91 protein-coding genes (1 of these 91 running past the window's edge) are annotated in these 115,343 nt (G+C 71.9%); 45 read left to right on the plus strand and 46 right to left on the minus strand.

All coding sequences use genetic code 11. The features are described from left to right. The first annotated feature begins 96 nt into the window (after nt 1–96). The 13 genes from AB0G28_RS19600 (at nt 97) to AB0G28_RS19660 (ending at nt 14,433) form a co-directional block, all read left to right on the plus strand. Nucleotides 97–1,236 carry a condensation domain-containing protein gene (locus AB0G28_RS19600; RefSeq protein ID WP_361090344.1) on the plus strand — a complete coding sequence of 380 codons (1,140 nt, stop codon included), beginning with the start codon at nt 97–99 and terminating at the stop codon, nt 1,234–1,236. Next, a complete protein-coding gene (locus AB0G28_RS19605; protein ID WP_361090347.1) occupies nt 1,233–4,571 on the plus strand; it encodes a thioester reductase domain-containing protein in 3,339 nt (1,112 codons plus the stop codon). The genes AB0G28_RS19600 and AB0G28_RS19605 overlap by 4 nt, the downstream gene beginning before the upstream one ends. Next, on the plus strand, nt 4,568–5,431 hold the full coding sequence (locus tag AB0G28_RS19610; RefSeq protein ID WP_361090350.1) for a 3-hydroxyacyl-CoA dehydrogenase family protein: 864 nt from the start codon (nt 4,568–4,570) through the stop codon (nt 5,429–5,431). Before AB0G28_RS19605 ends, AB0G28_RS19610 begins: the two co-directional genes overlap by 4 nt. After that, entirely contained in the window at nt 5,428–5,679 is a 252-nt protein-coding gene (locus AB0G28_RS19615) for a phosphopantetheine-binding protein (RefSeq protein ID WP_361090353.1), read from the plus strand. The genes AB0G28_RS19610 and AB0G28_RS19615 overlap by 4 nt, the downstream gene beginning before the upstream one ends. Next, nucleotides 5,679–6,785 carry an acyl-CoA dehydrogenase family protein gene (locus AB0G28_RS19620; protein ID WP_361090356.1) on the plus strand — a complete coding sequence of 369 codons (1,107 nt, stop codon included), beginning with the start codon at nt 5,679–5,681 and terminating at the stop codon, nt 6,783–6,785. The genes AB0G28_RS19615 and AB0G28_RS19620 overlap by 1 nt, the downstream gene beginning before the upstream one ends. Further along, the gene (locus AB0G28_RS19625) at nt 6,782–7,747 is read left to right on the plus strand and encodes a 3-oxoacyl-[acyl-carrier-protein] synthase III C-terminal domain-containing protein (RefSeq protein ID WP_361090359.1); all 966 of its coding nucleotides are present in this window, start codon (nt 6,782–6,784) and stop codon (nt 7,745–7,747) included. Before AB0G28_RS19620 ends, AB0G28_RS19625 begins: the two co-directional genes overlap by 4 nt. Before the next feature lie 2 nt (nt 7,748–7,749). Next, complete coding sequence (locus AB0G28_RS19630; protein WP_361090362.1) at nt 7,750–8,811, plus strand: HAD-IIIC family phosphatase; 1,062 nt, start codon at nt 7,750–7,752, stop codon at nt 8,809–8,811. Continuing rightward, complete coding sequence (locus AB0G28_RS19635) at nt 8,808–10,022, plus strand: MFS transporter (RefSeq protein ID WP_361090365.1); 1,215 nt, start codon at nt 8,808–8,810, stop codon at nt 10,020–10,022. Before AB0G28_RS19630 ends, AB0G28_RS19635 begins: the two co-directional genes overlap by 4 nt. Further along, nucleotides 10,019–11,521 carry an amino acid adenylation domain-containing protein gene (locus AB0G28_RS19640; RefSeq protein WP_361090368.1) on the plus strand — a complete coding sequence of 501 codons (1,503 nt, stop codon included), beginning with the start codon at nt 10,019–10,021 and terminating at the stop codon, nt 11,519–11,521. The genes AB0G28_RS19635 and AB0G28_RS19640 overlap by 4 nt, the downstream gene beginning before the upstream one ends. 34 nt (nt 11,522–11,555) lie before the next feature. Further along, nucleotides 11,556–12,506 carry a helix-turn-helix domain-containing protein gene (locus AB0G28_RS19645; RefSeq protein ID WP_361090371.1) on the plus strand — a complete coding sequence of 317 codons (951 nt, stop codon included), beginning with the start codon at nt 11,556–11,558 and terminating at the stop codon, nt 12,504–12,506. Between the two features lie 8 nt (nt 12,507–12,514). Beyond that, nucleotides 12,515–12,976, plus strand: coding sequence for a cupin domain-containing protein (locus tag AB0G28_RS19650; RefSeq protein WP_361090374.1), 462 nt, complete (start codon nt 12,515–12,517; stop codon nt 12,974–12,976). Nucleotides 12,977–13,201: 225 nt separating this feature from the next. Beyond that, the gene (locus AB0G28_RS19655) at nt 13,202–13,558 is read left to right on the plus strand and encodes a BlaI/MecI/CopY family transcriptional regulator (RefSeq protein WP_361090377.1); all 357 of its coding nucleotides are present in this window, start codon (nt 13,202–13,204) and stop codon (nt 13,556–13,558) included. Beyond that, entirely contained in the window at nt 13,555–14,433 is an 879-nt protein-coding gene (locus AB0G28_RS19660; RefSeq protein WP_361090380.1) for a M56 family metallopeptidase, read from the plus strand. Before AB0G28_RS19655 ends, AB0G28_RS19660 begins: the two co-directional genes overlap by 4 nt. A 5-nt stretch (nt 14,434–14,438) precedes the next feature. On the opposite strand, the gene AB0G28_RS19665 is transcribed toward AB0G28_RS19660, so the two are convergent. After that, nucleotides 14,439–15,335 carry a COX15/CtaA family protein gene (locus AB0G28_RS19665; RefSeq protein ID WP_361090383.1) on the minus strand — a complete coding sequence of 299 codons (897 nt, stop codon included), beginning with the start codon at nt 15,333–15,335 and terminating at the stop codon, nt 14,439–14,441. 135 nt (nt 15,336–15,470) lie between these two features. Between AB0G28_RS19665 and AB0G28_RS19670 the strand changes: the two genes are divergently transcribed. Both AB0G28_RS19670 and AB0G28_RS19675 read left to right on the plus strand, forming a co-directional pair. Continuing rightward, nucleotides 15,471–16,448: an ABC transporter ATP-binding protein gene (locus AB0G28_RS19670; protein ID WP_361090386.1), complete on the plus strand. Its 978-nt coding sequence runs from the start codon at nt 15,471–15,473 to the stop codon at nt 16,446–16,448. After that, nucleotides 16,445–17,218 (plus strand): ABC transporter permease, encoded by a 774-nt coding sequence (locus AB0G28_RS19675; protein ID WP_361090389.1) that lies wholly within the window; start codon nt 16,445–16,447, stop codon nt 17,216–17,218. Before AB0G28_RS19670 ends, AB0G28_RS19675 begins: the two co-directional genes overlap by 4 nt. 3 nt (nt 17,219–17,221) lie before the next feature. On the opposite strand, the gene ccsB is transcribed toward AB0G28_RS19675, so the two are convergent. The 14 genes from ccsB to hemA form a co-directional block, all read right to left on the minus strand. After that, entirely contained in the window at nt 17,222–18,202 is a 981-nt protein-coding gene (gene ccsB, locus AB0G28_RS19680; RefSeq protein ID WP_361090392.1) for a c-type cytochrome biogenesis protein CcsB, read from the minus strand. A gap of 78 nt (nt 18,203–18,280) precedes the next feature. Next, complete coding sequence (locus AB0G28_RS19685; protein ID WP_361090395.1) at nt 18,281–18,661, minus strand: hypothetical protein; 381 nt, start codon at nt 18,659–18,661, stop codon at nt 18,281–18,283. Nucleotides 18,662–18,813: 152 nt separating this feature from the next. After that, on the minus strand, nt 18,814–19,416 hold the full coding sequence (locus AB0G28_RS19690) for a hypothetical protein (protein ID WP_361090398.1): 603 nt from the start codon (nt 19,414–19,416) through the stop codon (nt 18,814–18,816). Continuing rightward, nucleotides 19,413–19,874 (minus strand): hypothetical protein, encoded by a 462-nt coding sequence (locus tag AB0G28_RS19695; protein ID WP_361090773.1) that lies wholly within the window; start codon nt 19,872–19,874, stop codon nt 19,413–19,415. The genes AB0G28_RS19690 and AB0G28_RS19695 overlap by 4 nt, the downstream gene beginning before the upstream one ends. Further along, complete coding sequence (locus AB0G28_RS19700) at nt 19,757–21,166, minus strand: IS701 family transposase (RefSeq protein ID WP_361090401.1); 1,410 nt, start codon at nt 21,164–21,166, stop codon at nt 19,757–19,759. Before AB0G28_RS19700 ends, AB0G28_RS19695 begins: the two co-directional genes overlap by 118 nt. A 57-nt stretch (nt 21,167–21,223) precedes the next feature. Next, entirely contained in the window at nt 21,224–22,129 is a 906-nt protein-coding gene (locus AB0G28_RS19705; RefSeq protein ID WP_361090404.1) for a metal ABC transporter permease, read from the minus strand. Beyond that, nucleotides 22,126–22,926 carry an ATP-binding cassette domain-containing protein gene (locus AB0G28_RS19710; protein ID WP_361090407.1) on the minus strand — a complete coding sequence of 267 codons (801 nt, stop codon included), beginning with the start codon at nt 22,924–22,926 and terminating at the stop codon, nt 22,126–22,128. Before AB0G28_RS19710 ends, AB0G28_RS19705 begins: the two co-directional genes overlap by 4 nt. Next, nucleotides 22,907–23,914, minus strand: a complete 1,008-nt coding sequence (locus tag AB0G28_RS19715; RefSeq protein ID WP_361090410.1) for a metal ABC transporter substrate-binding protein — start codon at nt 23,912–23,914, stop codon at nt 22,907–22,909. Before AB0G28_RS19715 ends, AB0G28_RS19710 begins: the two co-directional genes overlap by 20 nt. Continuing rightward, on the minus strand, nt 23,901–25,256 hold the full coding sequence (gene hemL / locus AB0G28_RS19720) for a glutamate-1-semialdehyde 2,1-aminomutase (protein ID WP_361090413.1): 1,356 nt from the start codon (nt 25,254–25,256) through the stop codon (nt 23,901–23,903). The genes AB0G28_RS19715 and hemL overlap by 14 nt, the downstream gene beginning before the upstream one ends. Then, on the minus strand, nt 25,253–26,185 hold the full coding sequence (gene hemF, locus AB0G28_RS19725) for an oxygen-dependent coproporphyrinogen oxidase (RefSeq protein WP_361090416.1): 933 nt from the start codon (nt 26,183–26,185) through the stop codon (nt 25,253–25,255). The genes hemL and hemF overlap by 4 nt, the downstream gene beginning before the upstream one ends. Beyond that, nucleotides 26,182–27,213 carry a uroporphyrinogen decarboxylase gene (hemE, locus tag AB0G28_RS19730; RefSeq protein ID WP_361090419.1) on the minus strand — a complete coding sequence of 344 codons (1,032 nt, stop codon included), beginning with the start codon at nt 27,211–27,213 and terminating at the stop codon, nt 26,182–26,184. Before hemE ends, hemF begins: the two co-directional genes overlap by 4 nt. Next, nucleotides 27,210–28,199 (minus strand): porphobilinogen synthase, encoded by a 990-nt coding sequence (gene hemB / locus AB0G28_RS19735; protein WP_361090422.1) that lies wholly within the window; start codon nt 28,197–28,199, stop codon nt 27,210–27,212. The genes hemE and hemB overlap by 4 nt, the downstream gene beginning before the upstream one ends. Before the next feature lie 158 nt (nt 28,200–28,357). Beyond that, nucleotides 28,358–29,359, minus strand: coding sequence for a hydroxymethylbilane synthase (gene hemC / locus AB0G28_RS19740; protein ID WP_361090425.1), 1,002 nt, complete (start codon nt 29,357–29,359; stop codon nt 28,358–28,360). Further along, entirely contained in the window at nt 29,356–30,651 is a 1,296-nt protein-coding gene (gene hemA / locus AB0G28_RS19745) for a glutamyl-tRNA reductase (protein ID WP_361090428.1), read from the minus strand. Before hemA ends, hemC begins: the two co-directional genes overlap by 4 nt. A 211-nt stretch (nt 30,652–30,862) precedes the next feature. Here hemA and hemG point away from each other — a divergent pair, with 211 nt between their 5' ends. The 4 genes from hemG to AB0G28_RS19765 all read left to right on the plus strand — a co-directional run bounded on the left by hemG (nt 30,863) and on the right by AB0G28_RS19765 (nt 35,222). Next, entirely contained in the window at nt 30,863–32,266 is a 1,404-nt protein-coding gene (hemG, locus tag AB0G28_RS19750) for a protoporphyrinogen oxidase (protein ID WP_361090431.1), read from the plus strand. After that, on the plus strand, nt 32,263–33,219 hold the full coding sequence (locus AB0G28_RS19755; protein WP_361090433.1) for an ABC transporter ATP-binding protein: 957 nt from the start codon (nt 32,263–32,265) through the stop codon (nt 33,217–33,219). Before hemG ends, AB0G28_RS19755 begins: the two co-directional genes overlap by 4 nt. Beyond that, the gene (locus AB0G28_RS19760) at nt 33,216–33,971 is read left to right on the plus strand and encodes an ABC transporter permease (protein ID WP_361090436.1); all 756 of its coding nucleotides are present in this window, start codon (nt 33,216–33,218) and stop codon (nt 33,969–33,971) included. The genes AB0G28_RS19755 and AB0G28_RS19760 overlap by 4 nt, the downstream gene beginning before the upstream one ends. 117 nt (nt 33,972–34,088) lie before the next feature. Beyond that, nucleotides 34,089–35,222 carry an MFS transporter gene (locus AB0G28_RS19765; RefSeq protein ID WP_361090439.1) on the plus strand — a complete coding sequence of 378 codons (1,134 nt, stop codon included), beginning with the start codon at nt 34,089–34,091 and terminating at the stop codon, nt 35,220–35,222. Nucleotides 35,223–35,245: 23 nt separating this feature from the next. On the opposite strand, the gene AB0G28_RS19770 is transcribed toward AB0G28_RS19765, so the two are convergent. Then, nucleotides 35,246–35,944, minus strand: a complete 699-nt coding sequence (locus AB0G28_RS19770) for an alpha/beta hydrolase (protein ID WP_361090442.1) — start codon at nt 35,942–35,944, stop codon at nt 35,246–35,248. A gap of 290 nt (nt 35,945–36,234) precedes the next feature. Continuing rightward, on the minus strand, nt 36,235–37,674 hold the full coding sequence (locus AB0G28_RS19775; protein ID WP_361090445.1) for a hypothetical protein: 1,440 nt from the start codon (nt 37,672–37,674) through the stop codon (nt 36,235–36,237). Nucleotides 37,675–37,907: 233 nt separating this feature from the next. Between AB0G28_RS19775 and AB0G28_RS19780 the strand changes: the two genes are divergently transcribed. The 4 genes from AB0G28_RS19780 to AB0G28_RS19795 all read left to right on the plus strand — a co-directional run bounded on the left by AB0G28_RS19780 (nt 37,908) and on the right by AB0G28_RS19795 (nt 43,321). After that, nucleotides 37,908–38,051, plus strand: coding sequence for a hypothetical protein (locus AB0G28_RS19780; RefSeq protein ID WP_361090447.1), 144 nt, complete (start codon nt 37,908–37,910; stop codon nt 38,049–38,051). Next, nucleotides 38,048–38,359 carry a hypothetical protein gene (locus AB0G28_RS19785; RefSeq protein ID WP_361090450.1) on the plus strand — a complete coding sequence of 104 codons (312 nt, stop codon included), beginning with the start codon at nt 38,048–38,050 and terminating at the stop codon, nt 38,357–38,359. Before AB0G28_RS19780 ends, AB0G28_RS19785 begins: the two co-directional genes overlap by 4 nt. Nucleotides 38,360–38,511: 152 nt before the next feature. Further along, the gene (locus AB0G28_RS19790) at nt 38,512–42,516 is read left to right on the plus strand and encodes a bifunctional nitrate reductase/sulfite reductase flavoprotein subunit alpha (RefSeq protein ID WP_361090452.1); all 4,005 of its coding nucleotides are present in this window, start codon (nt 38,512–38,514) and stop codon (nt 42,514–42,516) included. 94 nt (nt 42,517–42,610) lie between these two features. Next, nucleotides 42,611–43,321, plus strand: coding sequence for a hypothetical protein (locus AB0G28_RS19795; RefSeq protein ID WP_361090455.1), 711 nt, complete (start codon nt 42,611–42,613; stop codon nt 43,319–43,321). Here AB0G28_RS19795 and AB0G28_RS19800 read toward each other — a convergent pair. From AB0G28_RS19800 to AB0G28_RS19835, 8 genes are all read right to left on the minus strand, one after another. Beyond that, on the minus strand, nt 43,296–45,113 hold the full coding sequence (locus AB0G28_RS19800) for a hypothetical protein (protein ID WP_361090458.1): 1,818 nt from the start codon (nt 45,111–45,113) through the stop codon (nt 43,296–43,298). The two genes, AB0G28_RS19795 and AB0G28_RS19800, sit on opposite strands and share 26 nt — an antisense overlap. Continuing rightward, the gene (locus tag AB0G28_RS19805; RefSeq protein ID WP_361090461.1) at nt 45,110–46,105 is read right to left on the minus strand and encodes a hypothetical protein; all 996 of its coding nucleotides are present in this window, start codon (nt 46,103–46,105) and stop codon (nt 45,110–45,112) included. The genes AB0G28_RS19800 and AB0G28_RS19805 overlap by 4 nt, the downstream gene beginning before the upstream one ends. 77 nt (nt 46,106–46,182) lie before the next feature. Further along, complete coding sequence (locus tag AB0G28_RS19810) at nt 46,183–47,214, minus strand: hypothetical protein (RefSeq protein ID WP_361090464.1); 1,032 nt, start codon at nt 47,212–47,214, stop codon at nt 46,183–46,185. A gap of 3 nt (nt 47,215–47,217) precedes the next feature. Next, the gene (locus AB0G28_RS19815) at nt 47,218–49,371 is read right to left on the minus strand and encodes a hypothetical protein (RefSeq protein WP_361090466.1); all 2,154 of its coding nucleotides are present in this window, start codon (nt 49,369–49,371) and stop codon (nt 47,218–47,220) included. A gap of 8 nt (nt 49,372–49,379) precedes the next feature. Then, a complete protein-coding gene (locus AB0G28_RS19820; protein WP_361090469.1) occupies nt 49,380–52,520 on the minus strand; it encodes a tubulin-like doman-containing protein in 3,141 nt (1,046 codons plus the stop codon). A 38-nt stretch (nt 52,521–52,558) separates the two neighbouring features. Next, nucleotides 52,559–55,015, minus strand: coding sequence for a VWA domain-containing protein (locus AB0G28_RS19825; protein ID WP_361090472.1), 2,457 nt, complete (start codon nt 55,013–55,015; stop codon nt 52,559–52,561). Nucleotides 55,016–55,207: 192 nt separating this feature from the next. Continuing rightward, nucleotides 55,208–55,960 carry a hypothetical protein gene (locus AB0G28_RS19830; RefSeq protein WP_361090475.1) on the minus strand — a complete coding sequence of 251 codons (753 nt, stop codon included), beginning with the start codon at nt 55,958–55,960 and terminating at the stop codon, nt 55,208–55,210. Between the two features lie 2 nt (nt 55,961–55,962). Beyond that, the gene (locus AB0G28_RS19835) at nt 55,963–56,442 is read right to left on the minus strand and encodes an SH3 domain-containing protein (protein ID WP_361090478.1); all 480 of its coding nucleotides are present in this window, start codon (nt 56,440–56,442) and stop codon (nt 55,963–55,965) included. 206 nt (nt 56,443–56,648) lie between these two features. On the opposite strand from AB0G28_RS19835, the gene AB0G28_RS19840 reads away from it, so the two are divergent. The 4 genes from AB0G28_RS19840 to AB0G28_RS19855 all read left to right on the plus strand — a co-directional run bounded on the left by AB0G28_RS19840 (nt 56,649) and on the right by AB0G28_RS19855 (nt 61,066). Beyond that, nucleotides 56,649–57,245 (plus strand): DUF2589 domain-containing protein, encoded by a 597-nt coding sequence (locus AB0G28_RS19840; RefSeq protein WP_361090480.1) that lies wholly within the window; start codon nt 56,649–56,651, stop codon nt 57,243–57,245. Further along, nucleotides 57,242–57,556, plus strand: a complete 315-nt coding sequence (locus AB0G28_RS19845; RefSeq protein WP_361090483.1) for a hypothetical protein — start codon at nt 57,242–57,244, stop codon at nt 57,554–57,556. Before AB0G28_RS19840 ends, AB0G28_RS19845 begins: the two co-directional genes overlap by 4 nt. A gap of 264 nt (nt 57,557–57,820) precedes the next feature. Beyond that, nucleotides 57,821–60,820, plus strand: coding sequence for an AAA family ATPase (locus tag AB0G28_RS19850; RefSeq protein ID WP_361090486.1), 3,000 nt, complete (start codon nt 57,821–57,823; stop codon nt 60,818–60,820). 3 nt (nt 60,821–60,823) lie between these two features. Continuing rightward, entirely contained in the window at nt 60,824–61,066 is a 243-nt protein-coding gene (locus AB0G28_RS19855; protein WP_361090489.1) for a hypothetical protein, read from the plus strand. Nucleotides 61,067–61,085: 19 nt separating this feature from the next. Here AB0G28_RS19855 and AB0G28_RS19860 read toward each other — a convergent pair whose 3' ends face one another. After that, complete coding sequence (locus AB0G28_RS19860; protein ID WP_361090492.1) at nt 61,086–61,655, minus strand: LuxR C-terminal-related transcriptional regulator; 570 nt, start codon at nt 61,653–61,655, stop codon at nt 61,086–61,088. Nucleotides 61,656–61,749: 94 nt separating this feature from the next. On the opposite strand from AB0G28_RS19860, the gene AB0G28_RS19865 reads away from it, so the two are divergent. Further along, nucleotides 61,750–64,281 (plus strand): caspase family protein, encoded by a 2,532-nt coding sequence (locus tag AB0G28_RS19865; protein ID WP_361090495.1) that lies wholly within the window; start codon nt 61,750–61,752, stop codon nt 64,279–64,281. Nucleotides 64,282–64,311: 30 nt separating this feature from the next. Further along, a complete protein-coding gene (locus AB0G28_RS19870) occupies nt 64,312–67,851 on the plus strand; it encodes a CHAT domain-containing protein (protein WP_361090498.1) in 3,540 nt (1,179 codons plus the stop codon). A gap of 274 nt (nt 67,852–68,125) precedes the next feature. Here AB0G28_RS19870 and AB0G28_RS19875 read toward each other — a convergent pair whose 3' ends face one another. After that, entirely contained in the window at nt 68,126–71,191 is a 3,066-nt protein-coding gene (locus AB0G28_RS19875; protein ID WP_361090501.1) for a patatin-like phospholipase family protein, read from the minus strand. A 77-nt stretch (nt 71,192–71,268) separates the two neighbouring features. After that, nucleotides 71,269–72,150 (minus strand): XRE family transcriptional regulator, encoded by an 882-nt coding sequence (locus tag AB0G28_RS19880; protein WP_361090504.1) that lies wholly within the window; start codon nt 72,148–72,150, stop codon nt 71,269–71,271. Between the two features lie 342 nt (nt 72,151–72,492). On the opposite strand from AB0G28_RS19880, the gene AB0G28_RS19885 reads away from it, so the two are divergent. The 3 genes from AB0G28_RS19885 to AB0G28_RS19895 all read left to right on the plus strand — a co-directional run bounded on the left by AB0G28_RS19885 (nt 72,493) and on the right by AB0G28_RS19895 (nt 81,501). Continuing rightward, nucleotides 72,493–74,427, plus strand: coding sequence for a S8 family peptidase (locus AB0G28_RS19885; protein ID WP_361090507.1), 1,935 nt, complete (start codon nt 72,493–72,495; stop codon nt 74,425–74,427). 211 nt (nt 74,428–74,638) lie between these two features. Further along, nucleotides 74,639–80,431: an RHS repeat-associated core domain-containing protein gene (locus AB0G28_RS19890; protein ID WP_361090510.1), complete on the plus strand. Its 5,793-nt coding sequence runs from the start codon at nt 74,639–74,641 to the stop codon at nt 80,429–80,431. Next, nucleotides 80,428–81,501 carry a right-handed parallel beta-helix repeat-containing protein gene (locus tag AB0G28_RS19895; RefSeq protein ID WP_361090513.1) on the plus strand — a complete coding sequence of 358 codons (1,074 nt, stop codon included), beginning with the start codon at nt 80,428–80,430 and terminating at the stop codon, nt 81,499–81,501. The genes AB0G28_RS19890 and AB0G28_RS19895 overlap by 4 nt, the downstream gene beginning before the upstream one ends. 271 nt (nt 81,502–81,772) lie before the next feature. On the opposite strand, the gene AB0G28_RS19900 is transcribed toward AB0G28_RS19895, so the two are convergent. Both AB0G28_RS19900 and AB0G28_RS19905 read right to left on the minus strand, forming a co-directional pair. After that, nucleotides 81,773–82,402 (minus strand): ScbR family autoregulator-binding transcription factor, encoded by a 630-nt coding sequence (locus AB0G28_RS19900; RefSeq protein WP_361090515.1) that lies wholly within the window; start codon nt 82,400–82,402, stop codon nt 81,773–81,775. Further along, nucleotides 82,399–82,818 carry a nuclear transport factor 2 family protein gene (locus tag AB0G28_RS19905; protein ID WP_361090518.1) on the minus strand — a complete coding sequence of 140 codons (420 nt, stop codon included), beginning with the start codon at nt 82,816–82,818 and terminating at the stop codon, nt 82,399–82,401. Before AB0G28_RS19905 ends, AB0G28_RS19900 begins: the two co-directional genes overlap by 4 nt. Before the next feature lie 963 nt (nt 82,819–83,781). Between AB0G28_RS19905 and AB0G28_RS19910 the strand changes: the two genes are divergently transcribed. The 5 genes from AB0G28_RS19910 to AB0G28_RS19930 all read left to right on the plus strand — a co-directional run bounded on the left by AB0G28_RS19910 (nt 83,782) and on the right by AB0G28_RS19930 (nt 90,476). Beyond that, nucleotides 83,782–84,441 carry a response regulator transcription factor gene (locus AB0G28_RS19910; RefSeq protein ID WP_361090521.1) on the plus strand — a complete coding sequence of 220 codons (660 nt, stop codon included), beginning with the start codon at nt 83,782–83,784 and terminating at the stop codon, nt 84,439–84,441. A 142-nt stretch (nt 84,442–84,583) separates the two neighbouring features. Continuing rightward, on the plus strand, nt 84,584–85,084 hold the full coding sequence (locus tag AB0G28_RS19915; protein ID WP_361090524.1) for a lamin tail domain-containing protein: 501 nt from the start codon (nt 84,584–84,586) through the stop codon (nt 85,082–85,084). 78 nt (nt 85,085–85,162) lie between these two features. Continuing rightward, nucleotides 85,163–85,423, plus strand: a complete 261-nt coding sequence (locus AB0G28_RS19920; RefSeq protein ID WP_361090527.1) for a helix-turn-helix transcriptional regulator — start codon at nt 85,163–85,165, stop codon at nt 85,421–85,423. Between the two features lie 124 nt (nt 85,424–85,547). Beyond that, the gene (locus AB0G28_RS19925) at nt 85,548–86,165 is read left to right on the plus strand and encodes a lamin tail domain-containing protein (RefSeq protein ID WP_361090530.1); all 618 of its coding nucleotides are present in this window, start codon (nt 85,548–85,550) and stop codon (nt 86,163–86,165) included. A 393-nt stretch (nt 86,166–86,558) separates the two neighbouring features. Beyond that, on the plus strand, nt 86,559–90,476 hold the full coding sequence (locus AB0G28_RS19930) for a S8 family serine peptidase (protein WP_361090533.1): 3,918 nt from the start codon (nt 86,559–86,561) through the stop codon (nt 90,474–90,476). Here the strand turns inward: AB0G28_RS19930 and AB0G28_RS19935 are convergent. Next, nucleotides 90,466–91,452, minus strand: coding sequence for a helix-turn-helix domain-containing protein (locus tag AB0G28_RS19935; protein WP_361090536.1), 987 nt, complete (start codon nt 91,450–91,452; stop codon nt 90,466–90,468). The genes AB0G28_RS19930 and AB0G28_RS19935 overlap by 11 nt on opposite strands. A gap of 108 nt (nt 91,453–91,560) precedes the next feature. After that, entirely contained in the window at nt 91,561–92,499 is a 939-nt protein-coding gene (locus AB0G28_RS19940) for a LysR family transcriptional regulator (protein WP_361090538.1), read from the minus strand. An 88-nt stretch (nt 92,500–92,587) separates the two neighbouring features. Between AB0G28_RS19940 and AB0G28_RS19945 the strand changes: the two genes are divergently transcribed. The 3 genes from AB0G28_RS19945 to AB0G28_RS19955 are packed head-to-tail and all read left to right on the plus strand — an operon-like array spanning nt 92,588 to nt 95,483. Further along, nucleotides 92,588–93,871 carry a citrate:proton symporter gene (locus AB0G28_RS19945; RefSeq protein WP_361090541.1) on the plus strand — a complete coding sequence of 428 codons (1,284 nt, stop codon included), beginning with the start codon at nt 92,588–92,590 and terminating at the stop codon, nt 93,869–93,871. Between the two features lie 15 nt (nt 93,872–93,886). Next, nucleotides 93,887–95,170: an acyclic terpene utilization AtuA family protein gene (locus AB0G28_RS19950; protein WP_361090544.1), complete on the plus strand. Its 1,284-nt coding sequence runs from the start codon at nt 93,887–93,889 to the stop codon at nt 95,168–95,170. Then, nucleotides 95,157–95,483, plus strand: coding sequence for a hypothetical protein (locus AB0G28_RS19955; protein WP_361090547.1), 327 nt, complete (start codon nt 95,157–95,159; stop codon nt 95,481–95,483). Before AB0G28_RS19950 ends, AB0G28_RS19955 begins: the two co-directional genes overlap by 14 nt. Here the strand turns inward: AB0G28_RS19955 and AB0G28_RS19960 are convergent. The 9 genes from AB0G28_RS19960 to AB0G28_RS20000 all read right to left on the minus strand — a co-directional run bounded on the left by AB0G28_RS19960 (nt 95,425) and on the right by AB0G28_RS20000 (nt 105,062). Continuing rightward, nucleotides 95,425–96,669 (minus strand): alpha/beta hydrolase-fold protein, encoded by a 1,245-nt coding sequence (locus AB0G28_RS19960; protein ID WP_361090550.1) that lies wholly within the window; start codon nt 96,667–96,669, stop codon nt 95,425–95,427. The two genes, AB0G28_RS19955 and AB0G28_RS19960, sit on opposite strands and share 59 nt — an antisense overlap. 317 nt (nt 96,670–96,986) lie before the next feature. Then, on the minus strand, nt 96,987–98,531 hold the full coding sequence (locus AB0G28_RS19965) for an ABC transporter ATP-binding protein (RefSeq protein WP_361090553.1): 1,545 nt from the start codon (nt 98,529–98,531) through the stop codon (nt 96,987–96,989). Further along, nucleotides 98,528–99,421: an ABC transporter permease gene (locus AB0G28_RS19970; RefSeq protein WP_361090556.1), complete on the minus strand. Its 894-nt coding sequence runs from the start codon at nt 99,419–99,421 to the stop codon at nt 98,528–98,530. Before AB0G28_RS19970 ends, AB0G28_RS19965 begins: the two co-directional genes overlap by 4 nt. Then, entirely contained in the window at nt 99,418–100,374 is a 957-nt protein-coding gene (locus AB0G28_RS19975) for an ABC transporter permease (RefSeq protein ID WP_361090559.1), read from the minus strand. Before AB0G28_RS19975 ends, AB0G28_RS19970 begins: the two co-directional genes overlap by 4 nt. Nucleotide 100,375: 1 nt before the next feature. Next, on the minus strand, nt 100,376–101,935 hold the full coding sequence (locus AB0G28_RS19980) for an ABC transporter substrate-binding protein (RefSeq protein ID WP_361090562.1): 1,560 nt from the start codon (nt 101,933–101,935) through the stop codon (nt 100,376–100,378). Between the two features lie 33 nt (nt 101,936–101,968). Next, on the minus strand, nt 101,969–102,391 hold the full coding sequence (locus AB0G28_RS19985; RefSeq protein WP_361090565.1) for a thioesterase family protein: 423 nt from the start codon (nt 102,389–102,391) through the stop codon (nt 101,969–101,971). Next, nucleotides 102,384–103,313 carry a 3-hydroxyacyl-CoA dehydrogenase NAD-binding domain-containing protein gene (locus AB0G28_RS19990; RefSeq protein WP_361090567.1) on the minus strand — a complete coding sequence of 310 codons (930 nt, stop codon included), beginning with the start codon at nt 103,311–103,313 and terminating at the stop codon, nt 102,384–102,386. Before AB0G28_RS19990 ends, AB0G28_RS19985 begins: the two co-directional genes overlap by 8 nt. Then, complete coding sequence (locus tag AB0G28_RS19995; RefSeq protein WP_361090569.1) at nt 103,306–104,199, minus strand: 3-keto-5-aminohexanoate cleavage protein; 894 nt, start codon at nt 104,197–104,199, stop codon at nt 103,306–103,308. The genes AB0G28_RS19990 and AB0G28_RS19995 overlap by 8 nt, the downstream gene beginning before the upstream one ends. After that, nucleotides 104,199–105,062 (minus strand): TetR/AcrR family transcriptional regulator, encoded by an 864-nt coding sequence (locus AB0G28_RS20000; protein ID WP_361090572.1) that lies wholly within the window; start codon nt 105,060–105,062, stop codon nt 104,199–104,201. The genes AB0G28_RS19995 and AB0G28_RS20000 overlap by 1 nt, the downstream gene beginning before the upstream one ends. A gap of 254 nt (nt 105,063–105,316) precedes the next feature. Between AB0G28_RS20000 and AB0G28_RS20005 the strand changes: the two genes are divergently transcribed. Both AB0G28_RS20005 and AB0G28_RS20010 read left to right on the plus strand, forming a co-directional pair. After that, entirely contained in the window at nt 105,317–105,457 is a 141-nt protein-coding gene (locus AB0G28_RS20005) for a hypothetical protein (protein WP_361090575.1), read from the plus strand. Beyond that, the gene (locus AB0G28_RS20010) at nt 105,444–106,514 is read left to right on the plus strand and encodes a tellurite resistance/C4-dicarboxylate transporter family protein (protein ID WP_361090578.1); all 1,071 of its coding nucleotides are present in this window, start codon (nt 105,444–105,446) and stop codon (nt 106,512–106,514) included. The genes AB0G28_RS20005 and AB0G28_RS20010 overlap by 14 nt, the downstream gene beginning before the upstream one ends. A gap of 44 nt (nt 106,515–106,558) precedes the next feature. Here the strand turns inward: AB0G28_RS20010 and AB0G28_RS20015 are convergent, their stop codons facing one another. The 4 genes from AB0G28_RS20015 to AB0G28_RS20030 all read right to left on the minus strand — a co-directional run bounded on the left by AB0G28_RS20015 (nt 106,559) and on the right by AB0G28_RS20030 (nt 111,358). Continuing rightward, the gene (locus tag AB0G28_RS20015; RefSeq protein ID WP_361090581.1) at nt 106,559–107,494 is read right to left on the minus strand and encodes a hypothetical protein; all 936 of its coding nucleotides are present in this window, start codon (nt 107,492–107,494) and stop codon (nt 106,559–106,561) included. Between the two features lie 76 nt (nt 107,495–107,570). Next, on the minus strand, nt 107,571–108,038 hold the full coding sequence (locus tag AB0G28_RS20020; RefSeq protein WP_361090584.1) for a hypothetical protein: 468 nt from the start codon (nt 108,036–108,038) through the stop codon (nt 107,571–107,573). 100 nt (nt 108,039–108,138) lie between these two features. Continuing rightward, nucleotides 108,139–110,931 (minus strand): BTAD domain-containing putative transcriptional regulator, encoded by a 2,793-nt coding sequence (locus tag AB0G28_RS20025; RefSeq protein WP_361090587.1) that lies wholly within the window; start codon nt 110,929–110,931, stop codon nt 108,139–108,141. A 136-nt stretch (nt 110,932–111,067) separates the two neighbouring features. After that, nucleotides 111,068–111,358 carry a hypothetical protein gene (locus AB0G28_RS20030; RefSeq protein WP_361090590.1) on the minus strand — a complete coding sequence of 97 codons (291 nt, stop codon included), beginning with the start codon at nt 111,356–111,358 and terminating at the stop codon, nt 111,068–111,070. Nucleotides 111,359–111,380: 22 nt separating this feature from the next. On the opposite strand from AB0G28_RS20030, the gene AB0G28_RS20035 reads away from it, so the two are divergent. Further along, a complete protein-coding gene (locus tag AB0G28_RS20035; RefSeq protein WP_361090593.1) occupies nt 111,381–112,016 on the plus strand; it encodes a hypothetical protein in 636 nt (211 codons plus the stop codon). Nucleotides 112,017–112,187: 171 nt separating this feature from the next. On the opposite strand, the gene AB0G28_RS20040 is transcribed toward AB0G28_RS20035, so the two are convergent. After that, nucleotides 112,188–113,576: a lysine 2,3-aminomutase gene (locus tag AB0G28_RS20040; RefSeq protein ID WP_361090596.1), complete on the minus strand. Its 1,389-nt coding sequence runs from the start codon at nt 113,574–113,576 to the stop codon at nt 112,188–112,190. A 120-nt stretch (nt 113,577–113,696) separates the two neighbouring features. Here AB0G28_RS20040 and AB0G28_RS20045 point away from each other — a divergent pair, with 120 nt between their 5' ends. Continuing rightward, nucleotides 113,697–115,301, plus strand: a complete 1,605-nt coding sequence (locus tag AB0G28_RS20045) for an amidohydrolase (RefSeq protein ID WP_361090599.1) — start codon at nt 113,697–113,699, stop codon at nt 115,299–115,301. 11 nt (nt 115,302–115,312) lie between these two features. Further along, nucleotides 115,313–115,343, plus strand: the 5' end (the start) of a protein-coding gene (gene lnt, locus AB0G28_RS20050) for an apolipoprotein N-acyltransferase (protein WP_361090602.1). The gene runs 1,583 nt beyond the window's last position; only the first 31 of its 1,614 coding nucleotides appear in the window; its start codon is at nt 115,313–115,315; the stop codon falls past the right edge of the window.

Raw genomic sequence — 115,343 nt, forward strand, 5'->3', positions numbered from 1 at the left:
TGCTCGTCGCGTCGGTGCTCGCGGGCGCGTCGCTGGCCGCTCCGCCGGCAGGCGCGGCGGCGGCGAACGTCGTCGTGGCGAAGGACGGCTCCGGCGTTGGACGCACCGAACGCCACATTGGGGCGCATCGCCGAGCCGGCGTCACCGAACCTCGGACGCACAACAGTAGCCGTCGAGCCGGGAAAGGACCGGCTGGCCGAGGTGCTCGCGGCGCTCGAAGAAGCCCCGCTCGACGTGGACCTTCCGCGGGATCGCCCGCGCGGGACCGAACAGCGCACCGAGGGCGCCACCGCCGTCCTCGGGCTGGGCTCCGAGCTGACCGCGCGGCTGCGAGCGGTCGCCGCGGCGCACGGCTGCTCGAGTTTCATGGTGCTCGTCGCGCTGCTCGCGGCCGCGCTGGCCGAACGCGGCGGGCAGCGCGACTTCCTGTTCGCCTTCCCCTGGGCCGGCCGGGACGACCCGGGCCGGGCGAACGCGGTCGGCATGTTCGCCGGCACCCTGCTCGTGCGCGCCGACCTGCGCGGTGAACCGGGCTGGGACGAGCTGCTCGGCCGGGTCCGCCGCGCCGCCACCGCGGCGTTCGCCCACGCGGACGTTCCGTTCGACGCCATCGCCGCGGCGCTGGACCCGGGGCGGGACCTCAGCCGGCCGCCGGTCACGCCGGTGATGGTCAGCGTGCTCGACGCGCCGCTGGCCGCGCCCGTCCTCGGCGAGGACGTGCAGGGGCGGGTCGAGATCCGGGACGCGGCGCACGTGAAGTACGAGCTCGCGCTCGTCGGGATCGAGCACCCGGAAGAGCTGCGGCTGTACGCCGACTACGTGACCGGCCTGTTCGACCGCGCCACCGTCACCACACTGCTGGCCGATCTGCGCGGGCTGGCGCTGGAGCTCGTGCGATCCCTGGAGGCGACCGTGCCCGGACCACCCGCCCAGTCCACAGTGGACACTGTCCGCCGGGCCTGGGCCGACGTGCTCGCCCGCGCCGACGTGGACACCGAGACCAGCTTCTTCGACGCGGGCGGCACCTCGTTGCTGCTCATCATGCTGCTCGACCGGCTGGCGCCGCTGACCACGCGCGAACTCACCGTCGCCGACCTGTTCCGCTGCAACACCGTCTCGAGCCAGGCGCGGCTGCTCGCCGGGGACGACGACTCCGCGCCCGTGCCGCGCGAGCAGAACCGGCAACGGCTGCTCGGCGTGGCCCGCCGCCCGGCGCCGGGGACGTCCGGCCGGTGAGCGCGGACACGGCGATCGCCGTCGTCGGCATCGGCTGCCGGTTTCCGGGCGCGGACACCCCCGCGCAGTTCTGGGCCGGACTCGAAGCCGGGGTGCTCGGCATGCGCGAACTGACCGACGACGAGCTGCGTGCCGCGGGCGTCGGACCGGAGGTGTCCGCCGGCGCGGACTACGTGCGCCGGATCGCCACCCTGGCCGGGCCGGGGCTGTTCGCGGCGGAGTTCTTCGGCGTTCCCCCGGCCGAAGCGGAGCTGATCGACCCGCAGCAGCGGCTGTTCCTCGAGACCTGCTGGGAGGCACTGGAACAGGCCGGATACCCGCCCGGCGGCGAAGGTGACCAGCGGGTCGGCGTCTTCGCCGGGATGAGCCCGAGCGGATACGTCGCCGCGCTGCAGGCCGCGCGGACGCGGCGGGGCGGAACGGCCGGGCTCGACCACCTGTCGCTGCAGCTCGGCGGGATGGCCGACTTCGGCCCTGCCCGGGTGGCGCACAAGCTCGGCCTGCGCGGGCCGTCCGTGGGCGTGCAGACGGCCTGCTCGTCTTCGCTGACCGCAGTGCACTACGCCGTGCTCAGCCTGCTGTCCGGGGAGTGCGACCTCGCGCTCGCCGGGGGTGCCGGGCTCGCCGAACCCGCCGCGGGCTACCGGTTCGAGCCCGGGGGCATCCTGTCCGACGACGGCTACTGCCGGGCGTTCGACGCCCGCTCGTCGGGCACGGCGGTCGGGTCCGGGGTCGGTGTCGTCGCGCTGCGGCGGCTGGCGGACGCGCTCGCCGACCGCGACCCGGTGCTCGCCGTGCTGCGCGGCAGCGCGGTCGGCAACGACGGCGCCCGGCGGCCGGGGTTCACCGCGCCCACGCCGGACGGCCCCGCCGACGTCGTCGCCGCGGCGCTGTACACGGCGGACGTCGGCGCCGATCTGCTCTGCTACACCGAGGCGCACGGCTCGGGCACACCGCTCGGCGACCACGTCGAGCTGCGCGGCCTCACCGACGGGCTGCGGATCTCCAGCGGTGCCAAGGGGTTCTGCGCGCTGGGTTCGGTGAAGGTCAACATCGGACACGCCGGTGCGGCGGCAGGCGTCGCCGGCCTGATCAAGGCGGTGCGCATCGCCGCGACCGGGATACTGCCCCCGCATCCGCTGTTCGAGCGGCCGCGGGACGAAGGGCTGCTCGCGGACAGCCCGTTCACCCTGGCCGCCGCGGCCGGCCGGGCCACCGGCGCCGACCGGCACGTGCTGGTCAACTCGATGGGACTCGGCGGCACCAACGCCGCGGTGGTGGTCGGCCCGCCACCGGCACCGCGGCCCGCCGGCCCGGCTCCCGCGATCGTGCGGCTGCGGCTGTCGGCCCGCAACCGCGCCGAACTCGACGACGCTTCCACCCGGCTGGCCGACGAACTCGATCGCGGCACGCTCCGCCACACCGACGTCGCCTTCACGCTCCGGACCGGCCGCCGTGACTTCGCCGAACGCCGGGTCGTGACGGCAGCGCCCGAACGGCTCGCGGCCGCACTGCGGCTGCCCCGGCCCGGCCAGGTCCGCACCCGGCGCACCGGCGAACGACGGCCCCTGGTCGTCGCCGCCGACCCGGCGCAGCCGCGGTGCGCGCGGCTGATCGCGGCACTCGGCGCGGACACCGAGGTCGTCCCGGCGCCGCCCCCGGTGGTCCCCGACGACGTGTTCGTGCTGTTCGCCGACGAGTCCGGGGACACCGACGCGCTCGAAGAAGCGCTGGACACCGCGTGGCTGCACGGTGTCCGGGTGGGGGAGCACCAGCCGCCGGGTGACGCCGTGCGCGTTCCCCTGCCGACCTACCCGTTCCCGCGCCGCCGCTACTGGGCCCTCGACGATCTCGCCTTCGACGACGTGGCCACCGATGCCGAACCGGCGTCCGGCCCGATCCAGACGCAGGTGCTTTCCCTGTGGCGAGAGCTGTTCGGGATCTCCTCGATCGGGCCGGACGACGAGTTCGGCGCGCTCGGCGGGACGTCGCTGCTGTCCGTGCGGATGGCGTTGCGGGTCCAGCAGCGCCACGGCGTGCTGATCAACCTGCACCGCGTGGGCGGCAGCCGGGCCACCGTCCGGCGGGTCGCCGAGGCCGTCGCGGCGAGCGGCGCGGCCGGCGAAGCCGCGGACGGGGACAGTGCGCTGATCGACGCCGACCTCGCCGCCGGGCTGGGCCCGATCGCGGCCCGGCCGGCCACGGGCACCGACGTCCTGCTCACCGGAGCCACCGGTTACGTCGGCGCGTTCCTGCTGCACGAACTGCTCCGCCAGACCGGCCACCGGGTGTACTGCCTGGTGCGGGCCGAAGACGAAGCCGCCGGCCTGGCGCGGCTGGCCGCGGCCGCGACCCGGTTCCGGCTGCCTGTCCCTGACCCCCGGCGGGTGGTGGCGGTCCCGGGTGACCTCCGGGCCGCCGGCGACGTCTGCCGTGGCTTCCGCGACGGCGAGCTCACCCGCCGGGTCGGGCACATCCTGCACAGCGCGGCCCGGGTGGTGTTCACCGAGCCCTACCGGGTGCTGCGCACCGACAACGTGCTGCCGGTGCTCGAACTGGTGCGCTGGGCGCGTGAGGCGGGCATCACCGAGTTCAGCCAGGTCAGCACCCTCGCCGCGACCGGCCCCGACGTCGGCACCGGTGACCGCCGCACCGAGCGGCGCGCCCAGCCGCTCGACCCGCGCACCGGCGGCTACGGCGCGTCGAAGTGGGCGGCGGAACGGCTGCTGGAACGGGCCGAGCGCGACGGCCTGCGGGTCCGGGTGTTCCGGCCCGGGCTGATCAGCGGCGCCACCGCGACCGGGGCGTGCAACACCCGGGACATGCTGTTCCGGCTGCTGGCCGCGGGCCTCGCCGTCGGCGCGCACCCGCTCGACCCGCGCCCGATGCCGCTGGCCCCGGTCGACGTGGTCGCCGAAGCCGTGGTGGGCCTCGCCGGAGCCGACGAGGCCACCGGCCGCCCCTACCACCTCGTCGACCGGGTGGCCCCCACGCTGCCGCGGCTGTTCGGGCTGCTGGCCGAAGCCGGCCACCCGACCGAAGCCCTGCCGGTCGCCGCCTGGTTCGAGCGCGTGGCCGAACGGGCGCTGGAGACCGGAGATCCGGTGCTGGCCAGCATCGCCCTCTACGACCTGGACCGCTTGGACACCGGAGACGACGACGTCGAGTGCGAACACTGGCAGGACTGGCTGCGGCGGACCGGCCGTCACGCCCGGGTCGACGCCGCCCAGCTGGTGCGCAGCCTCGGCTACCTGGCCGGGCAGCCCGAGTTCGCCGGGCTGGTGCCGATCGCGGACGTCGACGTCGCTGCCGGCGAGAACGGGGGACACTCATGACAGATCCTTGGCACACCAGCGGAATCGCGGTGGTCGGGGCCGGGGTGATGGGCGTCGGCATCGCCGCGCTGGCACTCGCCCACGGCGTGCCGGTCACGCTGGTGGACATCGATCCGGACCGGCTGGCGCTCGCCCCTGACGCGGTCCGGAACCAGACGCGTATCGGCGCGCTGCTGCGCAAGCTGCCCGCCGCCGGGGTCGCCGCCGAACTGCGGACCAGCACGTCGGTCACCGCGGTCGCCGGCGCCGCCGCGGTCGTCGAAGCGGTCACGGAACTCCCGGACACCAAGGCGAAAGTGCTGGCCGAGGTGTCCACTGTGGTCACTCCGGGGACGCTGCTGGCCACCAACACCTCGGCGATCCCGGTCGGCGAGCTCGCCGCCGCGACCGCCCGTCCGGCCGAGCTGGCCGGCACCCACTTCATGAACCCGCCCTACCTCATCGACGCGGTCGAAGTCGTCCGCGGACCGGACACCGGCGACGCGGCGATGGCCGCGCTCGGCTCGCTGTTCGCGGTGCTGGGCAGGCGCGCGATCCTCGTCGGCGACGGGCCGGGGTTCGTGTCGAACCACGTGCTGATGCGGATGATCAACGACGCCGCGCGGCTGGTCACCGAGGGCCGGGCCGCCGCCGAGCGCGTCGACGAGGTGTTCACCGCCTGCCTCGGCCACCGCACCGGCCCGCTGGCCACCGCCGACCTGATCGGGCTCGACAACGTCGTCGACACCCTGGCGGTTTTGTACGACCGGACCGGCGAAGAGGCCTACCGCGCCGACGAGGAGCTCCTCGCCCGCGTGCGGACCGGAAACCTCGGCCGCAAGAGCGGCGCCGGGTTCTACGACTACGGGAGTGTCTCGTGACGGCTTCGGAAACGACCGACCCGGTCGTGGTCGACCTCCTCGGCTTCCTGACGGGGCTGACCAAGGCCGAGCACGCGCCGGACGAGGACCTGTTCGCCGCGGGCGGGCTGTCTTCGCTGATGGCGCTGGAACTCGTCGTGCACGTCGAGCGCCGGTACGGGATCACCGTCGAAGGGGACGAGCTCAGCCTGGACAACTTCCGCACGGCCGAGGCGATGGCTCGGCTCGTCCGGCGGCTGCGGTCCTGATGGCCATCCTCGCCGACGCACTCGCCGCCGTGACCGCGGCGGCCGGCACCGACGCGTCCGCGTGGGACCGGGCGGGCCGGATTCCCGAGCCGCTCGTGCGGGAGCTCTCCCGCGGCGGGCTCCTGTGCGCCCAGGTCCCGGCCGAATACGGCGGGCTCGGGTTCAGCAGCCGGGACAACGGGGAGCTGACCGCGCACACCGGCAGCTTCTGCGGCTCGTTGCGGAGCCTGCAGACGTCCCAGGGCATGGCGGCCTGGACCGTGCAGCGCCTCGGACGTCCCACGCAGCGCGAAGAGTTCCTGCCGAAACTGGCCGGTGGCACGCTGGCGGGGGTCGCCATGAGCGAGCCGGGCGCAGGCAGTGACCTGTCGGGGATGGAGACCGCGATTCGCGCCGACGGCGACGCGATCGTGGTCGACGGCGCGAAGGTCTGGGTCACCGGCGCGGCCTACGCCGACCTGCTCGTCGTGTTCGGCACCTACGAACGCGGCGCCGGCGTCGCCGTGGTCCCGGCCGGGACGCCCGGGGTGACGATCTCGCCGATCGGCGACCCGTTCGGCTGCCGCGCGGCGGGGCACGCCGACGTCCGCCTCGAGCACGTCCGGCTCCCCGCGAGCCACCTGCTCGCGGCCAGCGGGGCGCCGCCGGCGATGCTGGTCACCGCCGCGTTGACCTACGGCAGGTTGTCGGTCGCGTGGGGCTGTGCCGGGCTGGTCCGGGCCTGCCGGACCGCCGCGGTGCGGCACGCCGCCGGGCGCGTCCAGTTCGGACGGTCGCTGTCCGGCCACCAGCTGGTCGCCCGGCACCTGGCCGAGCTGGTGACCGCCGAGCACCTGGCCACGCTCGCCTGCGCGCACGCCAGCACCCGGTGGGACGAAGGCGCGCCGGACCAGGCGGTCGCCGCGGTGCTGGCCAAGCAGGTCGCGGCGCGGCAGGCGGCCGAGAGCGCGGCGCGGGCCGCGCAGGTCCTGGCCTCGGCCGGGGCCCGTGACGACCACGTGGTGGCTCGGGCGTACCGGGACGCGAAGCTGATGGAAATCATCGAGGGCAGTACCGAGATCTGCCAGCTGCTGCTGGCCGAACACGCGCTGGCGGTGCTGCCGTGACCGCGCCCGGGATCGGTGTGGTGCACTGCGTGCTGCCGCGGGAGTTCGTGAAGGTGACCCGGCTGCCGGAGTTCGCCGACCTGGACCGCGCCGCCGCGGAGTTCGCCGCCGGCTGCGGGATCACCGAGGTGGGCGTGCTGGACGAGCCCGCCGCGGACCTGGCCGCCCTGGCCTGCCGCGAACTCCTGGCGCACCACGACATCCCCGAACCCGACGTCCTGGTGCTGGTCGCGCCACGCGCACCCGAGGTGCTGCTCGGATCGGACGTCACCCGCGTCCAGGCCGCCGCCGGGCTGGGGCGGGCGTTCCCGTTCACCCTCGACGGGCTGGGCTGCACCGGGTCGAGCGCGGCCTGGGCGCTGGCGGCCGACCTGTTGCGCGCCGACGCGTCCCGGCAGTGCGTGCTGATCGCGCACGCCAGCCGGCCCACCGGGCTCGACCGCGTCCGGTACCCCGTGACGGTGATCGGGGACGGCGCGTACGCGACGGCTGTGGTCCGCGGTGGCCGTCCGGTGCTGCGCGCGCACCGGGCGGAGACGGACGGGTCGTTCCACGACCTCTTCCGCGTCGACTACCGCAAGACACCCTGGTACGAGTGGCGTGAGGAGTGCGGCTCGCCCGACCGCTACCGGTTCGAACTGGCGCTGCGCGGCCGGGAACGGATGGCGCGGCTGGTCGAGCAGGTGCTCGCGGACGCCGGAGTGGATCGCTCCCGCGTCCGCGCGACCGTCATGCAGAACGTCACCGCGTCGGCGTACGAGTTCTACACCGCGCTGCTGGGCCTGCCGATCCACCCGGTCTGCGCCGAGCACCTGAACGCGTACGGCCACCTCGGGGCGATGGACGTCGTGCTCAACCTCGACCGCCTGCTCGCCACCGGCGAGCTGACCGAAGGGGACCTGGTGCTGGTGCTCAACAACAGCCCGGTCGCGGCCTGGGCCGTGACCCTCTGGGAGGTCTGAGCGTGGAGACGGTCAAGTGCCTGGTCTGGGACCTCGACGACACGCTGTGGCGGGGCACCCTGGCCGAGGGGGACGACGTCGCGTTGCTGCCCGATGTGGCCGACGTCGTCCGCGGCCTCGACGCCCGCGGCATCCTGCAGTCGGTCGCCAGCCGCAACGACCACGAGCCGGCGATGGCGCGGCTCGCCGCGTTCGGCCTGGACTCCTACTTCGTGCTGCCGCAGATCGGCTGGGGCCGCAAGTCCGACGCCGTCCGCGCGGTGGCGGACGAGCTGGGCTTCGCCCACCGCGCGATGGCCTTCGTCGACGACCGCCCGACGGAACTGGCCGAAGTCGCCTTCGAGCTGCCGGAGGTGCGCACCTACCCGGCGGATGAAGCCGCGAAGCTGTTGCAGCGGCCCGAGTTCAGCCCGGCCGTGATCACCGAGGACGCCCGCCACCGCCGCGAGCGCTACCAGGCGGCCTTCCGGCGCGACTCCGCGCGGGCCGAGTTCGCCGGGCCCGACGACGACTTCCTCCGCTCGCTCGGCATCGTCCTCCGGATCGACCACGCGACCGAGGCGGATCTCGCGCGGCTCGAAGAGCTGACCCGCCGGACCAGCCAGATGAACGCGACCGGCGTGCCGTATTCCGAAGCCGCCCTCCGGGCCCTGCTGGCCGAGCCGGACCACGACGTGCTCGTGCTGACCCTGACCGACCGGTTCGGCCCGTCGGGCGCGGTCGGGCTGGCCCTGGTGCACCGGCACCCCCGCGTCTGGCACCTGAAGCTGCTCGCCACGTCGTGCCGGGTGGTCTCCTGCGGGGTCGGCGCGGTCGTCCTTCGCTGGTTGGCCGACCGGGCCGCCGCCGCGGACGTCCACCTGGTGGCCGACTTCCGGCGCACCGACCGCAACCGGATCATGGAGATCGGCTACCGCTTCGCCGGGTTCGCCCCGGCCGGCTGCGCCTGTGCGGACGCGCTGGCCGGTGACATCGGGATCGAACGGTTCCACCTGGTTCCGCGGCCGCAGCCGGCGTCGGCGGTGATGACCGTGCTCGGTCCCGAGTGGACGGTCGTGTCGTGACGGGGTCCACGACGGCGGTCCGCGGTGACTTCTCCCGGTTGTGGCTGGCGACCGCGATCTCGGCGTTCGGCGACGGCGTCCGCTACACCGCGATCCCGCTGCTCGCGCTGTCGTTCACCACCGACCCGTTCCGGCTCGCGCTCGTCACGGTCGCCATGGCCGTCCCGCTGCTGTTTTCGGCACTGGCCGGGGTGCTCGCGGACATGGTGGACCGCCGCCGGCTGCTCATCGGCGTCGACCTCGCGCGCGCCGCGGTCGTCACCGCGCTGGCGCTGCTGGTGCTGACCGGCACGGCGAACCTCGCGCTCGTCTGCGTCGCGGCGGCCCTGCTCGGTCTCGGCGAGGCCGTGTTCGCTGTCGGCGCGCAGTCGTTCCTGCCGGAGGTCGTGCCCCCGGCGGGGCTCACCGCGGCGAACGGCCGGCTGCACATCGCCCAGCTCGTGTTCCGCGACTCGATCGGCCAGGCGGGCGGGGGAGTCGTGTTCGTCTTGTTCGCGGCGCTGCCGTTCCTGCTCGACGGCACCTCGTTCGCCCTCGGCGTGCTCCTGTTGCTGGCCGTGCGGCCCACCGCGGCGCCCGTGTCCGCGCCGCGGGTTTCCTGGCGGGCGATGCTCGCCGAAGGCATCCGCTACCTGAAGGCCGACCGGCTGCTCAGCACCCTCGCCGTGATGCTCGGCGTGGCGAACTTCTGCGTCACCGGCATCGCCGCGGTGGAGGTGCTCTACGTCGTGCAGGAGCTGGGACTGCCGAAGGCGGTGTTCGGCGTCTTCCTGGCCGCGGTCGCCTTGGGCGGCATCGCGGGCGCCCTGCTCAGCGGCAGGCTCGCCGCCCGGCTGGGCCTGTTCCGCGCCGCGTTGACTTCGCTCGCGTTCGCCGGTGCGGCGGTCCTGCTGCTCGGTCTCGTCGCCTGGACGGCCACCGCGGTGGCCGGGTTCGCGGTCTTCGGCTTCGGCACGGCGGTGTACCAGACGCTGACCGTGTCGTTCCGGCAAGCGGACGTGCCATCGGAACTGCTCGGCCGCGTCAACGGCGTATATCGGCTGATCGGCACCGGGACGGCGCCCTTGGGCGCCCTCGCGGCCGGTGCGCTCGCCGGCACGCAGGGCCTGCGGGCGCCGTTCCTCGCGGCCGGCGCGGGAATCCTGCTGCTGGCCCTGGTCGCCGCCCGGCCGGTGCTGCGGATGGCGTCCGGAAGGGTGGGCACCGCATGACGCTGTACCGGTTCTTCGCCGAGACCGCGGCCCGGTGGCCGGACGCCGTCGCGCTCGAAACCGACGGCCAGTGCTGGACGTATCGCGAGTTGCACCGGCTGGCCGACGGCGTGGCCGGGGCCGTCCTGGCCCGCCACGGCCGGGTCCCGCGGCGGATCGGCCTCCTCGCGGCCCGCGGCATCGAGGCGTACGCGGGCTACCTCGCCGTGCTGCGGCTCGGTGCCGCGGTCGTGCCCCTCGATCCGCGGCTGCCCGAACGCCGTCTACGGCACATCGCCGAGCTGGCCGGCCTGGAGCTGGTCCTCGCGGCCGAGCCCGCGGACTGGGCGCCGCGCGTGCTACCGCTGCCGGTCGTCGCCGAGGAAGGGGCGCTACCGGAGTATTCCGGCCGTCCCGACGACGAGGCCTACGTGCTGTTCACCTCCGGCTCGACCGGACGGCCCAAGGGCGTGCCGATCCGGCACCGCAACTTCGCGGACTACGTGCCCTACTGGGTAAAGGCGTTCGAGCTGGGGCCGGGCTGCCGGGTTTCGCAGACGTTCGGGCTGGGTTTCGACCCGTCGGTGTTCGACCTGTTCGTCGCCTGGGCGGCGGGGGCGACCGTGGTCGCTCCCGATCCGGGGGAACTGCTCACCCCGGTCGCCTACGTCCGGCGGGCCCGCCTGACCCACTGGTTCTCCGTCCCGTCCGTGGCCGGCGTCGCGCGGCAGCTGGGCAACCTGCCCACCGGAGCGGCGGGCACCCTGCGGCACAGCCTGTTCGCCGCCGAACCGCTCACCCGCGAGCTGGCTGCGCTCTGGGCGGAGGTCGCCCCGGCGAGCACCATCGGCAACATCTACGGGCCCACCGAACTCACCGTCACCGTGACCGGCTACCGCCTCCCGGCCGAACGCCCGGCCTGGCCGGACACCTCGAATGGCACGGTGCCGATCGGCCGCCCGTACCCGCACCTGGACGTAGTCGTGCTCGGTGAGGACGGGCTCCCCGCCACCGAGGGGGAACTGTGCGTCCGCGGCCCCCAGCGGTTCGACGGCTACCTCGACCCCCGCGACGACATCGGCCGGTTCACCTTCTTCGACGGCACCGGCCCGGCCGCCGAGTACGACGGCTCGCGGCCGCTCACGGACGCGTTCTGGTACCGCACCGGCGACCGCGTCCGCTGGGAAGGCGGCGAGATCGTCCACCGCGGCCGCCTCGACCAGCAGGTGAAGATCCGCGGCCACCGCGTCGAGCTCGGCGAGGTCGAAGCCGCCCTGCGCGCCCACCCGCAGATCGACCAGGTCGTCGTGCTCGCCCCGCTGACCGACGGCGAACCGGCCCTGACCGCCGTCTACACCGGCGGCCCCCTGCCGGCCGCCGCGCTGCACCAGTGGCTGCGGTCCCGCGTCCCGCTCTACATGCTCCCGCGCCACTTCGAACACCGCGCGACCATGCCGCTGAGCCTCAACGGCAAGATCGACCGCCACCGCCTCACCGACGTCCCGCCCCCGTCACCCTGACCTCGAGCAGAAGTGCCGCCGTTATCGTTGACCGGTGATCGGCAACCTTGAGACGTTCCAGGACGAGCTGGCCGCCAGCGGGTTTCCGCCGCTGGTCAACAAGCTGGCCGGGGCCGGCTTCCGGGGCCGGATCGCCACCTGCGACCTCGGGCCGCTGCGGCTGGTCTCCCTCGACACGCCGGAGAGCGCCTGCATCGGGCGGGAGCGCGACGCCGCCGGCGGCGAGAACCTGGCGGTCAAGGTGATGACCCGGGGCCGGACGCGGATCTCGCAAGGGCGCGGCGACGCCGAACTCGGGCCGGCCGACCTGGTGCTGCTCGATCCCACGCGTCCGCTCCGGTTCGAGAGCACCGCCGCGGCGCACGTCACCATCCTGGTTCCGCGCCGGGAGCTCCGGATCCGGCCCGCGCAGATCGACCGGCTCGTCGGCGTACGCATCGACGGCAGCCACGGCCCGGGCGCGCTCGTCTCCGTGCTGGCCCGGGAGTCGGCGCGGTCGGCGACCGAGTTCCGCGAGGCGGAGGCGCTGCGATCGGCGGCGGCCGTCGTCGAGCTGATCGCGGTCGCACTGGAGGCCCGGCTCGGCGACGGACGACCGGCCCCGGACGAGCGGCTGCGGGACCGGATCACCGGCTACATCGAGGCCCGGCTGGCCGATCCCGAGCTGTCCCCGTCCGGGATCGCCGCCGCCCACCACATCTCGGTACGCCGGCTGCACAAGCTGTTCGAGGACCAGCCGCTCACCGTCGCGGCCCTGATCCGCCGTCGCCGCCTGGAGCGCTGCCGAGCCGAGCTGACCGGAAGCGGACGTACGGTCACCGCCGTGGCCGCCCGGTGGGGGTTCTCCGATCCCACCCATTTCAGCAAGCTCTTCAAGGCGACGTACGGCTACACCGCCCGCGCACTGATGACCAGCAACCGTGCACCGACGACCAAGACGCGCGCAGCCGGCCCGGGAAAGGATGGTGGTGACCAACAGCGATAGGAGAAGTCGTGGCGAAGGTGAACATCGTCCGCCCCGGTGAGGGCGAGATCCTCGGCAGCGGGGCACAGCAGATCCGCATCCTGGAGAACGGCGAGCACACCGACCACCGGCTGGGGTTCGCCGAGGTCACCATTCCGCCGGGCACCCCGAGCCCGTTGCAGCATCGCCACGCCCAGCACGACGAGGGCTTCTACGTGCTGGCGGGAACTTTCCGGTTCACCGTCGGCGAGGACCACTACGACGCCGGGCCGGGCACCTGGGTCATCGTGCCGACTGGGGCGCCGCACACGTTCGCCAACATCGGCGACGAGAACGCGGTCATGCTGAACACCTTCACGCCGGACCTGTACGTGCAGTACTTCCGCGACTTCAAGGCCATGATCGATTCCGGGCAGCCGGTCAACGCCGAGACCATGAAACCGCTCTGGAAGAACTACGCCACCGAGATCTCGGACGAATACGCCTCGTGAAGCGCCTTCAACAGGACCGCTACGGCGGTCCGGAACCGTCGTGAAATCAGGGAAAAGCTCGATCGCCGCTCTGGGAATCGCCGCCGTGGCCGCGCTCGCCGTCACCTCTTCCGCGTCGGCCGCGGTCGAACTCCGCACCGACTGAGGCCCGCCGCGCGGACGCCATCGGCCGGCGTCTACTACGTTGGGTAGAATCGCGGCGGGCAATTCGACGTCGGAGGCACCATGGGCAGGTTGGGGGAGCTGGAGCGGGCCGTCATGGAGACCCTGTGGTCCTGCGACGACTGGGTGACCGTGCGGAAGGTGTACGACGAGCTCGCCGAGCGCGGGCTGGCGTACACCACGGTGATGACCGTGCTTTCCCGGCTGGCCGACAAGGGTTTCGTGCGCCGCGAACGGGATGGGCGGGCCTGGCTGTACGCCGCGTCGGGTGGGCGTGAGCAGTACGTCGCCGAGCTGATGATGGAAGCGCTCGGGCAGACCGGTGACCGCGGTGCGGCGCTCGCCAGGTTCGCGGGTTCGGTCTCCGAGGAGGAGGCCGAACTCCTGCGCAAAGCCCTGCCGCGGCGGCGGCGCTCGTGATCTACGCCCTGCACCACGGGATCGCGCTGGTGCTCGCGCTGGGAGTCGCGCGGTACCTGCTCGGTGCCGCTTGGACGCGCCGGCGGCCCCGGCTGGCGGTCGTGTTGTGGCAGGTCACCGCGCTGACGATCGTGGTGTCGTTCGTCGGCGGGCTGCTCGCGCTGGGGCTGGCACCGTACCGGCAGGGGATCGTGCCGGGGATGCGCTCGTTCCTCGCCGATCCCCGGAACCTGCCGCAGGTTCTCGCGGTCGCCGCCGGGCTGGCCGTCGGGGGCTGGCTGCTCGTCCACCAGGTCCGGTCGACCGTCCGGGTGGCGCGGCAGCGCGCGCGGCACCGGGATCTGCTCGCCCTGGTCGCGCGGGGAGGCCGGATCCTCGAACTCGACCACCCGGCCGTGGTGGCCTACTGCCTGCCCGGCCGCGACCCGCGGGTGGTGGTGAGCGCCGGCACGCGACGGCTGCTCAGCCGGGACGAGCTCGACGCCGTGCTGGCGCACGAACAGGCCCATCTGCGGGAACGTCACCACCTCGTGCTGTCCCCCTTCAACGCGCTCGCCCAGCTGTTCCCCCGCTGGCGGGCGCTGGGCAAGGTGACGGCGGCGGTGGGCCTGCTGACCGAGATGTGCGCCGACGACTACGCGGCGCGGCGGCACGGCCGCCAGGTGCTCATCGGCGCGCTGGAGAAGTTCCGCGTCTCCGGCGGCGGAGACGTCCCGGCCGGGACGATGGCCGCGGGCGGGACGCCCCTGCCGGACCGGATCGACCGCCTCCGCGACCGGCCCGTCGCCACGCGCGGTCTCACCGCCGCGCTCGCGATCGCGGCCGCCGTCACGTTGCTCGCGACCCCGCTCAGCCTCTTCGTCGCCCCCTTTTGACGGCGCTATGACCCAACGGCCACCCGCGGGGTCCGGTGCACCGTGCACCAGACGCTCGCCGTGGTGGCGGTGATGACCATGGCGCCGAGGACGTGCAGGGCCACCAGGGTCGCGGGCACCCCGGTCAGGAACTGGACCAGGCCCAGGCCGCCCTGGAGCAGCACCAACCCGACCAGGAGCAGGTAACGCCGCCAGATCCGCGGGTCCGGGGTGCGCAGGCGGAGGACGCCGCCGAGGCCGATCAGCAAGCCCAGGAACAGGAACAGCAGCGACGCGTGCGTATGCGCCAAGGGCTCGACGGGCAGGCCGAGGCGCGGGGTGTCTTCGCTTCCGGCGTGCGGGCCCGCGGCGGTTACGAGCGTCCCGGCGACGAGCGTCGCGGACAGGACGGCCACCAGGATGCCGAACAGCACGGCGACCGCCGGGTGGGCGCGGGTGCCGGACGCGGGGTGGTCGATCGCGTCGAGCAGGAGCAGCGACAGCCAGACCAGGGCGGTCGACGCCAGCAGGTGCGCGGCGACGGTCCACCACGACAGTCCGGTGAGGACGGTGACTCCGCCGAGCACCGCCTGCGCGACCACGCCGCCGAGCATGACCGAGGACAGGACCAGCGGCCTCGGCGACTGGCGACGGGCTCCCCACGCCGCCAGCACGCTGCCCGCGACGACGAGGCCGACCACGACGGTCAGCATCCGGTTGCCGTACTCGATCCACTGGTGCAGCGGTGCCGCCTCGGGGTGAGCGACCGGGGTGAGGCTGCCCGGGACGCACTGCGGCCAGGTCGGGCAGCCGAGGCCCGACCCGGTCACCCGCACGACGCAGCCGGTCACCGCGATCCCCGCGTTGGCGATCAGCGCGGCGATCGCCAGCCTGCGTTGCAAGACTTGCCGGGGCCACTGCATCCGGTCGGTTCCCTTCGTCCGGTCACGGCTTGACAGCGCGTGGACGACCACGTTCTACTACGGGCAGTAATCCTACGACGTGTAGTAGAAGCGCGGGCCCCGGGTGGCCTTGTCCAGGGCGAATCGGGGGATGTGATGACCGGGCAGGCAGGCGCCGCGCAGGACCTGGAAACGCCCTTGGCGGAGCGGGTCCCCGCCGTCGAAGTGACCGACCTGGTGGTGCGGTACGGCTCGGTCACCGCCGTGGACGGCGTGTCGTTCGCGGTCCCGTGGGGCAGCGTGCTCGCGCTGCTGGGGCCGAACGGCGCGGGCAAGACGTCCACTGTGGAGGTTTGCGAGGGCTTCTGGCCCCCTTCCGGCGGCCGGGTCCGCGTCCTGCGCCGGGACCCGTGGACGGACCACGACGTGGTGATGCCGCACGTGGGCGTGATGCTGCAAGCCGGCGGCGTCCACCCGGCGGCGCGAGCGGGCGAGGCGCTGAAGCTGCTGGCCTCCTTCGCCGCGCAGCCCCTGCCGGTGGACGCGCTCGCCGAACGGCTCGGCCTCACCGGCGTCCTGCACACCGAATGCCGCCGGCTCTCCGGCGGCGAGAAGCAACGGCTCCACCTCGCCATGGCGATGGTCGGACGCCCGGCGGTGCTGTTCCTGGACGAACCGACCGCGGGCATGGACGTGGCGGGACGGCACGCCACCTGGACGCTGATCGAACAGGCGCGGGCGGCCGGGGTCACCGTGCTGCTGACGACGCACCTGCTCGACGAGGCGGAGCGGCTGGCGGACCAGGTGGTGATCATGCGCGCCGGCCGCGTCGCCCTCGCCGGCTCGCCCGCGGAGCTGACGTCGGCGGCGTCCCTCGACCGGGTGCGCGTGCGCTCCCGCCCGCACCTGCCGCTGGAGCGGTTGCGGCCGGAATTGCCGGCCAGGGCGACGGTGACCGAACCGGGCGACGGGGAGTACGAGATCGGGAATCTGCGGCAGGGCGAGCTGGGCGCGGTCATCGGCACCGCGCTGGCCTGGTGCGTGGGGCAGGACGCGGTCGTCACCGACGTCCGGGCGGTGCGGCCGAGCCTGGAGGACGTCTTCCTCGCCGTGACCGCGAGGAAGACGCCGTGACCGCCGACGGCCCGCTCCTGGACCTGAGCCCGGGCACCGGGCGTGCGCCGTTGCCCGCGCTCATCGCGCGCCAGGCGGCCATGGAACTGCGGCTGTTGTCCCGGCGGATCGACAGCCTGGTCGTGATGACGGTCCCGCCGGTGCTCGCCTTGTTCGGCGTCGGGGTTTCCGACGTGATCCGGCTGCCGACCGCCGACCGGCTGGGGTTCGCCGTGCCCGGGGCCATCGCGCTGGCGGTGATGGCGTCGGCCTTCGTCGGCCTCGCGGTTTCCACCGGCTACGAACGCGGCCACGGCGTGCTCAAGCGGCTCGGCGCCAGTGCGCTGCCGACCTGGGGGCTGCTCCTGGCGAAAATGGCCGCCGCGGTGGTGGTGATCGAGGCGCAGGTGGTGGTGTTGGCGGGCCTCGGCGTGCTCCTCGGCTGGCGGCCGCACGGCGACGGCCTCCTCGGCGCGGTGGGGCTCGTCGCACTGGCGACCGCGGCGTTCGCCGGGGTGGGCCTGATCATGGCGGGCCGGCTGCGGGCCGAAACGACGTCCGGGGCCGCCAACCTGGCGTACCTGGTTATGATCGTGTTCGGCGACGTGGTCTTCCCCCTCCCGACCCGGGTGGTCGACTGGACCCAGCTGCTGCCCGTCACCGCGCTGGCCGAAGGGCTGAGGTCCGCGCTGTCGGCCGGCGCCGGGGTGCCGGTCGGCTACTGGAGCCTGCTGGGCCTGTGGGCGGTGCTCGGCCTGGTCTCGGTGGTGCTGTGGTTCCGGTGGGAATGACCGTCAGTTGACTCCCGCGTAGGAATGCAGTCCCGACACGGCCAGGTTGACGAAGAACAGGTTGAACAGCACGGCCACCAGCCCGACGAGGTTGACCCAGGCCGCGCGGCGCTTGCGCCAGCTGGGCGTCGAGCGGGCGTGCAGGTAGGCCGCGTAGCAGACCCACGAGACGAAAGCCGCGGTCTCCTTCGGGTCCCAGGCCCAGTAGCGGCCCCACGCCGATTCGGCCCAGACCGCGCCGGTGATGATCGCGAACGTCATGGTGGCGAACCCGAACACGCCGGTCCGGTACGCGAGCTTGTCGAGGAACTCCGGCGACGGCAGGCGGGTCGCGCGCGTGCCCTTGCCGGTCGCCGGGCTCGGCTCGCGGTCAGGCTCGGTGGCGTGCCTCGTGCTGACCAGGTGCAGGGCGCTGGTGATGCCGGAGATCAGGAAGACGCCGCTCGCCATGATCGCGGCCGCCACGTGGATCAGGATCCAGTACGAGCGCAGGCTGGGCTGGACCGGCGCGGCTTCGGTGTAGAGCACGTTCCCCGCCAGGAACAGCAGCAGGGAGATCGGCAGCAGCACGAAGACCGCCGCTTTGCGCACGGGGTGCTTCCGCAGCACGTACAGCCAGCCGATGACGGCCACCAAGCCGACCATGGACATGTACTCGTACATGTTGCCCCAGGGCACCCGCGACGTCGCCACGCCGCGCAGGACCACCGAACCCCCGTGCAGGATCGCGCCCAGCACGGTCAGCGCCACCGCGGTGCGGCCGCACCGTTCCGGGATCGACCGCCGATCCGGCCGCACCGGCCCGTAGCCGGTGGGCGGGGGTGGCGCACCGGCGCCGGACATCACGAGCTGTTCCGCGGGTTCCCGCCGGCCGACCGGGTACCGCCCGACGGCGTACTCGGCGGCGGCCAGCAGGGCCGCCAGCATGTAGATGCCGTACGCGCTGATGAACAGCCAGTCGCTGTACATGGCGAGGAGGGGCATGGGTGACGCCTTCCGACACAGGACGCGGTCTTTCTCCGACGCACTGTAGTACTTCAGGCTGTAGTACTCGCCGGGAGGTCAGGCGGTGCCGGCCCACACCTGGGAAAGCCGCAGGATCATCACCGGGACGGCGACGGCGCCGATGACGAGCACCCCGGGGCCCCAGCGGGTCCGCTCCGCCATCGACCACACGGTCGCCAGCGGCAGGACGAACAGCAGGCCGATCAGGTACGCGCCGAACGTGAGGTGCTCGAACTCGCGGTCCGCGGTGACCAGGTTCACGACGCCGACCACGGCCTGGACCAGCAGGCCCAGTTCGATCAGGGCCAGCAGGCCGAGTAGTGCCCGGCCGTCGGGCCGGCGCAGGCCCACCGGCCGGTTGAGCGCGATCAGCACCAGCGCCCAGACGGCGGCGGCGAGGGCCGCGAAGGTCAGGGCGGTGGCGAGAGTGTCGATCATGGGGTCCCCGGAATTTTACTACACAGCGTAGGATTACACGGCGTAGTAGAATGGACCCGCCGAATGGTTGTCAAGGCGGAAATCGGCGAGGGGAAGCTCGGCTGCTCGGCCGGGGAAGCGGCCGAGCAGCCGAGTCCTGCCCGCAGGGACCGTCAACGCGCGGTGGAGGGCTCGGCGCCGTACCACCGGTGCACGTCGGCGACCGAGCCGATCACGCCCTCGAACACGTCACCGGGGCGCTCGTCGTCACCGACGGCGAGCACGAACCGCGCCTTCGCCCGTCCGGACACCGTCAGCGTGTAGGTGCCTTTTTCCGCCGGGAACCGCCCGGTCAGGTAGCTGAGGTACGACGTGTTGGTGTACGGCTCGTCGAACGTCTCCCGCTTGCTCGCGGTCAGCACCTGCTTCCGCCCGGAGGGCGACTCGATCGTCAGCGTGGGCAGCTCCGCCTCCGTGAGGTCCTGTTCCGGGCTCAGTTTCGGAATGAGCAGCTCGACGAACAGGTTCTGGTCCGCGCGCAGGTCGGCGCGCACGCTGCGGGTTTCGCCCGGTTCGTCGATGTCCCCGTAGAAAGCGAACGAAATGTTGCCGTCCGGGAGTCTCGGCGCCTTTCCCCGGCTGGCGTTGGCCCTCGTGAGCACCACCGGAATGTGGAGGAAGAGAAATCCGGTGACGGCCAGGAAAACCCGCGCCTGCCGGGCGGTTCCGGCCAGGGCGTCCTTCGCCTTGGCCGGCCAGTTGCGCTTGCTGGTCACTTCATCTCCTTGGTGTCGGCGACGGCGGTCCCGTCGTCGCGTGCGGGACGGGAAAAACGGAAGACGCAGAGTTTTCTGCCCTCGGTCTGCCGGGAAAGGGTGCGCACGGTGAGGTCCGGGAACGCGCGCTCGGTGGCGGTGAGGTCGAGCCCGCAGACCACCGGTTCGGCGGGCTCGAGGCCGAGCCGCTCGGCGGCCGCGAGGCAGCTGCAGGTGAGCATCACTTCCAGCGCGGCGTCCTCGTCTTCGGTGGAGACGTCGACGAACTCGGTCGAGATGCCGATGGCGTCGAGGCCGGGCACGGCCTTGGCCAGGCCGTCCGCCAGCCGGCCGTGCTCGATCAGTGGCCCGATTCGGCCGCGCTGGCGTTCCGGCAGACCGGCCAGTGATAGCTCTTCGGCCTCGGCGGCACCGTGCTTTCGCCGGAGTTCGAGGTAGGCGCGGACCTGGTCGCACATGGCCTGCAGGGCGTGCTCGGCCGGCGTGGCGCCGGCTGCCTGTGCTGGGGACACGGTTGTTCCTCCTTGGTGTTGGCGGACGGGGTGCGGGCGGACGGGGTGCGCCGGACCGGGCCGGCTGCCCGGCGCGGCCGGGGCGGGTCTTCGGGCCGCGCCGGTTCCGGTGGTGTCCAGTCGCGGGGGTCGCCTGCCAGCGCGACGCAGTTGTGCGCGGCGAGCGAGAGCGTCGTGTAGCGGTACCAGCTGGTCCAGTGGCGGACCTCGTACTGGTCGAGCCCGGTGTTCTCGCAGGCCGAGGCCAGGACCGCGACGTTGTCCTCGGCCAGGCTCGCCACCCGCGCCAGCTCGGCCAGCGAGGTCGCCGGCGAGCTGCCGCAGAGGTAGCTGCGCAGGTCGCCGTGGCCCGCCGGGCCGCGGCGCAGGAGCAGCCAGTGCGCGAGCCGGCCGGGGCCGGGCGGCGGCGTGGGGAGCCGGGCCCACAGGTGGGTGCCGGACACGCCGTCCAGCTCCCGGCCGGGCACCCACGCCTGTTCCGGGAGCAGGCCCGCCGCGGTCGCCGCGGTGTGCTGCTGCGCCCGGCCGTCCCCGGCGAACGGCAGGACGCGGTCCGGGGACCAGCCCAGCACGAACCACACCTGGTTGCGCTCCAGGAAGGTCCGCAGCCGCTGGTCGGCGGCGAACTCCTCGGTCGCGGTGACCCACCGGGCCGGGGTCCGGGCGATGAAGGTCCTGGCCACCATCGCCGCGGCGAGCTCGGACGGCGTGCGGTGGGTGATCTCGTCCGGCACCCTGGCGGCCGTCCTCCTGGACGCGTCTTCGGTCCAGGAGGACGGGAGATACAGTTCGCGGTCGATCAGGAACCGCCCGCTCGTGGACGCATAGGTGAGAAACAGTCCTCGCTGGACGTTTTCGGTCCGCCTGCCCTTTCCGGTTCTGTGTTCGTGGACGCCGACCGATCTGCTGCCCCGTTTCCGGAATCGCCATTGGTCGATCACCAAAGCGGCGTCCCGCTCGGCGGCATAGCCGAGCACGAAGTTTCTCACATCGTCCCTGACGTGGTCGGCGTTCCAATGCGCGGAGCTCAGGAGCCGTTGCATCCCGTCGGGATATTTCTCTCCGCCCTGCGCGGCCAGCTGCCACCCGGTTCGGCGCCGGACCGGGCTCAGCAGCCCGTGGAGAAACGTCCTGGCCCGTTCTCTCGGTTCCGCGCGCGCGAAACGCGGTTTGATATAGCTGTGCAAATCATCGAGCAATTCAAGTGGGCGTCGTGAGCCGTCCCCAGATGAATCCATTGCTTTCCCCCGCCCCAGAAGTACGCTGCCTTCTTCCCCGGTACTCGGCCTTCCAATCTACTCGGGTTCTATATGTCCCTCCGGATAAGTGCGGTTGATGATCCGGTCATCCGGAGCCCGGTCACCGGCTCGCCGGCCCGCGCCGCGGCGACGGCCGGTGACCAGGTATGTGAGCGCGAACAGCGCGGCGCCGACGAGGACGATCGTCGTGCCGCTGGGCACGTCGACGTGGTAGCTCAGGTTCATCCCGGCGAACCCGGTGACCGCCCCGATGCCCGCCGCGAGCGGCAGCACCTTCGCGAACGGCCGCGCGATCATCCGGGCGATCACCGCCGGCACGACGAGCGCCGCGGCGACCAGGGTCACGCCGATGACGGTCAGCGTGGTGAGGACCGCGAGCGACAGCACGGACATCAGCAGCACGTCCATCCGGGCCACGGCCACCCCCGAGGCCGTCGCCACCTCCGGGTCGAAGGTGGTGAACTGCAGGGCCCGGTACCGCACCAGCACCGCGACGCCGGTCAGCGCCGCGACGACGCCGACGACCACCACGTCGGTGGTCCGCACGCCGACGATGGAGCCGAACAGCGCCGCGTCGAACGACGGCCCCCGGCTGCCGAACACGGTGAGCAGGGCGACGCCCAGCGCGAACGAAGCCGTGGTGATCACCCCGATGGCGGCGTCCGAGCCGATTCCCCGGCTGCGGGCGACCCGGTTGATCAGCAGCGCGCTGAACAGCCCCCAGACGCCCGCACCCACGTAGTAGTTCACCTCGACGATCGAGGCCGCGGCGAAGCCGCCGAACACCGAGTGGGACAGCCCGTGCCCGAGGTAGGACATCCCGCGCAGGGTGATGTACACGCCGGTGAGCCCGCACAGCGCGCCGGCGACGGTCGCGATCAGGCAGCCGTTGACGAAGAACTGGTAGCGGAACGGGTCGAGCAGGACGTGGAGCCAGCTCACGGCCGCACCTCCTCGTGCCGCTCCAGCCCGGGGATACGGCGGTCCACGACCACGAGCAGACCCGAGTGCTCCAGCACCTCCATGCGCGCGCCGAAGGTGCGTTCCAGCACGTCCGGCCGGATGACTTCGACGGGCGCGCCCGCCGCGACCACCCGTTCGCGCAGGCAGACGACGTGCGGCAGGTGGGTGACGATCCCGTTGAGGTCGTGGGTGGTCAGCAGGATCGCCATGCCCTCGGCGTTGAGCCGGCCCAGCAGGTGCAGGATGTCGTGGCGGGTGGCCACGTCCAGGCCGCTGGTCGGTTCGTCGAGCAGCAGCAGCCGCGGCCGCCGCAGCAGCGCCCGCGCCAGGAACATCCGCTGTTGCTGGCCGCCCGAGAGCTCGCGGATCCGCCGTCCGGCGGTCTCCCCGATGGCCAGCCGGTCGAGCACCTCTTCGACGTCGTGCCGTTCGGCCCGGCTCGGCCACGGCCACGGCCTGCTTTGGCGGCGGGCCATCAGCACGCATTCGCGCACGGTGATCGGGAAGTCCCAGTTGATGGTCTCCAGCTGCGGCACGTAGCCGACCGACAGGTCCCGCGCCCGCTCGAGCCGGCCCCGCGCCGGTGTGACCGTGCCCAGCAGCAGCCGCAGCAGGGTGGTCTTGCCGGAGCCGGAGGGGCCGACCACGCCGGTGAAGGTTCCCGGACGCACCGTCAGGTCGACCGCGCGCAGGGCGATCTTGCCGCCGTAGCCGGCGTCCACCCGGCGCAGCTCGGCGAGCACCGTCCCGGCCGGGCTACTGCGGGTAGTCAGCATGGCTCACCGTGTCTTCGTGGGTGTCGAGGGCTTTCAGCGCCGGCGCCGTGCCGCCGAGGGACTCCACGATGGTCACGTAGTCGAACCGCATCAGGCCCAGCCAGGAGTGCTCGGGGGCGCCGGGTGAGCCGGGCAGGTCGTCGTCGCGGAGGACGTCGACGTACCGGACGCCGGTGGCGGCGCCGATCTGTTCGAGCACCTTCGACGGGAAGACCTCGGACCCGAAGATCGCCGTGACCTTGTCCCGTTTCACCTGCTCGATCAGGCCGGCGATCTCCTGCGGGGTGGGGTCCTCGAAGTTCTTCGGCTGGATCGCGCCGACGACCTTCCAGCCGAATGTCCTGGCGAAGTAGGCGTAGGCGTCGTGGTAGGTGAGCAGCTCCCGCCGGTCCTCCGGGATCGAACGCTGGTCGGCGCGCAGGGCGCCGGCGAGCGCGTTCGCCTTGCGGTCGAAGGCTTCGGCGTTGCGCCGGTAGGTCGCCGCGTTCCCCGGATCGAGCTGGATCATGGTGTCCCGGACGGTGTCGGCGTACTTCACCGCATACGTCGGGTCGGTCCACAGGTGCGGGTTCGGCTTGCCCTCTTCCTTGGGAAAGGAGAAGTCGTAGATGTAGTCGCGTTCCGGCAGGACCGCGGGCCCCAGTTCGACGATCCGCGCGTCGGCGCGCTTGGTGCTCTCGGCGAGCTTCTTCGTCGGCTCCTCCAGCTGCAGGCCGTTGAGGAAGACGACGTCGGCCTCGCCGAGCACCCGGCCGGCGCTCGGCGGCGGGTCGAAGGTGTGGCTGTTGGTCCCCTCGGGCACCAGCCCGTGCACGTCGGCCCGGTCGCCGACGACCGAGGCCACGATGCTGGTCAGGGGCGCCACCGTGGTGACCACCTGCGGCTTGCCGTCGGCCGGTGCGGGCGCCGGATCGCCGCAGGCGGTGAGCGCCGTCGAGCCGGCCAGCAGGCAGGCGGCCAGCAGAACGGCGGGTCTAGTCGGACGCACGGGTGCCTCCTCGGGTGGGTCCGGAAGCCTGCCCGGCCGCCGCGGCCGCCGGCGCAAGCGCCTCGTACACGCGCGACAGCGCGGAGTCGTCCAGCGCGGCCGACACGAACCACGCCTCGAAGGCGGACGGCGGCAGGTAGACGCCCCGGGCGAGCATCGCGTGGAAGAACGCGCGGTACGCGGCGGTGTCCTGGCCGAGCGCGCTCGTCTGGTCCGTGACCTCGTCCGCGGTGAAGAAGACCGAAAAGAGGCTGCCCGCGTGTTGCACGCGGTGCGGCACGCCTTCACGGCTCAGCGCGGCGGACACCGCCGCGCGCAGGTCGGCGGCGATCCGGTCCAGCCGGGCGTAGAGCTCGCCGGTCGCCTGGCTCAAGGTCGCCAGCCCGGCCGCCGTCGCCAGCGGATTGCCCGAGAGCGTCCCGGCCTGGTACACCGGGCCGGCCGGAGCCAGCAGGCCCATCAGGTCGGCACGCCCGCCGAAAGCCGCGGCGGGGACACCACCGCCCATCGTCTTGCCGAAGGTCAGCAGGTCCGGACGCACGCCCTCCACCCGCGACCAGCCACCGGGTCCCACGCGGAAGCCGGTGATCACCTCGTCGGCGACGAAGAGCGCGCCGTGGTCCCGGCAGATCTCCGCCAGCGCGGCGGTGAAACCCGGCGGCGGTGGGACGACGCCCATGTTCGCCGGGACCGCCTCGGTGATCAGGCAGGCGATTTCGCCGCCGTGCCGGGCGAAGAGTTCCCGCACGACGCCGAGATCCCCGTACGGCAGCACGATGGTGTCGGTCACCTGGGCGCCGCTGACGCCGTCGCTGTCCGGCAGCGCCAGCGTCAGCAGGCCGGAGCCCGCCGAAGCCAGCAGCGCGTCGACGTGCCCGTGGTAGCAGCCGGCGAACTTGACCACCTTGGCGCGTCCGGTCGCCGCGCGCGCCAGCCGGATCGCCGACATCGTCGCCTCGGTACCGGAACTGACCAGGCGTACCTGCTCCACCGCGGGCACCCGGCGCACGATCTCCTCGGCCAGCAGGACCTCGCCTTCGGTCGGTGCGCCGAAGGACGTGCCCTTGGCCGCGGCGGCGGTGACCGCCTCGACCACCGCGGGATGGGCGTGCCCGAGCAGCAGGGCGCCCCAGGAGTTCACCAGGTCGACGTACTCCCGGCCGTCGGCGTCGGTCAGGTGGGGACCCGAGCCCCGGACCGGGAACCGGGGTGTTCCGCCGACGGCCTGGAAGGCGCGGACGGGGGAGTTGACCCCGCCCGGGATCACGGCCTTCGCACGGTCGAAGAGCGCTTCGGCGGCCGGAGCCCCGAACGGGTGGATGACGGGAACGGAGGCTGTCATCGGGACAGCTCCTTCACCTGCGGCGCCCGCGCTCCGGCCCAGTCGCGGGGCTGGAGGAACCGGCTCAGGTCCGCTTCGGGAGACCGCGGCTCGGGCCGGACGTCGTAGGCCCAGCTCGCCATCGGCGGCATCGAGATCAGGATGGCCTCGATGTTGCCCTTCGTCTGCAGGCCGAACATCGTGCCGCGGTCGTACACCAGGTTGAACTCCGCGTAACGCCCGCGCCGGATCAGCTGCCAGCGCCGCTCGGCTTCCCCGTAGGGCAGCTCGGTGCGCCGATCGAGGATCGGCCGGTAGGCGGCCAGGATCGTGTCCAGCCCGTCGGCGACGAGGGCGCGGTGCGCCGCGAAGCCGTCCGGGCCGGTCGCGGTGAGGTGGTCGAAGAACACGCCGCCGATCCCGCGCATTTCACCGCGGTGCTCGATGGTGAAGTAGCTGTCGCAGGCGGACTTCCACTTCTCGTGGTCCGCGGTGCCGGGGTGGCGGTCGCACCAGTCGCGCAGCGTCCGGTGGAAGTGCACGGCGTCGTCGTCGAAGCCGTACATCGGCGTCAGGTCGAGCCCGCCGCCGAACCACCAGGCGTCGCCCGTCTCGAAGAAGCGGAAGTTCGCGTGGAACGACGGCGCGTACGGGTTGAGCGGGTGCAGCACCATCGAGATCCCGGTCGCCCGGAACGGTTTCCCGGCCGTCTCGGGCAGCTGGGCGCCGACCGAGGGCGGGACCTGGGCGCCGGACACGGCGGAGACGTTCACTCCGGCACGTTCGAAGACCCGGCCTCCCTCCAGGGTGCAGACCCGTCCGCCGCCGAGCCCGGCCCGCTGCCAGGGTTCGCGCCGAAACGACGCCTCACCGTCGTAGTCTTCGAACGCCCTCACCAGCCGGCTTTGCCCGCCGTAGAACAGTTCGGCCATCGCGTCGCTCAGATTCACCGGTTCGGTCCCCCTTCGTCGTCACGCCGGAACTCGTGCACCGCGTCGACCAGCCGCGCCACCGTGTCCGGCGGGGTCTGCTGGAGGACGCCGTGCCCGAGGTTGAAGATGTGCGGGCCACCCAGTCCCGCTTCGAGCACCGCGTTCGCGCCGGAGACCGCCGCCCGCGGCGAGGCGAGCAGCAGCCCGGGGTCGAGGTTGCCTTGGAGCACCTTGCCCGGCAGCTGCTCGCGGCACACGGCGAGCGAGGTCCGCCAGTCCACGCTGATCACTTCGGCCGGGAGCGTCGCGATTCGCGGGTACAGGTGCGAAGCCCCGACGGCGAGGTAGATCCGCGGGACGCCGAGCCCGGCGAGCGCGTCCAGCACGCGTCGGGCGTAGGGCAGGCCGTAGGTCCCGTAGCCCTCGCTGTCGTGGACGCCCGCCCAGCTGTCGAACAGCTGGACCGCCTGCACCCCGGCGTCGATCTGGGCGCGCAGGTAGCGGATGGTCGTCTTGGTCAGCTTGTCGAGCAGCTCGTGGGCCGCGGCCGGTTCCCGCCGCAGCCACGCGCGCAGCTCGCCGTGGTCGTTCGCGCCGCCACCCTGCACCACGTAGGTGGCCAGCGTCAGCGGCGCGCCCGCGAACCCGATGAGCGGCACCGGTGACTCTTCCCGCAGCTGGCGGCAGGCCTGCATGACGAACGGCGCGAGCTCCCCGGCCTCGGGCAGCACGAGGCGCCGGACGTCGGCCCGCGTCCGCACCGGCCGCGCGAGCACCGGCCCGGGCGTGAACTCGATGTCGAGACCCATCGACGGCAGCGGCGTCATGATGTCGCTGAACAGGATCGCCGCGTCCAGCGGGAACCGCCGCACCGGCTGCAACGTGATCTCCACGGCGAGCTCGGGCCGGCGCACCATCTCCCAGAACCCGTGCCGCTCCTTGAGTTTCCGGTATTCGGGCAGGTAGCGGCCCGCCTGCCGCATCAGCCAGATCGGCACCGTGGACGTCGGCCTGCCCCAGGCCGCGTCGAGGAACAGGGCGCTCACAGCAGCCGCTCCGCGGCTTCGGTGGCCCAGTAGGTCAGGATGACCGATGCCCCGGCCCGGCGGATCGAGGTGAGCGTTTCGACGATCACCCGGTCCCGCTCGAGCCAGCCGCGCCGGGCGGCGGCCTCCACCATCGCGAACTCGCCGGACACCTGGTAGGCCGCGACCGGCACGGACACCGTGTCCGCCACCCGGCGCACGATGTCCAGATAGGACATGGCGGGCTTGACCATCACCATGTCCGCGCCCTCGGCCAGGTCCAGTTCGAGCTCGCGGGCCGCTTCGAGGCCGTTGCCGGGATCCATCTGGTAGGTCTTGCGGTCGCCCGTCAGCTGCGAGTCGACGGCGTCCCGGAAGGGACCGAAGAACGCGGAGGCGTACTTGGCGGTGTAGGCGAGTACGGCGACGCCGGTGTGCCCGTGGTCGTCCAAAGTGGACCTGATGGCGGCCACCTGGCCGTCCATCATGCCGCTGGGACCGACCACGTCCACGCCCGCCTCGGCGAGGGCCACCCCCATCTCGGCGTAGCGCACGAGGGTGGCGTCGTTGTCGACGGCGCCGTCCGGGGTGAGCACTCCGCAGTGGCCGTGGTCGGTGAACTCGTCCAGGCAGAGGTCGGCCATCACGACACCGGCGTCCCCGACCTCGGACACCACGTCCCGGACGACGGTGTTGAGGATGCCGTCCGGGTCGGTGGCCGCCGAGCCGGACGGGTCGCGCCGCCGCGGCACGGCGAACAACATCAGGCCGCCGACGCCGGCCGAGACCGCGGCGTGCGCGGCCTTGCGCACCGAATCCCGCGTGTGCTGCACGACGCCCGGCAGCGACGGGACGGGCACGGGTTCGGTGAGGCTCTCCTTGACGAACAGCGGCAGGACGAGGTGCTGCGGACGCACGTGGGTCTCGGTGACGAGACGCCGCAGGGCGGCGGTGCGCCGCAGGCGCCGGGGCCGCACCCGTGGCGGGCCGGGCGGGATGACGGACATGGTCGTTACCTCCTGGGTTCGGCGGGTCTGCCGGGTTGCGGAACGCGGGGCGCGGCAGCGGCGCGGTCTCCGAGGTCGCCCGGCGGGTCGGCGAGCACGGTCGCCGACCCGGCGGCGAACAACGCGGCGGCGGCGCGGTCGCCGAGGTCGCCGGCGGGTCAGTGGGGTTGCGGAACGCGGGGCGGGGTGCGCGGGTCGGCGGGCGTGCCGTGCGGGGAGGCCGCGCCGAGCACCGTCGCCGCTCCGGCGGCGAGCAGCGCGGCGGCGACGCGGCCGCCGAGGTCGGCCGGCGCGTCGCCGGTGCCGGTGGCGCTTCGGCGCAGCACGGCCGACCCGTCGGGCGCGGCGACCATCCCGGTCAGCCGCAGCCGCCGGGCGTCGCCGCCGGAGACCCACTCGGCGTACGCGCCGACCGGGGCGGTGCAGCCGGCGTCGAGCTCGCGCAGCACGGTGCGCTCCGCGTCGACGACGGTCCGCGTCGGCGCGTGGTCGATCCGGGCCAGCACGGCGGCCACGGCGTCGTCGCCCGCGCGGCATTCGACCGCCAGCGCGCCTTGGGCCGGTGCGGGGACGAGCGTGTCCGCGGGGATCGGGGTCACGGCCGGGCTCAGCAGGCCGAGCCGCGCCAGCCCGGCGGTCGCCAGCACGACGCCGTCGAGGGCGCCGGAGGTGACCATCGCCAGCCGGCTGTCGACGTTGCCGCGCACGGGCACGACTTCGACGTCCGGTGCCAGCGCGAGCAGCTGCGCCCCGCGCCGCGGGGAACCGGTGCCGATCCGCGTCCCGGCGGGCACCGCGGCCGGCCGGATTTCGCCGTCCCGCCACACCAGCGCGTCACGCGGGTCTTCGCGGACGGGCACGGCGGCCAGCCGCAGCCCGGGTTCCGGGGCGGTGGGCAGGTCCTTGAACGAGTGCACGACGAAGTCGACTTCGCCACGCAGCAACGCGTCCCGCAGCGCCGTGACGAACACGCCGGTGCTGCCGAAGGTCGCGATGGGGGCGCTGCTTTCGTCGCCCGCCGACGACAGCGGCACCAGCCGCACCGGGCGTCCGGTCGCGGCGGTGATTTCGTCCGCCACCCACTGCGCCTGGACCGTGGCCAGCTTGCTCCGGCGGGTGCCGAGCCGCAGGGGCGGCGTGTCCGGGGTGCTGTTCGTCATCGGCTCACCTCACTGTTGTCTGCTGTGGACTGGAGTTCGAGGTCGAAAAGCAGGGACAGCGCCTCGACGTACACCCCGCCGTCGGCCGCCCGGGAGAGTTCCTTGACGCGGATGGTCGGGGTGTGCAGGAGCTTCCGCACGACCCGGTTGAGCGCGGCCTCGGTCTCCGCCTGTTCCTGGGTGCCCAGCTTCGGAAGGCGGGTCCGCAGCCTGCTGAACTCGGTCTTGACGAGGTCGGTGGCGTGCGAATGCAGCGCCGAGATGAGGGGAGCGGCGACGGCGGTGCGGCGGGCGCTGGTGAAGCCCGCCGACTCCTCGGCCACGATCTTCCACGCCGCGTCCAGTTCGGACGGTTCGCCGCGGCCGGCCAGGAACCCGCCGAGGATTTCGAGGTCGACCAGGCTGACGCCGTCGATGTCCCGGCAGGCCCGTTCGATGTCCCGGGGCATCGCCAGGTCGAGGCAGAACATCGGGGCGAAGCCGGCCGCGCGCCGCGCCGCGTGGAGCACTTCGGAGCCGACCACCGGTTCGGCCGCGCCGGTCGCGGTCACCAGCACACTGCACCGAGCCAGGGCCTCGGTCAGCTCGCCAGGTCCCACCGCGACCCCGTCGACCAGTTCGGCGAGACGGACCGCGTTCGCCTGCGTGCGGCTGTTCACCAGGATCTCCTCGATCCCTTCGGCCCGCAGCGTCTTCGCGGCCAGCGAGCCGATGGAACCGGAGCCGATCAGCACCGCGGTCCGGCCGGCCAGGCCGCCGAGCATCGCGCTGCCCAGTTCCAGCCCGGCGCTGAGCAGTGAGGGGGTCGCGGTGCCGATCCGGGTCTCGGTCCTGGCGCGCTTGCTGGCGCGCAAGGCGGTGTCGACCGCGGAGGTGAGCAGCCCGCGGGCCGTCCCGGCGGACTGGGCCGCCTGCAGCGCGGCGCGGAGCTGGGCGACGATGTGCTCCTCGCCGGTCGCCATCGAGTCCAGTCCGCAGGCGACGGCGCACAGGTGCGTCACGGCTTCGGCTTCCTGCCGGATCTGGAGGAACCCGAGGACCTCGCTGATGGACAAGCCGCCGCGGGCGGCGAAGAAGTGCTCGAGTGAATGCGCCGCCTGCCGCGGGGAGGCTGTGGTCGCCACGTACACCTCGGTGCGGTTGCAGGTCGACAGCACCATGACCTCGGAGATGGCCGTGCTGCCGTGCAGGTGCCGGAGGGTCGCCGCGAGCTCGTCGGTGCCCACGGACAGGCGCTCGAGCAGTGCGGTTGCCGCGGTTTTGTAACAGGCACCGATGGCAAGAATTGTCATGGGTCGCCGCCGTTCTTCGAAAGTGGTGTGCGACCGGACAGTAGGCGCGGGAATCGCGTGGAATCAACGCTTTCCGACGGCAACCGCAGTTATCCGGGCACCCGGTGCGTCAACCGCACTTGGCCCCACCAGGCGAGGTTGGTCCTGTTAGCGTGCCGTCCTCGCCATTACGGCTTCGTCATCGACATCGGCAGAGAAAAGGTGGCTCATCGTGGCTAAACAATTCGACGTGGTCATCGTCGGCGGTGGGATAACCGGGCTGACCGTCGCCCAGCAGTTGTCCGCCAGGTCCCCCGGGACCAGTTTCACTCTGCTGGAAGCGGGCGAGCGCGTCGGCGGCATCGTCGGCTCCTACCGGCGGGACGGCTTCACCGTCGACACCGGGCCGCACGGGTTCGTCGTCTACGGCCCCGGCGGGGTCGCCGACCTGGCCCGGGAACTGGGTCTCGGTGACGAGATGATGGTCGCGGAAGACCCCGCACAGCGGTTGTTCCTGCTCAGCGACGACCGGCGCCTGGTGCCGATGCCGACATCGGTGCCGAGCTTCCTGCGGTCGTCTCTGCTCGACGCGCGGGGTAAGGCGCGGGTGGCCGCCGAGATCTTCGTGCCGCGGCGAACCGAGGAGGAACCGTTCTTCCACTTCACCGCACGCCGGTTCGGGGTGCGGGCCGCGCGGGCGCTGGCGGTGCCCGCGGTGCTCGGCGTGACCGGCGGCGACGCCCGGAACCTCAGCGTGGACGCGAAGTTCCCGTTCATCCGGCAGCTGGAGCGCGACCACCGCAGCATCCTGCTCGGCGCGCTCAAGGAGACCTGGAAGCAGCAGCGCGCGGCCGGGCGGCGGCTGCCGAGGCTGCCGAAGTTCGAGGAGTTCGGCGCGAACCTGTTCAGCTTCCGCGGGCAGGGTATGCAACGGCTGATCGACGTGCTGGAGAAGGCGGTCACCGAGCACGTCCGGCTCGGCAGCCGGGTAGACGGCGTCGATCGGGATGGCAGTGCTTGGCGGGTAAGGGTTTCCGGTGGCGAGGTCCTCGAGGCGCGGCACGTGGTGCTGGCCCTGCCGGCGTACCGGGCGGCGGCGCTGCTGGAGGCGCACCTGCCGCGGTTCGCCGCCACGCTGACCGAGATCCCGCACCCCGACGTGCGGGTGGTGGGGATCGGGTACCGGCGAGCCGACCTCGCCGTCCAGCCCGACGGCATCGGTTTCCTCACCATCCCCACCGAGCGCACGCACATCCTCGGCACCATCCACACGTCGACGATCTTCCCCGAGCAGGCGCCACCGGACACCGTGCTGATCCGGACGCTGGCGGGCGGGGTGCAGGACCGGGGGTTCGCCGAGCTGTCGTCCGCGGAGGCGGTCGAAGTCATCCACGACGACCTGCGGCGGATCTTCGGCGTCCGCGGTGCGCCCGTGTTCTCCTTCGACCACCTGTGGCGCCGGGCGATCCCGGAGTACCAGGTCGGCCACCGCGCCCGGATCGACGCCGGCCTCGCGGCGATCGCCGGTCTCGGCGGCCTGCACGTCGCCGGGAACACCTACCACGGCGTGGGCATCAACGACTGTGTCCGCGACGCGCGGCGGGTGGCCGGCGAGATCCTCGGTACGGGCCGGTGAACGCGGCGGTCTCGGCCCGGCCGGTCGCGGTGGACGCCGCGGCGATCGAAGTGGACGAGCTCGTCGTCCGCTACGGCGGCAAGACCGCGGTGGACGGCGTGTCGTTCTCCCTCGCCCGCGGGCAGGTGCTCGCCCTGCTCGGCCCGAACGGCGCGGGGAAGACCTCGATCGTCGAATGCTGCGAGGGCTATCGCGCCGCGGCCGGGGGAACGGTCCGGATCCTCGGCCTGGACCCGGGCGCGCACCACGACCGGCTGATGCCCCGCATCGGCATCATGCTCCAGTCCGGCGGTGTCTACCCCCGGGTGACGCCGGCCGACATGCTCGCCCTGTTCGCGTCGTTCGCCGCCCATCCGCTCGACGTCGGCGTGCTGATCGAGCGCATGGGGCTCACCAGGTTCGCCCGGACGCCCTACCTGCGCCTCTCCGGCGGCGAGAAGCAGCGGCTCGGCATGGCCCTCGCACTGGTCGGCCGGCCCGAGGTGGTGTTCCTCGACGAGCCGACCGCCGGGATGGACCTGCAGGCCCGGCACGCCACCTGGGAGCTGGTGAGCGAGCTGCGCGCGGACGGCGTGGCGGTGCTGCTCACCACCCACCTGCTGGACGAAGCCGAGCGGCTCGCCGACGACGTCGTCATCGTGGACCGTGGCCGGGTGCTCGCGTCGGGCTCGCCGCGCGAGCTGACCGCGGCCGCGGGGATCGACCGGGTGACGATCCGGGCCCGACCGGGACTGCCGCTGGCCGACCTGCTCGCGCGGTTCCCGGGCGAGCTGACGGCGGCCGAGACGGCGCCGGGCGACTACCTGCTGACCGGGGTACTGGACACCCGGGGACTGGCGCTGGTCGCGGCGTGGTGCGCGGCCGAGGACGCGGGAGTGACCAGCCTCCGCACCGAACGGCGCACGCTCGAGGACGTGTTCCTCACCCTCACCGGCGGAAAGGAACGGCGATGACCGGCATGTTCGCCCCGGCGCCCGCGCGGGCGGGGCTGGCGGGCATCCTGCGCCGCCAGTCGCGGCTGGAGGTTTCCCTCATCCTGCGGCGCGGGGAGACCCTCGTGCTGAACGTGCTGGTGCCGCTGGCCGCCCTGCTCGGTGCCGGGCTCACCGACGTGGTCCGGCTGCCCACGGACGACCGGCTCGGCTTCGTGGTGCCCGGGGTGATCGGGCTGGCGGTGATGTCGACCGCGTTCACCGGCCAGGCGATCAACACCGGGTACGAACGCGCGTACGGCGTGCTCAAACGGCTCGGCGGCTCGCCGCTGACCCGGTGGGGGCTGCTGGTGGCCAAGACGGCGGGCGTGCTGGCGGTGATCGGGCTCCAGCTGGTACTGCTCGCCGGGGCCGGGCTGCTGCTGGGCTGGCGGCCGCACCCGGGGCAGCTGGCGACCGCGCTCGGGCTCGTCCTGCTCGCCACGGCGGCGTTCTCGAGCTTCGGCCTGCTGATCGCGGGAACCCTGCCCGCGCAGGCCACCGCGGGCGCGGCGACGCTGGTCTACCTGGTCCTGCTGGTGGCCGGTGGCGTGATGTTCCCGGTGCCGCAGGCAGCCTGGACGGGGTACGTGCTGCCGCTGCCGGCGCTCACCGAAGGACTTCGCGCGACGCTCTCCGGCGGCGGTCCCGCGCCGCTGTCGAGCTGGCTCGGCCTGCTGATCTGGGCGGCGGCGGGGATCGCCGCGGCGGTCCGCTGGTTCCGCTGGGAGTAGCCGACGGTCTGTCTACTACATGGCGTAGCATGACGCGCTGTAGTAGACAGACCACCCGGAAGCCGTGAGGAGCCGAAGATTCCCCGCAAGAACGCCCTGCCGGCCCTGTGCGCCACCGTGTTCGTCGACTTGCTCAGCTTCACCCTGGTATTGCCGTCGCTGCCGTTCCAGGTCGGCGTGCTCGGGGGCGGCGGGATCTGGCTCGGCGTGCTGCTGACCAGCTACTCGGTGACACAGGCGGCCGCGGCGCCGGTCCTGGGCGGGCTGGCCGACCGGCACGGGCGCCGTCGTCTCCTGTTGCTGAGCCTGGCCGGGTCGGCGGTCTCGCTGGCCGTGCTGGGCGCGGCCGGGAGTCTGTGGGTTCTGCTGCTGGCGCGCGTGGTGGCCGGGATCTGCGGCGGCAGCATCGGCGTCGCGCAGGCCTTCGCCGCGGACCTGAGCGGCCCGGAACGCCGGACGAAGGCGATGGGCCTGGTGGGTGCCGCGATCGGCCTGGCCTTCACGGTCGGCCCCGCGCTGGGTGCGCTCGCGACGCCCCTGGGTTTCGACGTCACCGCGTACATCGCGGCGGCTTTGGCAGCAGGAAACCTGGTGTTGGCCTGGCGGACCCTGCCCGCGGGACGGCCGGCACCGGCCACTGGGACGAAGACGTCCGAGCGTGGGGTGATCGCGCCGTGGCCGCTGCTGGTCGCGGGTTTCGCCACGATGGCGGCCTTCGTCGGGATGGAGACGACACTGGCCTTCCTCGCCGCCGGGCGGTTCGGGGCCGGCCCCGCGTTCGTCGGGGTTCTGCTGTGCCTGGCGGGAGCGGCGTTGTTCCTGGTGCAAGGTCTTCTGGTGGCGCGGGCGTCACGCCGGTGGGGCGAGGCGCGGGTCGCGCTGGCGGGGGCGGTGGCGATGGCCGTCGGCCTGGGTGTGCTGCCGTTTGCCCCGCTGCCGTTCTTCGTGGTGGCGGTGGTGGTGCTGTCGGCGGGCAACGGTCTCGTCACGGCGACGGTGGCGAGCATGCTGGCGGGAGCGGGCCCGCCGGAGCAGCGCGGCGCGAGGATGGGCCAGGGGCAGTCGGCTGCCGCGGCTGCGAGAGCGTTGGGACCACTCGGCTCAGGTGCCCTGTTCGACGTCGGGGCGTGGCTTCCGTACGCGGTGGGGGCCGTCCTGTCGGCGGGGGTGGCCATGGTGGTGAACCTGCGCGGGAACGCGAGCGGCCTGCGTGCCGAAACCCCGGACCGGGCGGACTCCGAACCTCGCTGACTCCGCGGTGAGGCAAACCGATTTCAGTTCATGGCCGCGGCGGTCAGGATGGCGGCGACCTCGTCGGGCATGGTCACCATCGCCATGTGGCCGGCGTGGAGTGTGACGGTGTCGGCGCCGATGCGTTCGCTCGAGCGGGCTTGCAGCTCGGGCGGGTAGCACTGGTCGTCGGCCAGGTGGATGTAGGTCCGGGGGATGGGGAGTTCGTACCCCGCGAGGTCCACGGGTTCGGCGAGCAGTGCCGCCGCGTCGTCGACCAGTCCGCCGAGGATGAACTCGGTCTGCTCTTCGTCGGCGTCGTTGCACAGCATGACCTGTGCGGCGTCGGCGCCGATCGAGTAGACGCCACCGCCGATGCCTGCTTCGACGGCGGTCCGGACGTCCGGGTCGATCTGGTCGAGCACCCGTGTCCGGTCTTCGGGCACCACGGCCGACAACAGCACGACGTGCCGGATCCGCTCGGGCAGCAGCGCCATCACGCGCGGGACGGTGACACCACCGAACGAGTGGCCGACCAGCACGATGTCCGTGAGGTCGCGCTCGAGGATGTCGGCCGCGACAGCCTTGCCGCAGTCGTCCAGGGTGACGGTCCTGACGTCGACGTCGCCCCGGCGGCCGCGGCCGGGCAGGTCCACGGCCAGGGTGTCGCCGTCGAGCAGCGGGATCAGCGGGTCCCAGCAAGCGGCTCCGCAGGCGGCGCCATGGATCAGCACGAACGACATCCGAGTCTCCTTCGCGACGGCGACGACAGAGACTAACTGAATTCAGCTCAGGTGGGAACCCGCCAGCGCCGCACGCGCTGGCGAACCTCCGGAGCCCGCCACCGCGATCGGACTCGGCTCAGCGCTTCCACGGCGAAGCACCGGTTCACCATTCCGGGCACCACGACAGCGGTCTCGGCGAACGGCCGGCCCCGGCCGTTCGGCCGACGGCGCTGATCCGGCGATCGGGACGCACTTGCGGGGCACCGTGACCGGTGCCCGTTGTTTCCTACCGCCCGGCCTCGACGTAGTCAGCCGGTGGTGAGGGCCGGGTGGGCGCGGATCCGCTCGGCGAGTTCCTTGGCTTCGCGGGAATTCCGGTAGGGCGGGGTGTCCAGCGTCGCGCAGATGTCGGACAGGCGGGTGGCCAGGTGGGCGACGCCGGCGGTGGCGGACGTGCTGATCACCGGGTCGAGCGCGACGTCGGCGGCGTCCAGTTCCCGGGTGGCCAGGTATCCGTCGGTCATCTCCAGCCGGGCGGACGCCTCGCCGCCGTAGCGGCGGTTGCGTTCGGCGTCCGTCGCGTAGAGGCGCAGTGCGCGTTCGGCGGCCTCGATCGCCAGTGTCGGCTTGCCCACCTGCACCCAGGCGCCGGCGTTGCAGAAGGACTGCCGTGCCTCGTCGAACCCGAATTCGCCGCCGACGAGGTCGTGCAGCTCGTCGGGCTCGGTGACGTGCTCACGCGCGTGGTGTCCCATCCCGATGACCTTCTGGGTCTCGCGGACGTCACCGAGGTAGGCCCAGGCGCGGCTTTCGATGTTGCACAGCCGGACGAAGCCGGTGCCGTGCCGCAGGTATTCGCGGCCGGCCTTCGCCAGGTGCGCCGCCTCCCGCGGGTTTCCCGACCAGAACGCGATGAGCGCCTGGGTGCCGCGCAGCCACGCTTTGAGTCCGTTGTGGCCGATGATCTCGGCGTAGACCCAGGCGGCGCGCGACTGTTCGGCGGCGGCGCCGTAGCAGCCCAGCTCCATGCTGGCGTTGGCCAGCAGCCCGCACGTCTGGCCGGCGAGCAGGTAGAGGTGCGACTGCTGAGCCGGGTGGGCGCGCCGCTGCAGCGCCTGGTAGACGCGGTCGCGCACGCGGACCAGCTCGCCGAAGATCTCGGCGGGCTGGGTGAGGATCGAGGTGCGCGCGAGCTCGACGACGTCGTGGTCGAGCTGCTCGAGCGTGATCGCGCCGACCTCGGTGACTTCGGCGCGTTCGGCGTGCGCCCCGGACGCGTGGGCGGCGGCGCGGACCGCGGCGGCGTCGAGCCGTCCGGGTTCGGGTGACGCGGGAGCCACGTCCTGCCCGGCCGGCGGAAGCTGGTCGAGCACGAGCCGCTCCGGCTCGGGCAGCAGTGGCAGTTCGTCCTCGCCGAGCAGGGCCCGGGGCACCGTGCCGTAGACCCGTGCGAGCAGGGCCAGGACGTGGACGGTCGGCCGGACGCCCCGCTGCGGCCACGCCTCGTATTCGCTGATCCGTTTCCCGGTCATCGGGGCCCGGCCGTCGCCGAGCAGGTCGTTGCAGCGCGCCGCGACCGCCGTCTGGGACAGGCCGTGGGTGTACCGCCAGGCCTGGCGCGGGTTGAACTGCCAGCGGCCGGCCATCTCGGCCGCGATCCGGGCCGGGCCGCAGCCGCCGGCGAGCAGCTGGTGCCGGAGCCGTTCCCGCTCGGGTTTGCTCCCGGGCTTCGATCCGCTGGTTCCCATGACGCCGCTCCGAGACCGAATAGGTGATCCACCCCACCGCCGACGGTCGGTCACCGTAGCGCATCCCCGCCGTCCGCCGCAGCACCGCGAGATCACCCGGAAACTCCGGCGAAAACTCCCCTCCGGCGGGAATCCGCGCGGCCGGGCAAGTCGGGAATGCTGGTCCGCCGCGTCGAGCCAACTGGAGGATCCGTGTCCCGTGACACCGCTGGTACCGGCCCGCGGCGGCGGTCATGACCGTGCGCTGGGTCGAAAACACCCGCGGCGGCGGGACCCCGCACGACCGCGTCCGGTCGGAGCAGGCCGCACCCGCGCGCCCGGACGGCGCGCCCACCGGAACCGCCCGGCAAGGCACGGGCGAGCGGAGCCGCCGGTGACCACCATCGAAGACGGGCTGCACGCGCTCGTCGCCCGCGGGTTCCGCTTCCAGCACATCGCCGACGGCCACGGCGAGCTGACGATCATCGTGGGCACGTACGGCTGGCCGGGGTTCAGCGACCGCATCGAAATCCACGGCGAGCACAAGGCGTCGGCGGCCCGCACCAGAGCCGATTCGGCCGAGCAGGCCGTGTGGAGCCAGGGCGGCGACACCTTGTCGGTGATCGCCGCCCTGCTCGAACTGCCCCCGCCGCACGAGTGGTCCTTCGCCGAAGATTTCGGGCACACCGGCTCGGGGAAGCGCTGACCAGCGCCGTACTGGCACACCGTCGGCAGACCTGACTTATCCAACGCCGTCCGGTGACACTGCCCGGTAGCACGGTCGCACACTCGGAGAGGCGCGGGCAGGCGTCACACCGATTTCCGGCGTCCCCGCGGGAGGACGAGAGGAGCGCGGGCGTGGCCGGTGCGGCGCGGACGGTGTGCACGTACTGCGGCGTCGGCTGCGGCATCGTGCTCGACGTCGGCGTGGGAGCCGACGGGCGGCCCGCGGTGCTCAAGGCCGCGGGGGACAAGGCGCATCCCGCCAACGCCGGCCGGTTGTGCACCAAGGGCGCGACCAGTGCGGAGCTGTTCGCGGCCCCGGGACGGCTGACCACGGCACTGGTCCGGCCGGAGCGTGGTGTGGAGCCGGTCGCCCGATCCGTGGACGACGCCGTCACCGAGACGGCGCGGCGGTTGCGCGCGATCCTGGACGAGCACGGCCCCGACGCGCTGTCCTTCTACGTGTCGGGCCAGCTGACCCTCGAAGCTCAGTATCTGGCGAACAAGCTGGCGAAGGGTTTCGTCCGGACCAACCAGATCGAGTCGAACTCGCGGTTGTGCATGGCCAGCGCGGGCGCCGGCTACCGGCTTTCGCTCGGCGCCGACGGTCCGCCGGGGTCCTATCAGGACTTCGACCACGCCGACACCTTCTTCGTGATCGGCGCGAACATGGCCGACTGCCACCCGGTTCTGTTCCTGCGCATGATGGACCGGGTGAAGGCGGGGGCCAAGCTGATCGTGGTGGATCCACGGCGGACCGCCACCGCCGACAAGGCGGACCTGTACCTGCAGATCAAGCCGGGCACGGATCTGGCTCTGCTGAACGGGGTGCTGCACCTGCTGGTCGAGAACGGCCACATCGACCAGGAGTTCATCGCCGAGCACACCGAGGGCTGGGCGGACATGCCCGCTTTCCTCGCCGACTACCCGCCCGCCACGGTCGCGGAGATCACCGGCATCCCGGAGGCCGACCTGCGGCAGGCCGCCCGGTGGCTCGGCGAGGCGGGAAACTGGATGAGCTGCTGGACGATGGGCCTCAACCAGAGCACGCACGGGACCTGGAACACCAACGCGCTGGTCAACCTGCACCTGGCCACCGGCGCGATCTGCCGTTCCGGCAGCGGCCCGTTTTCCTTGACCGGGCAGCCGAACGCGATGGGCGGCCGCGAGATGGGGTACCTGGGGCCGGGGCTGCCCGGTCAGCGGTCGGTGCTGGTGCCGGAGGACCGGGCGTTCGTCGAGGACCTGTGGGGGCTGCCGCCGGACACGCTGCGCACCGACGTCGGCCGCGGGACCGTCGAGATGTTCGAGCAGCTCGCCGACGGCAAGATCAAGGCCTGCTGGATCATCTGCACGAACCCGGTCGCCTCGGTCGCCAACCGCAAGGCGGTGATCGCCGGCCTGGAGGCCGCCGAGCTGGTGATCACCCAGGACGTGTTCGCCGAGACCGAGACCAACTCCTACGCCGACGTCGTGCTGCCCGCCGCCATGTGGGTGGAAGGCGACGGCGTGATGGTCAACTCGGAGCGGAACCTCACGCTCGTGCCGCAGGTGGTGCCGCCGCCGGGGGAGGCGTTGCCGGACTGGCGGCTCATCGCCCGCGTCGCGTGCGAGATGGGCTTCGAAGACGGCTTCGGCTACGACAGCGCCGAGGAGGTCTTCGAGGAGATCCGGCGCTGCTGGAACCCCGAGACCGGTTACGACCTGCGCGGCGTCACCTACGATCGGCTGCGGGAGACGCCGGTGCAGTGGCCCAGCGCGTCGGTCGACGGCGACGGCCGCAACCCGATCCGCTACGTCAACGACGGGGTCAGCCGGCAGCTGGTCGAGCGGCCCGACGGCACCCGCCCGCGGCTTGCGTTCGCCACGGCGAGCGGCCGGGCCGTGTTCTTCGCCCGGCCGCACATGGCCGCCGCCGAGATGCCGGACGACGAGTACCCGTTCGCGTTGAACACCGGCCGGGTGCAGCACCAGTGGCACACCCTGACCAAGACCGGCACGGTCGCCAAGCTGGCCAAGCTGAATCCCGGCCCGTTCGTGGAGATCCACCCGGCGGATGCCGCGAAGCTGGACGTCGTCGAGGGCGATCCGGTCGAGGTGACGTCCCGGCGGGGCCGGGCCGTGCTGCCCGCCGTCGTGACCGACCGGGTCCGGCCGGGGAACACCTTCGCGCCGTTCCACTGGAACGACCTCCACGGGGAGGACCTGAGCGTCAACGCCGTCACCAGCGACGCGGTCGACCCGGTGTCCTTCCAACCCGAGTTCAAGGTGTGCGCCGTGGCGCTGGCCAAGGTCGCCGCCACCCCGCGTCCCGAAGCGGCCCCGCCGGCCGGGGCGTTCGGGCTGCCCAGCACACCGGCGCCGGTCCTGGCCGACGACGAACGCCGGTACCTGGCCGGGTTCCTCACCGGCGTCGAAGCCCGGCCCCCGGACGGCGCGATTCCGGTGCTGCCGTCGAACGCGCCGTTCGAACCGGGGAACGCGTTGTGGGTCAACGGCGTGCTCGCCGGGATGTTCTCCCGCCAACCCGCGGCGCCCGCCCCGGCCGCGCCCGGCCGGCAGGTCGTCGTGCTCTGGGCGTCCCAGACCGGCAATGCCGAGGACTTCGCCACCGGCGCCACCGCCACCCGGGTCGCCCAGCTCGACCGCGCCCACACCGTGCTGTGCATGAACGACGTCACGGTCGACGCCCTGCCCCGCGACGCCGACCTGCTCGTCATCACCAGCACCTTCGGCGACGGGGACGCGCCCGACAACGGCGGCGCTTTCTGGGAGTCGCTCGCTGCCGCCGAGCCCGGCACGCTCACCGGCAGCCGGTACGCGGTGCTCGCCTTCGGCGATTCGAACTACGACGACTTCTGCGGTCACGGACGGCGTCTGGACGACCGGCTGCGCGAGCTCGGCGCCGAACCGCTCACCGGCCGGGTGGACTGCGAGCCGGACTACGACGAGGCCGCCCGGCAGTGGCTGGACACGGTGGCCGGTCTCCTGGCGACCCCGGCCGTCCCCGCGAGCACACCGCCCCGCAAGCCCGAACCCGTGACGGCCCCGCTGGTCGGCAACCGCCTGCTCAGCCTGCCCGGCGCCGAGAAGGAAGTCCGTCAGTTCACCTTCGACTTCACCGGCACCGGCCTGACCTACGAGGTGGGTGACGCGCTCAGCGTGCTCCCGCGCAACTGCCCGGCTCTGGTGGAGGAGCTGCTGGGCGTCATCGGACTGGATCCGGACACGGACGTCACGCTGCCGGGCGGGGACACGGTCCCGTTCGGTGAAGCTCTCGCCGTCTCCCTGGACATCACCCGGATCACCGCCGATCTCCTGCGGTTCGTGGCCGAGCGAAACCAGGACCGGGACCTGAAAACGTTGCTGCGCACGGACAACAAGGGCGAGCTGGCCAAGTGGGCCTGGGGCAGGCAGGCCGTGGACGTGGTCGCCGAGTTCCCCGTGCGGGCCACCGCGCAAGAGTGGACGGACGTGTTCAAGAAGCTCCAGCCGCGGCTGTATTCGATCTCCTCGAGTCCGCTGACCAGCCCCGCCGAGGTCAGCATCACGGTCTCGGTCGTTCGCTACGAGACCCCGGGCGGCCGCCTCCGCAAGGGCGTCTGCTCGACCTACCTGGCCGGTGCCCCGGCCGGGCACCCCGTCCCCGTCACCATCCAGCCGTCCCCGCACTTCCGGCCGCCCGCCGACCCGGCCGCGCCGATGGTCATGATCGGGCCCGGGATCGGCGTCGCACCGTTCCTCGGCTTCCTCGACCAGCGCCGCGCCCGCGGCGACCGGGCGCCCAACTGGCTGTTCTTCGGCGAACAGCACCGGGCCACCGACTTCTACTATCACGATGAGCTGACCGGCCTGCACCGCGAGGGCGTCCTCACCGAGCTGGACCTCGCGTTCTCCCGCGACCAGCGCGCCAAGGTGTACGTGACGGACCGGATGCGGGAGCACGGCGCGAAGCTCTGGTCCTGGCTGCAGGACGGCGCGCACTTCTACGTCTGCGGCGACGCGAGCCGCATGGCCAAGGACGTCGACCGCACGCTGCGCGACATAGTCGTCCAGCACGGGCACCTCACCCCCGACGCGGCGGACGCCTATGTCAAGAAGCTCAGCAGCGACAAGCGATACGTCCGTGACGTCTACTGAGGACGCGCCTCAGCCGGCGTAACAGGCTCGCGATGCTGAGGCGGTCGAACTTCGTGCGCGGGCTGACCAGCGCGCCGGTCCGGGTGAGCACGGCATGAGCCGGCCCACGACCGTCGTCGCCTACGACCGCGGCGCCGCCTCCGGTTCGGACATCGCGCTGGGTCTGGCGGATCTCGCGGACGTGGTGTTCGCCCTCGGGAACTCCGCGCACGTGGCCGGCGTGCGCGGGATGCTGGGGCACCTGGGGCGGATGGTCGAGCTGACCGGTGACACCGCAACGGACGCGGCCGTGCTGCGGGCTCACGCGCCCTCGGCGATTCTCACGTTCAGCGAGCCGATGCTCGTGGCGACGTCCCGGCTCGCCGAGGCGCTGGGCTTGCCGTTCCACGACTCGACGACTGTGCGGCTGCTGACCGACAAGGCCGCGCAACGCGCACAGCTGCGTGCGGCCGGTGCCGACGACACGCGCTGCGTGCCGCTTCGCCGGGCCGGCGATTGGCCCGCGGCGGTCGCCGAGGTCGGTCTGCCCGCGATCGTCAAGCCCCTGCACGGTCAGGGAAGCCGGCACACCTACGCGGTGCACGACGTCGCCGAAGGGCGTGAGCTGGTGGCCCGCCTGCTTTCGGTGTCCGATCCCCCGGCACTCGTCGTGGAGCAACTGCTGGGCGGGATGGCTTGCGGCCCGGTCGGGGATTACGTGTCGGTGGAGCGACTTCGGCGGCACAGTGCGGGTCATGACGGGGGCGGAGCTCCTGCGCCGAGGTACGGGGACGAGGCCCTCAGCGGACTGAGCCGACTTGCATGATCGGTCCCCATCTCGGGTCATACGTCATTCCGCCCTCGTTTTGGCCGGCTTTTTTCTGCACCTGGTCCAGCTGGTCCGCCGGTATCGCGATGGCCACGTAAGGCAAGTTGGCGGGTGGCGTTCGTTGCTTTGACAGATTCAGGGGCTCGTAGGTGCCGTTGCCGAGGTCTCGGAAGAGGTAGACGATCGACGGGGCGGGCGAGGGCGGCGCGGAAGTCGTGGCCGGCGTCGGCGCGGGGACGGCGTTGTTCACAGCCGGCACGGTCGCCGCCGGGCGTTCGACGAGGATCCCGGCCAGGAATACGGCCGCGGCGAGCGTGAGGGTCGCGATCACGATGGCCACGGGCAGTCGCGCGCCACGGCGAGCCGCCTGCAGGGCGCGGGCGATCGACCCCGTCGGGGGGAGCGGCTCCGATCGCCCGGCCGCCACCCAGCGCCGGAAGGCCGCGTCACGGAGCTTCTCGCTGCTCTTCCGATCGCTGCCGGCCTTGACGGCGTACTCGCCGACCATCATGGCGAGCTGGTCGGACCGGCTTTCCAGGACCAGCTCCGCGGCGTGGTCCCGCGCGGCCGGTTCGCGGAGGTCTTCGAACTTCTTCCCGTACGCGGCCTGGAGCAGGCGTCCGAAGAACTCCTCGCGCGCCGTGACCTCCGCGAACCGGGTGGCTGAATCCACGGCGTCGACGTCGAGCGCGGAACGCAGCATCGCCCGTGCCTGCGGGCCTCCGGCGGCCGCTTCGAGCGTGCACAGCCGTTCCTCGAACTCCCGCACCGACGTGGCGGTGAGCAAGGCCCGTATCTGCTCGTCCCCGCCGCGTTTGGCCAAGTGGCCCAGGCCTCGGTGGCCCGGCTCCCGGCGCGCCTGGCCCTGCGGCCAGGACCCGTCCACGGCGCCCGGGGGCTCGTAGGAGGTGGCCTGTGTTGGCCGGGTGGGCGGCGAAAGGGTGTCTTTGCCGGGCCGGCTGGAGACGGGGGTGATCGCCGGCCGCGGCGTGCCGCGGAAAACGTGCGCGACGAGCTGGCCCGCGAGCACCGAGCTGCTGTTCTCCGGGAGCTCACCGCCCAGATCGACGGTTGTCCGGTCCACGACCGCGGCGTCGACCGGGTTCGCCGGCAGGAAAACGACTTCCGGCAGGCCCACGCGGCTCACGTCGTGCTTGTGCTCGTAAGTCGAGAAGGACCAGCGCCGTGCTCCCCAGCCCAGCGAACGCAGATGGTCGTCGGCGGCCTCGCGCAGGCCCCACACGATCGCCAGCCGGTCCTCCGCTGGGCAGCCGATGATGCTGAGCGGCCGGCCGGGATCGTCGAGGAGGCGGCTGAGAACCAGGACCAGACGCCGTTCCAGGTGCATCGCTCGCGGGCGCAACAGGCGGTCGTTCGCCGCCACGGCCGCTTCACTGAGCGTCCGGGCGGGCAGCTGGTTCATCCGTTCGTCCGGAGGCGGTATCTCCCGCCAGCCCCGCCACTTCTGCAGGCTGAGGGCCACCGGGAAGTCCAGCGCGGCCACCGAGCCGACCATGGCGTGGGAGTAGTTGCGCGCGCTCGACGGACCGCCCGCGACACGGCGCAGGACCGCCGCGGTGCTGTCGTCGAAGCTGAAGTACGACAGGGCTTCGCGCGGCAGCTCGGTACCCGGGACCGGGTGCAGCCGGACGTGGGTCTTCAGCCGGTTGGACCATCGGTCGACTTCGTCGAGGCTGTCGAAGGAGTCGGCCAGAATCTTCTGGCCGCCGCTGGGGGACCAGCCGAAGAACAGCTGGTCGACCACATCGCTCGGCTCGAACTGGTTCATGGCAATCCCACCTTGTCCGCTTCGGGGCCGGTGATCATCCCGGTCATCGCCAGGACCGCGACCAGGGGTTCCAGCACACGGACCGGGCTGATCCCGCGCGGGAAGTAGTACTCGCCGTCGCGCCCCGCGACGGGCAGGGCGTCCCCGCCGCTGGCCGAGGCGAAGTGCAGGGTGCAGCGCGTGAAGGCGTCGAACGGACGCAGTGACGCGGCCGCTCCGATGCGGTGCAGGTAGGCGTAGACGTCGCGGCTTTCCGCCCGGATCCGGGCGGCGTCGAGCGCCGGGTCGTGCCGCCGCAGCCAGCGGTCCGCCGGCGGCAGATACCGCAGCCGGTCCGATTTGGTCACCACGATGGAGGCCGGCACCCTCGCTGCGCCACCCGGCAGACCGTCCAGCCGCTCGACCGCCATCTCGAACGACTTGTTCTCGCTCCCGGTGAGCACTCCTGGCGCCGAAGTGTCTTCGGGAGCGCACACGAAGATCACGGCGTTCACCGCGAGCAGGAAGCGGGTGCTGCTGTTGAGCGCCTCGGTGCTCTCCAGGTCTTCCCCCGCGACGTCGACGAAGGTGACCGGCCTCGTGCCGCCCGGACCGCGCAGCAGGAGGATGTCGGCGGCCTCGAAGACGCCGTGCGAGGTGGCCGGCAGCGCGCCGCCGTCCTCGAACGGCTCGACGAAATTGGTGCGGAACGCCGTGTGGCGCCGGAAGTCGAGCGCCGCCGCGTGGACGCGGTGCGGTCCCAGCCCACCGCGGTAGGTTTCCCGGATCATGGCCGTGAGCAGGTGGGTCTTGCCGGAGCCGGATCCACCGACCAGGCCGATGACCAGCGGGTCGCCGTAGTCGGCGTAGGTCGCGGGCAGGTAGTGCGGCACCGAGTCGCCCGAGGGGTTCGGGCACGGCCGGTAGCCGCGGCGCGCCAGGTCCGCCTGTTTGCTCGGACTGAGCGTCGCCAGGTCGATCGTCTTGTACCCGCCCTTTTCTTTGTCGTGCACCGAGATGTGAGAGACCGCGGGCCACTCGAAGTCGTCGGCGCAGATCGGGCAGCGAAGGAGTTTCGATCCGGGGGCCGTCACCGTCGCACCGCCGAACCGGCGAACGCCATCGTCTTGACCAGCAGGAGGAGAAGGAACAGTTTCCGCGACCGGCGGCCGGCGCGCCGTTCCCGGCCACCGCGACGGCCCGCGGGTTCGCCCGGACCGCCGTCGGGGAGCGCGGCCTGACCGGGCCCGCGCTTGATCCGTTCGGCCTCGTCGAACCGCGCCCGGCCCGCGGCGAGCCCCGCTTCCGGATCCGCGAACGGCGGCCCGCCGTCGTCCGCGCGCAGCCGGCTCAGCAGATCGGCGGGGAACGGCCGCTCTTCGACCGGTCTGCCCAGGACGGGATCGAGCAACGCCCGCAGCCGCTCCGGGTCCCGCGTCCGGTCCGGCCAGGCGCCGTTGCCCAGCACACCGAGCTCGATCCGGCGGATGAGCAGCGCGGCGCCCCAGACGTCGTCACGGACGTCGACCGCGCCCCGCCCGCTGCGTTGCTCCGGCGAGCGGATCGCCGGGTCGCCGCCGGCGCGCCGTGGCTCACCCGCCCGCTCGGCCGATTCGAAGTCGACCAGCTGGAGGCGCCTGCCGTCCCAGCGCACCGCGCTCAAGCCCACCGCGCCGTGCACGACCCCGGCCGCGGCGGTGCACCGGAGCGCGCGCAGCAGGCCGAGCTGGAAGTTTCGGCGCTGCCCGTCGTCGAGGCGGGTGGCCGCCGCGGCGGCCGGCTCCCCGAGGTAGGCCCGCAGCAGGACGAACGGCTCGTCGTCGTCCATGTTGTAGCCGACCAGCCTCGGCAGCTCGTCCGGGTGGTTCCGGGGCCCGAAGACCTGCCCGATGCGCGTGCCGGCTCGGATTTCGTTGTCCAGCAGGTCGTAGCGGTAAGGCTGGCGCCTGCCCGCGGCCGGTGAGACGAACTTGCGGACGAGCACCAGGTCGTTCGCCACGACCATCCGCTGTTCCAGCACCGCGCCGGGGGTGATGAACTCACTGCGATCGGTCAGCTTGATCTCCCGGCGCCGTCCGAAGACGTCCCGGCAGGTCACGACCTCGGGGGGTTGACTGCTCACCGGTCACGCACCACCTGAGGGCCGGCTCACCGATTCGGGCCGCAGGGGCAGTAGCCGGAGCGCGCCGACGAGTTCCCCGCTGTCACTCCACTCGATCTCCGGGTCGGCCGCGATCCGCTGGTGCACGCCGTCCCCCGCCAGGACGCGCCGCAGGTGTGCCGGCGCGAACCGGATGAGTCCTGGCTCACCGCCCGTCCGGAGGTAGCCGAGCTGCCCGCGCCGGCACAGCTGGACCATGTCCTCGCCCGCTCGGGTCATCAGCGCCGTGAGGGTGCCCGGGGCTTCGGCCCAGGCCCGGGCGATCAGCCGGCTGCGCTGGGCCGGATCGCTGCTGAGCCGGGCGCCCGAGATCAGGCCCTGCCGGCCGACCTGCGAGTCGTACTCGGCCAGCAGCAGTTCGAACCGCTTGGCGTATTCCCCGGTGGGAACCCGGACCGCTGATTCCGCGGCGAGCCACGCGGGCGCCAGCGCCGTCCGGCACAGGTCGACGAGATCGCCGCGGACGACGGGGTAGAGGTCCCGCGCGGCGGTGTGGGGCTGGTGCGGGGAAAGGCCTTCGGCCCGGCCGTCCGCCGCGCCGAACAGCCGCGTGCCGGGCCTCGAGAGGACCGTGGCGATCTCCGCCAGCCCGCCGGCGACTTCGGTGGCCACGGACGCGGTCGCGCGCCGGCGTCGCATCGGCTGCCACTCCCGTCGCACGGCCTCTTCGGTGAGCCGGGTGAGACCGGTCAGCTCGTCACGCAGGTGAGTGGTCGGCAACGTCTTCCGCCAGCCACGGACCGCGGAACGCCGTCCGAACACGACCGCGGCCGCGCTGAGCAAGAGCGAGAGGACGACCAGCGAGTCGACGGCCAGCGGCGGCAGATCCGGCCGGGGCAGGAACCCGGCCGCGGCGACGCCGGCCAGCGCCACCGCACCGTGCACGACGGCGACCCCCGGCCCGGCGCGTCCGGGGCTGTGGCGCGGGAGCAGCAGCGCGATGGTGAACCAGACCGCGGAAAGCGCGCCGCCCGCGGCCCAGCCGGGCCAGCCTGGCCCGCACAGCAGGGTGAGCGCGGCGCAGCCGAGCACGATGACCGGCAGCACCGCCGGACCGAGAGGCCAGCGGGGGAACGGCGGCGGTTCGAGGGTGGCCGGGCCTCTTCGCCGGACTTCGTCCAGTTCCTTGGCACAGCCCTGCGGGCCGCTGCTCGCGGCCGCGAAGCTCACTTCGTGGGCCAGTGCGGGCAACGGCACCCCTTCCTCGAGCCGGGCATCGACGACTTTCCGCAGGTTCTCGGCGACGTCACCGTTCCTCGCCGCGTCCGGGGCGCGTACGCCGAGCTCGACCACCTTCTCGATGGGAGGCCGGCCGACCTGGAGCTGGCCGTCCATCCGGTTCAGCAGCTCGACGAGGAAGCGGCGATAGCGCTCGGCGCTCTCGCCCGCTCGTGCCGCCAAGTCTCCGAAGGGGACGTCCGGCCCGCCGGACCACAGGACCGCGAGCGGATCGCCGAGTGCGCGGGCGCGGCGGTCCACTTCGTCCAGGCTTCTCGATGCTGCGGTACCCGCCGCGGAAACCGGGCCGTGCAGCAGGGCGCCATCGGGGTCCTGCGTGCCGTCCAGCTGACGGACGAGCAGGCCGAGGTCGAGGGATGGCGGGTGGTCCGGTTCGCACAGGGACCGGATCGCGGCGGCTGCCGTGGCGGCGAGTTCGGCCTGCGCCGCGGCGCCGGAGACGAGTCGGATACCGGGGTTCACGACCCCCGCGCCGAGTTCCGCCACGGCGGCCACGACCCGGTCGAAGAGCTGGGGTACCCGGAGGACGGCGACGAGCCTGTCCAAGGCGGTTCCCGGCTCCTCGACCGGGCGCAGGTGCGCGCTGCCCGGCCCCCATTCGACCCCGCGGGGATCACCCACCCACAGCACCGTCGCGTACCGCATCGCGGGTGGCAACGTCAGCACGACGCCGTCCGGGTCGCGATCCGTGCCCGCCTCGCCGACCGCGATGCACACGACCGCGGTGACCATGTCGTCCCCGACCAGCTCCAGGTACCGGTCGGCGTGGTCCACGAGCGACGCCGCGGCATCGAGGACGACCACGCCGCCGGCCAGCTCGTCCGGCCGGACGGCCGGGTTGTCCCGCAGGTCGACCACGGTGACGTTCGCAGTGCCCATTCCGGAGGTCACCCGCCCAGCCCGTGCGCGACGTCCACCTGCTCGCGCAGATCCAGCAGGCTCGTCGTCGTCCCGTCGACGATCTGCTCCAGGGCGCCGGGCATCGCCCGCGCCCAGAAGTCGCGGAAGACCGCCAGCTGCGGGTCCCGGCTCAGTGCCCGGTTCTGCTCACCCTGCTTGATCTTGAGCAGCTCGGGTGCGGCGAGGTCGACGAGCGCACCGAACTCGGGCGCCGGCTGGGCGGGCGACTTCCCGGCGTTCGCCGGCGTCGACGACATCAGCCGCATGGCCAGGCCGAGCCGTTCCTGTCTGCCGTCGGCGAGGATCCACCGCTCGTACGACTGGAGGATGCTCGCCCAGGACGACAGCGCCCCGAGCGGGGCGAGGTCGAGCTTCAAGCGCACCGCCCCCCGGTTCTCGGTTTCGAACGTCACGCTGTCCGGGCTCGCCAGCTCACCCTCCACGCGGAGCCTGCCGTCCCAAGCGGCGCAGAGCACCCGGTGCAGGACGACTCGCCGGTCGCGTTCGTCCATCAGCAGATAGCCCGTGTCCTGGTCGAGCCGCCGTCGCCAGGGCAGGCTGTCCTGCGGCTGCGGGCGGCCCTGCGCCTCGGACCAGAGCTTGACCACCTCGCGCAGCTCGGGCACCTCGGTGATACCCATCGAGCTGCGCGTCAGCACGACGACGATGGAATCCGCCTGCACCGCCCGGAACTCCGGCTCGCCGGACAGGTCGGCCGGCAACCCGACTTCGCGACGCAGGAAGCGTTTGATGTCGTCGCGCTCCCGGGCCGCGGGGTAGGTGACCAGGGCCTTGAGCGGCGCGTGCCCATCCGGGGCGAAGCCACCGGGGACCAGCTCGGCCAGCCGCTGCCGGAAGCGGCTCAGATCGTCGTCCGTGACCGTCTTCCCTTCCCGTCGCACGGCGTTGGCCAGGAGGTCTTCCATACGGGGGACCAGCGCCGGGACACCGCGATCGCCGGGCCGGACCAGTGCGGTCACCGCCTTCTTGACGCGCTGGCGGACCTCCGCGACCGCCGCCTCCGGGCTTTGCCGTCCCTTCGCGTAGGCCTCGGCCCACCCGTCCGCGCCGAGCAGGAGGTTCAGCACCGCTCCCTCGCCGGCGTTGGTGGCGAGGTTGTGGGCGTGCTTCTGCTTCAGCCTGGCCAGCACCGTCTGGTAGAACCCTTCGAGGCCGAGGTGCTCGCGGGGCAGCAAGTACGCCACGCCGACCCGCTGTTTGTAGAGCTCCTTCGAACGCAGGTCGAACAACCGCGGGTCGTTCTGGGCGTACGTCACGAACTCGTCGTGGATCGAGCGGAACTCCTCGGCGAAGTTCTGCCACGGCCGGTTCCAGAAGCGGTGGCAGGCGTTCCAGGCCGCGTTCCACAGCCGCCGGGTCTGCCAGGCGTACCAGACGTCCTGCTGCTTGATCACCGCCTGCACCTGTTCGTCGGCCAGGCGCATCCGCTGCGTCATCCGGCGGACCAGCTTCTCGGGCAGGGGTGGCGCGGCGTCGGCGAGCCCGGGGGGAGGCGGCGGCACCGTCCGCCAGTCCTCCAGCAGCGAACGGAAGCCCCGGCGGTCCAGCGGGGAGGCGAGGTCCTGATGACCGAACACGGTGCGGTGCAAGCGGAACAGATCGAGATCGTGCAGCGACGCCTCGGCCGCCGCGCCGGGGTCGAACTTCGACGCCAGTTCGGTCACCGGTTTGCCGAGCCGTTCGCGTGTTTCCTCGATGGCGCGGCTCATCGTGGCGGCGCGTTCGGTCAGTGCGGCGACGACGGCACCCAAGCCGACGGGGTTGCCCTGCGGCGGCAGGGCCGGCGGCCGCGCCTCGAGCACCGGGTCCACGCCGGACGCGGTGATGAACCGGCGGATGTGCTTGCGGTTGTCCTCCGCCGCGCCCGGCGGTACGAGCAGCTGGTCGATCGCGTTGGCCAGGAAGTGCGAGCTGACGATGTCCGTCAGCTCCAGCAGCGGGATGGTCAGCGCGGCGACCGCGCTGGTGGTCACCCCGCGGCGGCCGATTCCCGTGGCGGCGGTGGCGTGCCGGTCCACCTGGCTGTTGATGAAGCTGTCCGCGAACGACTGGTGCGGCCGGTTGCCCGTGTCCTCGTCCGCTTCGTCGATGTCGGTCGGTCCCGCGCTGATCAGCGACGTCATCAGCGAAACCATGGAACGGCTGAGGTCGTCGCGGCGCACCCCGCCGATGGGCCTGCCGAAGAGGAACGCCGTCTGGATCGTGCTCGGCTCCAGCTGCACCGGCTCCAGACCCGGGTACCGGACCGAGAGCGCGCCGCGGGCCCCGCGGGAGTCGAGTTCCTCCGGTGACCCCTGGGCGTTCTGGTCGTCGACCAGCCGGAACAGGTCGATGAGCGCGGCGCCGCCGTTGAGCTGCGCCGGACGGCCGCCGCCGTGCACGTCGTCGAACGCCGAGGGCATGAGCGCCAGGGGGTAGATCTCGGCCTTCTTCGTTCCCTTCTGCATCAGGTTGCCGATCAGGTGCAGGTAGTCGTAGTAGATCCCGCTCCCGGTGCCGCCGGCCACCGAGAACACCACGAACACGATCACCGGGTCGACCTGGTTGGTCCGGCCGCCGCTGGCCACGAGGAGCTCGCCGGCCGACTTGTTGATGTCCTCCATCGCCTCGCGGATGGCACGCTGCGCCGTGTCGGGGTTGCGCCGGATCGTCTCGAAGAGGACGCACCGGCCGACCGCCGGCAGCTGCCCCGCGCCACGCACGAGCGGACCGATCTTCGGATCGGTCTCGCGCTGCGGCAGCCACGAGACGGTGTCGGTGTCCGCGTTGATCCGCAGGCTCTCGGCGACCTCGGCCGAGTTGCCGAGGCGTGCGGGCACCAGGTCGGTGATCAGCCGCATCGTCTTCCGGGCGGCCTGTTCGTGCTCGCGGCCCGGGACGACCTCCCGGCGCACTCGCTGCAGTTCCTGCGTGCTGAGGTCGGCGTAGACGAACTGCAGGCAGGACGGCAGCTGGTAGGGCGCGTAGCCGGAATCGCCCATCTTGCCGACGAGCTTGGTACCGTCCGGTCCGCAGAGCTCCTCCCGGAGCCTTCTTTCGAAATCGGCGCCGACTCTGCACCCGGTCCCGCCGAGTCCGACGAACAACATCGGCTGATAGATCTTCATCGCGGCATCGTCCTCACAGTCACGGGTGGCGAGCAGGGTCAGCGGAAGGGGTTACCGGGATCGAAGTAGGCGTCGTCCGGTGGCCCGGGATCGTGGTGGGAAGGCCGGGGCCGAGCGGTCCCGCTGGACGGACGCGCGCCGCCCGGGGGGCCGTCTTCGAACGGTTCCGGGTCCTGGTGGTTCCCCTCCTGTGGGCTGTAGGCGCCGGCGAACGGATCGAACGCCGCCGCTGCGTCGGGTGCCGGGTCCGGTGCCCCGTTCGCGAACCCACCGGAGAAGGGGTCCGCGAACGCCCCGGTAGCCGCCGCGTCGTCGAACGGGTCGAATCGCTGCCCGAGCGGATCGGGGGTCGCGGTGCCCGCTTTCGCCGTGTCGGCCACCGCGATCGCACGGTCACCGCTGATCTCGTGCGGCTCCCCGAGCGCCAGGGACACGGGGGTCCCTCCGCTCGGCGTGATCTCGAAGGCTCCGCGTGCGCGGCGGATCCGGAAGCCGTTCGCCTGTCCGGGCGCGGCGGGGTGGAGCTGCGGGCCGGAGAAGTCCTCGTGCACCGCGAAGTCGAGCAGCCGGGCGTCGGGATCGGGCGGCGTCAGTTCCGCCACCACGCCGCCGCCCTGCAGGAGCTGGAGCTTCAGCCCCCGCAGCTTCTCCTTGTCCCGGCGCGTTCGCCACCGCCGGAACAGGAAGGCGAGGGCGACCGCGGCCAGGACGCCGGCACCGACCCACACCCAGAAGAGCTTCTCCAGCAGTCCCGGCTCGGGCTCGACGTCGGTGGCGAGCAGCCGCTGGCCCACTACCCGGGGCGGGGTGCCGTCGTCGACGAGCCGGACGGTGGCCGAAGTCCCGCCCAGTGGTGTCCGCGCGCCGAACTTGAGCGTGAACGGTGTCTGTGAGGTGCCCGCTCCCGCGGTCACGGTCGGGGGTTCGACGGTGACCGCCGCCCCGGGTGTCACGTCGGCGAGCTCCACCCGCAGGGGCACCGGCCGTCCCGAGTTGTTGGTCACCGACAGCGTGCCGGAAACGGTCTGGCCCGGTGTCACCTGCGGCCAGGTGTCGTCGAACAGGACCTGCGCCTGCACAGCGGGCGCGGCCTGAGCCACCGTCGTCGACAGCACGCGGGTGTCCCCGCCGATGCCGACGCCGCTCACCTGACCGGAGACGGTGATCGGCCCCGACGCGCCGGCCGGAACCGTGAACCGGCCGCTGAACGTCCCGTGCCGGTCCGCGTCCTCCAGCTTGAGCTTCTGCTCGGGGAAGCCGGCGGTGCCCGTGACGTCCGCGGTGAAGGTCAATCCCTGCAGGGAATCCTCATCGGTGAGCACGTGCCCGCGCGCCCACACCTGCATCGTGAGGTCGACCGCCTGGCCCGCGGCCGGCTGGGGCGGGTTGGCGACCAGGTACGCCTTGACCGCTGCCTGGTACACCACGGTCGCGGCGACCTCCTGGGCGGGCAGACCCGCTGAAGACAGGTGGATGGTCCACTCACCCGGTTCGGGGTCGGTGATGTTCACCGATTCGGTTTCGGTCGACTGGCCGCCGAACTCGAAGTGCTTGCCGCCTTCTGCCGGAGCCGCCCGGGTGGCGTGCGGGGCCCGGTATTCGACCTGGACGCGCGGGTCGTGTTTGTACACGACGATGGAGGCGTCAGTGGCGACGGCGGGGATGTTCACCGTGAGATCGGTCGAACCGCCTTCGGGAACCGTTCCGGTGTCGAATGGGCCGGGTTTCACGCAGCTCGCCGCGCTCAACGCGGCGATGACGGCCGCGGTCAGCTCACTCGAGTTCGGGATGATCTGTTCACGGGGGTCCGCGACGGAAGGGGTGCAGCTCTTTCCTTTGGCGAATCCGGAAAGGGCGGCTTTGTCGACCTTTCCGAATCCGAGGGGCCACACCTGAATTCCCGCGGCGGCCAGCTTGTCCAGTACCCGGGGCAACTCGGCTTCGGCGGCACCGTTGCGGCGGTCGGCGCGGTCGCCCCACGACGGGCTGTTGGCGACATTGAGCTTTCCGTCGGTCAGCAGGAAGACGACCCGCCGTTGCGGTCCGCCCGAGCCGACGAGGTCCAGTGCCTGGTTCAGCGCGGCGACGTGGTCGGTGTCGTCGCCCTCCGCCGGGGTCCGGCTGTGGAGGTCTCCGATGCACTTCGCGAGCGAGTCGCGCTTTTGCGGCTCGTCAACGGAAATCCGGCTGCACACGACGTCCACGGGACTCTGGCCGGGACCGTTCGAGCTGCCGAAGCCCACGACCGAGACGATCGAGCCCGGAGCCAGCACGCTGAAGGCGATGCTCCGCGCCGCTTTCTTCTCCTCGGCGACGTCGTCGGTGCTGAGGCTCCCGGACTCGTCGACCAGGACGGCCACCTGCAAAGCGGGAAGTGGCGCGGGAGCGTCCTGGGCGGCTCCGAAGGGTGCATTCATGGACAGGAGCAGCAGCACCGTGGCGCCGAGGGTCCACAAACGTGCTCCCGTGCGCGCTTTGCCGGCACGAGAAGTCATGTGCTTCACTCCGTCCACAACCGTGATCGAATGGCGATTTTTCCATTGGTGAAAGCAGGACGTACAGGGGTCGCTGGGCAACGAAGCTCTGTTACAGCGTGTCCCGAAATTGAACGTTCGCATCCTCGTCCGGCTTTCGAGTTCGCTACCTCGGAATCGAGTTCGACAATTTCCCGCGAGCGGTGCAGGTGGTCAGCTGATCTTTGCCGTCACCCACTCTTCCGCCGAGTGGGTGAGTTCGCCGGTGAGCCGCTCCACGGCGGCGAAAACGATCTGGTCGGGCAGCAAGGAGTTCTCCAGCAGCTGCGTGCGGATGTGGTAGGCGGCCCGCTCGGCGGATTCGGTGACGACGAGGAACAGCTCCGCGGTGCCGTCCGGGCCGGGCCGGGCGGCGGTCCGGGTGCGAACGAGAGCCCGCGGGTCCGGGGCGTCGAGCGCCGGCCGGATCCGCGGGTGGATCTGGGTCCGGTAGTCGAGCCGCAGCGCCAGGAACTCCGCGAGCGCGTTCCGCGCGGCGGGGTACGGCCCGGCCGTCCGGGCGAGCCGTTCGAGTGCTTCCCGCCCGGTGCCGTCGCGGGGCAGCTCGCCCCTCAGCGCTGCCGCCACGTCGGCGAAGATGGTGTCCAAGCGCTGCCGGAAGAAGGAGTCGAGCTCGGTGTAGCGCCGATCGACCTCGAAGTGCACACGCTCGAATTCGGCCCTCGTGGGTGCTTCCGGGTCGTCCGCGAGCACCGTCCGGCCTGCGTTTTCGCGCCAGTGCGCCCGCCCGCTGCCGAGCCCGGACCGCGTCCACGCGAGCACGCTCCGGTAGACCCGCTCGATCGCGTCGGTGTAGGCCGGATCGGGACTGAGTGCCCGCTCCCGTTGCCGCGCGAGCACCTCGTTCAGTGCTTCGCCGAGGGATGGAACCGGCCGGGGCAGCCTCGCGCTCGCGATGTCGCTCATGGTCAGCACGGTCCCGTCGTGGCCTGGTCGGTGCCGGTGTCGATGACCACGTCGGGAACGAAGCCCGCGCCGGTCATGTCCCAGAGCCCGCTGGTGTGACCGTCCGGCGTCCGCACGATTTCGCCTTGCGCCGTGCACAGGATCTCCACCGTGACGCCGGTGTCGAGCTGACCGACGATCGAGGAGCTCAGGGATGGCGCCAGGTGGACGTCCGCCGGTGTCATGACCGTTCCGGCCGCGAGCGGAACCGGCGGCTGCGAAGCGGGCCCGGGACCGGCGTCGGCCGGCGGGCCCGCGAGCTCGACCACGGTCAGCAGCACCGACAGCGCGATCAGGACACCGCCGACGACGAAGCAGGGGATCCGGGCGAGCATGCTCACCGCGGGCAGGGCGATGTCCCCGATGGTCAGACCCCGGCCGATGAGAGCGGCCAGCAGGAGGACGGCTCCGGTGGAGCCGAGGACTACGGCGACGGTCGGCATGGCGTTCCCGCCTTTCTGCCCCAGCGGCTGGGTGTGGTGGAATGGCCCCAGCCTCACGCCGCACCGGGTGTCGAGGCAATGCCGACTAGTGCGTAATCGTGTCACCGGCCGGGATCGAGCATGGCGTAATTGTGCGTATTTTGGCGGCGAGGCGCGCATGGCACGATTCGACGAGAAGGATTTCCACCACTGACGCGGGAGGCGTGATGCCGGAACCCGGTACGGAACTGTCCACGCTCGATTTCGAAAGCCTGATCGGCGGCCCGCTGATCGCGGCGGTCCACGCCCAGGTGCAGAGTGCGCTGGCGACGGTGAACTTCGTGAAACAGGTGGGTTTCAAACCACCGAGCGGCGGCACCGTCGACGCGGGGAACCAGACGACCGGTGAGCCGGCCACGGTCACTTTCCAGTACAAGAAGGAAGTGCCGAAGCCGGACGGGACGAGCGAACTCGAGAACGTCCAGCTCTCCGTGCCGCTGCTGTCGATCCTGCCCATCCCGTACCTGCGGATCGACGAGGTCGACATCGACTTCCTGGCGAAGATCGACTCCGTCCAGTTCCGCCAGGTGGACCAGCAGATCAAGGTGGGCGTCGACCTCGACGCCCAGGCGTCGTGGGGCTGGGGTTCGGCCAAGCTCAAGGCCAGTTTCGCGTTCCAGCGGGACACGAAGGAAGGGGCCAAGGACACCCGGACCTACTCGATGGGTGTCAAGGCCAAGGCCACGCAGGACGAGCTCCCCGGCGGGATGGCGAAAGTGCTGGGCATCCTGGAGGGCCTGATCCACGAAGGGACCGCGGCGTGACCGTGCTGGCCGACCTGGTCGCCGGCCTGGGCGCGGGACTGGTGGCCGGGCGCGCCCAGGCCGACCGGGCCTCGGTCGAAATCGCGGAGCTCTACCGCCGGGAACCGTTGCTGGAGGGTGCCCGCGTACCGCGCATGGTCCTGTCGGAGGTGACGGTGGAAGCCAAGTTCGCGACCGTGCACGTCGAGCCGGACCGCGTCGAAGTGCTGGTGACCACGGAAGAACTGGCGAAGCTGGCACCGGATCGCCTCGGGGTGCTCACACTCAGGTACACCGAGGCCGATCTGGATCTGCCCGCCCGGCCGGCCTGAGCGCGGAGAATCCTTGCCGGGAAAGCCGGATTCACCGTCACCCGGAAATTTTCGATCATTCCGCGGTGAAATGCAGCTGATCGGGTGACCGGGCACGGGATCACGTAACCGGTTCGACAGAAACACCGACATTGTCGATGACCGGTCGGATTCGGCGGTGATTTGCTGTCGAAAAAGTGCGGCGGCAGGAAGGGGCGAGATCGAAATGGAAGAGATCGTCAGCGGGGCTGCCGCCGCACGCCCCGGCAGGCCGGGTGCGCGGCGATGACCGCCGGAAACGTGCCGCCCCAAGCTTTCGTGGCGCGCGAAGCGGAGATGACGCGGCTCGGCCGGTTGCTGGCCGAAGCGGCCGCCGGACGGCCGTCCACGGCCGCTGTCCTGGGGGAGCCAGGTGTCGGCAAGAGCCGGCTGCTGCGTGAGTTCTCCGCGTCGGCGCGGGCTTCCGGCGCGCTGGTGCTGAGCGGCTGGTGCGTTGCGCTCGGTGTCGGCGAGATTCCCTACGCGCCCCTGATCGACGCGCTGCGGCGGCTGGTCAGGGAGCTGGGGGTGACGTCGGTCCGGGAGCAAGCGGGCAGCGCCTACGCCGATCTCGAACACCTCGTCGCGGACTTCCACGGCGAAGACGGCGAACCCGGCGTCGTGCGGGATTCCCAGCTGCGGGTCTTCGGTGCCGTCCTGCGGCTGCTGGATCTGCTCGGGACGGACCGGCCCGTGGTGATGGTCCTGGAGGACCTGCACTGGGCCGACCCGTCCACCGTGGACTTGGTCGGGTACCTGGCGCGGGCCCAGACGGACGAACGGGTGCTGCTGGTGTTCAGCTACCGGTCGGACCTGCGGCCTCGCCACCCGCTCCGCACGGCCGTGGCCGAACTCGAGCGGGCCCACCGGCTGGAGCGCGTCGAACTTTCCCGGTTCACCCCGGAAGAGCTTCGCGTGTTCCTCGGCACGGTGCTGGGGCGCGAGGTGAACCACGAAGTGCTGGGACGGTTCGTCGAATTCTCCGAGGGGAACGCCTTCTTCGCCGAAGAACTCGTGGCAGCGGGCCTGCACAGCGCCGGACCGGGCAGCGATCCGGCACGACGGCTGCCCGTGTCGCTGCGCGACCTGGTGCTGGCGCGGTTCGAGCTGCTGAGCGACGACGCCCGCGAGGTGATGCGGTTCGCCGCGACCGCCGGGCGCCAGGTGAGCCACCGGCTGCTGGCCACCGTGTGCGAGCTGGACGACCGGCGGATGGGAGTAGCCCTCCGCGAATGCGTGGACCAGCAACTGCTCGTCACCGATCCGGCGGACGACACCTACCTGTTCCGGCACGCGCTGCTTCGTGAGGCGGTGCACCAGGAACTCCTGCCGGGTGAACGGCTTCGCCTGCACGCGGCAATGGCGGAAGCGCTCACCACCGACGTCCAGCTGAGTTACGCCGAGGAGCTGACGGTCGCCGCGGAACTGTCCTACCACTGGTACGAGGCCGGTCTGCCGGCGCAAGCTCTGCCGGCGGCGGTGCGCGCGGGCGCGACCGCCCTGCGCCTGCGCGCGTTCCGGGAAGCCGAACGCCAGTACCGGCGGGCGCTCGAGCTGTGGCCGCGGCTACCGGATGCCCGCAACGACCTCGCGGTGACGCGTGCACAGCTGCTGGCGTCGGCGGCCGATGCCGCGCGCTGGGCCGGCCACGTGGACCACGCCGTCGAGTTCGTCCGGCAGGCGCTGGTGCACGCGGAAACCGGCCACCGGGGCGAACTCCTCGAGCGCTTGGGCAGCTACCTGTGGGAAGCGGGTGACAGTGCCGCTTCGCGGCGTGCGTATGCCGAAGCCGGCCAACTGCTCGCCGAGCTCCGGCCGTCCGCGGTCACCGCACGGGTCCTCGCCGGGACGGCGGTGGCCGATGTCCGCGGCGGGCGCTACGAAGAAGGCCTGAAGCTGGCCGGTGAAGCGATCGAAATCGCCCGCGCGGTGGGGGCGCGGGCGGAGGAGGGGCGGGCGCTCAACACCCTGGGCATGGCGCTGGCCGCGCTCGGGGAGACCCAGCCGGGGATCGACGCTCTCCGCGAAGCCGTCCGGATCGCGGATGCCGCGGATCACCTCGAAGACTTCTACCGCGCCTACGGGAACCTCACCTTGGCTGTGCAGGGCGCCGGACGGCTCGAAGAATCCGTGTCGATCGCGTTCGAAGGACTGGCGCACGCCCGCCGGTTCGGGCTCGAGCACGCCAGGTGCGGCGGGGTGCTGGCCAACAACGCGAGCGTGGCACTCGTGCAGCTCGGACGCTGGGAACAGGCCACTGCGGTCATCGCGGAGGTACTACTGGAACGTCCGGTGCGGGAAAGCCTCTACCCGCGGCTGACGCTGGCGGAGATCGCGGTCGCGCGTGGCCGGTTCGACGAAGCCGGGCGGCTGCTGGCGGAGGTGCGCGCGGCGGGGCGGGATGTCGACGAGCCGGGGTTCGTCGGGGCGCTGTATGCCTTCGAGGCCGAACAGTCGATCTGGCGCCGCGAATACGGTGCGGCGCGGGCGGCGGTGGCCTGCGGGTTGCGCAAGCTCCAAGGCGCGGAAGACCGGATCGCCCTGCTGCGGCTGTACGCGCTCGGCCTGCGGATCGAAGCGGACGAACAGGTGCGGTTGTCCGCGGTGCGAAGCCGGCGCGGAGAGAGCGATGACCTGGCAGTCACGGTGGACGACTTCGCGCGCGGAGCCCGGCTGGCGGGGAGGGCCGGACGCTCTCCCTTGCCCGACGCGCCCGCGCTGCTCCTGCAGTGCGAAGCGGAGCGGGCCAGGTTTCAGGGCCACGCGGACGCGGCACGGTGGACGGAGGTCTCGCGCGCCTGGGAGGCGCTCGCCCGGCCCTATCCAGCGGCTTACGCGCGGTGGCGGGAAGCCGAAGCCGCGGTCGCGAGCCGCGAGCGGGCCGCCGGTGCCGAGGCCGCTCGCGCCGCTCACCGCGCCACCGTCGAACTCGGTGCCGGCCCCTTGCGAGCGGAGATCGAGGCACTGGCGCGGCGGGCGCGGCTCGACCTGGCGGAGCCGGCACCGGCGCGGCCCGCCGTTCCCGCGGATCCGTTCGGACTGACCCGGCGTGAACGGGAAGTGCTGGCACACCTGGTGGCGGGGGAGACGAACCGCCGGATCGCGCGAATGCTCTACATCACCGAGAAGACGGCGAGCGTGCACGTCTCGAACATCCTGATGAAACTCGGCGTGACCAGTCGCGGGGAAGCGGCGGCGGTCGCGCATCGGCTCGGTATCCACGAGGAACTCACCAAGGAGGAATGAACCATGGCAGCACCATCTCGCATTCACGTCGGCGGGTTCGACTACGAGCTCGACTTCCACGACAAGACCCAGGAGGAGGTCTTCCGGGAAATCCTGGACGGATTGGGCGCGGCCGACGGCAAGGTGATCGAGGTGCCGATCTTCGACGAGGGCAGAAGGCCGATGATGCTCTACCTGAACCCGCGGTACGTCGGCCCCGTGGTCCTCGACCGCGGCCTCCAGGCCCGGCCCGGCGAAATTTCGTGAACCGGCGTCCGCCACCGGCTCACGGCGTGGTCGCCATGCCGAGCCGCTGGGCTCGCAAGACCGTGGCGAGCCGGTCGGAAGTGCCGAGCTTGCGGTAGAGCCGCTGCTGGTGCTTGGTCACCGTCCGGGGCGACAGGCCGAGCCGCCGAGCCATCGCGACAGCGGTCAAGCCTTCGCACAGCAGGCCGAGGATGTCCTGCTCGCGCGGGGTGAGCAGGACACCAGGGGCTCGCTCGAGCCTGATCCGCCGGATCGCGGTGACGGGTTCGGCCAGGGGCCGGGTCAGTGTTTCCAGTGCGCTCAGCTGGGCTTCGGCCAGCGCGTCGGCGCGGGCTTCGATGAGGTCTCGCAGCCGGGCCGCGGGACTGGTGGCCGGAGCCCAGCGCCACCGGTCCCCGTGCCGGGCGAGCTCGCCGAGCGCCAGCCCGGCGGTCACGAGGGCCTGGGCGACGTCGCGATCGCCCTGGCTCGCGGTTTCCAGCAGCTGCAGGGTTTCTTCGGCGACCGGTCCACCGACCAGCGCCGCCAGCTGTGCGTGGTGGCAAGGAGTCATGGGCACGAGCATGGTCCGGGCGGGGCGGCCGGTCATGGGGAGAACTGCTTATCTCCGCCTCCGCCGGTGCCTTACGCCCGGAAGCCGAGGCCTCAGGGCCGGACCAGAGGATCATCTCGCGGAGGCCAACATGAAGAGCCGGGCACTGCTGATCGGCGGCAAGTCCGAAGGACTGCTCGGGATCGGTCACGACGTCGACACCATGGCGACCCTGATGGACGCGCGGGGTTTCGAAATCCGGCGTTGCGACGGCGACACCGCGACGCGGGCGGGAATACTCGCCGAGTACGAGAGGCTGATCGCCGACACCGAGGCGGGTGACCGTGCGGTGGTCTACTACAGCGGTCACGGCGGGCTCGAACCCCCGGTGCTCGACGGCCCCGATCCCCGGCCGGGATTCCAGTTCCTGGTACCGGCCGATTTCCACGAATCGACGCCGACGGACGTCCGCGTGATCACGGCCGTGGAGTTGTCGGTGAACCTGGCGTTGCTGACGCTCAAGACGACGAACTGCACGGTGATCCTGGACTGCTGCCACGCCGCGCACATGTCCCGCGACCCCAGGCTGCGGCCGAAGGCGATGCCCAACCCGGTCTACCTGAACATCGCCGCGCACCTCGAGCGCCTGATCAAGGCGGGCTTGCGCGTGGACCTCCCTGATCCGATCGGCAACCGGCAGGCCGTCCGCATGGTGGCCTGCTCGCCCTGGCAGTTCGCCTACGAGTACGAGAACGCGGCCGGTCAGTCCACGGGGTTGTTCACGGAGTCGTTGCGGATCGCGCTGAGCGAGGCGGACGGGCTCCCGGTGAGCTGGGCGGCCGTGGTCTCCCGCATCCGTGACCGGATGCGCTACCTCGCCCCGGACCAGCGTCCGGAGGTCGAGGGGGAGGGGTTGCGGCGGTTGTTCGAGACCGGAACGGCAGACCCGGCGGGCGCCGTGCCCGTCAGCCGGTCCGGCTCCGATCACGTCCGGCTGCCCGGCGCCCGGCTTTCCGGTTCCGGGGTCGGGGACACCTACGCGATCTTGCCCGCCGGGGTCGCGGAGGTCGTGGAGGACGCCGTCATCGCGATCGCGACCGTCGACCGGATCGGTGACGGTGTCGAAGCGGCACTCACCTATCGCTCGGGCCACACCGAGATCCCCGTCGGCGCCCAGGCGCACCTGCTGACCACGACGGCTCCTCGTTGGCCGGTCCTGGTCAGCGGGGCCGGCGAGGTCGCGGACCAGCTGCGGGCGGCCCTCGCGGCAGTACCGACCTTGCGGCCGGTGCCGGGCGACGACGCCGACGCCCGCGCGGCGGTGGCCGAGGTGGACGTCGCGGATCAGCTGTGCCTGCGCGACGCGGCGGGGCCGCTGTCCGTGCCGAAGCCCGCCGGGGCGGACGGCATCGCCGGTACGGTCGCCAACGCGAAGCTGCTCGCGAAGGCGGCCGCGTTGCGCGGGTTCTCGCCGCGACCGGCGGACGCGCTGGACGCCGGGTTCGGCGCCGAGTGGGGGCGGGTCGTCGCCGGGAGCCCGCGTCCTCTGCCCGAGTCCGGGGCCGTCCTGCACGAAGGCGAGATGGTCTACCTGCGGGTGCGCAACGACAGTGACCGCAGGTTGTTCTTCTTCGCTTTCAACCTCGCACTCGACGGTGCGGTCGAGCTGGTCAACGACGCCGACCAGAGCGGGATCGGCCTCGATCCGGGCCAAGACTACGTGCTGGGCGCGCTGACCACCGGCGAGCTCGTCGGCATGCAGCTCAGCTGGCCGCCGGCGGCGCCCCGGGGGATCGCCCGTCCCGAGTTCGTTTCGTTCGTGGTGTCTTCCGTGCCGGAGGAGCTCGGTGTACTGGCGCAAAGCGGTGTGCGCGACGTGAAGCAGGCCGAGCGAGTGGCCGCCGAGGTCGCGGTGTTGCGCGACACCGGCAGCCCGCTGCAGCGGGCGCTCGCGCTGGCGTCGATCGGCGGTTCGCGTGGCTTCGGGAAGGAACCGCGCGGCCCGGAGCGCAGGTACGCGGCCCGCCAGTTCGACTACCTGCTCAGCCCGTTGCCGGCACCGGCGGAAGAGGCCGTCCGGTTCCTTTTGGACGAGCGGCCGTCGCGGTCGGTCCGGCTGCTCGCGCCGGGTGGTGCGCCGGCCACGGCCACGGTGCGGCTCGAGCAGCTGATCGTGCACCGAACCGGCCGGCTCGGCGGTGATCTGCGCGTGGACGGCCTCGTCATCACGGCGGGCCCGGACGGCCTGCCCGTCCACCGGTTCACGACGACGCGGTTCGCGGGCGTCAAAGACGGTGACGAGCTGACCCTCGGCGACGTGCCTGCCTACGCGGGCCCGGTCGGGCGCTACCTGGACCTAGCCTGGTGGATCTCGCCGGACACCGGTGGCCCGGAGCTGGCCGCGCAGCTCGAGCACCGGTTCAGCCCGGACGAGTTCCGCCGTGCGGCGGAGGCACTGGCGGAGTACGTGCCGGCCCAACCGGAAGCGGCCGCACCGGTCGCGGCGACGGGCGCCGCGGCGGCGATCGTCAACGCGGTCGCCGAAGTCCTGCCGGCGGCCGGAGCCGGGCTCTACCGCACCACGTTGCTCCCCGACTCCGGCTTCGGTACCGGCCGGCACCCGGCCGGCGGTGCGGTGCCGGTCGCGGACTTCTCGTTCGCCTACCGCGTCACCACCGGGTGAAACCGCTCTACCCGAGAAAAGGGGAACACCATGGAGAACCTGCCGGGCGGCCTGCTCGACCGCATCGCCTCCGGCGCGCTGCCCGCGGAGCTCGGCGTCGTGCGCACGGCTTGCGTGGCGGGCAGCTACGCCGAAGCGCTCCGAAAGCTGGACGCCGTGGACACGACCGCGGCCGAATGGCGTTGCCTGGCCTGGGACGGTGCCTGGCTGACCCTGCCCGACGGGACCAACCGCCCGTGGGGGCAGCTCCTGGAACGGATGCCGGAGCGTCCCGCTCGTCCGCAGCCACCGCGGCAGGATGTCGTGACCGCCGTGGTCTGCCCCGTGCTGACCAGCCTGCGTGACGCACGAGCTTCGCTGACGGCGGACGTGCGAGCCGTCGATCCGGCGACCGCGGCGGATGTCTTCAGCGGCGCGCTGCGCGATCTCGACGCCGCGCGGCAGACCCTGTCCGGGCGTCCCGACTTGGTGAGCCGGCTCGATCTGCTCGCCGGCGACCTCGCGATCAGGGCGGGCCAGCCGGACCTGGCGCAGGAGCGTTTGGCGGCCGCGCGTGCCATGCTGAGGGCAGCCGGCGACACGCAGGGCCTGGCGGTCGCCGCACTCGTGGCGGGGGACTGGCTCGCAGCACCGCTGGCGTCGCCGATGTCGTGGAACTGCGTACTGGCCTACAACGAATCCACTGCGGACAACGCGCTGCCCGACGAGGTGGAGGCGGCCGAGTTCACTGGGTCCACTGTGGACACGGTGGCGGCGGAGACGGCCTACGCGGAAGCCGATTCCCGCTACGAGGCGGCCGGTGACGTGGCCGGGCAGGCCGCCGTGGCCCAGCGCCGCGCCTACCTGGCGGTGCTCGGAGGCCGAGCCGGTGACGCCGTCGAGCTCGCCGGGCACGCCCGCGCGCTGTTCGAATCCGCCGGCCGCCCGCACGACGCGGCGATCTCGGCCGTGCAGCAAGCGCTGGCCGCGCTCGCGGACGACCGCTTCCCGGTCGACCTCACGGCGGCCGACGTCGTGAAGGACATCGCCTTCGGCCCGGGCGGGTACGCGGGGGCGTTCGGTCTCGGCCTGTTCTGCGTGCGGATGGGCCGGCACTGGGCCGGGGCCGGGCTCCGGCCTGAGCGTGCACGCGAAGCACTGCTGCTGGCCGAGCGGGTCTGGGCCGCCCTCGACGAGCCGTGGCTGCGGGCCCGGACGTTCGCCGACGTCGCCCAGCTCGACGTGTCGCTGGGCGACATCGCGGCCGCGAGGGTCGCCGTCCTCGAGGCGCTCACCGCCGATCCCACGCCCCTCGCGGAGCCCGCGGACCCGCTGGACCCCCGCCGCGGGGCGCGAGCTCAGCTCGCCGCCCGGATGTACAACCTGGCCAACGCGATCGCCGACGTGCCCGGCATGGACCGGGCGATGTGGTCCCTGCACGAGATCCTGGACCCGCTGCGCGCCGGGATGGCCGGGTTCACCGATCTGCAGCGGGCGTTCGCGACCGCTCTCCTGGGCCTGCTGGACATGCCGGGCCGCGACGTCGCGACCCTGGTCTACCGGGCCCGGGTCGCGGAAGAGGAGGGGGACGACGACACGGCCGCGAAGTTGTTCGCGGAGGCACGAGCGGTGCTGGACGCCCTGCCCGCCGACGGCCGTGACCTCGACGAAGCGATCGTCAAAGCCTACGAGGGCGATACGACGGGAGCCTCGGACGCTTTCGAGCGGTACGTAGAGCAGGCATTGCTGTCGAGCACGGCCGCCGAGGCGCGCCGACGCCACCAAGAGGGGCTGAGCTTCCAGCTCAACGTCGAGAACACGGCACGGGCCCGAGCCCACTACGACGCCTTGGTGGCGAGTGCCGACCCGTGGTGGCGTGGCCTCGGTCCGCGCTGGGGCTCGCTGGCCGCCGAGGGCAGGTTGCGGGAGCAGGAGAACGATCTCGAGTCCGCGGCCGAGTTGCTGGACGAAGCGATCGGCGACCTTGAAGCGGTGCGCGCCACCCTGAGGCCCGATGCGTCGAAGCGTGCCTTTTTCGCCGGTCGCGACGTCCAGTACACCTACCTCGACGCGACGAGGGTGGCCATGCGGTTGCGGGAAACGGCGGAGGCGGCGAACGACCGGGAAGCCGCCGGGCGCTGGGCCGCGAGCGCATTCGATTATGCCGAGCGCGCCCGCGCCCGGGCACTGCTCGACTTGCTGCTGGCCGACGCGGGGCTCGACCGGACCGGACTGCCCGCCGACCTGGTGGCCCGGTGGCGGCAGGCGAGCGCGGCCGTCGGGCTCGTCCAGGACGGGCTCGCGAAGGCGAGTGACCAGGACGCTCCCGCCGAAGAACTGGCTGAGCTGCAGCGCCTGCTGAAGCAGGCGATCACGCAGCTGCGTGCGGTCGAAGAGGATCTCCAGCGGGCGAACCCGCATTTCTGGGCCGCGGTCAACCCGCAAGGCGAGGTGCGCGGGCTCGGCGAGGTCGCCGCGACGCTGGCGCCGGGAACCACGCTGATCCAGTTCGTGCTGAGCCGGACCGAGCTGATGTCCTGGGCCATCACCCGGGACGGGATGGTTGCCGCACATCGCTTCTCCGGCCGGCACGGGATCGGGGCCCGGGTCCGAGCGGTCCTGGACGGCGTGGTCCGCGGCACCGACTTCGGGATCGCGGCCGGTGAGCTGGCGGATCGGCTGCTGACGCCGTTGCGGGAGGCCGTCGGGGCCGCGGGTTCGCTGGTCGTGGTTCCGGCGGGAGGGCTGATGCGGCTGCCGTTCGCTGTGCTGCCGTGGCACGGGTCGGTGCTGGGTGAGGCGTTCCCGATCTCGGTCGCGCCGAGCGCCAGTGCCCGGTGCACCCGGCGCGAGGGCGATCCCGCCGCCGGCCAGGTGCTCGTCGTCGGTGACCCCGATGCCATGGCGTTCACACCGGTACCCGGGCGTCCGCCGGTGCCGCTCGAGGCACTGCCGGGGGCGAGGCTCGAGGCGACGGCCCTCGCCCGGCTCCGGTCCGGTTCGGCGTTGCTGACCGGAGCCGGTGCGACCGCCGAGCACGTGACGCAGCTGCTCCCGGACGCTCCGGTCGCGCATTTCGCGACGCACGGCATCCTCGACGCCGACTCACCGCTCGGGTCGATGATCGCACTGGCCTCGGGCGTGAACCTGACCACGGCGGACTTCCTCGGGAACAGGCTGAGCGCCGGCCTGATCGTGCTGAGCGCGTGTCACACCGGGGAAGGGGAGGTGCTCGGGGGAGACGAACTTCTGGGGCTGGGCCGCGTGCTGTTCGCGGCGGGCGCCCGCTCCGCCGTGGTGACCCTCTGGGCGGTCGACGACCGGTCCGCCGCCCTGGTGATGGTCGAATTCCACCGTCGGCTGCTGGCGGGTGACTCCGCGCCCGAAGCGTTGCGGAGGGCGTCGAGGTCCGTGCGCGGGATGGACCGGGCTGCGGCGCAAGCGGCTTTCGATGCTCTTCGCGAGATGGACAGTTCGATCACCCCGGCGCGTTCGGGTGCGGTGCGGGGCTTCGGCCCCTGGTCGCCCGATCCGGCGCCCTACGCGCACGCCCACCACTGGGCACCGTTCCTGCTGATCTCGATCGAGTAGCCGTGAACATCCCGGCCCGGCCGGGCCGACTTGATACCCGCCATGATCTGGGCTGCAAATGGTGCGGTCGTCGACATTGCCGCCGTTCGGTCAGGGCGTCAGGCTGGCCAAAGGTGCGCGACGACGTGCTGTGCCACGGCCCCGGCTTGCGAACACCTACCCGCTCTACTCGACTGCGACTGGCGCCGGCACGCGGCAGATCGGCACGTTCTGGACATGCCGGACCTGACCTCGGATCGGCGAAGCCGCTCGCCTGGGCACGCGGAGCCGCGGGTCACGGCCATGGGAGTGACGGTGGCGGCGTGCCCGGGGGAACCGTCCACACCGAGCCGTACGTGAGGCTGACCCACGGGTCGCCGTCCGGCGTGGCCGGGGTGGTGACGACTGGTGCCACGACGGGCTGGTAACTGTGCGACTCCCAGGCGAGATACCACGCTTCGGCGCGGGGCCGAGGCATCGGCAGCACTCCCAGGGCGGCCTGGTTCAGGCCCGGCCGCGCGTTCGCGAACCAGCGCACGGGGATGGCGAGGCGGGCGACGAGGGCGTTGTGGATGTCGGATTTCCGGTTGCGGATTTCGGTGATCGCGCCGGCGTCGGGAACGGCCACCAAGGGGCCTCCGCCGATGCGGCTCGTCGGGCCGAACGGCGTGGCACGCAGGCCGTTCAACACGTGTTCCAGTTCCCAGGCGGCGACTCGCAGGCCGATGATCTTGTCGGTCGACGCAGTGAGCTCGGCGGTCATCGTCCGGCGGCGCGCCCGGTGGTCGGTGTCGTCGGGGTCCGGGAAGAACAGCCATGGCACCAGAGCGTCGTAAGCACGCAGGTATCCGTAGTCGGCCATGATGTCGACGAGCCCGAGTTCGCTGTGGGCGGCGCCGAGCCCCAGCAGCTGGACCGATGGTTCCACCACGTACACCGGGGCCCGCCAGCCACCCACGGGCTGCTGTGTGCCGGGGTCGCGGGCGTACCGCTCGAACGTCTCGATGGCCGCGTCGAGGAACTGGGCGTCCCGGGCCAGTGAAGTCCGGGCGTCGATGCGCGGGATGCCCGCGGTGGCGAAGTCCTCGTCGGCCGGGATGAGCCTGTTGTTGGGCTGCAGGACGATGACGGCGCGTGCGCCCGCCTCCACGGCGGCTCCGATGGGCACCGGGTCGCGGACTGAGCCGTCGACGTAGTGGTCGGTTCCCAGCTGGACCGGTGGCCCCAGGAGCGGGACGGTGACGGACGCGAGGACGAGCTGGCCGAGCGGCACGTTCGCCACGATGTTCCCCAGCACCGGCAGATCGCTGAGGGCTCCGCCGTCGGTGCCGTAGCGGGCCCGGCCGAGTTCGAGGCCGGTGAGGGGAATCCGGATCTTGCGGCCGCTGGAAGCCACTCGTCCCGCGGCGCCGGACAGGGCCGTGGTCACGAGGTTCCGCAGCTTCGTGTTGTCGAAGATCGACGGCTGGGTGGCCAGCGCCGTCGCCGTTTGCTGCTTCAGGCTGTCCAGGTAAGCGGTGACGGCGAACTTCGCCGCCGCGTACAGGATGGCCACGATCGGCACGTAGCTGAGGGCGGTCTGGCCGGCCTCTTTCAGCGCGGCGGAGATGGTCGAGCCGAGCACATCCGCCGCCTTGTCCGCGGCCACGCCGGCGGCCGTCGCGACCCAGGACTCGATGAGCCTCGGGTCGCTCGGGCGGCTGGGCACCAGGAACGCTCGGTGGAGGTCCAGTGCCCCGAGGGTGAGCACTTCCGCGCGGTTCTCCGCCTGCCACGTGGCGTTGTCGAGCGCCGCGAAGTCGCCACCCGGTACGAAAAGTGCCGGGTTCGGGACATACCACGCGTCGTGCCCGGTGCAGGCGTCCCAGAAGGTGCGGAGGCTGGTGGGCGCGGGGAAGTCGGCCGCGGCACAGACAGCGGACAGCGCTCCGAGGCCGCTGCCGGCGCACACGGTGGGCGGCTGAAGCGGCATGGCTCCCAGAGCCTCGATCGCGCCGAGGTGGAAGGACGATTTCGCGCCCGCGCCGACGAAGACCAGCCCGGGAGCCGGCGAGTAGCCGAGCTCGATCGAGGCGGACGAGGAGCCGCAGGCGTTACTGGCGGTGAGTGTCATCGTGACGTGCCAGGGAACGAGCCCGAACGCGGCGGGAAGCGTGACGAACCCGGATGTCGCGCTCGCGGTGAACCAGGAGGGAAGCGATGGCGTGACGGCGAACGGCGAGTTGCCGGTCGACGAGAACGACACCTTGGCGGAGGTGGCGTTGACGATCGACCAGGTCACCAGCAACGACTGGCCCGGCCGGACTTCTTGCGGCGACGAAGCGCCGCGGTCCGTGCGGAACATCGCGATGCGGGGCGTGCCACCGACGAACCGGTTGCTGCCGTCCGGTGCGCAGACGGCCTCGGCGCGGTCGCCTCCGCGCGCAGCCAGGCCTTCCAGCTTGGCCCCCGCGGCGATGCCGGCCGCCCCGAAGCACATCGTCAGGACCCCCGCGAGATCGGAGAGCGCGGTGACCGGGGAGCCTGCGGACCCGCCCTCGGGCACCTTCAGCACACTGACGCAGCACTCACCCACACCGGCGGGGACGATCACATCGAAGCCGGTCGGCCCCCAGGAACCCCCGACCACCGTGGCGGGCGTCGACCGGAACACGACCACGGCATCCACCGGCTCGGCAGTGCCGAACCCGGAGCCGGACACATGGATGGTGTCACCGGCACAGGCGCCTTGCGGAGCCAGCGATCGAATCGTCATGCCAGGGTAGGGCTCCGTCCTGCGCAGGCCGGCTCCGGCCATCGAGAGCTCGTTGAGCGCGTTCGAAAGCCCGCCGAAGCATTCGATCCGGCGCAGCTTGTCGAGGGGAATCCGATCGTCGCCGAGTGGGGGCGGGAACAGCATCGTGCCGCCTGGATCCAGCGGATCGCCCGGGGAAGGCCAGGTGAGGTCGGGCCGAGGTGTCCAGGGCGAGCCCACCAGCGCCGCGCGGAAGGCCTGCGACGCCGGATCGCCGCCGACGACCAGCCGGGTCGCGGCCGCGATCTCGCCGTCTCGCGTGTCGCCGCCCGCCAGGAGGGCGACGGCCACCGCGGAGATCCCGCGCGACGCCGCCGCCGAGACCAGCCCGCCGAAGACGCGGGCGTCGCCGCCGTAGCCACGTTCGGGCACGGTTTCGACATAACCGGCCAGCAGCCGGCGAACTGCGTCACGCCCGCGAGCGAGGTCCTCGGTGCGCTGCCAGTCCTCCAGGTCGAGGCCGCCGACGACGCGGTCCAGCTGCCGCAGTGATCCTGCGAAGTCGCGTAAGGAACTCACCAGCTCGACGTTGCGGCCGAGGAAATCATCCGCTGCCGACTCGCTCATTCCTGGCCTCCTGGGATCCGGGTTGCGGCGGATTTACTGTAGGAGATTGCTGCACAATATCCACCATTCGCGGACTTTCACCCGGGCTGATCCAGATCGACCAGGAAATACTGGTGGCTGTCATCGCGGCACGCTTCCTGGGACGCTTCGGTCTGCGCGGCGGTGTCGCGGGTGCCGACGCAAAGGCCGGTGCCGGCTCGGTGCAGGCGGTAGGCGTCCGTACCGGTGACCCGCTCGATGCGGAACAGCTGGCCGCCTTTGTCGGCGGAGCATTCCTCCTGGGGTTCGAGGAGATCCTTGGCCGGACCGTTGTCCAGGGCGGTGAGGCAGCCCATGACCTTGCTTCGCGGGTGTTCCCACTTGATGTGGGTCAGGTCGTTGCCGATGGGTTGGATGAACGTCCGTGGTCCGCCCGTCTCCGCACAAGGGCGCTGGACGGCGACGGCCGAGCGGTACCGGCCGGTGTGATCACGGCCTTCGGTCAGGCACAGGCCCGGCGCGCCCAACGGGCGGATGCGTGCCCAGCTGCCGGCCGAACGCACCGGGAGCACCTCGGCCCGGCCGGTCGGGGCGCTGGGCTGGGCCGCGGTCGCGGGCTTGTCCTTGAGGTCGATGACCAGCAGGACCCCGACCGCGACCAGGGCGGCGACAGCGAGCGCCGCCAAGGCGACCACCCAGGGCACCAGGCGGCGCTTCGCGGTGCCAGCAGGGGAAGAAGCGGCGGCATCGACGGGCTGCACTTCCGACAGCCGTTCGTGCGCCCGCAGCCACTCGGGTAGCTGTTCTTCGGCGCCGCACGCCCGGACGAACGCGGCCAACCGGTCCGGGCGCGGCAGCGTGGAACGCCGCAGGAGATCCGCGATGGTGCTGCGCGCCAGGGCATCGCCGTTGCGGGTCGCCTCTTCCTCCAGCTGCCGAAGCGTGCGCCCGGACCGGTCCTTGAGTCTTCGCAGCAGCACCACGAAGTCCGCTGGGTCACCGGCGGTGGATGGTTGGACAGTATCCGACTCCATCTCGGTACCGATACCGCGCTCGCACACCGAGGACAACCGCCGACCGGGGCTGTCCGGCCGGGTTTCGGACAAAGCCCGCGACCAGCGAGGACGGTTTCCGGTTGTCCGGGACAGCGGTTTCCCCTTGTCCCGGCGTAGCGGCCTCGGGCACGGTTGCCTCCGGGCACGGCAGCCATCCGCAGGCCACGCCGCGGGAACGGTTGTCAGGTATTCGCGTTGTCTTCGTCACCGAGCCGGCCGCTGCCCAGTTGATTTGTTCCGCATGCACACGAGGGGGAAAAATCGATCATGAAACACGTTCGCAGACCCGTCGTCCGGCTGTGGCCGGCGCTGGGGACAGTCGTCGCGGTGGTCGCGACATTGCTCGTGCCCGCCGCGCCCGCGTTCGCCGGCAAGGAGGTTCGCGGCACGGCGAACCCGACAGCGATCAAGGACAGCTACATCGTGGTGTACAACCGCACGGCCCTTTCCGGTCGTGGCGTCGACGCGGTAACTGGTGATCTGGCGGCGAAGTACGGCGCCAAGGTGGATCACGTCTACCGGCACGCGTTGCAAGGCTTCGCCGGAGCGCTGAGCGAGAAGGCCGCCCAGCAGCTCGCGGCCGAACCGACGGTCGCGTACGTGCAGCAGAACGGCCGGGTGCGCAAGACCGGCACCCAGCCCGGCCCGCCGTCCTGGGGCTTGGACCGGATCGACCAGCGCGACTTGCCGCTGGACAACAGCTACACGTACCCGAACACCGCCTCGAATGTGACCGCGTACGTCATCGACACCGGCATCCGCGTCACCCACCGGGACTTCGGCGGCCGTGCGTCGTGGGGGACCAACACCACCGGCGACGGCATCGACAGCGACTGCAACGGCCACGGCACGCACGTCGCGGGCACGATCGGCGGCGCGTCCTACGGCGTGGCCAAGGACGTGCGGCTGGTGGCGGTCAAGGTGCTCGACTGTGACGGGAGCGGCTCGTTCGCCGGCGTCGCGGCCGGGATCGACTGGGTCACCGGCCACCACGCCTCGGGCCCGGCGGTGGCGAACATGAGCCTCGGCGCGCCTGGTTCGGACGACGTGACCGAGGACGCGGTTCGCGGGTCGATCGCCGACGGCGTGACCTACGCGATCGCCGCCGGGAACGAGGACGACGACGCGTGCGGCTACACACCGGCCAGGGTCGCCGAGGCGATCACGGTCGACGCGTCGGACAGCGCCGACACGCGGGCCTGGTTCTCCAACTACGGAGCGTGCACCGACCTCTTCGCGCCCGGCGTGGACATCACCTCGGCATGGAACGGCAGCGACTCGGACAGCAACACGATCAGCGGGACGTCGATGGCCACACCGCACGTCACCGGCGGCGCGGCGCTGCTGCTGGGCACCAACCCGGCGCTGAGCCCCGCGCAGGTGGCCGACGCGATGATCACCAACGCGACCCCCGGCAAGATCACCGATCCCGGAACGGACTCGCCGAACCGGCTGTTGAACGTCACAGCCGCCGGGGTGCCGGGGGCACCGGTCGTCACCAACCCGGGCAACCGAACCGGCGCTGTGGGAGCGCAGGTGAGCTTGCAGTTGTCGGCCACCGGTGGCACCTCGCCCTACACCTGGTCCGCCACGGGCCTGCCGGGCGGGCTGTCGATCGCCCCGTCGACGGGCGTCATCTCCGGCACGCTGACCACCGCGGGAGGATTCACGGTCACAGCGACCGCCACGGACGACGGTGGGCGGGCCGGCAGCACGTCGTTCACCTGGACGGTCACCCCGCCGGGCGGGTGTGCCGGCGGGCAGAAGCTGGTCAACCCGGGCTTCGAAAGCGGCAGCACCGGGTGGTCCAACGCGACTTACACGGTCGGCCAGTGGTCCGGTGTCAACGCGGCGCGGTCGGGCAGCTGGTCGGCCTGGCTGGGTGGCTACGGCACCGACGTCACGGAGACGCTGGAGCAGACCGTGACCATTCCCGCCGGGTGTGCGAACTCCGTGCTGTCGCTGTACTTGAAGATCCACACCGGTGAGGTCGGGAGCACGCCGTACGACCGCTTCACCGTCCGGATCGGTTCGACGGTGCTCGCGACCTACAGCAACGCCAATGCTTCCGGCTACACGGTCCGGTCGTTCGACGTCGGTGCGTTCGCCGGACGGACCGTGACCGTCAGTTTCACCAGTTCCGAGGACGCGACAGTGCAGACGTCGTTCGTCCTCGACGACCTGTCGCTCACGGCCGCTTGATCCGAAGGTGGGGCCCACCATGAACTTCCGCTCCCGTGTGTGCGTCATTCTGCTGGCAGCAGGCATAGTGCTGCCCGGTTCCCCCTGGGTGGCAGGTGTGCGGGCGGCCGTGCCCGCGCCGGACGCGCTCACGGTGAGCGGGAGCTCGCTGCCCACGACTCCGGTTCCGCCGGATCCCGCCGCAGCGGCGGTGTCCGGGGACGCTGCCGCCGTGACCTGGCCTCGCGCCGGCGACGGCTCCGTGCGGGCCACCGGATCCGAGGCGCGGGTGGAGGTGCTCGACCGGAACGCGTCGCGTGCCGCCGGACTCACCGGAGTGGTGCTGCGCATCACCGGAAGGCCCGGAAAATCCACGATAGACGTCGACTACGCGAAGTTCCATTCGTTGGCGGGTGCGAACTTCGGGTCCCGGCTGCAGCTGGTACGACTGCCCGGCTGCGCCTTGTCCGGCCCGAAGTGCACTGAGCCCGCGCACCCGGTGCCGACCCGGAACCTGGTTGCCAAGAGGCGATTGACCGCCGAGGTGGAGATCACCGGTCAGCCCGCCTTGTTCGCGGTGACAGCCGCGGCAGAGGGCAGCACCGGGTCGTTCGCCGCCAGCAAGCTGTCGCCGTCCGCCACCTGGCAGGCGGGCGTGTCGTCGGGCGATTTCCAATGGTCCTACCCATTGCAGGCACCGCCGGCGCCGGGACCCGCGCCGAAGCTGGAGATCGAGTACTCGGCAGGGTCGGTCGACGGCCGGATGGGCTCGTCCAACAACCAGCCCTCCTGGGTGGGTGAGGGCTTCGACCTGTCCACCGGCTACATCGAGCGGTCCTACCGGACCTGCAAGGACGACGGCGGCTCCACCGGCGTAACCGACCTGTGCTGGGTGTCGGACAACGCCACCGTGTCGTTCGACGGGGTGGGTGGCGCGCTGGTGCGCGACGACGCGACCGGTTCGTGGCGACCGAAGCACGACAGCGGGTGGAAGACGGAGCACCTCACCGGCGCGGCCAACGGCGACAACGACGGCGAGTACTGGAAGCTGACCTCACCGGACGGCACCCAGTACTTCTTCGGGCTCAACCGGCCGGCCGGCTGGTCGGCGGGCAAGCCCGAGACGAACTCGGCGTGGACGGTCCCGGTGTTCGGCAACCAGTCCGGGGAACCGTGCTACAACAGCACGGCGACCGCGGCCTGGTGCCAGCAGGCCTATCGGTGGAACCTCGACTATGTGGTCGACCGGCACGGCGACGCGATGTCGGTGTGGTACGTCAAAGAGACCAACAACTACGGCCGGTGGAACGGCAGCCCCTACTTCGGGCAGACCACGCCGTACGTCCGGGGCGGCTATCCGGCCCGGATCGACTACGGCCAGCGCGACGGCACGGTGTACGCGACGACACCCGGCGCGCGGGTGACCTTCACGGTGGCCGACCGGTGCCGCACCGCCGGCGCCGGGTGCACGTCCGCGTCGGAGAACTGGTCGAACTGGCCGGACGTGCCCTGGGACGAGAGCTGTGACAGTTCCTGCACGTACTACTGGACGCCCACTTTCTGGACGAGCAAACGCCTCGCGTCGGTGACCACCCAGGTCCGGTCGGGCAGCACTTTGTCCGATGTGGACACCTGGGTGATGAGGCAGTCCTACCCGGACCCGTATCCGGCCAGCGAGCCGTGGGGCGAGGACAACGACGCCGCCCGTTCGCTTTGGCTCAACGGGATCACGCGGACCGGCTTGTCGGGCGGGACGCAGACGCTGCCCGAGGTGACGTTCTCCGGTGTGGCGTTGAAGAACCGGCACAACGGCAACGAGGACTTCCCGTCGTTGTACAAGTGGCGGGTCGGCGCGATCAACACCGAGAGCGGCGGCCGGACGGAGGTCGCCTACTCGGCGGCATCCTGCGGTGGGGAGCCGTACATCACCCCCGACCAGACGACGAGCCGGTGCTACCCGCGCGGGGACATGCCCGCGCCCTACGGCGGGCCGGACGTCTTCTACAAGTACGTCGTCAACCGGGTGACCGAGGCCGACCTCGTGGGCGGGGCACCGCCGAAGCTCACCGACTACGAGTACGTCGGCGGGGCCGCGTGGCACTACGACGACTCGGACACCACGCCCGACGCCGACCGGACGTGGAACCAGTGGCGTGGGTACGGGAAGGTGCGTGTCCGCACTGGTCAGGCCGGCGACCAGACCCTCACCGAGCAGCTGTTCCTGCGGGGCATGGACGGCGACCGCCTGTCCGGCGGCGCGCGCCGCGACATCTGGGTGACCGACTCCCGAGGCGGCAAGGTCGAGGACCAGCCCGCCCTCGGCGGCCTGACCAGGGAGACCACCATCTACAACGGATCGGGTGGCCCGATGGTGACCACCACCGTCAACGAGCCGTATCTCAGCGCGCCGCTGGCCACGCGGGCGCGTGCGGGCCTCGATCCACTGCAGGCGTTCCAGTCCGACATCGGCACGATCCGCAAGTTCACGACCTTGTCCGGGGGCGGGCAGCGGGTCACCGAGCAAAGGCGGTCGTTCGACGCGCAAGGGCGTGTCCGTCAAGTCGACGACCTGGGTGATGTCGCCACGCCGGCCGACGACACGTGCGCCAGGACGACCTACGCGACCAGCACGACCCGGTACCTGATGAACCTGCCGGCCCGGCAGGAGAAGGTCGGTGTGGCGTGTTCGGCGAACGCCAGGTATCCCGACGATCTCGTGTCCGACGAACGCCTCTTCTACGACGGATCCACCCAGGGCGGCGTCGTGCCCGGCGCGGGCGACACGACCAGGCAGGACAAAGTGTCCTCGTGGAGCCTGATCGGCCAGGTGTACGCCACCAACGTCCGGGCGAGCTACGACGAGCACGGCCGGGTGACCGAAGTCTTCGACGCAGCGGGCAACCGCACCGCCACGGCGTACACCCCGGCCACCGGGCCGGTCACGCAAACGACCCGGACGAACGGCCTGGGCCAGGTGGAGACGACCGTCGTCGATCCCGCGCGGGGGCAGCCGATTTCGCGGAGCGACGTGGGATCGCGGCGAACGGAATACGCCTACGACCCGCTCGGCCGGGTGACGTGCGTATGGGCGCCCGGCCGTCCCAAGACCACCTGTGACGCCGCCACCGTCCGGTACGGCTACCAGGTGCGGGCCACCGCGCCGAACGTCGTGACGACCAGCACCCTGATGCCCGACGGCAGCCAGTCGACCTCCTACACCCTGCTGGACGGTTTGCTGCGGCAGCGGCAGACCCAGGAGCCGTCACCCGCGGGCGGCCGGATCGTCACCGACACCCTGTACGACGCGCACGGACGTGTCCGTGCGACCGATGACGGCTACCACAACACCGGCACACCAGGAGACACCCTGCTGGTCGTGGCCGACGATGCCGTGCCCGCGCAGACCTCCGTCCAGTACGACGGGGCAGGCCGGGAGACCGCCAAGATCCTCCGGTCACTGGGTGCCGAACAGTGGCGCACGACCACGACTTACGGCGGCGACACAGTGACCGTCGACCCACCGGACGGCGACACGACCACCACGAAGGTGTTCGACGCGCACGACCGGGTCGTCGAGTCGCGTCGGTACAACGGGAACGCGTTCGACACGACCCGCTACGGCTACACCGACGCCGGACAACTGTCCACCGTGACCGATCCCGCCGGGAACACCTGGCGCTACTACTACGATCTCCGCGGCCGGAAGTACCGCACGGACGACCCCGATGCCGGCACGGTCACCTACACGTTCGACGACGACGATCGGCTGGTGTCCACAACGGACGCCCGTGGCCGGAAGGTCGACTACGGCTACGACGCCATCGGCCGCAAGACCTCCGCGCGCACCGGTACGACCACGCTCGCGGAATGGAGTTACGACAGCGCGCCGAACGGCGTGGGCAAGCCCGCGAAGGCCACCAGGTTCACCGGCGGGAACGCGTATGTGACCGAGATCCTCGGTTATGACGCTGCCGGAAACCCCACCGGTACGGCGGTCACGATCCCGGCCGCGGAGGGGAGTCTCGCGGGCCGGTACGAGAATTCCTTGACGTACCTGCCCAGCGGCCAGGTCGACACGGTCCGGCTGCCGTCGCGCGTGGGATCGGGGACGACCGGCGGTCTGGCGGACGAGACGCTGACGTACGGCTACAGCACGCTGGGCCTGACCAGCACCCTCCGCGGCGCCACGACCTACGTCGACGCGACGGCCTACACGTCGCTGGCCGAGCCACAGCAGTATGCCTACGGCACGGCTGGATCCCAGGTGCGCCAGGCATTCCGCTATGAAACGGCGACCCGCAGGCTCACCGGTACCACGACCTCCCGCGCGGATGCGTCGGTGGTGAGCGACCGCGGCTACACCTACGATCCGGCGGGCAACGTGCTCTCGGTCTCCGACGCGCCTTCGGGCGACAAGCAGTGCTTCCGCTACGACCACCTGCGGCGGCTCACCGAGGCCTGGACCCCTCAGGCGGGGTGCGACGCCGCCCCGAGCACCACCGCGCTCGGCGGGCCGGCGCCGTACTGGTACGGCTACACCTACGACGTGGCCGGCAACCGGCAGTCCGAGAAGCGGCACGCGGCGGGCGGTGACACGACGGTCGCCTACACGTATCCCTCGTCGGGTGCGCCCCGGCCGCACGCCGTGCTCGGCACGACCACCACCGAGCCGGCCGGTTCGCACACCGACAACTATTCCTATGACGCGTCGGGGAACACGTCCGGCCGCCCGGGGCAAGCCTTGACGTGGGACGACGAAGGACATCTCGCCGCCGCGGGCGAGACCTCCTTTGTCACCGACGCGGACGGGAACCGGCTGCTCCGGCGTGACCCGAACGCCACCACCCTGTACCTCGACGGCACCGAACTGCGGCTGGACAAGGCGTCCGGCACGGTGACCGGGACACGGTACTACCGGTTCGGGGCCTCGGTGATCGCCGCCCGCACCCCGGCCGGGCTGGCGTGGCTGATCTCCGACCACGTCGGCACGGCCGACATCGCGATCAACGCCACTTCGCTCGCCGTGACGACCCGCCGGTATCTTCCGTTCGGTGCGCCGCGGGGCAGCGCACCGGCGTCCTGGCCCGACGAGCGGGGCTTCGTCGGCGGGACAGCGGATGCCTCGGTCGGCCTGGTCCACCTGGGAGCCCGGGAGTACGACCCGGCGCTGGGCCGGTTCCTGTCCGTCGACCCGGTCAGCAACGTCAACGATCCCCAGCAGCTCAACGGTTACTCCTACGCCGAGGACAACCCGGAGACGTTCTCGGATCCCGACGGGCGCAAGACCCGCAAGCAGCTGGAGCAGGAAAAGGTGACAGAGCTGAAGAAGCTCAGCAGGAGCTTCGACGACCCCGATGGGATCGCCGACATCCTGTCCAAGCTCGTCGACCTGTTGAAGAAGGACCCGTACAGCAGCGAGGTCCGCAAGCTGCTGAACACGATCGGCTCCATAATCAACACGGAGATCGACGACATCGCCCACGAACTCGGCGGTTCGTCGCTCAGCGCCGAGGCCAAGAAGAGCCTGAAAGACCGGATCGACAACGTCGCCGCGGTGATCACGGCGCTCGGTGAACTCGTGCAGACCGTGCTGGGCAAGAAGTTCGAGGAATGGCGGGCCAAGCAGAACGTTGGTGTTTCCCTGGGCGCCAAGGGAGAAGCGGCGGCCGCGGATGCGAATTGCCAGAAGACCGATGGGCGGTTCCTTGTCTGCGGCGGTGCGAAGTGGACGTTCAAAGACCGGTCGTACACCCACGGCAACGTGTTCTTGACCAAGACGCCCACCAAAGACGCGGTGAAGAACAAACTGGTGCTGGCGCACGAGATCCGGCATGCCACCCAGTGGGCGTTGTTCGGCGCAATCTGGTTCGGCGGCCTGTACAACAAGATGGATGCCTTGTCCAAGAAGGCTTTCAGTGTCCTGGGGCCACGCAAACAAGCCGGCATGACCTGCACCGACCCCGGCGCCTGTTACAACCCGTTCGAGATCGACGCGAACCTGTTCAACGGAGGCTATTTCCGATGAGGTCCATTGTGGTCCTGGCCGTTGTCCTTGCGTTCCTGGGGTTCGGCTCAGGGGCGGCAGTTCCGGCGTACGCCGACCAAGTGCGGATCCAGTGTGCCGGGACACCGGCCGACGACGAGCGGATCAACAGCGCGATCGCGGCGAGCTCGGCCGGTGACGAGATCGTCTTCCAAGGACAGTGCGTCATCGACGGCACGATCCGGCTGGCCGGCGAACGCACCTACCGCGGGTTGTCCCGCGCGGGCACGGTGATCCGGCAGGCGGACGGCGCGAACCTGCCGGCCATGCTCGCCAGCGACTCCTACCTGGACAACGTGCCGTACACGGGTCTCCCGGTCAGCATTCAGTCCCTGTCCCTGGACGGCAACCGGGACGCGAACCCACGCGGGCAGGACGTGCTGGTGCTGCGGTCCTGGCAGTCGGTCGTCCAGGACGTCGAGATCCTGGGAGCGCCCCGCGACGCCATCCGCCTGACCAACCTCTCGGCGAATGGCACCCCACTGGACAACACGCAGGTCAACGGCCGGATCAGCGGCAACCACATCGCCGGCTCGGTCGCTCGTGGGATCTTCGTGGAGGACACCCGCAACTCGGTGACCGACTGGCAGCTGACCGACAACTGGATCGCCGACTCCGGCACCGACGGCATCGGGATGGACAACGCCGCCGGCTGGATCATCGAACGCAACCACCTGTACGGCAACGGCAGGGCCGCGATCGCGGCGGAACGGCTGTTCGGCAGCACCGTCTCGGACAACTTCATCGAGGACTTCACCAGCACCGGCCTGCAGGTCTCGCTCCAGGGCGAAGCCGCGTCCACGATCGCGGACAACCGGATCTTCCGGTCCAACGGCGGTGCCGGCACGTTCCTGGCCCTCCGGGTCAATTACGGCACGGGCAACGTCGTGGTCACCGGTAACGCCGTCCGCGGCAACGGAACCGGCATCGGGCTGGACTACCAGCTGGGTGCCGGCACCGGCTGCACGGTCAGCTCTACCGGCAACCTTGTCACCGGGGTCGCCACCCCGCGCCGGGCCGCCACCGGCGTAACCGTCACCGCCGGGGTCTGACTCCAAGCGCACCTCGTGACCCTGGTCTCCCGTGGCAACCTGGCTTACGCCTGCCCATCGGACGCGGGCGGCTCGGAGCGGGCGATCCCGCGTGAAGTGGCGATCTGGACGTCGCGGCTCACGTGCTCGCCGGCCCGAGCCGTCGAGCCAAGGCAACCCGCACCCGAGAACCTGCCGCGACCTGCTTCGCCCGATCACAGGGGGCGGTAGTCGATCACACAGGACATCTGCCCGCGCCGAGCCGTCGCCCTTCAGCCGTACGGACCGCCGGTCACTCCGGCGCCGGGGGTCCGAGGCGAAGCCGCGCCGAGGTCTCGGGTTCGACCAGCCCGGGCAGCCGTTGCCGCCACATCGCGCGGACCCCGCCGAGGAGATCGTGCTCGCCGGCCGTCGCGCGGGCGACGAGGTGGGTGCCGGTGAACTCGGCGACCGTGCTCTCGGCGGCCGCTCGTACGTCGACGTCGCGGCGCAGCTCGCCCGCCCGGCGGGCCCGGCGCAGCAGGTCGCGGACCACCGCGAGCCAGCCGAGGAAGTGCGCGGGCGCGAGGACGTCGGCGAGCTCGGCGTGCAGCGGCAGCCGGACGCTCGCCCGGTAGGCCGGGTCGTGCTGCAGCCGCCGGGCGGCCTCGAACGTCAGCTCGACGAGGACCTGGGCCGGGCTGGCGTGCCGGGCGGACAGCCGGGCCGCCAGTTCCCACCACAGCGGGCAGTACCGCTCGATCACGGCCGCGGCCAGCGCCGCCTTGGACGGGAAGTGGCAGTAGAGCGCCCCTCTCGTCACTTCGGCTTCCTCGCACACCGACTCCAGTGTGGTCGCCGCGAACCCGGCCCGGCCGAAGATCACCGCCGCGGCGTCGACCAGTGCTTCGCGCGTCCTGCGGCCGCGAGCCGTGCCGGTCACGCCGAGGTGCCCACCCGGTGCGCGACCAGCCAGCACGAGTCGACGAGGTCCGCCTCGGCCGTGAGCGACACGGCGAACTCGAACGACGACTCGGCGCCGTCCGCCCTGGCCTGGCAGCGGACGCGGCCCAACACCACGACGGTGTCCTCCTCGCTGACCCAGCGGCCGACGGTGAGCCCGGCGACGGTCATCGCGGAATCGAACGCGGAAAGGAACGACTCGACCTGCCGCCGGGTACAGGTTTCGTCCGTGCCGTCCAGGTTGGCCGGGGTCGGGCCGTGCCATTCGACGCGGGGGGCGAGCAATTGCACGACCGCGGCGAAGTCGCCGGCGCCGAACCGCAGGAGCGCTTGCTGCGCGAGGACGATGGCGGCCGGATCCGGATGGCGGCAACGGTCCTGCAGAGCAGAGTTCACGGGTTCTCCCGGGATTCACGGCCGACGGCGGACAGGGCGCGGTCCGCCGGGGGCGGCCGAGCCGAAGGCGACGATACCGGAAAACCCGCGGCTTGCCGGACGCACAGGGTGATTCGTCAGGAAGAACGACGGCATTCGCAGGCCTTCTCTCCGCCATTTGCGGGCACCGCTCGCTCGGGTGGTCGCCATTACCCCCGGATGAGGGGAGAGTGACGCGGAATTCGCAGTGAATGGCCTCGGGAAATCGGTTGCCGGTTTGACCCGGTCCTTGAATGGGTCTTTTCGGTTGCCACATCCGGGGGTACCGGGGAGCGAAATGCCGCACTACTTTCGGTGCGGTGACGCCGGATTGGTGTCGCGAACGGGGAGGAATGACGAGTGGGTGACCATGCGAAATGGCCGGAATCGGCATTTCGGACACCAAGGGTCGTCGCCGGCCACGCCGGCACGGGTGATCGGGCGGGCATCGAGGTGGCCGGCGAGGGGGTGTGGCGATCGGTCCGGAGCGGATCCTCGAGGGGCTGCGCGGTGGCCGGCGGTGAGCTGGACGCCCGGGGTCGACCGCCGCGCCCGGCACCGGCCGGCTCCTGATCGGATACGGTCATTCGGCGCATGGATGGCTTGCGCCCCAACGGATCCCCGAGGATCAGCGTTCCATCTACCCGCCCCAGGGAGAGCGCCATGAGGAGACGGTCCGTACTGGTCGCCGCGGCATTGCCGGGCCTCCTGCTGCCGGCGGCACCCGTGGCGTCCGCCGAACCGGAGCCCAGGGCCGACGTGCCGCCGCAGGGGTGAGCACCACCCCGAACGCTGCCTCGGCGGGGCCGCCGAGGCAGCGTTCGGCGCGCCCGTGCCCAGGTGAGGGGAAACGGACCGTATCACCCGGTTGACGGTCTGCGCCCGGCGGCGGAAGCGGGAAGATCGCACCGGACCGGAGCACCGGACAACACACCAAGGGGAAGCATGCACTGCGTCACGACGCTCGTGGTGGACGACCAGCCCGTGCTGAGGTACGCGCTCCGGCAGCTGCTGCTCGACTACGCCGGGGTCCGGGCGGTGACCGAGGCCGGGACGGAGCGGGAAGCGTTGCGGCAATGCGAAAAGAACCACCCCGACATGGTCATCACCGAGCTGTCGATCGCCGGGAAGCCGGCGGGTGCGGCCATCTGCCAGTACGCCAGGGAACACCTCGACCGCGCGGCCGTGCTGGTGTTCGCCGGCGACTCCTCGCCGGCGGCGGTCGCCACGGCCCTGAACGCCGGCGCGGACAGCTTCGTGCACAAGTCGGCCAGCGGGACCCGGCTGATGGCCGCGGTGCGGTCCACGCTGGCCGGCGGGCGGGTCTGGGTACCGGCTGGGGAGACCGCGCCGCTGCTCACCGGCGCGGTGCCGTACGCCAGCGTGATGACCAAGCGCGAGGAGGACATCCTCGCGCTGATGCTCTGCCGGTGGTCGAACGACGAGATCGCCGGCGAGCTGCACCTGGCCCGGCAGACGGTGAAGAACTACGCCAGCCGGATCCTGCACAAGCTCGGGTTCTCGAGCAGGCGGGAACTGGTGCACGCGCTCGGCTTCCGGGCCGGACCGGTCCGCTGCGACGGGCCGTACCGCGGGCCGGAATGACCCCGGCGTGGTACCCCGGGTACCGCGGCCGGGTGAGACTCGGTACCCGCCGCATCCTGTGATCCGGAGATCTTTTTTCTAAGGTGGCCGGAGTGACCACTTCGGTGTCGGCGAGGAAGCCGTTCCCCGGGAGGCCGGTTCCGTGACCTTGCTCGGTGCACTGGTCGTCGCGCTCGCGCTCGGCGGGGTGCCGGCCCCGCCCGCCGCGGCGCCGCTGGTCAAGATCCACGAGGTGCTGGGCGGCCCGGCCGGGTACATCGTCCTGCGCAACGTCGGCACCGCCGCGGTGGACCTCGGCGGCTGGTCCGTGCGGTCGTGCACGGGCGGCCCGGCGCCGGTCGAGCTGGCGCTGCTGCCCGCCGGTGCCGAGATCGCCGCCGGCGGGCGTTTCCTGATCGCCGCCGCTGGGTTCGGCGGAACCGACGCCGTGGAGCTCGTCGTGCCGGAAGTGCCCGGTGACGGCCAGATGCTGCTGGACCACCGGCGGGCCCGCGCCGACGCCGTCGGCTGGACCGCGGCGTCGCCCTGCCGCGAACGCGAGGCGGCAACGGCGTGCCCGGGCCTCGCGGAATCGCGCGACGCAGCGAGCCGGGACACCGACGACAACCAGGCCGACTTCCGCTGTGTCCGAGCGCGGAACTGAATCCGGCGTGACGAGAAGAAAGGGGTGTCCGCGGTGCCCGCACAACGCAGGCGCAGCCAAAGAATGTCGTTCCGTTCGATGCGTGAACTGCTGGCCGAACAGCGGAGCGCGAAAGGCTGGTCGCAGGGTGACCTGGCGATGAGACTGCACGCCCTGTCCGGCAACGACAGCGTCACCCGGGAGGAGATTTCCCGCTGGGAGCGGGGAAAGCGCATCCCGGGCCCGTACTGGCGGAGCTGGCTGAGCCGGGTGCTGGACACGCCGTGCGCCGAACTGGAGCTGGCTGCGGCGGTGACCCGGTCGCGGCGCCGGTCGGCTGAGCGGGAAAGTACCGGATAACTGGCCCCTTCCGGCCCCGTCGATCTTCGTTGGATACTGGTCTGGTCATCGCGGAAATGGTTCCGCAATGGCGGACAGACGAGTTCGAAATCGAGTTAACGAATCTTCTGGAAAGGATTCAGTCATGCGTCGCATTCTGGCAGGATCGGCCATTCTGACCGCGTTGGCGGGCCTGGCGGCCGGTGGTGTGGCCGTCGCGACCGAAGCGCAGCCGGCCGTCTCGTCGTCGGTGGTCGTCAACGAGGTCTCGACCCGCGGCCCGAACGGCGCGACCGACGAGTTCATCGAGATCCGCAACGTGTCGAACCGCGCGCAGGACCTGACCGGCTACACGATCCGCGTCTTCGGCCCGGGCAACGCGGTTCTCGACACGATCACGCTGCCGGCGGGCATGGTCCTGCAGCCGAAGGGCAACCCCGGGCAGTTCGTGGTACTGACCGGCCAGAACTTCTCCGGCACGGTCTCCGACCAGACCAACGTGGTCCCGTTCTTCCTGGCCGGCGGCGAGGGCATCCCGTCCAACGGCGGCGTCGCGGTGTTCAGCCAGACGGGCATGAAGGTCGACGGGGTGGCGTTCAACGCGGCGGCCTCGACCCCGCGTGAGGGCCAGGCGGCCCTGCCCGAGACGGCGGCGACCGAGCAGCTGGCGGCGTCCAGCGCCCGCGACATCCTGAGCACGGACACCGACAACAACCGGCTCGACTTCTCGCTGCACCAGCGCACGCCCGGCATGGAGAACTGAGCCGGCCACACCGGCCAGGGCCCGGGCCGCAGCCCTCTCGGCCCGGACCTTGCCGGGTGCCGCGGTGTCTTGAACGAGTCGTTCAGGACACCGGAGGTCCTGAACGACTCGTTCAAGACCCGAGCCGGGTCGCCCGCCCGGCCGAGCCCCACCGTGGCCTGCCCCAGGCCGCGGCCGGTCGTGAGTTGCCGGGATCGCTCACGACCGGCCGTATCCACCATGGCCCGGGCCGCCCTCTTGGCCCGGGCCTTTCCCTGGCGGGGTGTCGCCGATGGCGACATCCCGCCATCGCAACCCATGTCGTTCCGGCAAAACCTCCCTCATCCTCGGGAAATCCCTCGCGGCGGCCGTGACCCACGGCCGCCGCCTGGCATCCAGGAGAGTGAGGTCCCGATGTCCCCTCACCGGCCCGGGCGACGCCAGCTGGCCGTCGTCGCCGCGATCGTCCTTTCCCTCGTGCCCGTTCCCGGGGCGGCGGCCGCCGCCCCGGCCGGACCGTCTCCCGCCGGCCGCGCCGCGGCCCACCGGGTCACCTTGCTCACCGGTGACGTCGTCACCTACGAACAGGACGGCGCGGGGCACCGCACCGCCCAGGTCGAACCCGCGCTCCGGCCCGACCGGCCGCGGCCCGCGTTCCACATCACGACGACGGCCGAAGGGCTGTTCGTCTACCCCTCGGACGCGCTTCCGCTGGTCGGCACCGGCGCGCTGAACAAAAACCTGTTCAACCTGACCGAACTCGTCGAAGACGGCCGGGACGACGCGGCTTCCGCGACGCTCCCGGTCATCGCGCGCTACGGCGGCCGGGCGGCGCTGTCCGCGCCGGCGTTGGAGGCGAAGGCGAAAGCGTTGCCGCGGACCCAGCGGCGGATTCCGCTGACCACGGCCAACGGCGTCGGCCTGCGGGTGGAGAAGGCCGGCGCGGCCGACTTCTGGCACTCGCTGGTGACCCGGGACGCGGCGGGCAAATCCGCGCTGGCGGCGGGCGTCTCGGACGTCCGGCTGGACCGCAAGGTCCGCGTGGCGCTGGACCGGAGCACCGCGCAGGTGGGTGCGCCGGTCGCGTGGCAGCGGGGCCTGACCGGGGCCGGGACGACGGTCGCCGTCGTCGACACCGGCATCGACGCCGAGCACCCGGACCTCGCGGGCAAGACGGTCGCCGCCGCCGACTTCAGCGGTGAAGGCGACGTCGCCGACCACCACGGTCACGGCACGCACGTCGCGTCGATCATCGGCGGCACGGGCGCGGCTTCCGGCGGGCGCTACAAGGGTGTCGCGCCGGACGCGAAACTGGTCGTCGCCAAGGTCTTCGACGCCTCGGGCGAAGGCGACACCGCGCAGGTGATGGCCGGGATCGACTGGGCCGTGGAACAGGGCGCGAAGATCGTCAACCTGAGCCTGGGCGCCGGGGTGAGCGACGGTTACGACCCGCTGAGCCAGCAGATCGACACGCTTTCGGCGAAGACCGGCACGCTGTTCGTGGTTGCCGCGGGCAACGCGGGCCCCGGCGAGCGGACCGTCACGACGCCGGGTTCGGCGTCGTCGGCGCTCACCGTGGGGGCGCTCGACCGCGACAACACCCTCGCGTGGTTCAGCAGCCGGGGCCCGCGCCTGCGCGACGCGGCGGTGAAGCCGGAGATCTCCGCCCCGGGCGTGGGCATCGCCGCCGCCCGGGCGGCCGGCACGTCGCTGGGCTCCCCGGTCGACGACTTCTACACGCGGGCGTCGGGTACGTCGATGGCCACGCCGCACGTCGCGGGCGCGGCGGCGATCCTGCTCCAGCAGCACCCCGGGCTGTCCGGCGAGGCGCTGAAGAACACGCTGGTCAGCACGGCCAAGGACGTCGGCCTGCGCTGGCACGAACAAGGCGCCGGGCTGCTCGACGTCGCCCGCGCGGTTTCGCAGGAGGCGAGCGGGACGGCGGTCGCGAGCTTCGGCCGCACCGAACGTCCGGCGGCGGCGCGGCTCGCGCGGACGTTGACCTACGTCAACACCGGGGACCGGCCGCTGGAGCTCACCCTGAAACTCCAGGTACGCCCGTGGGACGACAAGGCCGGCCCGCTGCCCGGGATGCGGCTGTCCGGCACGACGCTGTCCGTGCCTCCGAAGTCGACGAAGTCGGTGGAGCTGAGCGAAGACCCGGGCGAAGGCGCCGCCGGCGTCTACGGCGGCTCGGTGCTGGCCACGACCGCGGACGGCACCAGGCAGGTGCGCACCGCGGTGAGCGCGTACAACGCGGCGACGCTGTCGCCGGTCACGGTGCGCGTGCTGGACTCGGCGGGAGCACCCGCGGAGCTGGCTTCGGCGCAGCTGATCGACGACAGCGGGGGCAGCGGAAACCGCAACGATCCCTTCCTCGACCAAGTCAGCCAGCAGATCGACCTGGTGGGCGGGACCGGCCGGGTCGCCGTGCCCGCCGGACGGTACTCGGCACTGGGCTGGGTCGTCGAACGCGGCGCGGCGGGGCGCCGCTGGTCGGCCGTCAGCGCGTCCGCGGTGGCGATCTCGGCGCCGGCCGAAATCACGCTGAACGCGGCCACCGCCGTCCCGGCCGGGTTCGTCACCCCGGAGCCGGCCGACGTGCGCGACCGCACGGTGATGCTGCGGCGGGTGATCCCGCCGGCGCCGGGCACGAACGGCTACATCGGCGAAGCCGGGCTGTCGACGGGCGGCGCCCCGTGGGAGGTGCGGGTCGCCCCGGCGGCGGCCACGGCGACCGGCACGATTTCGTTGCAGGACAGCGCGGTCCTGTCCCCGGCGGCGGTGGATCTCCGGGCCGGGACGACCGTGCTGAATCCCGCCTACGACGTCGCGTCTTTGACGGCCAAGCTGCCGGGGGAACGGACACTGCCTGTCGTGTTCGCCGACGCGGCCGCCTTGCCCGGCACGGACGTCCGCGACAAAGCCGCCCTCGTCCGGATCCCGGCGGGTTCGCCCGACGACGTCTTCGCGAGCGCGTCGAACGCGGCCCGGGTGGTGGCCGCCGCGGGCGGGACCGCGATGATCCCCTACGTCGGCGCCGCGGGCGCGCCGCCGATCCCGGGCCTGACGAGCACGGTGGTGCCGACGCTTTCCCTGGGATCCGACCAGGGTGAGGCGCTGCGTGCGGCGACGTCGGTGCACCTGGTGGTGCGCGCGGCTCCCGGCGCGATGTACAACCTCAGTTACTTCGATCGCAACGGCGTGCCGAAGGACCTGGTGCGGCGGGTCGACCGGGCGTCGCTGGTGGCCACGAAGACGACCTACCACGCCGACCGGCCGGGCCTGAGCGGGCAGAAGAACTGGTACGCGTTCCCGACCGGTTCCTGGAAGACGCAGCTGGTCCAGGGCACGAAGATCCCGGTGCCGGGATCGTGGACGGAATACACCGGGCCGGGCGACGACCGGCTGGTCTGGAAGCGCGTGGTGACGTTGTCCGGCACCGACAGCACGGGCAGGCGGGCGTCCCTGGCGATGAACCAGCAGGGCGGCTACCGCCCGGGAGAGCGGTCGAGGCCCGACGAGCACTGGTTCCGCGCGGCGCTGCACAGCACGGCGGTGGAGCTGCCGCCCGACCACCCGGCCCGCTACCCGGCGACGGCGAACGGCTGGACGGTGCTGTGCTCACTGTGCCGCGGCGGTGAAGATCCGGACCAGTTCGTGCCGGCACTGCAGTGGACCGACGGCGCTCACTACACGAGCCCGTACGAAAACGCCCGGTACTTCACGGGGACGACGGCGCGCCTGTTCCGGGACGGCCGCGAACTGCCGAGGTCCAACGCGGGCGATCCGCTGGCGTTGTTCCCGGTGTTCCGGCTGGCCCCGGAGCGGGCGGCCTACCGGCTGGACGTCACCGACGTGATGCCGGCCCAGGCCCAGGTGGGAACGCCCAGCGGGGTGCTGTTCCAGAACGCGCCGAGGACCGACACGTCGTGGACGTTCACCTCGGAGCGCTCGGCGACAGCAGTCCCGGCCGGGTTCTCGTGCTACCAGGGTGGCACGGCCTGCGCGTTCCAGCCCCTGATCCAGCTGGACTACCGGCTCCCCCTGGACGCGGCCGACCACGCTCCGAGCGCGTTCACGTTCTCGGTGGCGGCGGCGTCCCACTCCGGCGCACGAGGCGGCGGCCCGGTGACCCAGCTGAGGGTGTCGTCCTCAGTGGACGACGGCCGCACGTGGACGCCGGCGCTCGCGAAGCCCCAAGGCGACGCGGTGTGGACGGTGACGGTGAACCAGCCGGCCGGATCCGTGTGGCTGCGCGCGGAAGCACGGGACGGCTCGGGGAACACGGTGACGCAGACGGTCCAGCGGGCGTACGAGATCACTCCCTGACGTCGGGGGGAGGCAGCGCGACCCACCCCCGCGCGGCGGCTTGCAGCCCGGCTTGGAATCGGGTGCCGGCACCGAGCTGGGTCATGAGGTTCCGCAGCCGGCGCTGGAAGGTCCGGTAGCTCATGCCGAGCTGTTTGGCGATGCTGCGGTCGGGCAGACCGGTGGTGAGCAGCGCGAGCAGCCGGGCGTCGTCGACGGACAGGACGCCCGGCTGTTCGGCCGCGGGAAGCCGAAGGGGAAGGCCTTCCCGCCAGAGCAGCCCGAAGAGCGCACCGAGGGCATCGAGCAAGGCACACCGCCGGATGACGAGTGCGGTCCGGACTTCGGGGAGATCCGACCGCAACGGAACGAGCCCGAAGTCCTGGTCGACGAGAATCATCTTGACCGGCGCTCGGGCGACCACGCGGGCTTCCTCACCGAGCACGAGCCCGGCTTCGAGATCGGTGGGAAGATCGTGCAGTTCGAGGGCGCTCCGGTCGTAAACTCCCCGGAACCGCACACCGCGTTCGAGCAGCTCCCGCTCGGCAGGGTGCAGGACGGTGGGAGGCTGGGCGTAGGGCGGCTTGTCGACGAAGGTGACCTCCTGTTTGGCCTTTCGCAGCAGTTGGTCGGCCCGCTCGGCAATGCGGTCGTTGCCGTGGACGACTTCGACGAGGTCGCCGGAGTGCCGCACGGAGGCGTTCCGGAAGCGCTGATCGAGCCGTTCGGCGACCAACCGGGCGGCGGCGAGTTCTTGGTCTTTCCGGCTGAGCATCGCTTCGAGGGCGACATCGGGTTGGACGGGTGCGTAGGCCTTCGGAGTGCCGGGAAGCCGCGCGAGCAGGCCCTTGCGGGTGAGGGCCTCGAGAATGGACAGAAGTTCGTCATGGGGCAGGGCGGTAGCTTCCCGGATCTCGGCGAAGGTCATCGACCCGGAGCCGGCAAAGACCTGGTAGACGTCGAGGTCGGCTTCACGCAGACCGATGATCTCGAGCATGGCCCTCCCGATCTCCCCGGGTTCGCGTGACAGTAGCGCCGTTCGGGGGCGGGGAAGAGGTACGGAAGGTACTCAGGTCCTTGGTCCCGGCCGACGTCTCTCCGCCGTTCACGACGGCAACCAGGACACCTCTTCGGGGAGGTTGATGCCGGAGCGGCTCGCGTCGGTGATGGCGGTCTGGAAGGCGACGGCCGCGGGCGCCAGCGGCCGGTGCGGGACGCGGACAACGGCGATGCTGCGTTCGGTGCGGGGAGCGCCGAGCGGCCGGTGTTCGAGTCCGGCGAACGTCATGAGCGGCAGGACGAGTCCTGGTACGGCGGTCACGCCGAGGCCGGCGGCGACGAGACCGGCGACCGCGCTGATGTTGCGGGCCTCGATGGCGTCGCGCGGGCGGGTGCCTGCCGCGGTGAAGGCCCGGTCGAGGTGCTGGCGGATGCTCGTGGTGCGGTCGAAGGCGATGAACGCCTCGGCCGTGAGGTCGGTCCAGGTGACCTCCGCGACCTCGGTGAAGGGGTGGCCCTTCGGGAACACGCAGCAGAACCGGTCGGTGGCGACGGGGGTGACCAGCAGGTCGTCGATGGGATCCGTGGTCGCCGACACGACGGTCACGGCCAGGTCGACGTCACCGGCGCGGACGCGATCGAGCACCTCGGTGGCGAGGGCGTCCTCGATGGACAGGACGACGCCGGGGTGGTCGCGGTGGTAGGCGGAGACGATGGCGGGCAGCAGGATCGCGGCCAGGGACGGCAAGGTCGCCACGCGGACCCGGCCGCGCTGGCCGTCGAGGAAGCCGGCGAAGTGGCGCAGGTTCGCGTCGAACGACGCCACCGTGAGGCGGGCGATCGCGACGAACTCGCGGCCTTCGGCGGTCAGTTCGAGCCGCCTGGTCGTGCGTTCGAAGATCGCCACCCCCAGGCGCCGCTCGACTTCGAGCACGGTCCTGGACAGTGACGACTGCGCCTGCAGCAGCACCTCCGCCGCCGAGGTGAAGCTGCCGGCGTCGTGCACGGCGAGCACGACGCGGAGCTGCTGCAGTGTCAGGTCCATGCGCACGGCTCATCAATCTATCGAAGATTGATGCTTGCCGCGAGAGGTGGCGGCTGGGGAAGGTGAGCACACTCGAAGGAGGTCAAGGATGCTCGCCGCGAGTGGCTTCGTCACGATCGCGCTGTTCCTGGTGGCGGTACTGTCCCGCCGGGTTTCGGTGCTCATCGCGCTGACCGCGCTCCCGCTCCTCGTCGCGGTGGTCACCGGGCACGGCGGCGCCCTCGGCACGCTGGTCGGCGGCGGTCTCCTCAAGGTCGCCCCGGTCGCGATCATGATCACGTTCGCGGTGCTGTACTTCAGCCTGATGATCGACGTCGGGCTGTTCGACCCGGCCGTCGCGCGGGTGCTGCGGTGGGCGAAGGGCGACCCGCTGAAGATCACCGTCGGCACCGCGGTGCTGACCCTGCTGGTCGCGCTCGACGGCGACGGCGCGTCGACGTTCCTGATCACCGTGTCGGCGCTGTTGCCGATCTACCGGCGGCTCGGCATGCGGCGGCTCGTCCTCGCCGGCGTGGTCTGTCTCGGCGCCGGGGTGATGAACATGGTCCCGTGGGGCGGCCCGACCGCCCGGGCCATGGCGGCGCTGCACCTGACCTCGGGCGACATCTTCGTGCCGGCGATCCCGGCGATGGTGGCGGGCATCCTGTGGGTGCTGGTCGCGGCGTTCTTCATCGGACGGTCGGAACGCAAGCGGCTCGGCGTCGTCGAACTGGACGAGGTCGTGCCCGCACCCGAGCCGCGGGCCGGCTGGGCCCGCGTCCGGTTCTGGTTCAACGTGGTCCTGACCCTCGCGCTGGTCGTGGTGCTGCTCGCCCAGTGGTTCCCGCTCGAGGTCGTCTTCGTGATCGCGTTCGTCATCGCGGTGATCGTGAACCGGCCGAAGTGGGAGCAGCAGCAGGAGCTGTTCGCGAAACACGGCACCAACGTCGTGCTGGTCACGACGATGATCTTCGCCGCAGGCGTGTTCACCGGGATCCTCGGCGGCACCGGCATGATCGGGGCGATGGCGAAGTGGCTCGTCGGCATCATCCCGCACGGCGCGGGCAGCGCGCTGCCGGTGATCGTGGCCGTCACGAGCATGCCGCTGTCGCTGGTGTTCACCCCGGACGCCTACTACTTCGGGGTGCTGCCGGTGCTGGCGGAGACCTCGGCGGGGTTCGGCGGCAGCGCGGCCGAGGTCGGGAGGGCGGCCATCCTCGGGCAGATGACCACGGGGTTCCCGCTCAGCCCGCTGACCGCGTCCACGTTCATCCTGGTCGGCATGAGCGGCGTCGACCTGGGCGCCCATCAGCGGTTCATCTTCAAATGGGCGTTCGGCACGACGCTGGTCATGACCGTCGTCGCGCTCGTGACCGGCGCCATCTCGTTCTAGCCGGGGAGAGATCGCTTGGACACCACCAGGATCGGCAGCGGGGCGGGGTTCTCCGGCGACCGGGTCGAGCCGGCGGAGGACCTCCTGCGCCGCGGGGACCTGGCCGACATCGTGCTCGAGTGCCTCGGCGAGCGGACAGTCGCGCTCGCGCAGCAACGCAGGCTGGCCGACCCGGCACTCGGCTACGAACGCCGGTTGCCGGCCCGGTTCTCCCGGCTGCTGCCGCCGGCCCTGGGCAACGGCGTGCGGATCGTGACGAACATGGGTGCGGCCAACCCGCTCGCGGCGGGCCGGGTCACCCGGGACCTCCTGGACGCGCGCGGGCTCGGGGGCCGGGTCGCGGTCGTCACCGGCGACGACGTGCTCGCCGGCCTGGACCTGGACGCCCCGGCGTGGGAGACCGGGAAACCGCTGCGCGAGCACGGCGAGATCGTGTCGGCCAACGCGTACCTGGGTGCCGACGCGCTGCTCCCCGCACTGTCCGCCGACGTGGTGATCACGGGCCGGGTGGCGGACCCCTCGCTGTTCGTCGCGCCGCTCGCCGACCGCCTCGGCTGGGACGTGGGCGACCTGCCGAGGATCGCCGCGGGCACGGTCGTCGGGCACCTCCTCGAATGCGCGGGACAGCTGACCGGGGGCTACTTCGCCGACCCCGGCTTCCAGGACGTGCCGGACCTGCCCGCGCTGGGGTTCCCCTTCGCGGACGTCGAGCCGGACGGCACCGCCCTGCTCGGGAAGCTGCCCGGCACCGGTGGCCGGCTGTCCCGCGCGACCGTGCGCGAACAGCTGCTCTACGAAATCACCGACCCCGCCGCCTACCTGACCCCGGACGTGACACTGGACGTGCGTGGTTTGTCGGTGACCGAGACCGGCGCCGACGCGGTGCGCGTGGCGGGCGCGCGCGGGACCCCGCGACCCGGATCGCTCAAGGTGAGCGTCGGCTACCGGGCGGGGTCCAAAGTGGAGGCGGAGATCTCCTACGCCGGTCCGAACGCCGCCCGCCGCGGCGCGCTCGCCGCCGAGGTCGTCACCACCCGGCTGGCCGGCGTGCCACTGCGTGCCGAAGTACTCGGAGGCGAGACCGACTGCCGGCTGCGCGTGGCCGCGATCAGCCACGACCGGGACGTCCTCGAACGCGTCGGCGACGAGGTGGAGTCCTTGTACACCAACGGTCCCGCCGGCGGCGGAGGCGTGCGTGTGCACCTCAGCGAGGTGATCGGAATAGTGTCGACCCTCATCCCGCGCGACGCCGTCCGCCCGGCCGTGACTTTCCTGGAGGCGCCCGATGCTGCTGCATGACCTGGCTCATTGCCGCGCGGGCGACAAGGGCAACGTGGCGACCCTGTCGGTGTTCCCCCGCGACGACGGCGACTACGAGCTGCTGGTGCGGACCCTCACGGTGGACCGGGTCCGGGCCCACCTCGCCGAGTACGTCGCGGGTGAGGTCGTCCGCCACGAGCTGCCCGGGCTGTGCGCGCTGCACTTCGTCTGTCACGAGGTCGTCGACGGCGGCGTCACGACGTCGCTGGCGCTGGACACCCACGGCAAGTCGCTCAGCTCACGCCTGCTGTCCCTGGAGGTCGGCGCGACTGGGCGAACAGCCAGTCGATGACGACGTCGTTCTCGTAGGTCTGGCCCCAGGCGAAGTGCGGGCTGGGTGCCGTCGTCCCCGCTGTGTAGCTCGTGAACAGTACGTGGCTGTCGGCGGCGCGGGCCTCGCGCAGCAGTGCGCGCGAGCGGGCCTCGAACTCGGCCTTGGGCAGGTTGTTGGCCCACTCGCCGCGGGTCACCTTGGTGCCGGTGGCCTCGAGCGCGTTCATCAGCGTCCAGGTGCCGGGTTTGCCGAACCGGCCTTCCCGGTAGGGCACGACCGGGTCGTCGATCGAGTGGTCCGCCCACAGCGGGACGCGCGTGATCTTGTCCATGGCGGACACCTCGCCCCAGCCGGACGTGGGCAGGGCCGCGGCGAACTTGCCGGGGTACTTCGGCAGCAGGTGGTAGATCCCGCGTCCGCCGGAGGACAGGCCGACGAGGTAGATCCGGTCGGGGTCGACGGGTTCGCGGGCCGCGAAGGTGTCGATGAGCTCGACGGTCGCCGCGTTGACCCGGGCGTCGGTCCAGTCGGTGCCGTCCGGGCCGTCCATCGGGCGGGGGAGCGGGATCTGGGGAGCGAGGACGAACGCGGGGTTCGTGTGCTGCCGTTCCGGTTTCGCGAAGGTGACCGCGATCCGGTTGCCGGTCAGCTGGGTCATGTCGTTGTCGGCGACCTCGCCGCCGCCGTGCAGGGTGACCACGAGGGGGAGGCGCCGGTTTCCCGTTTCCGGTCGGTAGAGCCGGAACCTCAGCTCGAACCCGGTCGAGTCGACGAACGAGCCCGCGGAGAAGCGGTCGACGACCGGGTTGAGCACGCCGTCGTTGCGGATGGCGAACGGGGCCGCCGGGAGAACGACCGCACCGCCGGGAGTTTTCAGGTCCTCGACCTGCCGGATCGCGTACGCCCGGTCGAGCGGGATCGGGTCGGCGGCGCCCGCGGCGCGCGCGTTGGGGTCCGCCGGATCCAGCTCGATGACCACGTAGTCGCCCGGCCGGCTCCGCTCGGCCACCTCCGGCGCGGTGTTCGTGTAGGCCCGGGTGACCTTCCGGGGCGCCTTCTGGCCGCCGACCGTGGCGATGACCTCGAACGCGGCCGGCGCGATCGTGCCGCCCCGCAGGTCGACGGGCTCGGCGTACCGGACGGCGACGGCGGTGACCCGCCAGTTGTCGCGCGGTGTCACGGTGGTGATGAGGTCGGCGCCCACGGCCGGATTCTGCCCGCGCCTCCCCGCCGGGCTCGCCGCGGCCGGCGAACTCGTGCTCACGATCCGGGCACTGGCCGCACCGGCGGCCAGTGCGAGTGCACCCCGTCTCGAAATCCCGGTCATGCGTACCTCGTCTCCTCGTTGAGCGACGGTCCACCAACGAGTCTGGTGCCGGGCGACGACCGCGGTCCAACACCGGCATCCGATCAATCGATGCGGTACACGCATGAACGGTGCCCGGCCGTGAAGGCCTCCTTACCGGCTCTTATGGCCGGTAAGGAGGCCTTCACGGCTTTTGGCCCGCGCCACCGTCCCGTTCACAGGTGCGGCGTCGCGGCCAGCAACTCGCGGGTGTACGCGTGCGACGGCGCGTCCAGCACCTCCCGGACCGGCCCTTCTTCGACGATCGCGCCGTCCTGCAGCACCGCGATCCGGTCCGCGACCTCGCCGGCCAGCGCGATGTTGTGCGTGACGAACAGCATCGCCATCCCCAGCTCCCGGCGCAGCTCGCCCAGCAGCTCGACGATCGTCGCCTGCACCGAGACGTCCAGCGCCGACGTCACCTCGTCGCACACCAGCACGTCCGGCGTGGTGACCAGCGCCCGCGCGATCGCGGCCCGCTGCCGTTCGCCGCCGCTGAGCTGGTCCGGCAGCCGGTCGGCCTGCTCCCGCCCGAGCCGGACCCGGTCGAGCACCTCGCCGACCCGCGCCCGGCGCTGCGACCGCGACATCGACGTCAGCCGCGTCAACGGAACCTCGATCGACTGCGCGACGGTCTTGCGCGGGTTGAGCGAGGAGAACGGGCTCTGGAAGACGTACTGGATCCGGCGCCGCTGCTCGTCGGACCGCTGCCGGGTGGAGGGCTCGAGCGCGGTGCCCGCCAGCGAAACCGTCCCGGTGTAGGAGTCCGTCAGCCCCGCGATGCACTGGGACAGCGTCGTCTTCCCGGATCCCGACTCGCCCAGCAGCATCAGGCACTCGCCCCGTGCCACCGAGACGTCGACCCCGCGCAGCACCACGTGCCGTCCATAGGAGACGGACACACCCCGCGTCGAGAGCACCGCATCCGCCGCGGGCGGCGGCACGGAAGTGGCGTCCGGATCGGGCACGGCGTCCAAGAGCCGCCGCGTGTAGGCATGAGACGGCGTCCGCAACACCGTCGGCGCCGGGCCGCACTCGACGATCGAGCCGTGGTACAGCACCGCGACGCGGTCGGCGATCTCGGCGACCACCGCCAGGTCGTGGGTGATGTACAAGGCGGCGACCCCGTGCTCCGCGGCCAGCGACCGGACCGTCTTCAGGACCAGGGACTGGGTGACGACGTCCAGTCCGGTCGTCGGCTCGTCCAGGACCACGACGGCCGGCCGGCACGCGAACGCCATCGCGATGCCGACGCGCTGCTGCTGCCCGCCCGAGAGCTGGTGCGGATAGCGCCGCCGGTCCGCCGGGTCCGCCGGCAGCCCGACCTCCGCCAGCACCGAGCCGACGCGGTCCTCGACCGAGCCCGGGTAGCCGTGCGTCTCGAGGACTTCGGCGATCTGCCGCCCGATCCGCAGCGCCGGGTTGAGCGACAAGGCCGGGTCCTGCGGGATGTAGGCGACCGTGCTGCCGCGCAGCCGTCGCCGGTCCTCGGCGTCCAGGGAGAGGACGTTGGCGCCGCCCACGGTGACCTGTCCGCCGGTCACCGTCAGCCCGCGCCGGAAGTGCCCGAGCGCGGCGAGCCCGGCGGTGGTCTTGCCGGACCCGGACTCGCCGACCAGTGCCAGGACCTCGCCGGGCGCGACCTCGAACGACACATTGTCCAAAACGGATACTCCGGCCGCGGTGCGCACCGCGAGCCCGGTCACCGCCAAGGCGTTCATGGGCGGGCCTCCCGCTTCCGGCCGGCGGCGGCCGCGGCCAGCGCGTCGGCGACGAGGTTGGTTCCGACGGCCAGCGCGGCGATCGCCAGCACCGGCAGCAGCACGCCCCAGGGCTGGACGACCAGCGCGATCCGGTTCTCGTTGATCATCAGGCCCCAGTCGGCGGCCGGCGGCTGGATGCCCAGGCCGAGGAACGACAGCGACGCGATGTACCCGATCGAGTACGTCAGCCGCAGCCCGAGCTCGACCATGAGCGGCCCGGTGATGTTCGGCAGGATCTCGCGCAGCAGGATCCGCGACCGCGGGACCGCGTACATCTCGGCGGCGCGGATGTAGTCGTGGCCCGTCACCGCGAGCGTCGCCTGCCGGGCGACGCGCGCCGTGCGGGGTGCATGTGTCAGCCCGATGACCAGCACGAGCAGCCAGCCCTCCGGCCCGATCACCGCGATCGCGAGCAGGGCGATCACCAGCTGCGGGAAGGACAGCAGGACGTCGTTGCCGCGCATCAGCAGGCTGTCGAGCCGGCCGCCGCCGTACCCGGCGACCATGCCGAGCAGCGCGCCCACGACGATCCCGAGCGCGGTCGCGAGCACGGCGTAGAGCAGCAACGTCGTCCCGCCGGCGAGGAACCGCGTCAGGACGTCGCGGCCGAGGCCGTCGGTGCCGGCCACGCCGTCGGGCTTGAACGGCTTCCCGGCGAAATCGGTCGTGGTGTGCCCGGTCAGTACCGGGCCGAGCCACGGCCCGAGCAGCGCGATGAGCACCACGACGAGGGCGAGCGCCGTCCCGATCTTGGCCTGCGGGAACGTCCACGCGGTGCGGAAGAGTCCGCCGGAGCGGGCCGGCGGTGCGGACTCGGTGACGCTGCCGGGGAGTTCGACGGCGGTCATCGGCTTGCCTCCGTCCTGAGTTTCGGGTCGGCGAGGATGCCGACGACATCCGCGAGGAGGTTCACCACGATGTAGACGCCGGCGATGAGCAGCGTGATCGCCTGGACGACGGCGACGTCCCGCTTGGCGACCGCGTCGATGAGCGCCTGGCCGATGCCGGGGTAGCGGAACAGGAACTCGACGACCACGACGCCGCCGGCGAGCCACGCCAGCTGCAGCGCGACGACCTGCGCGACCGGGCCGATCGCGTGCGGCAGGGCGTGCCGGACCAGCACCGTCCGCTCGCGCACGCCCTTGAGCCGGGCCATCTCGACGTACCCGCTGTCGAGGACCTCGTTCATGGTCGCCCGCATCATCCGCGTGATGTAGGGCGTCACGACCAGGACGAGCGTGAGCACCGGCAGCACGAGCTGGGCCGGCTGGCGCCACACCGCTTCGCCGGGCGGGGTGATCGTCACCGACGGGAAGATCTTGAACACCGTCGTGGAGAGCAGCACCACCAGCGCGACGCCGATGACGAACTCCGGCAGCGCGGCGATGACCAGGCTCACCCCGGAGATCACCTGGTCGGTGGGGCGGTCGCGGCGGATCGCGCTCCACGTGCCGAGGCCGAGCCCGAGCGGGGTGGCGAGCACGGCGGCGATCACCAGCAGCACCAGCGATGCCGAGATCCGGTCGCCGATCAGGGCCGTCACCGGGCCCTGGGTGGACGTCGACGTGCCGAGGTCGCCGGTGAACACCCCGCCGAGCCAGTCGAGGTAGCGCTCCCACACCGGCAGGTCGAGGTGCAGCTGGTGCTGCAGCGCCGCGATGCGCTCGGGGGTGGCCTGCTGGCCGAGGATGGCTCGCGCGGGGTCGCCGGGCAGCAGCAGCGTGGCGACGAAGACCAGCAGGGACACCACCCAGAGCACGAGAACGCTGACGAGCAGGCGGCGCAGGATCAGTCCGGTCATCTCACGCCTCCCCGCTCGTGCCGAGCCAGGCGGTGCGGAACTGGTAGCCGCTCAGCGAGACGCCGGTGCGGTCCGGGACGAGCCCGGCGACGTACTTCTGGTGGGCGTCGACCTGGTTGACGAAGCCCCAGATGATCAGTCCGCCGCGGTCGTACTCGATCTTCTGCGCCTGTTTCAGCAGGTCCGCCCGGACGTTCGGGTCCACTGTGGACCCGGCTCGGGTGACGAGGTCGATGAATTCCGGGTCGTGCCAGTGCGTCTCGTTGTACGGCGACTTCGGCAGCGATCCGTTCGCGACCTGGGGGAGGTAGTTGCGGGTGTACCAGAAGTCCTGGGCGAAGTCCCAGGACAGGTAGTTCTCGCCGTAGAACGTCGTGGTGTCGAGCTTGCGGATCCGGACGGTGATCCCGGCCGCCTTGGCCTGCTGCTGGAAGACCTGCGCCGCTTCGACCGCGCCGGCCTGGATCGGCGCGGTGACCAGCTCGACGTCCAAAGTGGAGTGCCCGGCCTCGGCGAGCAGCCGTTTGGCCGCGTCGACGTCCTGCTTGCGCTGGGGGAGCTCCTTGGCGTACGCGGGGTCGAAGGGCGCGTAAAGGTCGTTGCCGAGCCTGCCCTGCCCGCTGAGGACCTGGTTGATCATCTGCTCCCGGTCGACGACCAGGCGCAGGGCCTGGCGCACCCGGACGTCGTCGAATGGCGGCCGGTCGACCCGCATGGTGAACGGCAGCCACGTGCCGGTTTCGGCGGCGAGGACCTGGATCCGCGGGTCGCTGCGCAGGACGTCGACCAGGGCCACCGGTACCTGGTCGATGGCGTCCACCTGGGACGAGAGCAGGGCGTTGATGCGGGCGTCGTCGTCGGCGAAGTTGATCAGCACCAGTTCGTCGAGGTAGGGCTGCCCGGGGCGCCAGTAGTGTTCGTTGCGGGTGAAGGTGCTCTGCAGCCCGGCGGTGAACGAGCCCGCCTTGAACGGGCCCGTGCCGATCGGGTGCTTCGGGTCGAAGTCCGCCGGGACGATGCCGAGCGCGTACTGGCCGAGCAGGTCGTCGAAGCCCGCGTTCGGCGCGTTCAACCGGAATTCGACGGCCCGGTCGCCGCTCGGCACCACCTCGGCGAGCATGGTCAGGCCCGCGGCGCCGGTCTTCGGGTCCTTCGGGTCCATGATCCGCTTGAAGGTGGCGACGACGTCGGCCGGCGTGACCGGGCGGCCGTCGTGGAACTTGACGCCGTCGCGCAGGACGGCGGTCCACGTCCGGGCGTCCGGCGACGACGTCAGCGACTGCGCGACCACCGGCTGCAGGCGGTAGTCGTGGTCGCGGAGCAGCAGCGGTTCGTAGAGGTTGATGACCCGCGCGATGTCCGGGTTGGTCGCCGGGGTGTGCGGGTCGAGGGTGTCGGACGCGCCGCCGCCGGTGACGCCGACGCGCAGCCGGCCGCCGGGGCGGGGCGGCCCGGTCGGCACCGGGGCCGCGTACGTCGTGCCGCAGCCGGCGGCCAGCACGGCGACCCCGGTGGCGGCCAGGAACCGGCGCCGGGTGAGGGGACTCCATCGCTCTTCCATGGTGGGGACTTCCGGTGGGAGCGGGTGTTCGGGTCAGGCGATGGCGCGCCCCGCGTAGTCCGGGACCGGATTGAGGTAGCCGCGCAGCCGCTCCGCGATGTCGGCGGGAAGCGGCGAGGCCCTGCTCTCGGTGACGTGGATCGCCAGGACCTCCTCGGTGGCGACGAGGTCCCCGGCGACGCGCAGTTCGTGGCAGAGCCGGACCTTCTTCCCGCCGGCGTCGAGCACTCTCGTCGTGACCTCCAGTTCGGCGTCCGGGCCGACTTCCCGCAGGTACCGGAGGTGCGCCTCCACGGTGTACAGCGAGGAACCGCTGAGCTGGAGGCCGAGGCCGACGGTGTGCATCAGGTGCGTCGTCGCGTCGCCGAAGACCAGGACGTAGTAGGGCTCGGACAGGTGGCCGTTGTAGTCGATCCATTCCGGACGGACGCGGTCGCGGTAGGACAGCTCAGCCACCACGCGCCTCCCCGACCGCGCGCTGGATGGCGATGATCGCCCGGTCGCGCTCGGCGATGAGGTCCGCGATCGTGCGGTCCCCGGCCTCGGCTTCGCAGCCCTCGACGACGGCGTCGCGGAGCTCGGCGGTCAGCTCCGGAGCGTCGAGGCGGGTCCACGGCGCCTTGAGGGACGGCCCGAAGTGGTCGAGCATGTGCGCCATGCCGCCCTCGCCGCCCGCGAGGTGGAAGGTGAGCATCGGGCCCTGGACCGGCCAGCGCAGGCCGGGGCCGGCGGTGATGGCGGTGTCGATCTGCTCGACCGTCGCCTCGCCGTTCGCGACCATGTGCAGAGCTTCGCGCCACAGCGCCTCCTGCAGGCGGTTGGCGACGAAGCCGGGGAGCTCGCGGTCCAGGGTGAGTACGGTCTTGCCGACCCGCCGGTAGAAGCCGGCGGCGCGCTCGACGGCCCACGCCTCGGTGCGTTCGCCGCCGACGACCTCGACCAGGGGGATGAGGTAGGGCGGGTTGAAGGGGTGCCCGACGACGAGCCGCTCCGGCGTCCGCGCGTCCGCCTGCATCTCGGTCATGCCGTAGCCGGACGTCGAGGAGGCGATGACGATCCCGGCCGGCGTCACGGCGTCGATCTCGGCCAGGAGTTTCCGCTTGAGCGGGAGGTCTTCGGGGGCACTCTCCTGGACGAAGGTCGCGTCGGCGACCGCCTCGGCGAGGGTGGGCGCGACGACGAGGTTGTCCCGGCTCGCCCCGTCGGCCAGGCCGAGCGAGGTGAGCGCGGGCCAGGCGGCGTCGACCAGCCGCTTCAGCTTCGCCTCGGCGTCCGGTGCCGGATCCCAGGCATGGACCCGGAAGCCCCGCGCGAGGAAGTGCGCGACCCAGCCGCCGCCGATCACGCCGGCGCCGACGCACGCGACCGTCTCAGGCATGGACGCGCTCCTTCAGGCCGAGGATCTCGCGGGCGCGGGAAGCGCTTACCACGGTGGCGCCGAGGTCCTGGACGATCCCGACCGCGCGTTCCACGAGCTGTCCGTTGGTCGCCTTGACGCCCTTGCTCAGATACAGGTTGTCCTCAAGGCCGACCCGGACGTGCCCGCCCAGCAGCACGGACTGCGCGACCCACGGCATCTGGTCCCGCCCGATGGCGAACGACGCCCACTGCGCGTTTTCCGGGAGCAGGTTGACCATCGCCTGCAGCAGACCGGGATCCGGTGGCGCGCCGTAGGGGATGCCCATGCAGAGCTGGAAGAGCGGGGGAGCGTCGATCAGGCCCTCTTCGACCATTTTGGACGCGAACCACAGGTGCCCGGTGTCGAAGATCTCCAGCTCGGGCTTGACGCCGAGTTCCTGGATCCGCTGGGCGCCTGCCCGCAGCATGTCCGGAGTGGACACGTAGAGCTGGTTGCCTTCGCCGAAGTTGAGGGAGCCGCAGTCGAGGGTGCAGATGTCCGGGAGCAGTTCCTCGACGTGGGGGAGGCGGTCCATGGCGTTGACGAGGTCGGTGCCGTCGACGGGCTTGAGCGGGTCGTCGACGTCGAGGACGAGGTCGCCGCCCATGCCCGCGGTCAGGTTGATGACGACGTCCACATCGGACTCTTTCACCAGCCGCACGACCTCGCGGTAGAGCGCGACGTCCCGGGACGGCGACCCGGTTTCGGGGTCCCGGACGTGGATGTGCACGACGGCCGCCCCGGCGTTCGCGGCCTCGACGGCACTCGCGGCGATCTGCGCGGGCGTGACCGGCACGTGCGGGCTCCGGCCGACGGTGTCCCCGGCGCCGGTGAGGGCGCAGGTGACGATGACCTCGTGGTTCATCAGTCCCCTTTCACGATGGACCTCTCGATGAAGTCGTGCAGGTGTTCCCGCATGCTCTCGGCCGTGCTGCCCGGACGGCCGGTCAGCACCTGGATGCCGAGGCCGTCGATCAGCGCCGTGAGCCGGGTGGTCGCCGCTTCCGGGTCGGTCACCGCGAACACGCCCTGCTCGCACCCGGTGCGGATGGTCATGGCGATCGTGCGTTCCCAGCGGCTGATCGAGTCGTGGTACAGCGAGCGGAAGGACGGGTCGAGCGCGACCTCGTTCCACACCTGCAGCCACACCGACCACTCGGCGCGCAGGACGCCGTCGGTGGGCAGCTGCAGCTCGACCAGGCGGCACAGCCGCTCGTGGGCGTCGTCGATCGAATGCAGCTCCGCCACCTGGCGGTCGAACGCGAGCTTCACGTTGCGCCGCAACGCTTCGTTGAGCACCTCGGTCTTGCTCGGGAAGTGGTAGTGGATGGCCGCGGTGCTCGTGCCGCACGCCTCGGCGATGTCGGCGATGCGCACCTTGTGGTAGCCGCGTTCGGCGATCAGCGCCCAAGCCGTCTCGAGGATGCGGCGGCGCGGCTCGGACTGGGCGAGGTGGTCGGGATCGTCGCTCGCCGGGCGGGCGGCCGGCGCGGGCACCGCCGTGACGGTGACCGCGTCGTCGCTGCCGTTGAGCAGCCAGTTGACCGTGACGCCGCAGTGCTCGGCGACGCGGACCAGTTCGTGCGGCGAGAACCGGCGCGTGCCGTTCAGCGCCTTGGACAGCTTGGTCTCGTCGAGCCCGATGGCGGCGGCGAACTCCCGCTGGGCCCCCGGCATGGTCTTGACCAGGCCGCGGACCCGGTCCCGCAGCTCGGCGGTTTCGTCCATGCCAGGAGACGGTAACCCCGCGTTGCGATAATCGCAATATCCGAGTCGGAAATGTTGTGGTCAAGGCGATTTGCGATGGCGACTTGACTGATGAGTCAGCCGGTCGGCGAGCACTACCGCGAACCGCCGCAACTCGCCAGTCCGGCACCACCGACGCTCGGATGTGCGTATGCTCGTGCGGCCGGCGTTTCGTGGTGAATCAAGCGGATTTCGCGGGCACTGGTCGGCGCTTGGCGCGACAAAGGCGGGCAACGATGGATCATCGGGGTCAGAGCTCAGGACACGGAGAGGCTGCCGGGCTGCTGGAGTATTCGGAAGGCTCGGCCACCGGCGTGCGGGTGCTACGCACCGGCGAGATCCTGCACGTGGACGGCGGCCAGAGTGCCGGCCGCTGAGCGCCCACGCCGATACCGGGAGGCCGCATCCTCCGCGGTCGCCGACCTCAATGCGGGAGCGTGCGCGTTCGTCATGGGCACCGGAATCGTGTCCACCGCCCTGAACCTCAACGGCGCCCGCACCGCCTCCGTCGCGCTGCTGGTGGTGGCCCTGGCCGGGTTCGCGGTGTTGTTGCCTGCCTATGGTTGGCGACTGTTGCGCCGGCGACAGCGATTCATCGCCGACTTCGTCGGGCCGCGCGCGTTCGCGTTCCTCACCGTCGCGATCGCCTCCAACGTGCTGGCCGCCCGTCTGGTAGCGGACGGCCAGACCGCGGCGGCCTGGCCGTTCCTGGCCTTGGGCACGCTCGGGTGGCTGCTGCTGGGCTACGGGATTCCCCTCGGCCTGATCGCCAATGCGAAGCGGGAGCCGTCGATCGACCAGGCGAACGGCACCTGGTTCCTCTGGGCGGTGGGATCGGAGTCGGTGGCCGTCGCGGCCGGTGCTCTGAGCCGGCAGACCACGGGCCACCTGTTGCCGGTGCTGGCCTGGGGGTGCTGGGGCATCGGACTGATGCAGTACCTGCTGACCGCCGGGATCGTCCTGGCCAGGCTGCTGGCACGGCCGGTGGCGCCGGAGAAGCTCATGACCTCGGTCTGGATCTTCATGGGCGCGGCGGCGATCACCGTGCTCGCCGGCGCGAGGCTGCTCGAACTGCCACCGGACAAGCTGGCGCTGTCGCGTTCGGTCGTCGCCGGCTGGTCCGTTGTCCTGTGGTCGTTTGCCAGCTGGCTGATTCCGCTGCTGCTGGCTCTGGGGGTATGGCGGCATGTGCTGCGCCGTATCCCGTTGCGTTACGACTTCAGCTGGTGGAACCTGGTCTTCCCGGTCGGTATGTATGGGGTCGCGACCCACGAGTTGGGACGGACCACCGCGGCATCGTGGCTGACCACGCTGGGCGGCTGGGAAATCTGGGTCGGTGCCGCGGTGTGGCTGGTGGTGATGGCCGCCATGGTGGCCGGCGCGCTTCGGTCATACCTCACGAACAGGCGTGGCGGCGCTTCGAATCGCCGGTGAGGGCGCCGCGCGGCGCCGGCCGCGATACGGATTAGATCAGGTCCCTATGTGCCGAGGATCGCCGAAACAGTACGCAGCAAGATCTCCTTGCCCCGCTGGAACGAGGCCAGCTGCTGGGACTTCGCCGCCATCTCCCGCTTCTGGTACCCGATCTCCACCGCGTTCTCGACAGCGGCGAGGTCGGTTTCCCGGCCGCACCGGGCTTCGGTGGCGGCGACCGCCTTCTCCTCTGGTGTGATCCCGTCCGAGGCTCGCCATCGTGGGTCGCTCTCGGCGTCCTGTGGCGTCCGGTACGCGAACCCGGCGCGCTTCATGCAGGCGCTCCACTCGGCGAGCTTGGCGACGACCCGGCTGTCGCGCTCGATCGCGGGTTGCAGGCCGATCGCCAGCGTGCTCGGGTAGTTTTCGGTCCACCCGGGCTCGATGCCCTCGTGGAGTTTCCGGTCCGCCTCGCCGATGCAGCCCTGGGCCGGGACCGGCTTGCCCCCGATCGTGTTCGGGCCTTCGCCGGTCAACGCGGTCCGCACCTCCGGGCTCGGCGCGGGGCGGGCCTGTTCGGCGGTCTTCGCCCGGTCCTCGCGGGCGGCCTTCCGCTGCCGCTCTTCCGGAGTCGGCTGGAAGCCGAACTCCCGGGCGCGGGCTTCGTCGAGGAACACGTAGACGTCCGGCCGGTGCAGATTCGTGTCCGGCCGCTCGGGATCGGGGGTCCGGTCCGGGGCCGGGGGTTGCCAGTCCAGGCCGAGCCGCCGGACGCACCGCGCCTGCAGGACGTTCTTGGCCTCGAAGATCCGGTCGAACTGGCCGGGCGTGAGGATGTAGGCCATCAGGGGCTGGTCGAGCATCGTCGCCGGGGCCACCGGCACGACGCTGATCGCGGGCGCCGTGCTCTCGGGGGCGCCGGTTCCGCAGCCGGCCGTGGTCACGAGCGCGAGCGCGCCGCAGGCGAGCCAGGCGGCCCGGCGGGACGTCGGGTGAGGCATCGTTCCCCATTCCGTGGTCGTTCCGGGACCTGGGCGGTTGTCACCCGGAACTTCCGGGTGACAACCGCCCAGGGGATCAGTTGACGAAGTGCGACCGCGTGTTGTTGCAGAGGTACCAGGGCAGCACGCCCCAGTCGGTGTCGGGATTCGAATTGCACGTCCGGACGCCGAACCCGTAGGTCTGCGAGTAGCCGCCCGGCCGGCGGCACCCGCTCGCGGCCGGCGAGTAGTAGAAGGTGACCGTGTGGTTCAGCTTGTTGACCATCAGGGAACCGTTGTTGTTGCCGATCGCGGTTCCCGAGCCCGCGCCGGAACCCAGGTACGGGTCCAGCTTGAGATCACAGGCTTCGTTGTTCCCGTCGGCGAAATAGCTGATCGCGCCGTACCGGCCCCCGTCGGGCCGGTCCCAGTTGCGGCTCCAGCCGTAGCAGACGGCTTCGTCCGGGCAGCCCGCGCCGTCCGTGGCCTGCGCCGTCCCGGCCGTCACGACCGCACCCCCGGTCGCGGTGAGCAGCAGGAGGAGCCCGGTGAACAGTCTTCGCACGGTGGTCGTCCCCTTTCTCGTGATCGCGTCGTCACCAGCAGGGGAACCGTGTCACGGCGGCCGTGCAAGAACCTTGTGCTTTCCTTGTCCCGCCCGGTGTTCAGGCGTGCACCGGCCCGCCGAGGCTCAGCGAACGCTGGATGTCCCTGGCCTCCGCGAGACAGCCGCGCGCGATGTGGAGGTCGCGGGCCTGCAGCCACGTTTCGCGGGCCTGGGTGTCCTGGCCGAGCGAGGAATGGACGTTGCCGAGCCCGGCCAGCGTGGTCGCCACGCCGTAGGCGTCCCCGAGCTCGCGTCGTAGCACCAGCGACCGGTGGTAGTAGTCGAGTGCTTCCCGGTGCCGGCCGCTGCGGTGGGCGATGCTCCCCAGGCTGTCGAGCGCGTGTGCCTGGCCGTCGGGGTAGGCGTGCCGCTCGTCGAGCGCCAGCGCGCGGGCGCAGTGGGCGCGCGCTTCGGCGTAGTGGCCGACGCACCCCTCGTACCAGCCGAGCGTGTTCAGCGCCTCGGCCAGCCAGATCGGGTTTCCGAGGACTTCGAACAGCGCCACCGCGCGGCCGGCGCTGGCGATGGCCCGGGCGTTTTCGCCCTGCCAGCCCCAGATCAGGGACACCGTGTGCTGCGAGTAGGCGAGGTCGACCGGGTCACCGGTCTCTTCGGCCAGCGCACAGGCTTGGCGGAGGTGGCCGAGGCCCTGCCCGTATTCCCCGGCCCTGGCGTAGGCGTGTCCCAGCCAGCGGTGGGCCCTGGCCCGCAGCGCGGGGTCGCCGAGCCGCTCGGTGGCGGCGAGGCCGTGGCGCCAGACCACGATGTTGTCGTAGTGGTTGCCGGTCCAGCGCTGGAACGGGGTGAGGACCCAGGCCAGCTGCCAGACGATCCGATCCCAGCCGCGGCGCACCGCGAGGTCCTGTGTGGCCAGGAGGCAGTCGGATTCGGCCTCGAACCAGGCCACCGCGGTGGCCGGATCGGGCGCGGCCCCGACCGTGCAGCCGCCGGCCGGGGCACCGAGGGCGACGGCGGGGCGATGCGGGTTGAGCAGGCTCTGCCCGGCCGCCGCCGTGTACAGGTAGCAGTCCACGACCCGGCGCTCGGCGGTGGTGCGTACCGGTCCGGGTACGTCGTGCCGGGCCCGTTCCGCCGAAACCACCTTGATCAGGTCGTGCATCCGGTAGCGGTCTTCGGCCGGCTGCAGCACGAGGTTCGCTTCCCGCAGTTCCCGCAGCTGCGCGCGGGCACGCGGGCCCGGCAGAGCCGCCAGGGAAGCCGCGGCGGCCAGCGAGACGCCCGGACCGGGCGCCAGGCTCAGCAAGGCGAACAACGTCGCCACGTCCGGCGGCAGCGTCACGCACGAGGACGAAATGACCGAGCGCAGGTTGGCCGCCAGAACGTCGTCGGCCGGGGCGTCGTGGTCGGCCGAAGTCGCCTCCCGGAGCTCGGACACGACGACGTCGAGCGGCAGGTCGGCCTGCGCGGTCGCCCGCGCGGCGACGATGCCGAGGGTCAGCGGCACGCCCCGGCAGTGCCCGAGCAGCTCGGCCACCGCGCGCGGTTCCGCGGTCAGGCGGCCGGGCCCGAGCCGGTGGGCGAGCAGTTCCCGGCATTCGCCGTCCGACAGCACGTCGAGGTTCAGCACCTGCGCCCCGTGCGAGCCCGCCAGATCGGTGAAGCGGCGCCTGCTCGTGATCAGGACCGCGCAGGATCCGGTGCCGGGCAGCAGCGGCCGGACCTGGGCCGCGTCCCGGGCGTCGTCCAGCACCACGAGCATCCGCTTGCCCGCCAGGAGGCTCCGGTACAGCGCGGCTTGGGTGTCCACGTCGTCGGGGATCGCTTCCGGGGCCACGCCGAGCGCGGTGAGGAACGCCCGGAGCGCGGTGGCGGGCTGGAGGGGCTGCCGCGGGGTATCGAAGCCGCGCAGGCAGATCTGCAGCTGCCCGTCGGGGAACGACTCGACGCTCTGGTGGGCCCAGCGCAGCGCGAGCCAGGTCTTGCCGATCCCGCCGGGGCCGCTGATCACCGAGATCGCCATCGGTGCCGCCGGATCGCCGTCGCCGGTCAGCGCGCCGGTGAGGTGCGCGAGCTCCGGCACCCGCCCGACGAACCCGCGGGGCCGCGCGGCGAGCTGGTGCGGGACCGGGACGCGTCCGCGTGGCGGCCGGTCGGCGGCGGGTTCCAGCTCGGCGTTGAGGATGCGCTGGTGCAACCGGCCGAGCGAGGGACTGGGATCCGCGCCCAGCTCGCGGCGCAGCCGGATGCGCAGCTGTTCGTACCGATCGAGGGCTTCCGCCTGCCGCCCGCAGCGGTACAACGCCGTCATCAGCTGGCCGGCCACGCGCTCGTCGTCGGGGTGTTCGGCCGACCGGGCGGCCAGCTCGGGCACGAGCTCGGCGTGCTGCCCGCGGGCCAGGCGGAGTTCGGTGTACTCCAGCTCGGCCGCGCGGCGTTCCTGGTCGAGGCGGAAGCGTTCCCCCTGGGCCCAGGGGGTGTCCACGTCGGTCAGCGCTTCACCGCGCCACAGCTCCAGGGCGCGCCTGAGCACGGCGAGCCGGTCCTCTCCGCCGGCCCCGGACGCCTGCCGGGCCAGGGACCGGAACCGGTGCACGTCCGCGGTGTTTTCGTCGGCGATCAGCACGTATCCCGGTGATCTCCGGTCGATCACGACGTCCGTGGCCGGGGAAAGCGCGCCCCGCAGCCGGGAGAGGTAGCTGTGCAGCGTGGCTCGCGCACGGGACGGCGGCCGGTCGCCCCACACCCGTTCGACGAGCAGCTCCGCCGGGACGACCCGGTTCAGGTCCATGACGAGTGCCGCCAGCACGGCCCGCTGCCGGGCCGGCCCCACGTCGATGCCCGTGCCGTCGGCCAGGACCCGGAACTCGCCCAGGACCCCGAATTCGATCATGCCGCGCCCCTCCCCCCGGAATCCTTGGTACCAGGTCGGAGCGGGCGAATGCGGGCGGCCGCGGGAATCGCACACGTTCGGTGCAACGTCCGGCGTGCGGGGGTGGTCTCCGGTCGGAGACCACCCCCGCACGCGGTCAGTCGCCCGCGTAGGCGATCGCGCAGGCGTACGGGTAGACGTAATAGGGCACACCGGCTTTGGCCAGAAGGTCGAAGCAGAACTGGAGATCGCCCCAGTAGGCGCCTTGACAGGCGGTGCTCGCGGTTTCGGTGCCCGGGTAGTGGCTTCTCGCGATCAAGTAGGCCATGCACCGGGCGACCGCCGGGGCCTCCGTTCGCGGAGCCGCCGCCGAGGCCGTCCCGGCCAGGCCCGTGCTCAGCGCCGCCGCCGCGGCGAGGCCCAGCACGGCCATCTTCGTCTTCCTCATGATCGGTCCTTCCGGTCGGGGGATGATCACGACCATGGCGGACCGGGATTGCGTGAACCTTGCGGAAAGCGTGAACCCCGTCCTCGACGGACACGATCGGAACCGCCTGCCGGCTGCTCGCGTTACTGCGCGAACACTTCGGGATAGGCTCGCCCGCATGTGGCCTGGGGTGTCGGTGTCCGGAACCGGTGGCGTTGTCGCGGCGGCCGATATCGCCGCGTTCGCGCGGAAGCACGGGACGCCGCTGCCGGGCGCGTTGGCCGAGCTCTACGTGCGAGCGGGGGTCGGCACGTTCGGTGGTTTCCTGCACTTCGAAGCGCCGGACGGCATGTGCACGCACCGGGAGCTCATCGAGGACCTGATCGACGAGGACGACGAGGAGGATCTGGCACCGACCGCCGACGTGATCGTGTTCGCCCGCAGTGACAACAGGGACATGTGTGGCTGGCACGCCGCCGACCTTGCCGCCGGCGCGGACCGTGTCGTACTGCTCGACGGCTTCGACGAGGAACCGCTCGCCGGCTCGACTCGTGAATTCCTCGACAGCTTGCCCGACACCGACTACTTCGGCTTCGGTGTCCTCGCCCCGACCTACCGGCGCCATGACTGGCTCCAGCCGGGCGAGCGCTCCGCCGACCAGTGCACGCCACCGGTCTGAGGGACCGGCAAGAACCGCGTGAAGGTGTCCGCGCACGCTTGGCTGACGGCTCCGTTTCCGGGCCGCACGGCGACCGGTACGCACCGAACCTGACCAGCTCAAACGCCCGAGGTGTGCCGAGGGGTGCCGTACAGCACCCCTCGGCACACCTCTCGAGCTGACGCGCCGGCGTCAGCTGGACCGGTTGGCCCACCAGGTCTGGCCGGCTTCGGGGAGGGTGGTGATCGGGTCGTAGTACGGGTACCGCCGCTGCAGGGCTTCGGGGTCGTCCAGCTCGATGCCGGTCCGGTAGTTCTTCGTCCAGTACGAAATCCCCAGCTCCCGGTCGTACTCAGCCAGCTGGTGCACCCACCGCTTCCCGACATAGGGCACATCGCAGACGATCCGCGGCGTGGCATACCCCGGCAGGTACCCCATGATCGCGTGCTGCAGTTCCTGCGCCTCCCACACTGCCACGCGCCAGTGCTCCGCGTTGGGGATCATGTCGCACATGTAGAAGTAGTACGGCAGGATGTTCGCTTCCCCTTGCAGGGCAAAGCAAAGGTCCAGCAGCGCCGCCGGGGTCGCGTTGACTCCGCGCATCAGCACGCCCTGGTTGCGGACGTCGCGGACTCCGACGTTCAGCGCCGTCTGGGCCGCCTCGGCCACCAGGGGCGTCACCGACTGGGCGTGGTTGACGTGGGTGTGGATCGCCAGGTTGACGCCGCGGCGCTGGGCCGTCACGGCGACGCGCTCGAGGCCTTCGACGACCTTCGGCTGGATCCAGTGCTGGGGGAGCGCCGCCAGGGCCTTCGTCGCCAGGCGGATGTCGCGGACCGTGTCGATGTCCATCAGGCGCATCAGGAACGACTCCAGCTGGGGCCACGGCACGTTGGCGACGTCGCCGCCCGAGACGACCACGTCGCGGACGCCCGGGGTCTTCTTCAGGTACGCGATCATCGCGTCCTGGCGGTCGACCGGTTTGAGCGTCAGCTTGTGCTTCTCGATCTGCTCGGTCGAGTTGCCGACCAGGTCCATGCGGGTGCAGTGGCCGCAGTACTGCGGGCACGTCGAGATCATCTCGGCCAGCACCTTGGTCGGGTAGCGGTGGGTCAGGCCCTCCACGACCCACATCTCCGCCTCGTGCAGCGAGTCGCGCTCCGAGTGCGGGTGGCTGGCCCAGACCGGGTCGCGGTCGCTGCGCACCGGGAGCATGTAGCGGCGGATCGGGTCGGCGTAGAACGCCTCGGTCACCTTGGCCGGGTCGGTGCCGGCCGTGGGCGCCATCGTGTTGAGCATCTGCGGCGGGAGCAGCATCGACATCGTCGCCATCTCGCGCTGGTCGGCGAGCAGGTCGTCGTAGAAGCGTTCCTCGAGCAGGTCGCCCATGAGGGCGCGCAGCTGCTTGACGTTGCGGACGCAGTGCACCCGCTGCCACTGCGCGTCCCGCCACTCGGCCTCGGTCACGTCGTGCCAGCCGGGGAAGCGGCGCCAGTCGGGTTCCACCAGCTCGGCGCGGGCGTACTCGTAGGGCTGGTCGAAGGCGGCGGCAGGCGTCACAGGTTCCTGGATCGCAGTCACTTGTACTCCTAGTCGTCGGGAACGCGTTAAAATATCCTGTCATAACGTTCTCACGGAGTAAATCTTCCTGCCTGCTGGGGCGCCGTCCCCCACGTGGACGAAGGGGGCAGACTCAGGGGCGTGACGGACGAACACACGACGCTCCTGCTCGGCGGGCGCATCTACACCCCGACCGGCCCGGACGCCACGGCCATGGCGGTCACCGGCGGCACCGTGGTCTGGATCGGCCAGGACGCCCCGGCCCGCGCCCTCCACCCCGGCGCCGAAGAAATCGACCTCCAGGGCGCGTTCGTCGCCCCCGCGTTCGTCGACGCGCACGTCCACGCCACCGCGACCGGCCTGCACCTGACCGGCCTCGACCTCACCGGCGTCCGCAGCGGCGCCGAGCTGCTGAGCCGCGTGCGCGCCGCCGTCGCCGGCGGCCAGGTCCTGCTCGCCCACGGCTGGGACGAGAGCACCTGGACCGACCCGCGCCTGCCCAGCCGCGCCGAGCTCGACGCCGCCGCCGGCGGCTCACCCGTCTACCTCAGCCGCGTCGACGTCCACTCCGCGCTGGTGTCGACCGCCCTGGTCGAGCTGGCCCCGGCGGCCCGCGGCGCCGACGGCTGGTCGCCGGACGGCCCGCTGACCCGCGCCGCCCACCACGCCGTCCGCGCGGCCGTGCGCACCGCGATCACCCCGCGGCAGCGGGAACGCGCCCAGCGGGCGTTCCTCGCCGAAGCCGCCCGCCAGGGCATCGTCAGCGTCCACGAGTGCGCCGGGCCCGACATCTCCGGCCGCGACGACCTGGCCGCCCTCCTCGCCCTCGCCGGCCCGGACACCCCCGAGGTCGTCGGCTACTGGGGCGAACTCGGCGCGATCGGCACCGCCCGGGAGCTCGGCGCCCGCGGCCTGGCCGGCGACCTGTTCGCCGACGGCGCCCTCGGCTCCCACACCGCCGCGCTGAGCGAGCCCTACGCCGACCACCCCGGCGAGGGAACGCTCTACCTCGACGCGCACCGCATCGCCGAGCACCTCATCGCGTGCACCGAAGCCGGGCTGCAGGCCGGGTTCCACGTCATCGGCGACGCCGCGGCCGCCGAAGTGATCGAGGGCTTCCGCCTCGCCGAGAAGGACGTCGGCCAGCGCGCGCTGGCCGCCCGTCACCACCGGCTGGAGCACCTGGAGATGGTCACCGCCGAGCAGGCGAAGCTCCTGGCCGGCTGGGGCGTGGTCGCCTCGGTCCAGCCGCTGTTCGACGCCCTCTGGGGCGGCCCGGAAGGCATGTACGCCGAACGACTCGGCACCGGCCGCGCGGCCGGGCTCAACCCCTTCTCGGCGCTGGCCGCCGAAGGCGTGCTGCTCGCCTTCGGCTCCGACGCGCCGGTGACGCCGCTCGACCCGTGGGCGAGCGTCCGCGCCGCGGCCTACCACCGGACGCCGGGCGCGGGCCTGTCGCCACGGGCGGCGTTCACCGCCCACACCCGGGCCGGGCACCGGGCCGCGGGTGTCAACGACGGCGTCACCGGGAGCCTGGTCCCCGGCGCGCCGGCGCACTACGCGATCTGGGACGCGACCGACCTCGTCGTGGCCACCCCGGACAGCCGCGTGCAGCGCTGGTCGACCGACCCGCGGGCCGGGGTGCCGCCGCTGCCGCGGCTCGAGCCGGACGCGGCCCTGCCGCGGTGCCTGCGGACCGTGCGGGCCGGCAAGGTCGTCTACGACGACTTCACCCCGGGCACCTAGAGTTGTCAGCCGTGGCAGTCACCGTCGCGGACCCCGAACCGG

The organism is Amycolatopsis sp. NPDC021455 (assembly GCF_040640995.1).
Lineage (GTDB): Bacteria > Actinomycetota > Actinomycetes > Mycobacteriales > Pseudonocardiaceae > Amycolatopsis.

What these genes read in the sequence shown, in the direction of transcription:
- AB0G28_RS19855 (WP_361090489.1), top strand. Translation starts at nt 60,824, where the DNA reads ATGGCAGCACCATCTCGCATTCACGTCGGCGGGTTCGACTACGAGCTC.
- AB0G28_RS19695 (WP_361090773.1), bottom strand. Translation starts at nt 19,874, where the DNA reads ATGTGCGACCAGGTCCGCGCCTACCTCGAACTCCGGCGAAAGCACGGT.
- AB0G28_RS19935 (WP_361090536.1), bottom strand. Translation starts at nt 91,452, where the DNA reads ATGCTCGAGATCATCGGTCTGCGTGAAGCCGACCTCGACGTCTACCAG.
- AB0G28_RS19875 (WP_361090501.1), bottom strand. Translation starts at nt 71,191, where the DNA reads ATGAGCGAGTCGGCAGCGGATGATTTCCTCGGCCGCAACGTCGAGCTG.
- AB0G28_RS19995 (WP_361090569.1), bottom strand. Translation starts at nt 104,199, where the DNA reads ATGAACCACGAGGTCATCGTCACCTGCGCCCTCACCGGCGCCGGGGAC.
- AB0G28_RS19920 (WP_361090527.1), top strand. Translation starts at nt 85,163, where the DNA reads ATGCGTGAACTGCTGGCCGAACAGCGGAGCGCGAAAGGCTGGTCGCAG.
- AB0G28_RS19970 (WP_361090556.1), bottom strand. Translation starts at nt 99,421, where the DNA reads ATGACCGCCGTCGAACTCCCCGGCAGCGTCACCGAGTCCGCACCGCCG.
- AB0G28_RS19830 (WP_361090475.1), bottom strand. Translation starts at nt 55,960, where the DNA reads ATGAGCGACATCGCGAGCGCGAGGCTGCCCCGGCCGGTTCCATCCCTC.
- hemB (WP_361090422.1), bottom strand. Translation starts at nt 28,199, where the DNA reads ATGTCCGTCATCCCGCCCGGCCCGCCACGGGTGCGGCCCCGGCGCCTG.
- AB0G28_RS19770 (WP_361090442.1), bottom strand. Translation starts at nt 35,944, where the DNA reads ATGTCGTTCGTGCTGATCCATGGCGCCGCCTGCGGAGCCGCTTGCTGG.
- AB0G28_RS19800 (WP_361090458.1), bottom strand. Translation starts at nt 45,113, where the DNA reads ATGAACCAGTTCGAGCCGAGCGATGTGGTCGACCAGCTGTTCTTCGGC.
- AB0G28_RS19910 (WP_361090521.1), top strand. Translation starts at nt 83,782, where the DNA reads ATGCACTGCGTCACGACGCTCGTGGTGGACGACCAGCCCGTGCTGAGG.
- hemC (WP_361090425.1), bottom strand. Translation starts at nt 29,359, where the DNA reads ATGACGAACAGCACCCCGGACACGCCGCCCCTGCGGCTCGGCACCCGC.
- AB0G28_RS19640 (WP_361090368.1), top strand. Translation starts at nt 10,019, where the DNA reads ATGACGCTGTACCGGTTCTTCGCCGAGACCGCGGCCCGGTGGCCGGAC.
- AB0G28_RS19760 (WP_361090436.1), top strand. Translation starts at nt 33,216, where the DNA reads ATGACCGGCATGTTCGCCCCGGCGCCCGCGCGGGCGGGGCTGGCGGGC.
- AB0G28_RS19840 (WP_361090480.1), top strand. Translation starts at nt 56,649, where the DNA reads ATGCCGGAACCCGGTACGGAACTGTCCACGCTCGATTTCGAAAGCCTG.
- AB0G28_RS19655 (WP_361090377.1), top strand. Translation starts at nt 13,202, where the DNA reads ATGGGCAGGTTGGGGGAGCTGGAGCGGGCCGTCATGGAGACCCTGTGG.
- AB0G28_RS20025 (WP_361090587.1), bottom strand. Translation starts at nt 110,931, where the DNA reads ATGATCGAATTCGGGGTCCTGGGCGAGTTCCGGGTCCTGGCCGACGGC.
- AB0G28_RS20035 (WP_361090593.1), top strand. Translation starts at nt 111,381, where the DNA reads ATGATCACGACCATGGCGGACCGGGATTGCGTGAACCTTGCGGAAAGC.
- AB0G28_RS19775 (WP_361090445.1), bottom strand. Translation starts at nt 37,674, where the DNA reads ATGGGAACCAGCGGATCGAAGCCCGGGAGCAAACCCGAGCGGGAACGG.
- AB0G28_RS19990 (WP_361090567.1), bottom strand. Translation starts at nt 103,313, where the DNA reads ATGCCTGAGACGGTCGCGTGCGTCGGCGCCGGCGTGATCGGCGGCGGC.
- AB0G28_RS19980 (WP_361090562.1), bottom strand. Translation starts at nt 101,935, where the DNA reads ATGGAAGAGCGATGGAGTCCCCTCACCCGGCGCCGGTTCCTGGCCGCC.
- AB0G28_RS19885 (WP_361090507.1), top strand. Translation starts at nt 72,493, where the DNA reads ATGAAACACGTTCGCAGACCCGTCGTCCGGCTGTGGCCGGCGCTGGGG.
- ccsB (WP_361090392.1), bottom strand. Translation starts at nt 18,202, where the DNA reads ATGCCCCTCCTCGCCATGTACAGCGACTGGCTGTTCATCAGCGCGTAC.
- AB0G28_RS20030 (WP_361090590.1), bottom strand. Translation starts at nt 111,358, where the DNA reads ATGAGGAAGACGAAGATGGCCGTGCTGGGCCTCGCCGCGGCGGCGGCG.
- AB0G28_RS19710 (WP_361090407.1), bottom strand. Translation starts at nt 22,926, where the DNA reads ATGCTGACTACCCGCAGTAGCCCGGCCGGGACGGTGCTCGCCGAGCTG.
- AB0G28_RS19940 (WP_361090538.1), bottom strand. Translation starts at nt 92,499, where the DNA reads ATGGACCTGACACTGCAGCAGCTCCGCGTCGTGCTCGCCGTGCACGAC.
- AB0G28_RS19610 (WP_361090350.1), top strand. Translation starts at nt 4,568, where the DNA reads ATGACAGATCCTTGGCACACCAGCGGAATCGCGGTGGTCGGGGCCGGG.
- AB0G28_RS19620 (WP_361090356.1), top strand. Translation starts at nt 5,679, where the DNA reads ATGGCCATCCTCGCCGACGCACTCGCCGCCGTGACCGCGGCGGCCGGC.
- AB0G28_RS19870 (WP_361090498.1), top strand. Translation starts at nt 64,312, where the DNA reads ATGGAGAACCTGCCGGGCGGCCTGCTCGACCGCATCGCCTCCGGCGCG.
- AB0G28_RS19700 (WP_361090401.1), bottom strand. Translation starts at nt 21,166, where the DNA reads ATGGATTCATCTGGGGACGGCTCACGACGCCCACTTGAATTGCTCGAT.
- AB0G28_RS19795 (WP_361090455.1), top strand. Translation starts at nt 42,611, where the DNA reads ATGAGCCGGCCCACGACCGTCGTCGCCTACGACCGCGGCGCCGCCTCC.
- AB0G28_RS19815 (WP_361090466.1), bottom strand. Translation starts at nt 49,371, where the DNA reads ATGGGCACTGCGAACGTCACCGTGGTCGACCTGCGGGACAACCCGGCC.
- AB0G28_RS19955 (WP_361090547.1), top strand. Translation starts at nt 95,157, where the DNA reads ATGCTGCTGCATGACCTGGCTCATTGCCGCGCGGGCGACAAGGGCAAC.
- AB0G28_RS20005 (WP_361090575.1), top strand. Translation starts at nt 105,317, where the DNA reads ATGGATCATCGGGGTCAGAGCTCAGGACACGGAGAGGCTGCCGGGCTG.
- AB0G28_RS19825 (WP_361090472.1), bottom strand. Translation starts at nt 55,015, where the DNA reads ATGACTTCTCGTGCCGGCAAAGCGCGCACGGGAGCACGTTTGTGGACC.
- AB0G28_RS19930 (WP_361090533.1), top strand. Translation starts at nt 86,559, where the DNA reads ATGTCCCCTCACCGGCCCGGGCGACGCCAGCTGGCCGTCGTCGCCGCG.
- AB0G28_RS20000 (WP_361090572.1), bottom strand. Translation starts at nt 105,062, where the DNA reads ATGGACGAAACCGCCGAGCTGCGGGACCGGGTCCGCGGCCTGGTCAAG.
- AB0G28_RS19850 (WP_361090486.1), top strand. Translation starts at nt 57,821, where the DNA reads ATGACCGCCGGAAACGTGCCGCCCCAAGCTTTCGTGGCGCGCGAAGCG.
- AB0G28_RS19685 (WP_361090395.1), bottom strand. Translation starts at nt 18,661, where the DNA reads ATGATCGACACTCTCGCCACCGCCCTGACCTTCGCGGCCCTCGCCGCC.
- AB0G28_RS19820 (WP_361090469.1), bottom strand. Translation starts at nt 52,520, where the DNA reads ATGAAGATCTATCAGCCGATGTTGTTCGTCGGACTCGGCGGGACCGGG.
- AB0G28_RS19865 (WP_361090495.1), top strand. Translation starts at nt 61,750, where the DNA reads ATGAAGAGCCGGGCACTGCTGATCGGCGGCAAGTCCGAAGGACTGCTC.
- AB0G28_RS19965 (WP_361090553.1), bottom strand. Translation starts at nt 98,531, where the DNA reads ATGAACGCCTTGGCGGTGACCGGGCTCGCGGTGCGCACCGCGGCCGGA.
- AB0G28_RS19975 (WP_361090559.1), bottom strand. Translation starts at nt 100,374, where the DNA reads ATGACCGGACTGATCCTGCGCCGCCTGCTCGTCAGCGTTCTCGTGCTC.
- AB0G28_RS19665 (WP_361090383.1), bottom strand. Translation starts at nt 15,335, where the DNA reads ATGCAGTGGCCCCGGCAAGTCTTGCAACGCAGGCTGGCGATCGCCGCG.
- hemL (WP_361090413.1), bottom strand. Translation starts at nt 25,256, where the DNA reads ATGACAGCCTCCGTTCCCGTCATCCACCCGTTCGGGGCTCCGGCCGCC.
- AB0G28_RS20015 (WP_361090581.1), bottom strand. Translation starts at nt 107,494, where the DNA reads ATGCCTCACCCGACGTCCCGCCGGGCCGCCTGGCTCGCCTGCGGCGCG.
- AB0G28_RS19860 (WP_361090492.1), bottom strand. Translation starts at nt 61,655, where the DNA reads ATGACCGGCCGCCCCGCCCGGACCATGCTCGTGCCCATGACTCCTTGC.
- AB0G28_RS19780 (WP_361090447.1), top strand. Translation starts at nt 37,908, where the DNA reads ATGACCGTGCGCTGGGTCGAAAACACCCGCGGCGGCGGGACCCCGCAC.
- AB0G28_RS19925 (WP_361090530.1), top strand. Translation starts at nt 85,548, where the DNA reads ATGCGTCGCATTCTGGCAGGATCGGCCATTCTGACCGCGTTGGCGGGC.
- AB0G28_RS19670 (WP_361090386.1), top strand. Translation starts at nt 15,471, where the DNA reads ATGACCGGGCAGGCAGGCGCCGCGCAGGACCTGGAAACGCCCTTGGCG.
- AB0G28_RS19835 (WP_361090478.1), bottom strand. Translation starts at nt 56,442, where the DNA reads ATGCCGACCGTCGCCGTAGTCCTCGGCTCCACCGGAGCCGTCCTCCTG.
- AB0G28_RS19895 (WP_361090513.1), top strand. Translation starts at nt 80,428, where the DNA reads ATGAGGTCCATTGTGGTCCTGGCCGTTGTCCTTGCGTTCCTGGGGTTC.
- hemA (WP_361090428.1), bottom strand. Translation starts at nt 30,651, where the DNA reads ATGACAATTCTTGCCATCGGTGCCTGTTACAAAACCGCGGCAACCGCA.
- AB0G28_RS19945 (WP_361090541.1), top strand. Translation starts at nt 92,588, where the DNA reads ATGCTCGCCGCGAGTGGCTTCGTCACGATCGCGCTGTTCCTGGTGGCG.